Below are 113,604 nucleotides of genomic sequence, written 5' to 3'. Positions count from 1 at the left end.
CCTGGAAGGTCTCGGCGCTGATCATGAAAACCCCGGTCCTGCCGGGTCTGAACGCCGACCCGAACATCGTCCGCTTCGGCGACACCTTCTACCTCTACCCGACGACCGACGGCTTCGAGGGCTGGAGCGGCACGCAGTTCAAGGCCTACTCCTCCACGGACCTGGTCCACTGGAAGGACCACGGCGTCATCCTCGACCTGGGTCCCGACGTCAGCTGGGCGGACAGCCGGGCGTGGGCGCCGGCGATGACCGAGAAGGACGGGAAGTACTACTTCTACTTCTGCGCCGACGCGAACATCGGCGTCGCCGTGTCCGACTCGCCCACCGGACCGTTCAAGGACGCCCTGGGCAAGCCGCTGCTCAAGGCCGGCGACTTCCGCGGCCAGATGATCGACCCGGCGGTCTTCACCGACGACGACGGCAAGCAGTACCTCTACTGGGGCAACGGCCGCGCCTATGTCGTCCCGCTCGGCGACGACATGACCTCGCTCGACACCTCGAAGGTCGAGGACATCACCCCGAGCGGCTACAACGAGGGCACCTTCGTCGCCAAGCGCAACGGCACCTACTACTTCATGTGGTCGGAGAACGACACAAGGGACGAGAACTACCGCGTCGCCTACGCGACCGGCCCCTCGCCCACCGGCCCGTGGACCAAGCAGGGCGTCATCCTGGAGAAGGACCTGTCGCTGGGCATCAAGGGCCCGGGTCACCACTCCGTCGTCCACGTCCCCCACACCGACGACTGGTACATCGCCTACCACCGCTTCGCCATCCCCGGCGGAGACGGCACCCACCGCGAAACGACCATCGACAAGCTGGAGTTCGGCCCCGACGGCCTGATCGAGAAGGTCGTCCCGACCCTCGGCGGCATCGACCCGGTCACCGTCGTCCACGCCGGGCCGGACGCGACCGGCACGGAGGGCGAGGCGATCACGCTCGCCGGGACCGTCTCCGGAGCGGGCACGCCGAAGTGGACCGTCCAGGACGGCGCCCCGTGCGCGGTCGAGGACCCCGCCGCGGCCCGCACGACCCTCACCTGCGCCGACGACGGCACCTTCCGGGTCACCCTGACCGGCGGGCGCGGCAGCGACACCGCGACCGTCAAGGTCTCCAACGCCGCCCCGTCGATCACCTCCGCCAAGGGCCCCGGCTCGCCCCTCCCGGTGGGCAAGGCCGCCGTCGTCACCGCGTCCTTCGACGACCCGGGCACGGGCGACCGCCACACCTGCACGGTCGACTGGAAGGACGGCAGCCGGCCGACGACCGGCACGGTCACCGACTCCGGCTGCCGCGCCTCACACGTCTACGACGACGCGGGCATCCACCGCCCGGTCGTCACGGTCACCGACGACGACAAGGGGACGGACAGCACCACGCTCGCGGAACTGATCGTCTACGACCGGGCAGCGGGGCCCGCCGTCGGCGCCGGCATGATCACCTCACCGGCCGGCGCCTACCCCGCCCAGCCGCGGCTGACCGGTAAGGCCGTGTTCACCCTGGGCGTCCGGTACCGCAAGGGAGCCGCCGTCCCCACCGGCAAGGCCACGTTCGACCTCGGCTCCGCCCGGCTCGCCTTCCGCTCGACCGGCTCCGACTGGCTGGTGGTGAACGGCTCCCGGGCCGTCTACCAGGGCACCGGCACGGTGGGCGGCACGAGCGGCTACGCCTTCCGGGTCACCGCCACCGACGGCCCGGACACCTTCCGCATCAGGATCTGGAAGAAGTCCACCGGCGAGGTTCTCTACGACAACGGGAGCGGCGCCGGGACGAAGGGAGTCGTCACCGTGGGCAAGCACCGGCGCTAGACCGGCCGGCGGCAAGGGCGCCTGACAGGGATCCGACCTGGTCAGGCGCCTTTGCGCTGCGCGCCGACGCCGCTGCCGGCACAGCGGGTCGGCCCCCGCCGTCCGCTGAGTCCCGCCGGCCCCCGACGGCCCGGCACCGGTCCGCGCCCGGGGCGCCGGCGACAGCCGGCGCCGCCGGTTGAGCGAGGCGGGCCGCGGCGGGATGCTGAAGGCACCGCCCGTGACGGGTGGCACAGGCCGTGCCGGGCGCGGCAGGAACGACGTCGGGACACCCCATGGACAACCGACCCGACACGAACACGGGAGAAGGGGGCGCGGCGGCGCCCGAGGACGTCGCCGTCGTCATCGACGCCCGCGGTGCCGTGCTGGTGTGGAGCACGGGAGCCAGAAGGATGCTCGGATACGAGCCCGAGGAAGTGGTGGGGCGGCCCGCCACCCACCTGCTGTCCGCGAAACTGCCCCTGGCGATGCGGCGCCACCTGGCCGCCAGCGAACCGTGGACGAGCGACGTGGGACTGCGCAGGCGGGACGGTGACCGCGTCAAGGCGCAGCTGAGGGGCACGCCGCTGGTGGACGCGCGCGGCAGGACCGCCTGGGTCGTCACCCCGGCGGCCGTGACCTACCCCGCCGGGCCGACCGAGGAGGAGCCCACGGAGCTGTGGGACCTCACCCTCGCGCAACTGCCGCTGCCGGTGGCCGTCTACGACCGTGAGGCGCGGTTCGTGACCTGCAACCAGGTGATGAGCCGTGCCATGGGCCTCAGGCCGGACGAGATGAGGGGCAAGACCCTGTGGGAGATCTACCCCACCCCGCCCCTGGACGAGATCGACCGCCTGCAACGAGAGGTGGTGCGCACCGGCGAGATGATCGTCCGCGAGGAACAGCCCTTCCGGGCCTCCGGCGAGATCCGCGATCACGCGTGGTCGGTCTTCCTCTCTCCGCTGAAGAACGGGGCGGGGGAGACGCTGGGCATGTCCGCGCTGGTGATCGACATCACCGAGCAGTACTGGGCCCGGCGCCGCCTGGCGGTGCTCAACGACGCCAGTACGCGGATCGGCAGCACCCTGGACGTGACCCGGACGGCAGAGGAGCTGGCCGAGGTGGCGGTGGACGGGTTCGCCGACTTCGTCACCGTCGACCTGCTGGAGGCGGTCGCCCAGGGCCATGAACCGCAACCGACACCACCCGGCACAGAGGTCGTCTTCCGCCGCACCGCGCAACGGTCGGTGCTGCCGGGCTGCCCGGAATCCGTGGTCCCGGAGGGCGGCATCGACATCTGCCCGCCCAGCGCGGCACCCGCTCGGGCACTGATCACGGGCCGGGGCGCCGTGTACCGGATGGGTGATCCGCTGCTGGGCGACTGGGCGACGGCACACCCGGCCCGAGCCGAGAGCGTGCGCAGGTTCGGCATCCACGCGGTGATGATGGTGCCGCTGCGCGCCCGGGGCGTCACCCTGGGTGTGATGCACCTGGTGCGGCACCGCACCGCGGACGCCTTCACCGAGGACGACCTGCTCCTCGCCGAGGAGATCGCCGCCCGGGCGGCGGTGAGCATCGACAACGCCCGCCGCTACACCCGCGAGCGCCACACCGCGATCACCCTCCAGCGCAGCCTTCTGCCGCCCGGCCCGCCCCGGGCGCAGGCGCTGGACCTCGCCCACCGCTACTTTCCCGCCGGTTCGGGGGACGAGATCGGCGGGGACTGGTTCGACGTCATCGCCCTGTCGGGGGGCCGCGTCGCACTCGTGGTGGGCGACGTCGTGGGCCAGGGGGTGCACGCCTCGGCCGCGATGGGCCGCCTGCGCACCGCGGTCCGTACGCTCGCCGACGCCGACTTCGCGCCCGAAGAGCTGCTCACCCGCCTGGACGACCTGGTCATCCGCCTCGACCGGGAGGAGGGCCCGGACACCCGCGGGCAGGGGGAGGGGGCCTCGGCAGAGGTCGGGGCCACCTGTCTCTACGCCGTCTACGACCCCGTCGCCGGCCGGTGCGACATGGCCCGGGCCGGGCACCCACCGCCCGTCCTGGTGAACCCCGACGGGTCGGCGCAGGTCCTGGACCTGCCCGCCGGGCCGCCGCTCGGCCTGGGCGGCATGCCCTTCGAGACCGCGCGGATCGACGTGGGCGAAGGCACCCTGCTCGCCTTCTACACCGACGGTCTGGTCGAGACCCCCGGCCGTGACATCGACGTCGGACTGGAGCTGTTGAGCGAGGCGCTCCGGCGCCCGGTCGCGGGCCTGGAGGAGACCTGCGAGGAGGTGCTGCGCAAGGTGCGGGCCGAGCCCGCGGCCGACGACATCGTTCTGCTCCTGGCCAGGATTCGTGGTCTCGGCACGGACCGGGTACGCGTCTGGAGCCTGCCCGTGGATCCCGCGGCCGTCGCCGGAGCCCGCCGCATGGCGAGCGAACAACTGGCCGCCTGGGGACTGGACGAGCTCGAGTTCCCCACGGAACTGATCGTCAGCGAGCTGGTCACCAACGCCATCCGCTACGGCAACGCCCCCATCGAGCTGCGCCTCATCCGCTCCGACGTCCTCGTCTGCGAGGTCTCCGACGGCAGCAGCACCGCGCCGCTCCTGCGCCGCGCCCGCGTCTTCGACGAGGGCGGCCGCGGACTGCTGCTCGTCGCCCAGGTCGCCGAGCGCTGGGGCAGCCGCCACACCGCGGAGGGCAAGACGATCTGGGCCGAACAGCCGCTGCCGGACTGACCGTCCCCGGCGGAGGTCGTCGTGCGGGGCTGCGCCCCCTGTCGCTGTCGCGTCCGCGGAACTCGTCCCGAGGGAACGGATAAATGAGTACGACTCATTTTTGCCGTACTTCGCGTTAGGCGGGGGGCGGGTCGCCCGGTTGAGGCGCGGACACATGGCACCGGTGTTGCCTGAGCGAAAAATAGGCATGCTTATCGTCTTGACGTTGACCCCAACTACCGTTGATAAATGCAACTCATGACGCAACGGGGATCCCAGAAGGGACACCACACATGAGCCCCCTACGCATCCGTGCGGGGTTGAGCAAAGCACTCGCGACCGCCCTCGTCGTCTGCGCGACCGTACTGCCGGCCCAGACAGCGCACGCGGCCACGGCGAACTTCTACGTCGATCCCGTCAACGGCAGTGACAGCAACTCGGGAACCAGCACCACATCGGCGTTCAAGACCATCCAGGCGGCCCAGGCGGCGGTACGTGCCGTCAACGCGAACATGTCGGACGACATCGTCGTGAACCTGCGCGGAGGCACCTATTCCCTCACCGGTCCCCTCACCTTCGGCACGAGCGACTCAGGCACGAACGGCCACACGGTCACCTATCAGGCGTACAACGGCGAGACGCCCGTGATCAGCAGCGGCAGGAGGATCAACGGCTGGACCGCCGTCGGCAACGGCGAGTACAAGGCCTCCGTGGGCGGCCTCGACTTCCGTCAGCTGTACGTCAACGGAGTGCGCGCCACCCGCGCGCGCTACCCCGACGTCGGCTCGGACTTCCAACTGCAGGGCAGCGACAAGACCAACAAGCTGCTCAAGGTCCTCAGTTCGCAGATCTCCAACTGGAGCAGCCTCAGTCAGGTCGAGATGGTCCTGGAGCTGCAGTGGGCGGAGAACCACCTGCGGCTGAAGTCGTTCACGTCCAGCAATGGCACGGCCAACGTCTCCATCCAGGACCACGAGGCGGGCATCCTCTTCCAACGGCCCTACCCGATCCTGGCCAACGGCTCCCCGCTGCACTTCGAGAACGCCCACGAATTCCTCAACGAACCGGGCGAGTTCTACGTGGACAAGGCCGCGCAGACGGTCTACTACAAGCCGCGCTCGGGCGAGGACATGTCCACCGCCACCGTGCAGGCACCCACCCTGCCGACGCTCGTGGAGGTCAAGGGCACCAGCCTGGACGCCCCGGTCCATGACGTGCGCTTCTCGGGCATCACCTTCGCGCAGACCACCTGGATGGAAGCGACCAGCAACGGTCTGCTCAACGGCCAGGGCGGCCTCTACAACGTGTCGGCCGACACCTCCAACAACCAGTACGTCGACCGTCCGCCGGCCGGGGTCCACGTAGCCGACGCCGACCGGGTCTCCTTCACCGGGAACACCTTCACGCAGATGGGGGCCACCGCCCTCGACCTGCACCACGGTGTCCACGGCAGCGACGTGACCGGCAACGTCGTCCACGACATCGCGGGCAACGGGATCATGGTGGGCAAGTTCTCCGACCCCACCGTGGAGATGCACACCGTCTACAACCCGCCCACGTCCCCGGCCGGTGAGGACGCCCGCGAGGTCGTCAAGAACGTCACGGTCAACAACAACCTGATCACGCGGATCGGCGAGGACTACCTGGGCACCGCCGGCATCAACGCGGGTTTCGTCAACAGCACCACCATCAACCACAACGACATCAGCGACACCCCGTGGGCCGGTATCTCGCTCGGCTGGGGCTGGCAGTCCGCGGCCAACGCCGCGGGCAACAACAGCATCAGCTACAACCGGATCGGCAATGTCGTGAACCGGATGTGCGACACCGCCGGCATTTACCACCTCTCCAACGACCCGGGCACGGTGATCAACAACAACTACATACACGATGTGGTCCGGTCCCCGGCCGCCTGCGGTTCCGCGGTGGTGGGCATCTACCTGGACGAGGGGTCGAACAACATGACCGTCGCGAACAACGTGTCACGCACCGACGGCTACGGCTTCGTCTTCCAGAACCGCAACGGCAGCAACGTGACGCTGTCCGGCAACTCGATCGCCGACACCTCGGTGACCCAGGCCTCCGGTCTCCAACCCGCCTACCAGACCCTGTCGGCGAAGCTCAACCTCGCCTACAACAAGCCGGCCTCCGCGTCCACCGTCCTGAACTCCGGTGTGGCGGCGTCCAAGGCCAACGACAACGACAGCTCCACCGGCTGGTCACCCACCGGTACCGACACCTCTGCCTGGTGGCAGGTCGACCTGGGGCAGTCCTACCAGCTCGGCCAGTACTCCCTGACGATGCGCCAGGACATCGACCAGCCCGGTACGCGCAGCAACTTCGAGATCCGCGGCTCCAACGACCCGACGTTCGCGACGTACACCGTGCTGGGACGCCAGGACGGCGCGACGCTGCCGATGGCGTCCACGCTGACGGGGAACATCGACGTCCGCCAGAAGTTTCGCTATGTGCGGGTCGCCAAGACCGACGGCGCGTACTTCTTCTTCTTCTCGGACTTCAGCGTGCACCAGGCCGGGGGCGCCCTGGAGGACGCGACCGGTACACCGAACGTCAACCCGACGACGTACTACACGATCAAGAACGTCAACAGCGGGCAGGTCGCCGACGTCTACCAGGCCGCCACCGCCGACGGCGCGGCCGTGATCCAGTGGCCGGGCAACAGCGGCACCAACCAGCAGTGGAACATCGTGAAGGTGAGCGGTCAGCTCTACAGGATCGTCAACAGGAACAGCGGCAAGGTCCTGGGCATCGCCGACTCGAGTCACAGCAAGGGGGCGCACCTCCAGCAGTACACCTACAGCGGCGGCAACAACCAGCTGTGGTACTTCGAGCCGGCCAGCGGCGGATACGTCATCCGCAACTTCGAGTCCAAACAGGTCCTGGAGGTCGGCGGCAACTCGACGGCCAACGGGGCCGCGATCGACCAGTGGATGGCTCTCAACCAGCCGAACCAGGCGTGGTCGATTCAGTGACGAGATGCTCCCGTACATAGGGGACGGCACACGGTGAGGCCGGGAAGCGTCGCTCGCTTCCCGGCCTGACACTGTTTCCCGGGCCGTCAGCGCCGCAGTGTCAGCAGACCCGGACGGTAGGGCCAGAAACCGTACTCACCGCCGGAGTTGGGGCTGCGCCCCTGGTAGAGCAACTGCAGATTGCAGGGATCGACGGTCATGGTCTGATCGGCGCTGGTGCGGATCAGTTCGCCGTGGCTGATGTCGTTGGTCCAGGTGGCGCCACTGTTGGCCTTGCCGGCGAAGGGATTGCTCTCGGTCGCGGCCTGGGGTGTCCATGAGCCGTTCAGGCTGGTGGCCGTGAACGAGCGGAAGTAGCGGCCCTGCGAGCCGATCGCCTCGACGATCATGAGGTAGCGGTTCTGGCCCTGGAGCTTGTAGACCTGCGGGGCTTCGAACAGGTTGTTCTTCGTGTCGCTCATGATCACTGTCGAGTTCGAGCCGAAGCTGCCCGGGAAGTTCCCGATCGGCATGCTGGCCCGGTAGATCTTGCCGTTGTCACCGGCGAAGAACAGGTACATGTTCGTCCCGTCGGCGATGAGCGTCTGGTCGATGGGTCCGGTTCCGGAGTCGGAGATGCTTCCGGAGAACAGCGGCTGCTCGGACGACCAGCCATTCGGGTTGGTGGGGTCGCTCGACGTCCGGTAGACGAAGGCGGTCCTGCCCCACTGGTACGCGAGCACCCAGATGTTCTTCGGCGCGAAGTAGAAGAGCGTGGGCGCGACCGTGGAGCTCGACATCGCGTTCTGGCCGGCCGAGGCCATCTCCGACCAGTTGGTGAACGGGGTGAAGTTCATCGAGCCCCAGGCCCTCCCCGTTCCCGCGGCGCCGTGTGTCGTCGCGTAGACGAGATGTTTGCCGTTGTAGGGGACGACGGTGAAGTCCTTGAGCGAGGCCCACCCCGACTTGGGCTGCGCCAGTGCGCCCGTCGATGTCCAGCGGTATGCCGAGGGAAGAGCGCACTGGCCCGGGGTGTCGGCGCCGACCTTGACGAGCTGCCACTGCTGGTTGGTGCCGCCCCAGTCGTCGTACTGGACGATGTTCGCGTTGTCGGCGGTGGAGGCGCCCTGCACTTCGAGGGCCTTGTTGCTGTGGCGCGAGATGAGCCGCACGTAGCCGTCGGAGCTGTCGGCCAGGCGCCACTGCTGGTTGGTGGCGTTCTGGTCGGCCCACTGGACGATCGAGCCGCCGTTCGCGGTGGACCGGTTGTGGACGTCCAGGACCTTGTCCGAGTGACGGGACTTGATGCGGTAGTAGCCGCCCCCGGAATCGACGAACTGCCACTGCTGCTGGTTCTGGTCGTTCCTCGTCCACTGGGTGATGCGGGCGCCGTCACCGGTCGCCATGTTGTAGACGTCCAGGGCCTTGCCGCTGTTGCGGTTGACCAGCACATACGAGGCGTTGGGGTCCACGGTGGCCGCGTGGGCGGGCTGTGCGCCGAGGAAGGCGGCCACCAGCAGCAAGGGCGCGAGGGCGGCGAGTAAGCGTCTTGGACGGACCGGGGACGTCTGGCGAAACCACATCAGAGGGCACTCCTTCGGGGGTGGGGGTGGACCCGATGAACCGCAGAGCGGACTGCCACGAGGCAGGGAAGCGCGAAACATTTCGCGGAATTCCCGCAAGCTTCGACGCCACAAGCTAGAAATATGAGGCCCTCCGGTCAAGGGCTGTTGCCGATCTGGCCACATATCGCACCCGCCGGAATGGGTGATGCGGTGGCCGCCGAGGTCTCCGGGATGCCGAAATCTTCGGACCGGTAACCGAAACTTCCTCTGTCGTGAGTATTGACGATGCATCGTCAATCCCTCAATCATCCGTGTCTAGGTACCGGCCATGGTTCGAAATGCCGAACCGCCTTGACCTGAGCAATCTGCGTTGCACGGCAGATCCACGCACGGCTGCACGACCGATCAGCGCACCCGAAGCACTCGTCGCGCAGGTGGAGAGATACGCGACGCCGCGTGGCGGTCCCCCCTCATCTCTACTTTGGAGGCAGAGCCATGGGCTCGTACGCCCTTCCCGGACCGGCCGTTCGCCGGAAGATCCGCAGCCTGCTGTTGGCGTTGATCGTCGGTGTCGTCGGTGTGGTCACCGCACTGGCCGCGCCACCGGCCGCACACGCGGCGGAAAGCACCCTCGGCGCCGCGGCGGCGCAGAGCGGCCGCTACTTCGGCACCGCCATCGCCTCAGGCAGGCTGGGCGACTCGGCGTACACGTCGATCGCGAGCCGTGAGTTCAACTCGGTGACGGCCGAGAACGAGATGAAGATAGACGCCACCGAACCGCAGCAGGGCCGGTTCGACTTCGCCGCCGGTGACCGCGTCTACAACTGGGCGGTGCAGAACGGCAAGCAGGTGCGCGGTCACACCCTGGCCTGGCACTCCCAGCAGCCCGGCTGGATGCGGAGCCTCAGCGGCGGCGCCCTGCGCCAGGCGATGATCAACCACATCAACGGCGTGATGGCCCACTACAAGGGCAAGATCGTCCAGTGGGACGTCGTGAACGAGGCCTTCGAGGACGGCAACTCGGGAGCCCGGCGCGACTCCAACCTGCAGCGCACCGGCAACGACTGGATCGAGGTAGCCTTCCGCACCGCGCGCGCCGCCGACCCGGGCGCCAAGCTCTGCTACAACGACTACAACGTCGAGAACTGGACCTGGGCCAAGACCCAGGCCATGTACCGCATGGTCCGGGACTTCAAGCAGCGCGGCGTGCCGATCGACTGCGTCGGCTTCCAGTCGCACTTCAACAACGACAGCCCCTACAACAGCAACTTCCGCACCACCCTGCAGAGCTTCGCGGCCCTCGGCGTCGACGTGGCCATCACCGAGCTCGACATCCAGGGCGCCTCGGCCACGACCTACGCCAACGTGACCAACGACTGTCTCGCCGTCCCGCGCTGCCTCGGCATCACCGTCTGGGGTGTGCGCGACTCGGATTCCTGGCGGCGGGAGCACACTCCGCTGCTGTTCAACGACAACGGCAGCAAGAAGCCCGCCTACACCGCCGTCCTCAACGCACTGAACGGCGGTTCCTCCACGCCCTCTCCGGGTTCGGGACAGATCAAGGGCGTCGGTTCGGGCCGCTGCCTGGACGTGCCCAACGCCAGTACCACCGACGGCACCCAGCTCCAGCTGTGGGACTGCCACAGCGGCACCAATCAGCAGTGGACGCACACCGCCGCCGGCGAGCTCAGGGTCTACGGCAACAAGTGCCTGGACGCCGCCGGCACCGGCAACGGCACCAAGGTCCAGATCTACAGCTGCTGGGGCGGGGACAACCAGAAGTGGCGCCTCAACTCCGACGGAACCATCGTCGGCGTCCAGTCCGGTCTCTGCCTCGACGCCGTATCGAGCGGCACCGCCAACGGCACCCTGATCCAGCTCTACTCCTGCTCGAACGGCGGCAACCAGCGCTGGACCCGCACCTGACAAGTCCGGCCCACCAACGAAAAGGAGGCATCGATGACCTGGTGGTCACGGGTCGCCGCCGTGGTGGCGGCGACCCTCGCGATCGGCATGCTCACCGCGGTGGATGCACCGTCCGCCCAGGCGGCGACGGTGGACACCAATGCCTGGTACGTCCTGGTCAACCGCAACAGCGGTAAGGCGCTGGACGTCTCCGGCACGTCAACCGCCGACGGCGCGCGGGTCAGCCAGTGGACGCGCACCGACGGTGCCAACCAGCAGTGGCAGTTCGTGGACTCCGGAGGTGGCTTCTACCGCCTCAAGGCCCGGCATTCCGGCAAGGTTCTCGACGTGGCAGGCGCCTCGACCGCAGACGGTGCCGCGATCCAGCAGTGGGCCGACCACAACGGGGCCAACCAGCAGTTCCGCCTGGCCGACTCCGACGGGGGCCACGTCCGGCTGGTCAACCGCACCAGCAGCAAGGCGGTGGAGGTGCAGGGCGCCTCCACGGCCGACGGCGGCAACGTCGTCCAGTACACCGACTGGGGCGGCGCCAACCAGCAATGGTCGCTGGTCAAGCTGTCGTCCGGTGGCGGCGGCGGATGCGGCAGCGCCCCGGCGCTGGCGAGCGGTACGCACACCATCCAGAGCGGCGGCAAGAGCCGCAGCTTCATCCTCAGGGTCCCCGCCAACTACGACAACAGCCACCGCTACCGGCTGATCTTCGCCTTCCACTGGCGGGGCGGAACCGCCGGGGACGTCGCCTCCGGCGGCACGAGCGGGAACGCCTGGTCCTACTACGGCCAGCAGGAACAGTCGAACAACACCGCGATCCTCGTCGCCCCCCAGGGTCTCGGCAACGGCTGGGCCAATGCGGGCGGTGAGGACGTCACCTTCGTCGACGACATGATCCGGCGCATCGAGGGCGGTCTCTGTGTCAACCCGGCACAGCGGTTCGCCACGGGATTCAGCTGGGGCGGCGGTATGAGCTACGCACTGGCCTGCAGCCGGGCGAACGTGTTCAGGGCCGTCGCGGTCATCTCCGGCGCCCAGATCAGCGGGTGCTCCGGCGGCACCCAGCCCATCGCCTACTTCGGAATCCACGGCATCGGCGACAATGTCCTCGGCATCGGGCAAGGACGGTCCCTGCGCGACAAGTTCGTCGCCAACAACGGCTGCACCGCCCAGAGCCCGCGCGAGCCCGCCCCGGGCAGCCGGACGCACATCACCACGACCTACTCGGGCTGCCGAGCCGGATACCCGGTTCAGTGGGCCGCGTTCGACGGAGGCCACATACCCGGCCCGGTCGACGGCTCGCCCAACGAAAGCGGCGTCACCACCTGGACCAAGGGAGAGATCTGGAGGTTCTTCGCACAGTTCCAGTGACGGGCTTCTGACGGACCGGCACCCGGGGTGGAGCCAGGATCATCCTGGCTCCACCCCGTCGGCGCAGGGCAGCTCACCAATGATGGCTGGCCCAGTTGTGCCCGCAGAATTCTCTCGGGCAAGGCGCGGCGGGGTGGTGGGGTGTCGTCACGTAGGCCGGACACCCGCAGCTCAAACACGAGGTTCCGTCGTCGGGAACGTCATTGAGGCCCACGGCCTTCAACCTCGCACGGGCCTGCTGCTGGACACCCCGGAGCTGCTCCTCGGCCTTGTCGAGTGCGGCGGCGTTCTCCTCGAACGCTTCGCGCTGAGCTTCCGTAAGGTGCGGCGGGTCCTCGTCGCTGGGCGTGTGCACGACGGCCAGCGCCGTGTGTGCTGGAGTGAACTGGACGTTGTGCTCGGCCGCGGCCTGCTTGGCGGCTTGTCTACTCGGGAACAGCATGACGACGTTGAGATCTTCATCCGGGCAGAACACATCCCACATCGTCCGCGAGCGGGCCACCGTCGGAGCTTGCTGCTCGCTGGATTTCGTCATCACGTATGCACCTCCATACGGCGCGGGCCGGGTGCCCCTGAGCCGAACGGAAGAATCGGCAGACCGTGCTCGCGCCACAGGGCCGGATCGCGGGATCGGGCAAGGGGCAGCCAGGCAAAGCCGTGGGCTCTCATGCGCTCTGATCCGCAGTTCCATTTTCCGCCTGGGGACGCGGGCCCGCCACTGGGCAAGTGCTGACAGGGCCGGCGCCGCAGCGGTCGGTGGGCTGGTGTGAACGAGCGAACCGCAACTGCACCTGAAGGCACAGCCCGTCGACCGTCGTCGCTACCAGGCCGTGGAAGGTCTCACCTTCACCCGGGACGGCACTCCGCCTGTCGCCTGCACGAGGCGGGCGGCCCGGCCCGGGACACCGAGCCGACGATGGTGTCGGTTAGCCGGACGGCGCTCGTCGAGACGCTGGAGCGCGGCCGCGAGAGCGCCGAACACGAGTGGTTCGCCCGGCTCAGGCGGCTACTTCGTCTTGCCGTTCGGGGAGAGGGCAGGCTCTTTCGCCAGCCCTTCGATCGTTTCTTCCAACGCCCGGACCCTGCGGCGCAGTTGTGCCAGTTCCTCACGCTCGGCCGTGGACAGTGCGCCCGCCCGCGCCTGGCCTCGCTCCGCCGCCAGCTCCTCCGCGATGGCCGCCGCGAAGGCGTCCACGTCGCCCTCCGTTGTGTCGAAGGAGGTCATCCAGCGGACCTCGCCGGCCTGCTCGTCCCAGGTGTAGAAGCGGAACCGCTTCTGGAGACGCTCGGTGACGGCCGGCGGCAGGACGGCGAAGATCTGGTTGGCCTGCACCGGGCGGGCGATCTCCAGGCCCGGCAGGTCGCGCACCGCCTCGTACAGCCGCTGGGCCATCGCGTTGGAGCGTGCCGCCGAGCGCAGCCAGAGGTCGCCGCCCAGCAGCGCCTCGAACTGCACCGACACGAAACGCATCTTGGAGCCCAGCTGCATGCTCGCCTTGCGCAGGTGAGCCATGCCGCGCACCGCGTCCTCGTTGAGCACGATCACCGCCTCGCCGAAGAGCAGCCCGTTCTTGGTGCCGCCGAGCGAGAGGACGTCCACGCCGGCGTCGGTGGTCATCTCCCGCAGGGACACGCCGAGGGTGGCGGCGGCGTTGGCGAGCCGGGCGCCGTCCAGGTAGACGAGCATGCCGAGGCTGTGCGCGTGCTCGCATATCGCACGGATCTCGTCCGGTGTGTAGCAGGTGCCGAGCTCGGTGGACTGGGCGATCGAGACGACCCTGGGCCGGGCCCGGTGCTCGTCCTCGAAGCCCCATGCCTGACGGTCAATCAGCTCAGGGGTGAGCTTGCCGTCCCACGCGGGGACCGTCAGGAGTTTGATTCCGGCGACCTTCTCGGGCGCCCCGCCCTCGTCGACGTTGATGTGGGCCGACTCGGCGCAGACCACGGCGTCCCAGCGGTCGAGCATGGTCTGCAGCGCGACCACGTTCGCGCCGGTGCCGTTGAAGACCGGGTACGTGTGCGCGGTGGGGCCGAAGTGGCCGCGCACCACGTCCTGGAGTCGCTCGGTGTAGACGTCGGCGCCGTAGCTGACCTGGTGGCCGCCGTTGGCCAGGGCGATCGCCGCCAGGATCTCGGGATGCGCACCCGCGTAGTTGTCGCTGGCGAAGCCGCGCTCGTCCGGGTCGTGTCGTCGCTGTACGGTCATGGTGCTCGCCTACTTGTTCGGGTCGGACAGGTGTGACAGATGTGGTCCGGACGGGCGCCGGCCGGTCCGCTCAGGCCGGTGCGGGCTCCGTCCGCGCGCGGGCCTTCTCCAGGCCGCGCACCAGCGGCGGCGCGGCGAGCCCGAGCAGGGCGAAGAGCGCCGCGAGGACCAGCCAGCCGGTCGCGCACTCGCACGGCCTCGAACGACTCGGCCCGGTGCAGTGCGAGCCGGCCGTTTCGAGGGCGGCCCGGTCGTTGGTCTCCACCGTCAGCACCGAGTCGGCCGCCGCGCGCACAGCGTCTGAGGGCCGGCGGTCGGCGGTGGCGATGGCGGCCCGCAGTCCCCTCTCGGCCGCGACGCCGATCAGAGTGGCGCCTCCGGAGTGCATCTGTGTGCGGCAAAGGGAAATCCCCCGGGGCAGAGCTGTACGGACCGGACTCGCGATCCCGATCCTGGTCGTGATCTTTCTATCCGGGCGCCTCGGCCCCGGTCAATGGACCACCGTAAACTTTTCTGCACGAGCGAACTTGAACCGCATATTTTCCGGAGTAATGGCGCTGCAGGTGCCTGTTCGGCAGGCCTCAACCGACTTCCCGCCGCCGGGACCCCATGCTCAGCGACCGGTCGGCCTGTCCGGTGAGGGGATGCCTCCCGTCTCGGCGCGGCGGAACTCACGGTTTGTGGGTTACCCAGAGCAGTTCCGCCGGCCAGCGGTGAGCCCAGTCGGGTGGGTCGGTTTCGTTGTAGCCGTTGGGTGTTCCGAGTCCGGGCCGCGGCTCGATGAGGTCGTCGATGACGAGACCCGCGCCGCGCAGGACCCTGACCCAGCCACCGTAGGTGAGCTGATGGCTGATCGCGCGTCGTGGTCACGCGGCCGGCGGCTTCGTCGTAGCACGCTTCGAACCATGGGCTGGCAACGTTGAACACCAGGCGCCCGCCTCGGCGCAAGACGCGTGCGGCCTGGGGGACGGCCAGGTGCCGGGGGCGCCCAGCTGAGCCCTCCGAAGTCGCAGAACACCAGGTCGAAGCTGTCGGCGGCGAAGGGGAGTTGTTCGGCGGCGCCTTGCACCAGCGGGTAGCGGGCCGCTCCCATCGCGCCGGCGGCTGCGGCGAGTTGGACTTCGGACAGGTCGAGCCCGACCACGATGGCGCCTTCGGCGGCGAGCGCCCCGGACCACTGGCCGGCGCCGCAGCCGAGTTCGAGGACGCGCTTGCCGGTGACATCGCCCAGGGCGTGCAGGTGCGCGTCGGGGATGGAGTACATGCCCCACAGCCGGGGTGCGGCACCGATCTGCGGGTCGTGCTCGCGCTGGTAGGCGCTGCTGATCCGGTTCCAGAGCCGCCGGTTGGCGGGGATGCTGTCCACGTGCCGACTCCAGCACTGCCTGCCGTGGGCGGTCAACACGATGGGGGCACTGGTCGGTTGAAGCACTGGCCGGACCTTGCCTCGGCCCGGCCCCGGCTCGGCCCGTGACCCTCCGGAGGAGCCCTGGTGTTACGGCGAGGCGGGCGGGTGCGGGGAGCGGAGCACGAGCAGGGTGATCTCGCTGGGAGCGAAGACGCGGAACGGCGGGCCCCAGAAGCCGGTGCCGCGGCTGGTGTAAAGCAGGGTGCGGGTGCCGTGCCGGCTCAGGCCCGCCACGACGGGCTGGTCGATGCGGACCAGGTGGTGGAAGGGCCAGATCTGGCCGCCATGGGTGTGCCCGGAAAGCTGGAGGTCGATACCGGCTGCAGCCGCCCGGTCGACGAACTTGGGCTGGTGCGCCAGCAGCAGGACGGGCAGCTCGGCGTCGACGCCGTGCAAGGCTCCGGCGAGGTGCGCCCGGTGGCCTGCCAGTCCGGAGGACTCGGCGGTGACGTCGTCCACGCCGGCGACCACGAGGGTGTCGCCCCCGCGTTCGAGCAGCACATGGCGGTTGCGCAGGGGCTCCCACCCCAGCTCGTCCATCAGGTCGACCCAGCCCTGGGCCTCGCTGTAGTACTCGTGGTTGCCGGTGACGTACACCCGGGCCCGGGTGGCCCGCACGGTACCGAGGGGGACGGCCTGGGCGCGGCGGCGTTCGGCCGTACCGTCCGCGATGTCGCCGGTATGGCAGACCAGGTCGGCTTCCAAGGTGTTCACCGTCTCGCACACCCGCGCCGACCAGCGGGCGCGGTCGAGCGGGCCGTAGTGGGTGTCGGTGATGAGCACGACGCGGAGACCGTCCAGCCCGGGACCCAGTCGCGGGAGCCGCACGTCGAGTCGGCGCACGCGCGGCACACGGCGCGCCTCGGCGTACCCCCAGCCGAGCAGTACGGCGGTTGTGCCGAGGACGGCCCAGGTGACGATGCGGGCCCGGTCCTGGCTCTCGCCGACGCCGGCCAGGGTCAGGGCGAGCCGAAGGAGGACGCCGAACAGGACGGACCAGGTGAACAGAACCCAGCTGGTGCCCAGCAGGGTGTCACCGGTGATCGCCGCCCGGTCCTGCTGGCGCCGTCCGTGGCCGCGCACCATCGCGAGCGGCATACCGATGAGACCGAGGGCGAACAGAGAGGTGCCGGCCAGCGTGACAGGCAGCGGCCAATGCTGGCCGGTGTGCAGGAGCACCCAGCAGGGCACGGCCCACAGCAGGACGGGGGCGATCAGAGGGAGGTAGCGCATCAGGCGGTGCAGTCGGCTCTGCCGCGGCGCTTGCGCTTCGCCCTCGGCGGGCCGGGTGTCGCTGGTGTCCGTCACGCTCGCCCTCCCTGAGCAGGCTGCCCTCTCTCGCGCACTGTATCCGGTCGGCTCGGGCCGACCGGACCGGCGTTCATGGGCGCGGCCCCTCAGGACGGAGGGCCCTCTGCGAGATGCCAGGACTCCGCCGCAGACACCTCCCTCACACGATCCGCGATCGAGGTACTGCCCCGGCTTGCCACTGCCTCCGTGCCGAGCGGCGCCCATGGGGTGGCGGCGCTGAGACCCGCCGCCGCTCCTCAAGCCCTGAGCAGCACCTGTCTGCTGTCAGTTCTGGCGGTGAAGGATCTCCGAGGGATCGATGGCCGGACAGGGTGCTAGGTTGTGCTTTTGCCGTGTCGCTGTGTCGGTGCTCCGTTGGTGTCTCTGGTCGGCGGCCGCGTCTGCCGCGCCTTCCTCGGTACGGTCCCTTCGGAGGAAGGCTCTCTGTGAGCGAATCAACACGTGCCGATGCCCGGCAGCAGGGCGATGCGTCCGAGGCGCCGAGCGCCACTTCGGCAGTGCCCACGGCGACGTCCTTCGCCCAGCTCGGGTTGCCGGCCGAGGCTCTGCGGGTGCTCGATGCGCAGGGTGTGACTGTGCCCTCGCCCATCCAGGCGGCGGCGCTGCCGAATGCGCTCGCGGGACGGGACGTCCTGGGCCGGGGCCGCACAGGATCCGGCAAGACGCTCGCCTTCGGCCTGGGGATGATCGCCCGGACGGCCGGGCGGCGCGCGCAGCCGAAAGAGCCGCTGGCGCTCGTTCTGGTGCCCACCAGGGAGCTGGCGCAGCAGGTCGGTGAGGCGCTCACGCCGTACGCGGAGGGGCTGCGGCTGCGGCTCGCGACCGTGGTGGGCGGCGTGTCCATCGGACGGCAGGCCGCCATGCTGAGGGACGGCGCCGAGATCGTCGTCGCCACGCCCGGCCGGCTGCACGACCTCATCGAGCGCAAGGGCTGCCGACTGGGACGGGTGCGCATCATGGTTCTGGACGAGGCCGACCAGATGTGTGACATGGGGTTCCTGCCGCAGGTCACCGAGATACTGGACCACGTGCCGTCCGACGGGCAGCGGATGCTGTTCTCCGCCACCCTCGACGGCGACGTCGACCAGCTGGTGCAGCGCTACCTGCGCGACCCCGCCGTCCACTCGGTGGACCCCTCGTCCAGCGCCGTCTCCGCGATCGAGCACCACGTCTTCGTCGTGCACGGCCCGGACCGGTACGCCGTGACCACGGAGATCGCCGCTCGGGACGGCCGCGTCCTGCTGTTCCTGGACACCAAGCACGGCGTCGACCAGCTCACGCGGCATCTGCGGGCCAGTGGCGTGGCGGCCGCCGCCCTGCACAGCGGGAAGTCCCAGCCGCAGCGCACCCGGACGCTGGCCCAGTTCAAGAACGGGCAGATCACCGCGCTGGTAGCGACGAACGTCGCCGCACGCGGCCTGCACGTCGACGACCTCGACCTCGTGGTCAACGTCGACCCGGCCAACGACCCGAAGGACTATCTGCACCGCGCGGGCCGCACGGCCCGGGCCGGCCGCTCCGGCACCGCCGTGACACTCGTCCTGTCGGGACAGCGCCGCGAGACGAGCCAGGTCATGGCGGATGCCGACGTCACCCCCAGGGTCACCAAGGTGCGGTCCGGCGAAGCGGAGCTGAGCCGTATCACCGGCGCCAAGGCCCCCTCCGGAAAGCCCCTCGACGGCGGGCCGGCCGTACCGCGCCCCAAGAACCACAACGTCCCGTTCGGCGGCCTGGGCAGCACCAAGGACGCGAAGAGCGGTTCCGGTGGCAGGTCGTCGTCCCGCAAGAGCAGCGAGGCCCGCAAGCTCGCAGAGGCCCGCAAGGCGGCCCGAGTGCGGCGCGGCGGCTGAGACCGGCTTCCGGGACGGCCGGGCGGCGTCCTCGTCCACGCCGCTGGACGGATACGCGGGGCCGGAGGTCGGCCGAGGTGCGCCGGACGGCGTCACGACGGGTGACCGAGCCCAGAGGGAGGCGTGCAGGCGATGGAGAACGGCGCTGACCTGCCACGGCGGATCGGTGTCAGCACCGGCCGAGGCGTTCCGAGCCGTCCGCGCCTGCGGGCTCGTGGCCGGCCGGGGCCCGGGGGAGCGGTTCCCGGGCGCGATACAGGAACGCCTGCCCGGCCCGCCGTGGGATGGTGGTCCCGGTGCGACATACTCTCCCGATGAGTCGACGCCCTTCTCCGATCAGCCAGCCGGTCACGATACGGAGGGCCGTCGCGCGGGATGCCAAACGGCTCACGCGGCTCGTGCGTGGCTCAGGCGCCTACGAGGGCAAGTACGCAGCCGCGGTCGCGGGCTACCGGGTCGGTCCCGATTACATCGAGGCGCACCGCGTCTTTGTGGCCGTCGGCGCCGACGAGCCCGGAGGCCGGGTCCTCGGGTTCTACGCGCTCCTCGTCGCTCCACCGGAGCTCGACCTGCTGTTCGTCGCCGACGAAGCGCAAGGGCAGGGCATCGGACGGCTGCTCGTGGATCACATGCAGTCCGAGGCCCGCGCCGCCGGGCTGGACCGCGTCAAGGTCGTGTCGCATCTCCCCGCCGAGGACTTCTACCACCGCGTTGGTGCGGTGCGGACCGGGACCGCGTTCGCGAACCCGCCCGCCGTACCGTGGGACCGTCCCGAATTCGAGTTCCGCATTCCTACTGAATGAGGCGGTGTGCGGCGGGACGCAAGCTCCTGCCGCGGAATCCCGCCCATCCGGCATCAGAAGAACCCCAGTTTCTTCGGGCTGTAAGAACAAAGAATGTTCTTCGTCTGCTGGTAGTGGTCCAGCATCATCTTGTGCGTCTCGCGGCCGATGCCCGACTTCTTGTAACCGCCGAACGCCGCGTGCGCCGGGTACGCGTGGTAGCAGTTGGTCCACACCCGGCCCGCCTTGATCTCGCGGCCCAGCCGGTAGGCCGTGTTGCCGTCGCGGGTCCAGACACCCGCGCCGAGGCCGTACAGCGTGTCGTTGGCGATCTTCAGTGCCTCGTCGACCGAGTCGTACGTCGTGACCGAGACGACCGGGCCGAAGATCTCCTCCTGGAAGATCCGCATGTCGTTGGTGCCGCGGAAGATGGTCGGCTCGACGTAGTAGCCGCCCTCGAGGCCGGGCACCGCGCGGGACCTGCCGCCCGTGACGACCTCGGCGCCCTCCTTCCTGCCGATGTCGAGGTAGGAAAGGATCTTCTCGTACTGGTCGTTGCTCGCCTGCGCTCCGATCATCGTGGCCGGGTCCAGCGGGTCGCCGCCGACGATCGCCTCGGTGCGTTCGACACAGCGGGCCATGAAGTCGTCGTAGATGGAGGAGGGGATCAGGGCGCGGGAGGGGCAGGTGCAGACCTCGCCCTGGTTGAGGGCGAACATCACGAAGCCCTCGACGGCCTTGTCCAGGAAGTCGTCGTCGGCGGCCATGACGTCGGGCAGGAAGATGTTCGGGCTCTTCCCGCCCAGTTCCAGCGTGACGGGGATGATGTTCTCGCTCGCGTACTGCATGATCAGACGGCCGGTCGTCGTCTCGCCGGTGAACGCCACCTTCGCCACCCGCGGGCTGGACGCCAGCGGCTTGCCCGCCTCCACGCCGAAGCCGTTGACGACGTTGACCACGCCCGGCGGCAGCAGGTCGGCGATCAGCTCCATGACGTAGAGCAGGCTGACCGGGGTCTGCTCCGCCGGCTTGATGACCACGCAGTTGCCGGCGGCCAGCGCGGGCGCGAGCTTCCACGTGGCCATGAGGATCGGGAAGTTCCACGGAATGATCTGCCCGACCACGCCCAACGGCTCGTGGAAGTGGTACGCGACGGTGTCGGCGTCGATCTCCGCGATGCTGCCCTCCTGCGCGCGGACGACTCCGGCGAAGTACCGGAAGTGGTCCACGGCCAGCGGGATGTCGGCCGCCAGGGTCTCGCGGACCGGCTTGCCGTTCTCCCACGTCTCGGCGACCGCGATCCTCTCCAGGTTCTCCTCGATTCGGTCCGCGATCCTGTTGAGGACGTTCGCGCGTTCCGCCGTGGACGTACGGCCCCACCCGTCGGCCGCCCGGTGTGCGGCGTCCAGGGCCAGGTCGACGTCGGCCGCGGTGGAACGGGCGACCTCGCAGAAGGTCTCGCCGGTCACCGGCGTCGGGTTCTCGAAGTAGCGGCCCTCGACCGGCGCGGTCCAGTCGCCGTCGATGAAGTTGTCGTAGCGGCGGGCGAACGACACGATGCTGCCTTCGGTTCCTGGCTGCGCGTACACCATGGCGGCTCTCCTCGGTGAAGGGCGGTGCGGGGCGGTTGCGACGTCCCTCACTGTGGTGCCGGGAGGTTGGTGCGGGGTTGGCGCCCGCAGCGCATGGACGTCAGTCGCGCTGGGCCGTCGTCAGCCGGCCCCGCGCGATCGCGCGGCGGGGGTCCTCGGGGCCGAGCAGCCGCAGCGCGTGCTCATGGATCTGCGCGTCGTAAGGGGCCCGTTCGCCGTAGCGCAGGGCGTGTTCCGGCCGGGTGCTCGCCAGGACGGCCTCGCGGACCGCCACTTCGAGCCGGGTGCGCCACTCCTCGATGCCAGGGGCCTCGGAGCGGGGCAGGAGCGGGCCGCCGTAGTGACCCAGGGCGGTGTCCGTGTCGCCTTGTTCCAGCGCGCGCAGGACGGCGGCGGCGTCGCAGGACACGGGGGCGGTGAGGGCGTAGTGGCGGGGGGATATCGCGCCGCCCAGCACCCGGCGCAGGTGGGACATCTCCGCCTTGAAGGTGGACGACGTGACCGGCCGGTCACCGTACAGGGCCGCGCGCAGCCGTTGCGGGGAGAAGCCGTCGGGTTCGAGCGCGAGGAGGGTGAGGATCTCCCACTGCCGAGGGCGCAGGGGGAGCGGCCGTCCCTCGTGCACGGCTCGCTCGGTGCCCAGACACGTGAGCCGCAGCCGGGCCGGGCGGGAGACCTCCGTGGTCAGGCGGGCCTCGATCGTCGACACCAGGGTGCGGACGGTCGACATGGCCAGGGGATGCGAGCGGTCCCAGGTCGTGGACAGGTCCAGTACGCCGAGGACGCTGCCGTCCCTGCCGTGCACGGGCGCGCAGTAGCAGACCCAGCCGTGCAGGGCCGACACCAGATGCTCGGCCGAGAACACGGAGCTGGGACGGCCGGTGCGCAGTGCGAGGGACAGCGCGTTGGTGCCCATGGCCTGTTCGTCCCAGCGGCCGCCCGGCGCGAAGTTGACCCGCTCCGCCCGGCGGCGCATGGTCGGGCCGCCGCAGGTCCACAGGATGGTGCCGGACTCGTCGGTGACCGCCGTGACGAACCCGGCGTCCTCGGCGATGCTGTGCAGCTCCCCGGCGAGAGCGGAGACCGGCCCGTACAGCGGTGACGACGTCCAGCGCTGGTGCACCCGGCCGTCGTCCGTGACGGGGGCGCTGTCGCGGCCCGGGTCGACGCTGCCCAGCGAACGCGCCCAGGACTCGCTCACCTCGTGGCGCAGTGCCGCGGAGCCGCCGGGCCGCGTGCCCGGCACGCCCAGCCGCGGCACCCAGCGGGACCACTCGTGCTCCAGCACGGCCCTGCGCCGCGTGAGGTCAGGGCGCTGTGACATGGCCTCTCCCTGCCGTCGTACCGGTTCCTGGGGGTGAGGTCAGTGTTACCGGACGCGCGGGCCCCGGTCGAGAACTCCGTCGGGCCCGGGGTGAGACGTTCTGAACGGGCGACCGCCTGACTGGATGTTTGTCCGGTGCCCCCGTACCGCCGTCCGGGTGACGGGTTCACTCGACCCGACGGACGCGGTCCGGCCCGCGTACCACCGGTGCGCGGCGGCGCGTTCCCCCGGCATGGACAGCACGGAGACGGCGCGGCGCCGTCCGGGGAACCACGCCATGCCCCGCTCGTACGCCGAACTCACCAGCGGATACGCGGGACATCCGCCGATCTACGCGGCTCTGGTCGCGGAGTGGGAGGCCCGGGGCCACACGGTCCCGGAGCACCGCGACGGCCAGTGGGTCTCCTTCGCCGCGCCGGCCGACAGCGAGACCTGGACGGCCGTCCCCTCGTGGACCGCCGGCCGGCACATGGGCCCGGTCGTCCCTACCCCCCGTCCGGCTGCCACGCCGCACCCGGCGGCCGTCCGGCACCCGGGCCCGGGCGCGCCCGCGGGCACCCGCCCGGCCTCCGGCCGGCACCCGGGGGCAGCCGGGCCGTCGTCCGGTGCCCGCCTCACCAGCCGTCCGACGCCACCGGCTCCGCGCTGACCGGTGCCAGCACCGCGAGGGTTCCGCTTGCCTCCCGCAGGGCCGATTCGAGGGGGCCGGGGGTGTGCAGGGTGCCGGTTCCGTCCGGCGGCACGAGCCACTCCAGCCGGCCCGCGGGCCGGTACGGCGGCGGCACGGCGACCCACGAGCCCCGGCCGACGTGCCGTACGCCGAAGCCGATCCACTCGCTGACCGGATCGGGCGGCAGGAAGAACCCCACTCTGTGTGCGGCGCAGTCCACCAGGGTGGGGCCGGGCACCTTCAGCGGATCGCGCCACAGGATGTCCAGCGCGAGCAGGCCGAGCCGGTCGGGGACACTCAGCACGTCCCAGTACCGCCCGGCCTCCACGAGCATGGTCCCTGCGCCGTAGTCCCACTCCCGCTTGCACTCCTTGGGGTCCGTGGCGGCCGCGGCGAGCCACTCGACGGCTTGCTTCCACATGACGCTCTGCATGGCCACCCCGGGCACAGTCGGTGGCGCCGCGGTCGGGCGCGCGCTGGACAGGGGCCGAGGGCCCGCGGTGTTCCGCGTGCCGCCCGGCCGTAGCCATGCTGGTAGATATTTCTACGCGTCGGAAGGGGTGGCGCGGTGTGGCGTTTGGGGCGTGCCGGTCCCGGTCGAACGAGAGCAGCAGAAGGCACGTTCCGTACAACCGCGTTCAACTCCGTGCGCGTCACGCACAGCCGTCACCAGCGGGGGAGCTTCAGCTCGTACTCCGGCCGGAACCGCCGCACGTAACCGGTGTCGTCCCGGCTGCGCATTCCCGAGTCCACGTACCGCCGGTGCAGGCGTTCGAGCCGGTCGTGGTCGAGTTCGACTCCCAGTCCCGGCCCGGTGGGCACCTCGACCTCACCGTCGCGCAGCTCCAGCACGCCGGGCACGATCACGTCGTCCGAGGAGTTCCACGGGTAGTGCGTGTCGCAGGAGTGGTCGAGGTTGGGGATGGCGGCGGCGACATGGGTCATCGCGGCGAGGCTGATGCCCAGGTGCGAGTTGGAGTGCATCGACAGGGAGAGCCCGAACGCCTCGCACAACGCGGCCAGTTCACGGGTGCGGCGCAGCCCGCCCCAGTAGTGGTGGTCGGTGAGCAGCACCTGGATCGCGTTCTGCTCGACGGCAGGCTTCAGATGCTCCCAGGCGATCACGCACATGTTGGTCGCGAGCGGCATGGGGGAGTCCTTCGCCACCTCCGCCATCCCGGGGATGCCCCGGGTCGGATCCTCCAAGTATTCGAGTACGCCGTCGAGTTCACGGGCGACGTACTTCGACGTCTCCACCGTCCAGGCCACGTTCGGGTCCAGCCGCAGCGGCTGCCCGGGGAAGGCCTCCGCGAGAGCGCGCATCGCGGCGATCTCCTCGTCGGGCGGGAAGACCCCGCCCTTGAGCTTGAACGACCGGAACCCGTAACGCTCCTGCATCAGCCGGGCCTGCGCGACGACGCCGGCCGGGTCGAGGGCCTCGCCCCAGTCGTCGCCGATCGCCGCACGGCCGTCGAGCGCGGGGTGCTCGGCCCACTTGTAGAAGAGGTAGGCGGCGAACGGCACCGTGTCGCGCACCTTCCCGCCGAGCAGGTCGCTGACCGGACGCCCGAGCAGCCTGCCCTGCGCGTCCAGGCAGGCCACCTCCACCGCCGAGGTGGTCCAGCCACGCTCGTGGGAGCTCGGCACGCTGGGCAGCAGGGCAGCGTCGATCGCGGCGGACACGGCGGTGGCGTCGAAGACGTCCATGCCGACGACCACCTTCGCGGCGGCGTGCAGCCGCTCCAGGCGGGCCGCACCGCCCGGGGACTCGCCGAGCCCCACCGTGCCGTCCTCCAGGACCAGTTGGAGGATGATCCGCAGGGCGAGCGGCTCGTGCACGCCGTTGGAGTTGAGCAGCGGCGGGTCGCCGAAGGCGATCGGGGTGACGATCAGTTCGCGGATACGCGTGGCACTCATGCGGCGGCCACCTCCAGGCCGTGGTCGAGGAGTTTCGCGAGCCGGGTGATGTGCTCCGGCGTCGCGTCGAGCAGGGGCGCCCGTACGCCGCCGACATCCAGGCCGCGCAGGGTCACACCGGCCTTGACCAGCGAGACGGCGTAGCCGGGGACCTCGTCGCGCAGGGCGACCAGCGGGCCGTAGAACTCGTCGAGGAGCCGGGAGACCAGGGCGTCGTGGTCCTCGGCGAGTGCCCGGTGGAAGGCCAGGGCGATCTCCGGGGCGAAGGCGAACACCGCCGAGGAGTACAGCTCCACGCCGACGCCCCGATAGGCGGGCGCGGTCATCTCGGCGGTGGGCAGGCCGTTGAAGAACTGGAAGTCCTCCGTGCCCGGCACGGCACGCACCGCGCGCACGATCCGGTGCATCCGCTCGATGTCCCCGATGCCGTCCTTCAGGCCGACGACCCCGGGCAGGGCGGCGATCTCGGCGGCCGTCCGAGCGGTGAGCCGGGCGGTGCCCCGCTGGTAGAAGACGACGGGCAGGTCCGTGGCCGCGATGACCTCCTCGACGTAGCGCACCAGGCCCTGCTGCGGAGCGCTGACGAGGTAGGGCGGCAGCAGCAGCACACCGTCGGCGCCGGCACGTTCGACGCGGGCGGCCTGGTCGCGGGCGACCGGTGCGGGGCCGCCGGCCGCGGCGAGGACCGGCACGCGTCCGGCCGTGGTCCGCACGGCGACCCGGGTGGCCCGCTCGATCTCCTCGGTCGACAGCGCGTGGAACTCGCCGGTGCCGCAGGCGACGAACACACCTCCCGCGCCCGCGGCGACACCCGACTCGATGTGCTGGGCCAGCCGTTCCTCGTCCAGTGAACCGTCCGCCGCGAACGGCGTGACCGGGAAGAACAGCACTCCGTGGAACTTCATGTCTCCCTCAAACGTGGGGGTGGGTGGTCAGCCCTTGGTGGCCCCGGCGGCGATGCCGGTGACCAGCGAGCGCTGGAGGAGCAGATAGACGATCAGGCTGGGGACGAGGGCGACGACCGCACCGGCCAGCACCACCCCGGAGCCGACCTGTGGGTCGGTGCGCAGGATGGACAGGGCGACGGTGACCGTGTAGTCGGTGGGGTCCTTGGCGGCGATCAGGGGCAGCAGGTACTGGTCCCAGATCATGATGAAGCCGAGCACCCCGGCCACGCCGAGGGCGGGCTTGCACAGCGGCAGGACGACCTGCCACAGCATCCGCAGCTCGCCCACGCCGTCGATGCGGGCGGCCTCCTCGATCTCGGTGGGGATGTCCTTCATGAACTCGGTCAGCAGCATCACCGAGAAGCCCCACGCGCCGAGCGGCAGGATCACGCCCCATACCGTGCCCTTGAGGTCGATGCCGAGCACGGGCACATGCCCGAGGACCAGGGACAGCGGGATGGCGATGACCTCTTCGGGAAGCATCATCGTCAGCATGAACAGGGTCAGGACCAGCGCCTGACCGCGGAATTTGTGCCGGGCCAGCGCATATGCGGCCAGGGTGCACACGGCGAGCTGGAGCAGCAGTCCGCCGCCCGCGATGACCAGGGAGTTGCCGAAGTAGTCCCAGATGCCGCGCTCGCCGGCCACCCGGAAGTTCAGCAAGGTCGGATGGTGGGGGAGGAACGACAGCGTCGAACCGCTGGCCTTCTCGCTGAAGGAACCGGAGAAGATCGTCAGGAACGGTGCGGCGAAGACCCCCAGGGCGAGCAGACAGAGCAGGACGCGCAGCGCCCAGGCGGGTCCCGGCCGGTCGTTCCAGCCGAGGGCGGTGTCGAAACGGGCGGGCGTGGTGCGCCGGTCCCCGCCGGACCTGCGCGCGGGGGAGGCGGTCACCGGGGTGCGGACGGGTTCGATGGCAGGGGCGCTCACTTCGCGTCTCCCCTCGTGCGGAGGTAGTTGACCGTGACGGTGAGCAGCAGCGTCACGCAGAGCAGGACCACGGAGGCGGCCGAGGCGCCGCCGATGTCGTTGCGGGTGAAGCCGAGGGTGTAGGCGCGGGTCATCCACACCTCGGTGGAGCCGGCCGGGCCGCCGCCGGTGAGGACGTACACCTCGGTGAACACGCGCAGTCCGCGGATGGCGGCGAGGGTGAGGACGACACCGAGGGCGGGACGGATGGCGGGCAGGGTGATGTGGCGCAGGCGCTGCCACAGCGAGACGCCGTCCATCGCGGCGGCCTCGTACAGCGAGCGGTCCACGCCCGCGAGGCCCGCGAGGATGATCACCATGTTGTACGGGGCGAGCATCCAGATGCCCATGGCCATCGTGGCCCACAGCGCCGTGCCGGGGTTGTCCAGATAGGGCACCGGCCCCAGCCCGAACAGCCCGAGACCGCTGTTGATGAGACCGTCGGAGGTCGGGTAGTACATCAGCCGCCACATCTCGCCCACCACCGCGGTGGCGGTGACGACGGGCAGGAACACGGCGGTACGGATGATCTTCAGCGAGCGGGCCTGACCCTCCAGCAGCAGCGCCAGCGCGGAGCCGACGACGATCCCGCCGAGGGACATGCCGATGCCGAGGACCAGGGTGTGGCCGATGGCGTCCTGGAAGCGGTGGTCGGTTAGGACCCGCGTGTAGTTGTCGAGGCCGATCCACCGGTCGCCGAGGAACGGCCTTACGTCGAAGAAGCTGAGCCAGATGCCCTTGCCCATCGGCAGGAACTTGAAGACGAGGGCCAGCAGCAGAGCCGGGGCGAGGAACAGCCAGGGCAGCACGGCCCTCTTGCCGGTGCCCCGGGCTCTGCGCGGCCCGGGCGTCGTCGTGGTCGCGGTCATTTCAGCAGCTCCTGGTCCTTGAGGTCACCGGCGAGGGTGTCGTCGAGCTCCTTGAGGCCGGCGCGGACGTCGCTGCCGCAGTAGGTGAAGATCGCGTTGAGCGCGTCGGCGGTGTCCTGCTTGATCGGGGCGAAGTCGGGCGCGTTGGGGAACTGCGCGGAGTGGTCCTCGTAGGCGTTCTGCACCACGCTCCAGCGCGGGTCGTCGCGCACCTTCGCCGCGTCGAGCGTGGAGTTGACGGGGATGCGCACCACGGGCTGGTTGGCGCCCGTCATGGCGAGTTTCTGCCCCTCGGGGGAGACCAGGAAGGCGGCGAGGGTCCGCTCCTGCTCCGCCTTGCCGGTCCTGGCGCCGAAGTAGATGTTCTCGCCCTCGGCCAGCACGGTGGATCCGGCCGGGCCCGCGGGCGCCGGCAGCACTTCGTATGTGCTCTTGCCGAGCGCCTCGTCGAACGTCGCCATGTTGTACGGGCCGGTGAGGTACATCCCGGCGTTGCCGTCCTGGAAGTGGGTGGTGTTCGAGGTGACCGACGTCAGGGCGCTGGGCTGGACGACGCCCTGGTCGCCGCAGAAGAGGTTCTTCTTCATCCAGGTGACCGTGCGCACGGCGGCCGCCGAGTCCATGGCGGGCCGGAAGCCCGAGCCCTCCTTCCGGAGGATCTGCACCCCGCCCTGCCAGAGATAGCTGGCGCCCCACCAGGCGACGTAGCCGTTCTGCGCGCTGCCCGGGACGACCATGCCGTAGGTGTCCTTCTTGCCGTCCCCGTCCGGATCACGCGTGGTGAACGCCTTGGCGAGCGCGAGCGTGTCCTGCCAGGTCTTCGGCTGCGGCAGGCCGAGCTTCTCGCGCCAGTCCTTGCGGACGAACAGCGTCATGGCCTGGCGGGAGTACGGGATGCCGTAGTGCCTGCCGTCGCGGCCCACGGTGGACGCCCAGGACTTGGCGGTGATCTCTGCGTGGCCCGCTATGGAGGCCGGAGTGATGGGCTCGAGCAGCCCCTGGGACTGGTAACTGCCCATCAGGGCCGTGTCGTTGATCATGACGTCCGGCAGATCCTTGACGGACGCGCGGCTCTGCAGCTGCTGGTCGAAGTTCACGACCGGCTGGTAGTCGACCTTGATGCCGGTCTTCCTGGTGAAGGCGGCGAACACACGGTCGTAGGTCTTGGCGGAGTCCGGGTCGCTCCGGGTCCACACCTCCAGGGTGTTCGGGTCGCCGGCCCCGGCGCTGCCGGAACCGGAGCCGCAGCCGGCCGTTCCGAACAGGAGTCCCGAGACGGCGAGCGTGGCAGCCAGGCGGAGACTTCGTCGGCGATCCCGCATGGGTGGCTCTCCGTTCATATCCGTGAACCCGCTTCACGAATCTAAATGATCGGCCAAGCTACGGATCGCTTCCTCGCCATGTCAAGACATGGCCGAAACATTTCACCGATGCCACACGACGCCCGGGAACACCCGGAAAACAGCGGCGGCCCCCGCCGGATCATCCGGTGGGGGCCGTCCGAAAACGAGGGGTGCTGAGGTCAGGCCTTGCGCTCGGCGTTCTTCTTCTTGATCCGTTCGGTTTCCTTCCGGACCTCCGCCTGGGTGGTGCGCTCCCGCTCCAGCCACTCGGGGCCTTCCTGCTTCAGCGCCTCGATCTGCTCGGTGGTGAGGGGCTCGGTGACGCCCGCGCGGGCGAGACCGGCGATGGAGACGCCGAGCTTGGCGGCGACGACCGGGCGGGGGTGCGGGCCGTTGCGCCGCAGGTCCTGCAGCCACTGCGGCGGGTTCGCCTGAAGCTCGTTCAGCTCGGCGCGCGAGACCACACCCTCCCGGAAATCGGCGGGTGTGGCCTCGAGGTACACACCCAGCTTCTTCGCCGCGGTCGCGGGCTTCATCGTCTGGGTGCTCTGGTGCGACGTCATGGCTCCCAGGGTATCGAGCGTGTGCACGACCCCTGACCACGCCCGGTAACCTGGCGAGGTGACAGGCTCGGATGAAACCCCCTCGTTCCGGCTCGCCTACGTCCCCGGGGTGATGCCCGACAAGTGGGTGCGCATCTGGAACGAGCGGCAGCCCGATGTCCCGCTGATCCTCACGCAGGTGCCCGCCGGAGAGGCGGCCGAGCGGCTGCTGGGCGGGGACGCCGACGCGGGCCTCGTCCGCGCCCCGGTGGACCGGACGGTCTTCAGCGCGATCGCCCTCTACACCGAGCAGACGGTCGTCGTGGTGCCCAAGGACCATCTGGTCACGGCCGTTGACGAGGTGGCGCCGGAAGACCTGGCGGACGACATCGTCCTGCACCCGCTCGACGACGTCCTCGACTGGGAGACCCTCCCCGGGCGTCCCGCTCTCGAACGGCCCGCCACCACCGCCGACGCCGTCGAACTGGTCGCGGCGGGCATCGGCGTCCTCGTGGTCCCGCTGTCGCTCGCCCGGCTGCACCACCGCAAGGACCTCACCCACCGGCCCCTCAAGGACGCCCCCGAGTCGAGCGTGGCCCTCTCCTGGCCCGAGGACGCGAAGACGGACCAGGTCGAGGACTTCATCGGCATCGTCCGCGGCCGCACGGTCAACAGCACCCGGGGCCGTCAGCAGCCCCCGGCGCGGGACCGGTCCACGGACGGGGCCCGGGAAGGCGCCCGGAGGAAGCCGGTGCCCGGCAAGTCGACGGCCGGCAGGTCGGCCGGGGCGAAGCGCACGGGGAAGAGCGGGGGCGGCGCTCCCAAGGGCAACAGGCGCGGCAAGCCCCGCCGCCGTTCGTAGGGCCGGGCCCTGCGGTCGGTCGTCATGCCGGGCCTGCTGTCGGTCGTGATACCGGGCCGGCAGTAGGTAGTGATGCCGGGCCGGCCGTGGTCAGCGGTGCGGGGCCGGCGGACGGACCGCAGCCCCGGACCCGCACCCGTTCCTGATCAGCCGGCCGACGGAGAAGGTGCCGGCGCCCCGTAGGACGGATTGGGGGCGACCGTCTGGAAGTCCTTCAGGTCTTCGGGGATCGGCAGCACGCGGACCGGCGCACCCTGCGGCGGCGGCGGCGGTGTCGTCTGGTCCTGCGGCAGCTTGGGCGGGGCGGTGATCTGGAAGCTGACCTGCTCCTGGTTGATCAGGCCGGTCTTCTCCAGCACCGTGATGTGGTCGAGGACGGTGTCGTTGGTCGTGTCGGCGAGCTCTCGCACGAGGCTGTTCCGGGTGGTCGCCCGGATCTTGGCGATCGCCGGGAAGATGCCCCCGTGCGCGACGCGCATGATGGTCACGGCCGTGGACTCGAATTCCCTGCCGGTGCTGCCTTCGGCGGTCGCTACGAACTGCTGCTGCTGAGGCGACGGCTCGTTCGGCAGGGTGATGCCCAGGTCCGTGGAGATCTTGCGGCAGCCCGCGTCGAGCCGGCCGTGCCCCACGAGCAGATGCTTGGAGACTTCCTGCATCTCCGGCGACGTGCTCCGCTGCTTGATCAGCTGCCCCAGCGGGTACTCCCACAGTCCGGCCGCGCGTACGCGCACCACGAAGTCGCGGTCCGCCTCGGTCAGCGGACCCCACTGGGTGTTGGCGATGATGCGGTCCTGGCTGGAAGCCGCGTTCTGCACGCCCAGCATGCTCGGGTAGGCGAGCGCGGTGAGCGTAAGGATCAACGCACCGCCCACGAACGCGGTTCCTGCCGTGCTGCGCGAGATGCGCATCGTGCCTCCTGGGATATGAACGGCCCAACACCAAGAGGTACGGACGCCGGGGGCGAAACAATCACCCCTGCCGCAAAAAAGTTCGCTGAGTCCGCCCGCCATGGTCCGTGTACGGGACGGGACGGACCAGATCAGGACAGGTCGGCCGAGCAGGCGAGCCAGTCGTACGCCGTCCGTGCCGTGAACTGCTCCTGGCCGCCCGGCAGGAGCAGGTCCGCGGTCGCGAACTCCGGTGCGTCCGCCTGGGCCGGGACGTACGGGATCGCGATGCAGCGCATGCCGGCCGCGTGCGCGGCGGCGGCGCCCGGAGCGGCGTCCTCCAGCACGACACAGTCGGCCGGAGTGGCGCCGAGCCGGCGAGCCGCCTCCAGGAAGACGTCCGGAGCCGGCTTGCCGTGCGCGACCTCGTCGGCCGAGACCACCGTGTGCAGCCGCGCGTCCAGCCCGGTACCGGTCAGCACCGCCGCGATGGCCTCCGGCGACGAGCCCGAGGCCACGGCCATCGGCACGCCCTCGGTGGCCAGCAGCTCGACGAACGCACGCATCTCCGGGTAGGCGCGCGTGGCGCCGCGGGCCAGCTCCAGGTAGTGGCGGTTCTTCACGGCGAGCAGTTCCTCGACCTGGGCGGGCAGGCCGTAGCGGTCCTTCCAGTCCGCGACCGTCTCCTGCGTGCTGATGCCGACGTACCGTTCATGGTCCGCCCAGGTGAAGTCCACGACGCCGTACTCGGCGAGCGTCCGGCGGCCTGCTTCGTAGTAGTTCGGCTCGCTGTCCACGAGTGTTCCGTCGAGATCGAAGATGACTGATGTTCCGCGGAGCCTGGTCATGCCGCCATGCTCTCAAAGATCACCTGCGGGCCGACCGCCCGATCGACTCCACCAGCGGCAGCATCCGGTGGGGGACACGCTCGCGCAGGGCGACCTCGGTACGGGTGCGCACCACCCCGGGCATGCTGATCAGCTTCTGGACGACGTCCTCCAGATGCGCGTTGTCCCGGGCCACCACCCGGGCGAGCAGATCTCCGCCACCGGTGATCGAGAAGGCCTCCACGATCTCCGGCACCGCCGCCAGAGCGTCCCCCACCTCGTCGAGATGGCCCTGGGTGACCTCGATGTGGACGAACGCGAGCACGGGATGCCCGAGCGCGGCGGGGGAGAGGGCCGGTGCCGTGCCGGTGATCACTCCGTCGCGCTCCAGCCGGTCGAGCCGGGCCTGCAGGGTGCCCCGGGCGACACCGAGGATCCGGGCGTACTCGCGCACGCTCGTACGCGGCTGCTCCAGCAGCAGCCGCAGGATGCGGGTGTCGAGCTCGTCCACGGGCATGGCGCCTCCTCCTCGTCCGTTGGCTCTGCCGCGGCCGTTCGCCGACCGGTCTCATTGCGCCAATGGCCCAGTCTAAAAGGTGCCGGTTGAGCCACTGGCCACCGGGATGCTGATATGGATGCGTCGATGGCGCTGCGGACCCCGCGGCGCCTTTTTCATGCGTGCTCATGGCCGGTGTGGCGAGAGGGGCGGTAAGCGGTGCTGAAGAGGGTGTTCATGGCTCCGGATCCGGGACGGACGCGGCTGCGGTTCGCTGCGCGTGCCGTGCTCGGCATCACGCTCGCGGTCGCCCTGTGCGGCCTCGCCGGGCATTCCCTCGCGGGCGCCGTCACCGGCGGTCTCGCCGCCCTCCTCGCCCTGTTCACCGTCACCGACGCCACGGTCCGCGGCCAGGCCGTCACGACCGCTCTGCTGCCCGCCGTCGGCCTGCCCGTCCTCACCGCCGCCGCCGAGCTGCACGACCACCCGGTGGCCAGGGATCTGGCCTTCCTCGCCGTCGTCGGAGCGGGCGTGTACGCGCGCCGCTGGGGCCCGCGCGGGCACAGCCTCGGCGTGTTCGCGTTCATGACCTTCTTCGTGACGCAGTTCCTCCATGCCACCACCGGCCAGCTGCCCCAGCTGTACGCCGCCGTCCTGCTGTCCGTCCTCGCCGCCGCCGCGGTGCGCTTCGGCCTCTGGTGCTACGAGCGCCGTCTGCCCCCGCCGGCCGTGCCCGTTCCGCCGGGCGGCACCGGACTGGCCCGGGTGACCACCCGCCAGGCCATCCAGGCGACCGCCGGGGCCGGCTTCGCCCTCGTCGTGGGCCAGTTGCTGTCCGGGCAGCGCTGGTACTGGGCCGTCGGCGCCACCTGGTGGATCTTCGTCAACACCACCTCCCGCGGCGAGACCCTGGTCCGCGGCTTCCGGCGGCTGCTCGGCACGGTCTTCGGTATCGCCCTCGGCCTGCTCGTGGCCGTGCCCGTGCACGGCGATCCGGCTCTCACGGCCGCGCTGGCCGCCGTCTGCGTGTTCGGCATCTTCTACACGGCAGCCGTGTCCTACACCTGGATGATGCTCTGGGTCACCCTCCTCGCCGGACTGCTCTACGGCCTCCTCGGTGTGCTCGGCCCCGGCCTGCTCGCCCTGCGGCTCGCCGAGACCGGCGTCGGGGCGCTCGGCGCGGCCCTGGCCGTGATCCTCGTCCTGCCCGTGACCACCCACAGCATCACGGACGCCTGGATCCGGCGGGCCCTGCGCTGTGTGCACGCCTGCGCCGTGGAGACCGCCCGGCGCCTGGCGGGCGCGACGGACGCCGACCCGGCCCCGCGGGTGGCGGAGCTGGAGCAGCTCCTCGCCCGGGTACGGCTCTCGGTCGCCCCGCTCGTGCACCCGCTGAACCCGATGCTGGGCCGCAAGCGGCGGGCCCGGCACGTGCTGGCCCTCCTCGACGACTGCGCCCGCGAGATCCGTGGCCTGGTCGCCGTCGCGGCGGACCCGGAGGCCTCCCACGACGCCCGTCTCGCCACCGCCTGCCGGCGGGTGGAGGCCGCTGTGGAGGCCCTCACCGAGGGCAGGGACATCGCCATCCACGCGGACGGCCTGCCCCACGCGGAACCCGCCCTGGCCCATCTGCACGGCCTGGAGCGCGCCCTGGCCGATCTGGCCCGCCCCCTGCGCACCCCGCCGGGCTCACCGCTGGTGGGTGCCTGACGGAGAAGCGCGAGAGCTGAGCGCTCTCCGGGGTCCGCGCCGGAACGTGCGGGAAGGGGCGGCCCCCGCCCCGGCCCCGGCCCGGCGCGGTGGCGATGTGCGCTCCGCCGGACCCGCGTCCGGCCGGGCGACACGCCCTTGACCGTATGGTCTAGACCGCGCATGATCGACTGCGCGGCCCACCCGGCCGCGCGGACGAGAGGGGACAGCGGTGGCGGACGGCAGGCGGCGGGTGTTCATCGGGTCGTTCACGGCGGCCGGCGGCCCCGGCATCGTGACTGCGGAAGCCGACGCCGACACCGGCGCGCTGACCGTGCTGAGCGCCGTGAACGTTGTCCCCGACCCCTCCTGCCTGACGCTCTCGCCGGACGGCACGATGCTGTACGCGGTCAGTGAGACCGCCGAGGGCGCGGTGGCCGCGTACCGGGTGGACGGGGACAAGCCCGAGCCGGCCGGGCGGCCGGTGCCGGTCGACGGCAGCGGCCCGACCCACCTCAGTCTGTACGCCGGGCACGTGCTGACCGCCAACTACGGCTCCGGCAGCGTCACCGCCGTCCCTCTCCGCCCCGACGGCACCCTCGCGCGGTCCGCGTCCCGCGTGCTCCGGCACAGCGGCGCCGGTCCGCACACGCCCCGCCAGCAGGGGCCGCACGCCCACCAGGTGCAGCCCGACCCGAGCGGCCGGTGGGCCGTCAGCGTGGACCTGGGCACGGACTCGGTGCGGGTGTGCACGCTGACCGACGGCGCCCTGGTGCTGCACCGGGAGACCGCCCTGCGCCCCGGCTCGGGGCCGCGCCACCTGGCCTTCCACCCGGACGGCCGCCACGCGTACGTCGTCAACGAACTGAGCCCTTCCGTCACCGTCTGCCGCTGGGACGCGGCGGAGGGCGCCCTGACACCGCTGTCGGAAACCCCGGTCCTGCCCGGCGCACCGGCGCGAGACGCCTACCCGTCTGGTATCGCCGCCTCACGTGACGGCCGCTTCGTGTGGACCGCCACGCGCGGCGAGGACGTCCTGTCCGTGCTCGCCGTCGAGGGCGAGGAGCTGCGCCTCGTCACCACGGCGCCCTGCGGTGGCCACTGGCCACGCGCCCTCACCGCCGACGGCGGCGTCCTGTACGTCGCCAACGAGCGTTCCGGCGACGTGACCTGGTTCGCGGTCGACCCGGACACGGGCGTCCCACGACGAGGCGGCTCGATCAGGGTGCCGGCGGCGTCCTACGTGGCCCTCGGCTGAGCGGGAGTCACCAGCCGCCCCACCCTGCCGGGCGTCCGGCAGGGGCGCGGGGAACTGCGCGACAAGCCCCCACGCACCCGCGGACGCAGCACGTCCCGCTGCCGCCCCACGGCACCGGGGCCCGGCCTGTGACAGCCGATCCCCGCGCGGCATCCCGTAGAACGAGGAAGGCCCGCTCCCAACCGGAGCGGGCCTTCACGGTGTTGTGCGCGGCGCCGGCGTCAGCGCACGGGTGCGCTCTGCGCCTGCTGCGGCGCGATACCGAGCGCCGTCGTGTACTTGGCCAGGGCCAGCTTGCCGATCGCCGGGTACGGGCCGAGCGGCTCGGCGGCGGAGCATCCGGCCTCCCTCGCGGCCTCCTCGAGCAGGACCTGCTCGATCTCCGGGCCGATCAGGTACGGCGCGAGCGCCAGCTGCTGCGATCCCGAGGAGCGCAGCTGCTCGGCGACGGACGCGATGGAGCCCTCCCGGTCCAGCGCCGCGGCCATCACCGGAACGGCGAGACGCGCGGCGAGCAGCATGCCGGTGATGCCTGCGGCCTGCACGGCCTCGTCACCGCCCACCGAAGCGAGGATGATGCCGTCCGCGGCGGTCGCCACGGTGAACAGCCGGGCGCGGTCCGCACGGGCCAGACCGGCCTCGGAAAGCCGCACGTGCAGCGCCTCGGCGAGCAGCGGGTGCGGGCCGAGGACATCGGTCAGCTCGGCGGCGACCCGGCTCTCCATGAGGGCCTGGCGGACCTGGCGCAGCAGCGAACCGTCCGGGCCGGCGAGCAGCGGCACGACCACGGCGACGGGGCCGTCGGGCATCTTGACGTCCATGCCGGCGGCACGGGCCTGTTCGAAACGGGCGGTGCGCTCCTCGGCCGTGTGCACGAGGACGGCCTGCAGCGAGGGGAACTCGGCGTTGTCGCCGTCGAGGTAACCGATGCGGGCGTCGAGGCCGGGCAGCTCGGAGCGGGCGATGCTCACGACCTCTTCGGCGAGGCTGCGCGTGGTGTTACTGGGCGTCCCCGGCACGGCGAGGACGAGCGCGGGCGCGCCCTCGGGAGCAACCAGCGGCTCGGGACGGCGGTGCCGTCCGGGCTGGCGGGGGCGCGGCATTCGTACGGGCAGGCCATCCGCGGGCCCAGTGGGGGAACTCATGGCGCCGCATGTTACTGGCTTCCTGGGTTCCTCTGTTCGGGGAGGGTGCAGGTGAGCGGTATCCGTCCCGTTTTGTCTATTGACTTACGTACGGATCGGACGCGATCGGATCAATCACCCGAACGGATGGTCACGGACAGCATCCTCTCGTCTTCGGGCAGCGTGAGGGAACCGGTGCTCAGTTCGGCCGCGATGCGCACTGAGCCGTGCAGCGGATCTCCCTCGGCCGGTACCCGCCGCGCCCGTGGCAGCCGCCGGGACAGTTCTCGGTCCAGGGGTCCCAGCAGCGGGTCGCCCAGCTCGAACAGACCGCCGGTGACGGCGACGCACGCCTCGCCGCCGGAGGGGCACACGGCTGCCGCGGAGTCCGCGATGTGCCGGGCGGCGGTACGCAGGATGTCCGCGGCGACGGGATCCTCGTCCGCGCAGGCGGCCACGCGGGGTGCGAAGGAGGCGAGCACGGCGGGCCGGTCGGGGCGGGGGTACAGTGCGCCCGGCAGTCCCGCGATCGGCCCGAACTGCTCCTCGGCGCAGGCCAGCAGACGGGTCGAGCCGTCGTGGCGCCCGTCGTGGGCGCGCAGCGCGGCCTCGAGGCCGGCCCGGCCGATCCAGGCACCGCCCCCGCAGTCGCCGAGCAGATGCCCCCAGCCGTCCGCTCGCCGCCAGCCGGTCAGGTCGGTGCCTACCGCGACCAGCCCCGTACCGCCGGCGACCACGGCACCGGGGCGCGGCCCGAGCGCACCCACGTACGCGGTCACGGCATCGGCGGCCAGTGCGACCCGGCGCACCCCCCACTCCCGGGCCAGGGCACCGGGCAGTTCGGCGCGCAGCCCGTCCCCCAGGGAGGCCATCCCGGCCGCACCCACGGCGACGGTGGTCAGCGCCATCGCTCCCGCCTCCGCGGTCAGGGCGTGCACCAACGGCACGAGCTGCGCCATGAAGTGCTCGGGATCGATGCCCCGCTCGCCCGTGCGCACCGGTTCACCGGACACCCGGCGGGCCAGCGGTCCGCGCTCGGCGGTCCCGATCACGGCCCGGAGCCCGGAGCCGCCGGAGTCCACAGCGAGGAACCCGGAGCCTTCCGCCGCCCCGGTCACGGCAGGCGCCAGTCCACCGGTTGCCCGCCCTGACGGATCAGCAGGTCGTTGGCCCGGCTGAACGGGCGGGAGCCGAAGAAGCCCCGGTCGGCCGACATGGGGGAGGGATGGGCGGATTCGACCGAGGGCAGGTCTCCGAGGAGCGGGCGCAGATTGCGGGCGTCACGGCCCCACAGGATGGACACCAGCGGCTTGCCGCGCCCGGCCAGGGCTCGGATGGCCTGCTCCGTGACCTCCTCCCAGCCCTTGCCCCGGTGGGCGGCGGGCTTGCGCGGCGCGGTGGTCAGCGCCCTGTTGAGCAGCAGCACACCCTGCCGTGTCCACGGCGTGAGGTCGCCGTTGGAGGGCTGGGGGAGCCCCAGGTCGGCGTTCAGCTCGCGGTAGATGTTGATGAGGCTGCCGGGCAGCGGCCGCACGTCCGGCGCCACCGAGAACGACAGCCCCACCGCGTGCCCCGGGGTGGGGTACGGGTCCTGACCGACGATCAGGACGCGTACGTCGTCGAAGGGCTGTTGAAAGGCCCGCAGGACGTTCTGCCCGGCCGGGAGGTAGGTGCGTCCCGCGGCGATCTCCGCGCGGAGGAAGTCCCCCATCGCGGCGACGCGTTCGGCCACCGGTTCCAGGGCCTTCGCCCAGCCCGCCTCGACGATTTCATGCAAGGGTCGTGGTGCCACGGGCGCCACCCTACTGCCGTGCGGACAGCGGCGATCAACCGGTGGCCAACGCCTGTGTGCACCCTCGCCCCCGTCTGTTCCTCTGCTGCGTCCCCGTCCTGGCCGCCGGCTCAGCCGACGAGCGCGGCCCGCACGCACAGCACGTCCGGCAGGTGCGAGGCGAGCTGCTGCCAGCTGTCGCCGTCGTCGGCCGACGCGAACACCTCGCCGTTGCGGTTGCCGAAGTAGATGCCCGCGGGGTCGGCGTCGTCCGTGCACATCGCGTCGCGCAGCACCGTGCCGTAATGGTCCTCCTGGGGCAGTCCCGCCGAGAGGGGCTCCCAGCTCTTGCCCGCGTCCGTCGTCCGGTAGACCCGGCACCGGTGGTCGGCCGGGACCCGGTCGGCGTCGGCGTTGATCGGGAACACGTAGGCCGTGTCGCCCCGGTGCGGATGCGCCACGGCCGCGAAGCCGAACGTGGACGGCAGACCCTCGCCGATGTCCGTCCAGTGCGCGCCGGCGTCGTCGCTGCGGTACACGCCCCAGTGGTTCTGCAGGTACAGCCGGTCCGGGATGGCCGCGTCCCGCGCGACCTTGTGCACGCACTGGCCGAACTCCGGATTCGGGTCGGGCAGGAACACCGCGGACACCCCCGAGTTGGACGGTGCCCAGCTCGCGCCGCCGTCCAGGGTGCGGAACACGCCGGCGGTCGAGACGGCGACCGTCACCGCCTTCGGGTCGCGCCGGTCGGTGAGCACGGTGTGCAGTCCCTCACCGCCTCCGCCCGGGACCCACTTCGAGCGTGTGGGGTGCTCCCACAGGGGCCGGACCAGCTCGAACGTCTCCCCGCGGTCCTCCGAGCGGTACAGCGCGGCCGGCTCGGTGCCCGCGTAGACCACGTCGGGCTCGGCGGCTGCCGGGTGCAGCTGCCACACCCGCTCCAGGGACGCCCCAGTGTCCTTGGGGAACCTGACCGCCGGGCGGGCCGGTTCGGTCCAGGTCCGGCCGAGGTCGTCGGAGTGGAACACGGACGGGCCCCAGTGCGCGCTGTCGCCGCCGACCAGCAGCCGCGGGGTCCCGGCCCGGGTGTCGAGGGCCACCGAGTACACGGCCTGCGCGTTGAAGTACGGGCTCTCGTCGAACTCCCAGGCCCCGCCACCTCGCCGGCGCCCGATGAACAGGCCTTTGCGCGTGCCCACGGCGAGCAGTACCTCGGTCATGCCGATCACCTCCGCGGCGTCGTCGTTGACGCCCTCGTCCCGAACACCGGCCAGTCTGCACCCGGCCACTGACAGTCACCTCCGGAACGGGCTGCGGCCCAGGTCAGCGGGGTGTCGGCGAGGCGGACGCGGGGTTTGCGGGCCGCCCCGGCCGAGCGCTCGCCGGAGCGGGGGGCCGCGGAGATCGTCACGCCGGGTAGGTGCAGTGAGCATCCAGGGGCCGCCGTCCGTATGGGGAGAGCGGCGGGATGCTCGTGGGCTCGTGAGGAGGAGGCCTTCGATGGCGTTACGTGGTCCGAAGGTGTGGCTGTGGCGCTGGCGGCGCAATCCGCTCAAGCGCCGTGGCGACCGGGTGGAGGCCTGGGTCGTCCTGGGCGTGTGGATGCTCACCGTGTTCGTCGGGACGCTCGCCGGGACGACGGTGAGCCGTTCCGTCGAGGGCGGACTGGCCCGGGAACGCGCCGAGTGGCGCCCCCTGGTCGCACGGCTCGCCGAGCCCGCCCCCGGGGTGGCCTCCGACAACGGCCATGTGTCCCGCGCCGAGACGGTGTGGGCGACGGCACGGTGGACCGCCGCGGACGGGTCCGAGCACTCCGGCCAGCTGCGGGTCCCGGCGGGCAGTGCCGTCGGGGCCCCGGTCACCGTGTGGACCGACCCCGAGGGCCGCCAGGTCACCCGGCCCGTCACCGAGTCCCAGGCCCGTGTACGGGCCTGGCTGATCGGAGGCGCGGCAGGCCTCTGTGCCGCGGCCGTCCCCCTGGTCGCCGGCCGTGCCCTTCGCGGCCGCCTGGAGCGCCGCCGCATCGACCAGTGGGGCGCGGACTGGGCCCGCTTCGGGCCGATGTGGGGGCGCACGACGGGGTGAGCGACCGTGTCGACGCCCCGGTCCGGCCACCCCCGCCGCCGGCGATCCGCGTCGGCGGGCGTCGGCCCTTCCCACGGTCCGGCCGCCGCCAGACGTGGGGCCTTCCTGTGGTCCCGTCCGGCCGTCGGCAGGGGTGGGGCCTTCCTGTGGTCCGCTCCGGTCATCGCCAGGCGTGGAACCTCCCTGCGGTCCGCTCCGGTCACCGGCAGGCGTGGCCCTTTCTGCGGTCCGCTCCGGTCACCGGCAGGCGTGGCCCTTTCTGCGGTCCCCTCCGGTCACCGGCAGGCGTGGCCCTTTCTGCGGTCCCCTCCGGTCACCGGCAGGCGTGGCCCTTTCTGCGGTCCCCTGCGGCCGCCGCCAGACGTGGGACCTCCCTGCGGTCCCCCTCCGGCCGCCCGCAGGCGTGGCCCTACCTGCGGTCCCCTCCGGTCACCGGCAGGCACGGGCCCTACCGCTGCCCCGCCCCGGCCAGCGCCTGACCGCACACCCGGAGCAGCGCCAGGTCCTCTCGTATGCCGCTGCCTCCGACGTCGGTGCGATGCCGGAGGGGAGAGGCGAGTTCCGCTCGGAGCAGGTCGTGCAGCGGCGCTCCCGCCGGTCCCAGGGCCGAGACGCAGGCGGCGACCGTCGCGCGCGTGCGCGGATGCTCCCTCCACACCGAGCGGAGGACGGGGAGGAACCGTTCCGGCTCCCCTGTCGTCCGCCACACCGCGCAGGCGGCGGTGGCCCGGGCCCGTGCGTCACCGCGGTCGGCCAGTTCGCGCAGGCCGGGCAGGGCCGGGCGAGCGAGCGGGCCGAGCCGCCCCAGTACGGCCGCCGCGCGGCGTCGGCGGCCGCTCCCCGTCGTCGACGTGTCCGTCAACGCGCGGAGCAGCACGGGCAGTACGGCACGCGCGTCGCCCGTGATCGACCACAGCGCGTCCGCCGCAGCGACCGCGCAGTCGCTCTCCAGCAGCCCGCGCAGCTCCGGTACCGCCTCGCGCGCGGAGCCGCCGAACGCACCGAGGGCACGGACCGCCGCCTCCGCGACGGTGCCATGCCTCCGCAGGCCGTCCGGCATGCCGCGCAGCAGACGCAACACGGCGGGTAGGGAAGCGTCGTCGCCCAGTGCGGCGAGTGCCGACAGCAGGGGAACGGCTCGCTCGCAGGTGTCGGACGCGTCGAGCGGCACGCGCGCGAGCCGTCGCCGCAGCGCGGGGACGAGCGGTACGGCCGCGCGGCCCAGGTGGGGTACGGCCAGCGCCAGATCGTGCGGTACGACCGGACCCGCCAGCACTTCGGCCAGCACGGGCGTGGCCCGCTCGTCCCCCGTCCCGGCCAGTGCCTTGAGCGGGCCGCCCAGCGTCGGCGCGCCCCGCTCACCATAGCGTACACGCAGCTCGGGACGGCACGCCACCAACGCGTGGAGATGGTCGGCGGCGGGCGCGGCCAGCTCGGAAAGCTCCAGGAGGACCGTGACCGCCGCGTCGTGCAACCGGCCCTCCTCGGCCCCCAGTTGGTTGCCGATGAGGGCGACCGGCTCATCGTGCCCGGTGCGCCACTCACGGAAGAGCCCGGCCGACATCCACACGCCGTTGCACCGGTCGAGGGGATCCGGACTGGTCAACTGCCCGCACAGCAGGGAGACACGGTCGGCCACCCGGCTGCCGAGCGCGGAGTGCAGGGTTCGCAGCAGCCGGGAGCCCTCCTCGTCCGAGGGGCGCAGCCGCCGCAGCCGGACGGCGAGCGTGTCCGGACCGGGACCGTCGTCCGGGCGTGCCTCCCGGAGCCGCCTTGCCGATCTGTCCCTGAGCAGCCGGACGACGGTCGGTACGAGATCGGCGGGAAGCAGATCCGGGGCGCATTCCGCGAGCTGGCCCAGTGCGGCGAGCCGGAGGCCGGGGTCGTGAGGCGGCCCGCTCACATCGGTCAGCAGGCGCACCGCCTCGGCTGTGTGACCCTCGGCCGGGCGGTGGCGCCGCGCGAACACCCCGAGGCTCTCGGCGAGGGCGAGCAGGACACGGTCGTCGCGCTCCACGGTGATCCGCTCCCGCAACAGCGCGAGCACGCGCCCCGGTTGGTCCACGTACCGCACCAGCGCGCCCGGGACCACCCGGCGCACTGCGGCGTCCGGGTCCCCCGCGAGACGGACGAAGACGTCGGCACGCGCCCGCAGGGTGCTCCGCACCTCTGCCGCGCGGTCATCGCGGGCACCGGCGACGTCACCGGCGCTGACGAGGAACTCCACGACCTCCGCCCGGTCCCGGACTTCCTCGCGGCCGGCGAGCACGAGGAGAAGCGGGACACAGGCGAGCACCGAGTCCCGGATGCCGTCGTCCGGGTGGTGCAGGGCGTGGTACATCCCGTCGAGCGCGGTCAGTCGCTCGGCCGGGTCGGCGGAGGCCAGCCCCTGGACTAATCCGGGCACGTCCCCCGCGCTGCCGTACGCGTGGCGCAGCGAGGCCCGGTCGACCTCGTCCATCCCCCTGAACACGCTGTCCTCCCCCAGACGAACTGCCAACGACGGGGAGTCTGCACCACGGCACTGACAACGAAGTGGAATCGGGAGGTGACTGTGCGCGAACTGTGCGCTTGTTGGCTTGAGTTCGAGTCGGCCTCGCCCGGGCAGGCCCGCACCGAGGTGTCCGGCGCGCCCGGCCCCGGCGCCTCGGTCCCCGTCCCGACCGCCCCCCGGGCGAACTGGCCCAGATTCTGTGGCCGTTGGACTCCTGGTCCACCACGGCCCGGGCTCTGCTCGCGCACATCGCCGGCTCGCCCCGCCCAGCCGACCGTCTGACGGCCTTCGCCGCCGTCGTGCGGCACCTGCTCGCCGACCCCGTCCTGCTGCCCGTCCTCCTGCCCGCCGACTGGCCCGGCACCGAGCTGCGCGACGCCTGCACCGGCTACCAGCGGGAGCTGACGGGGGAGGTGCACGCCCGCATGCGGAGCACGTGAGGCGGGCGGCCGTGCGCAGCGCCCGCCGGGACACTGCGCACGGCCGCCTTCACCGTGGGGGGACCGTCCGCCTCGGACTACCTGTACGTGATGTCCGAGGAGGAGTACAGGCAGTTCCTGCTGTCGGGGCCGGACCCGACAGCGGTGTTGTTGTTGTACTTCTGGCAGGGGACGACCTTGCGGCCGGAGTCGTTGCGGATCGTGATGTTCCGCAGCGTCGCCACGTCGTTGCGGTTGACGTTGATGCCGACGAGCCGGGCGGTGGAGCCGGTGCCGGTCACGTCGACGGTGTTGAGGTTGACCTTGCGGGTGTACTGAGTGGAGCAGTCACCGCAGGAGCGGTACAGGGTCTTGAACTCCTGCACCGCGAAGTTGGAGATGGTCAGGGTGCCGCCGCCGTTGTGCTGGAAGACCTTGTCCGCCGCCTTCTTGGCCCCGCCGCCGATCACCTGGTAGGTGGCGCCGTTGCCGCCGCGGAAGGTGGCGGCGTCCTCGCCGACGTCCTCCCACCAGACGTTCTGCAGCGTGCAGCTGCCCTCGCAGTGGATGCCGTCGGCCGCGGGGGCGCCGAGGATGACGTTCTTCAGCACCGCGCCGTTGGCGAGCTTGAAGATCGGGTCCTGCCCCTCCTCCTGTCCGTCACCGGCCAGGGCACCGGTGCCGTAGTACCGCTTCATCCCGTAGTCCTTGGTGCCGGACACGGAGATGGTGGACGAAGTCCCCTGACTGCCGTTGGGGGCCGGCCAGGTGGCGGCGCTCGCAGCGGGCGCGTTGACAGTCATGATCATGCCAACCGAGAGGCCGAGTGCGGCCAGGGTGCCGGTCAGGGCGCGCTTGCGGGCGCGCGGACGTGTCGCAGAAGCCATGTCCCGAGTCCTTCTGTTGTGGGGGCAGAACACATACATGACTAGTGTTCATCCTGCGGTTCGCTGTACGGGCGGAGGCTGCTCCGTCTGCACGGGTGGGTCACATTGCTGAACGGAACGTAGAGTGCAAGCGCTTTCTAGTCAACGCCTCGCGCAGAGCGGATTCCGTCGGCGCTGGTCACGGCAAGGGCGCTGTGGGAGCGCTTCCATAGCAGCCATGTCCATGCCACCATGCCGGAACGGAAGCCTCCCACGACGGAAGGAACCCGGACGTGCCCGCCACCCCCCACCGCATGACGAGGAGACCCCTGCGGTCACTCCTCCTCGCGCTCGTCGCCGTGTTGCTGCCGTTGGTCGCGACCACCGCTCCGATCGCACCCGCGGCCGCCGCCGACGGGTCCACTCGTGCCTCCGCACGCGGGAGCGCCGTGCCCACCGCGGCCCTCACCGAGGTCACGAACTTCGGCTCCAACCCCAGCAACCTGCGCATGTACGTGTACGTGCCGGAGAGCGTGACCCCGAAGCCGGCGGTCGTGGTCGCCGTGCACTGGTGCACCGGTTCGGGCCCGGACATGTACAACGGGACCGAGTACGACACGCTCGCCGACCGGTACGGATTCATCGTGCTGTATCCGTCCGTCACCCGCAGCAGCAAGTGCTTCGACGTCTCCTCGCCCCAGGCCCTGCGCCGCGGAGGAGGCAGCGACCCCGTCGGCGTCAAGTCGATGATCGACTGGGTCACGCGCACGTACGACGCCGACACGAGCCGGGTGTTCGCCACCGGCATCTCCTCCGGCGCGATGATGACGAACGTCCTGCTCGGGGACTACCCGGACGTGTTCGCGGCGGGCGCCGCCTTCTCGGGCGTCCCGTTCGGCTGCTTCGCCACCGGCGACGGCTCCGAGTGGAACAGCGCCTGCTCGGGCGGCACCATCACCCGCACCGCGAAGGAGTGGGGCGACCTCGCCCGGGGTGCGTACCCCGGCTACACCGGCCCCCGGCCCCGCATGCAGATCTGGCACGGCACCGAGGACGACGTCCTGCGCTACCCCAACTTCGGCGAGCAGATCAAGCAGTGGACGAACGTGCAGGGCGTGAGCCAGACGCCCACCGGCACCGACACGCCCCAGCCCGGCTGGACCCGTACCCGCTACGGCGGCACGGGGGACCGGGCTCCCGTGGAGGCCATCAGCCTCCAGGGCGTCGGCCACAACCTGTACGCCCAGGGCATGGCGTCCCGCGTGCTCACCTTCTTCGGCCTGGACGGCTCCGGCCCCGCACCCCAACCCCAGCCGGGCGCCTGCCGGGTGACGACCTCGGTGAACGCCTGGAACACCGGCCTGACCGCCTCCGTGACCCTCACCAACACCGGCACGACGACCGTCAACGGCTGGAAACTCGGCTTCACGCTGCCCGCCGGGCAGACGGTCACGGGCGGCTGGGGTGCCACGTACGCGCCCTCGTCCGGGCCGGTCACCGCCACCAACGTCTCGTACAACGGCACCATCGCGCCGGGCGCGAGCGTGAGCTTCGGCTACCAGGCCTCTCACGCCGGCAACAGCGCCGCTCCGGCTGGCTTCACGCTCAACGGGACGGCGTGCGCGAGCGGTTGACGTACGTCGACGGGTGCCGGACGGAGGGCCGGATCCAGCCGGAGCGGCCGAGTGGGAGCGGCCGGGTCGAATCGGCGGCGCCAGGCCGGCCGGTCAGACCGACCGGTGGTACTGGTCCGGCACCCGCACCTCGCCGCCGAGCTCCCGCGCGGCGTGCCGCGCCCACGACGGGTTGCGCAGGAGCTCGCGGCCCAGCAGGACCGCGTCCGCCTCGCCGTTGGCCAGGATCTTCTCGGCCTGCTCCACATCGGTGATGAGCCCGACCGCGGCGACCGGCAGGGCCGTCTCCTTCTTCACCCGGGCGGCGAAGGGCACCTGGTAGCCGGGACCGGTGGGGATGCGGACACCGGAGGCGTTGCCGCCGGTGGAGACGTCCAGCAGGTCGATGCCGTGGGCCCGCAGGTCGTCGGCGAAGCGCACCGTGTCGTCCGCGGTCCAGCCGCCGTCCTCGAGCCATTCGGTCGCCGAGATGCGGAAGAACAGCGGCTTGTCGTCCGGCCAGACCTCCCGTACGGCGTCGACGGCTTCGAGGGCGAAGCGGGTGCGGTTCTCGTACGAGCCGCCGTAGGCGTCGGTGCGGTGGTTGGAGTGCGGGGAGAGGAACTCGTTGATCAGGTAGCCGTGGGCGCCGTGGATCTCGGCGACCTCGAAGCCGGCGGCGAGCGCACGGCGGGCCGCGGCGGAGAACTGCCCGACGATCTCCTTGATCTGATCGACGGTCAGCTCGGCCGGGACCGGATGCCCGTGGGCGAAGGCGAGCGGGCTCGGGGCGACCGGGTCCCAGCCATGGGCGTCGGGGCCGACCGGCGCGCCGCCCTTCCATGGGCGGTCCGTCGAGGCCTTGCGCCCGGCGTGGGCGAGCTGGATCGCGGGGACCGTGCCCTGCGCGCCGAGGAAGCGGGTGATGCGGCGGAACGCCTCGACCTGTGTGTCGTTCCAGATGCCCAGGTCGTAGGGGGAGATACGGCCCTGCGGGGACACTGCGGTCGCCTCGACGATGATCAGTCCCGTGCCGCCGGTGGCGCGGGCGGCGTAGTGCGCGAAGTGCCAGTCGGTGGGGGCCCCGGCCTCCGGGCCCTGCGGCGCCGCCGAGTACTGGCACATCGGGGGCATCCACACGCGGTTGGGGATCGTCAGCTCGCGCAGGGTGCAGGGCTCGAAGAGCGCGGTCACGGCGGACTCCATTCGTCGGGGGGGCCGATGTCGACTCGTACGATAGGCATCGTAGTACGGTGGATGTCAAACTACGAGGGTCCTCGTACTATGGAGTCCCCGAGGAAGTGGAGCCGCCGTGTCGTCGCCCGCCGTCAGCAACCGTGACCTGCCGCATCCCGCCTCTGACGAGATCCGGCTGGAGGGGGTGCTGCACGCGCTCTCGGATCCGATGCGGCTGCGGATCGTGCGTGAACTCGCCGGTGTGACGGGGGAGTTGTCCTGTTCGGACTTCGAGCTGCCCGTCACCAAGTCGACCACCACGCACCACTTCCGGGTGCTGCGGGAGAGCGGGGTGATCCGGCAGGTGTACCGGGGGACGGCCAAGATGAACGGGCTGCGGCGTGACGAGCTGGACGCGTTGTTCCCGGGGCTCATGGCCGCGCTGCTCGATGCGGCCGCCCGGCAGCACGCCCGCCCGGGCGGCTGACGCGCGCCTTCAGCGAATCCCGGCCCGAGCGGCTTCCAGGAGCGACTGCCGGTCGGGGAGTTTCACCACGCCTCTGCCCAGCGACGCGCCCAGGGCCGCCTCCGCCCGTTCGATGGACAGCCAGCCCGCCCACTCCACCGGATCGACACCCTCCGTGCGCAGCACCGGCAGGGGGTCGGCGGGGACCGTCTTCGCGGCGAGGGCGGGGGCGTCCTCGAGGAGGGACGTCGCCGTCTCCTTCGCGCAGGGGCGGTTCGTGCCGATGACGCCGGTGGGGCCGCGCTTGATCCAGCCCGCCACGTACTCGCCCGGGGCGACGGCCCCCTCGCGCAGGACGCGGCCGGACAGGTTCGGCACGGTTCCGGTGACCGGGTCGAAGGGAAGGTCCTCCAAGGGGACTCCGCGGTAGCCCACCGAGCGCAGGACCAGCTGTCCCTCGATGACCTCATGCCGGCCCGTGCCCGTCACGCCGCCATGACCGTCCGGGGCCGTGCGCTCGAACCGCGCGGCGCCCACGTGGCCCCGCTCGGCGATGAGTTCGGCCGGGCGGAGGAAGAACCGGAGGTGGATGCGGCGTGGCGCGCCCTTCGGAGGTGTCCGCGCCCAGCCGCGCAGCACCTCCACGTTGCGGCGCTGGGGGGCGGGCAGTGCGGACGGGTCCGTGTACCCGGGGTCCAGGGCCAGCTCCGCCGGGTCCACCACGACGTCGGTCTCCGGCAGGGTGCCCAGTTCGCGCAGTTCCTTGGTGGTGAACCGGGCCTGGGACGGTCCGCGCCGGCCCACCATGTGGATCTCGGTCACCCGGCTGTCCACGAGGGTGGTCAGGGCCGCCTGGGGCATGTCGGTCGGGGTGAGCTCGGCCGGGCCCCGGGCCAGCATCCGCGTGACGTCCACGGCGACGTTGCCCACGCCGACGACCACGGCAGACCGGGTGTCCCGCAGGAAACCGGCGTCCACGGCGTCCGGGTGGGCGCTGTACCAGGCGACGAACTGCGTGGCCGACCAGCTCCCCGGCAGGTCCTCCCCGGGGATGCCCAGACGGCGGTCGGTGGCGGCGCCCAGGCAGTACACCACCGCGTGGTAGAGCTGCCGCAGCCGCGGGACGGTCACTCCGCCGGGCCCGGCCTGCACGCCGCCGAGGAAGCGGACCCGGTCGTGCTCGAGGACGGCGCGCAGGTTGTTCTGCAGCGACTTGATCTTCTCGTGGTCGGGTGCCACGCCGTAGCGGACGAGGCCGTAGGGGCACGGCAGCCGGTCCAGGACGTCGACGCGCACGTCGGAGTCCAGCTGGACGAGGCTCTGGGCGGTGTAGCACCCGCTCGGCCCGGAGCCTACGACGGCGACTCGCAGCACGGCGGAACTCCTCACCCGGAAAACCGACGGATCTCAGGAGAACGCTGACCTCTCCAGCATCGCACCGGTGGGGCTCCGCTGACAGGGTGCTGTGCTCCACCCGCGGCGCGTGTCCGATCTGTAGGGAATGTGATCATGCGGTTACGTTCGGCCTGTGCTGAATGCATCCTTTCTGAATCTTTCTGATCGCTCTCCGGCGGACGGTGCGGTGTCCGTGCGCCCCGCGTGGGAAGTGCGGGAGAACGAGGGCACCACGCGGTGGTTCGAGTTCCGCCTGGTGTTCGGGGACGGCGCCCGGATCGATGCGCTGGCCGTCGTGGGCGGCGGATGCGTCTGTGTCGAGGAAGTGCGCGCCCAGCCCGCCCTGTCCCTCGACGACCTGGCCGTGCTCGCCGACTGGGTCGAGGACTCGGTGGCCGAGGCGTGCGAGCCCGGAGCCGGGCCCGACGCCCGCGGGGGCCAGGGGAGGCGTGCCAGGCCGGCGTGGCCGCGTGGGCAGGAAGGGAGTCAGCTGGTGGCGCGGGAGTACCGCGCGGCCCAGCGCGAGGGTGCCGACCCGGTCCTCGCCGTGATGGGCGCGACCGGCCACAGCCGTCGCGCCTCCCTCCGCCTGATCGGCCAGGCCCGCGACGCGGGCCTGCTGTCACCGCGCCGCGCCCGGCGCTGAACGGACGCGGGAGCCTGCGCCTCGGGTACGGGCGGGGTGACGCTGAGATTCGAGGGCGAGGGCCCGCAGGGCACTCGGCCCGGCCACGACTCGGTCTCGGCCTGGTGAACCCTGATCCACCGGGAGGCGTCACGTACGAGTATGTGACCGTGCGCTTCGAGCGGAGTACGCGTCTACCGCGCTTGCCGGGAGGGTCCCGCCCCGGGCAGCCTTCGGACGTGCGAGGTGATGGGTTCGCAGGTGGTTGCATCAGCCTGATCGTGCTGCTCATCGAGATCCCGGTCGCTCTTCTGCTGGGGGTGGCGTCGGTCCTCCGTGAAGGGGGCCGTGCGGACGAGCAAACCGTGGCACGCCCGATGGACTGGGTTCCGGTCCTCTGGTTCGGCGGGTTCACCTTGGGTGTGCTCGTGATCGCTGTGATCTTCCTGTGCTCGGCCCATCCGTTCGCGGGTGCGGTCCAACTCCTCTTGGCCGCCGTCGCCCTGTTCTTCACGATCCATGCCTGGCACGACCAGTACGAGGGTGCTCACCCGGCTCCCCCGCCGGCGAGGGCCTGGATGCCGCACGCACCTTCGGACCACATGGCCTGCTGGCAGGACCACAACGGCGGATCCCGCGAACCGTCGCAGTCAGTCGCCGGCGACCATGGCCGACAACTCAGAGCATGTTCCGCATCCGAGTGATCTCACTCGTCTGCTGTGCGATCACCTCGTCGGCCATCTCCTCCACGCGGATGTTGTTGCCCTGCCCCTTCACGTCCGTGGCCATGGTGATCGCGCCCTGGTGATGGGTCGTCATCAGGGTCAGGAAGAGGTGGTCGAACGCCTGCCCGTCGGCGGTGCGGAGCTTCTTCAGCTGAGCCGGGGTCGCCATGCCGGGCATCGCGGCGTGCTCGTGCCGCTCGGCCTTCAGTGGCTTGCCGTACGACTTCAGCCAGCCCTTCATCGCCTCGATCTCGGGCTTCTGGCCGGCCGCGATGCGTTCGGCGATCCGCTGCACGGCCTTCGACTCGGCGCGCTCGGGGACGAGTTCGGTCATCACCAGGGCCTGGGCGTGATGCTCGATCATCATGCGGACGTAGGAGACGTCGGCCGAGTTGGGGGAGTCGTTCTCCGAGCGCCGTTCGGTGGCCTCCTCGGCGGACAGGGTGCGGTTCGCCTCGCCGGGCTCACCCGGCGCGATCACGGCGGGCCCGTCCGCGGCGGCCGGCTTCCGGTCCGGACCGGAGTCACAGCCTCCGGTCGCGAGCACGGCCAGGACGGCCAGCCCCGTCGCGACGGCGGACACCCGGGACGCACGGCGGAACAGCACAACGACCTCCTGTGGCAGACGTGTTGGAGAGCACCTCGGGTTGCGGACGACGTACTGGCACGCTTCCGCGGGTCATTGATCGGAGAACTTCATTGCGATTCTGTTGCCCCCTGTTGGTATGAGCATGACGAAGACGATACTGCGTGGTGCGTGAACCGTTCCGCAGCGAACGGAACCAGGGAGGAAAACAGTGATCCTGTTGAACGACCGCAGAACACGCCGTAGACGTCTGGGAGTTGTGGCAGCCGCCGGTGGACTGCTCGCCGCGCTCCTCACCGTCTCGCCGGCAGGGGCCACCCCCGACCCGGGGGACGCGCCGCCCGCACCGAAGAAGGTGTCCAAGAGCGCCCAGGCCGAGGTCCGAGAGGCCATCGAGAGCGGCGAGATACCCGGCCAGGACGAGATCGTCCACTCCGACAACATCAAGCACGTGGCCCACGTCCCCAAGGACGTGCTGAAGGGCACGAACTCGGACCTCGCCTTCCAGGGCAGGTACGCGTTCGCGGGCAACTACGACGGCTTCCGCATCTTCGACATCAGCAACCCCAAGGCGCCGAAGACCATCGCCCAGGTGCTCTGCCCCGGCTCGCAGAACGACATCTCCGTCTCCGGCGACCTGCTGTTCCTGTCCACCGACTCCTCGCGCAGTGACAGCAGTTGCTCCAGCACCACCCAGCCGGCGACCGAGAAGTCCTCGTGGGAGGGCATGAAGGTCTTCGACATCAGCGACAAGCGCAATCCGAGGTACGTCGCGGCCGTCGAGACCGCCTGCGGCTCGCACACCCACACGCTGGTGCCCGAGCGCCGCAACGTCTACGTGTACGTCTCCTCGTACTCCCCGAACGCCGCCTACCCCGACTGCCGGCCGCCGCACGACGGCATCTCCGTCATCAAGGTGCCGCGCACGGCGCCCGAGAAGGCGAAGGTCGTGGGCTTCCCCGTGCTGTTCCCGGGTGAGGGTCCGGACGGCGGCGGCAACCCGGGCGGGCCCACCAACCCGGGCGTGTCCAAGACCACCGGCTGTCACGACATCACCGTGCTGCCTTCGAAGGACCTGGCCGCGGGCGCCTGCATGGGCGACGGCATCCTGTTCTCCATCGAGGACCCGGAACGCCCGAAGGTCATCGACCGCGTGCAGGACAACGTGAACTTCGCGTTCTGGCACTCGGCGACCTTCAACCAGAAGGCGAACAAGGTCGTCTACACCGACGAGCTGGGCGGCGGCGGCGCGGCCACCTGCAACGCGGAGGTCGGCCCGGACCGCGGTGCCGACGGCATCTACGACATCGTCGGCAAGGGCGACCAGCGCAAACTCGTCTTCCGCAGCTACTTCAAGATCCCCCGCCACCAGGCCGCCACCGAGAACTGCGTCGCCCACAACGGCTCGCTCATCCCGGTCAAGGGCAAGGACATCATGGTCCAGGCCTGGTACCAGGGCGGCGTCTCCGTCTGGGACTTCACCGACTCGGCGAAACCCAAGGAGATCGCCTACTTCGACCGCGGCCCGCTGACCACCGACGCGATCAAGTCGGGCGGCTCGTGGTCGGCGTACTACTACAACGGCCACATCTACTCCAACGAGTACGCCCGGGGCTTCGACGTCCTGAAGATCGACGACCGGCGCACCGACCCGGCCCGCCGGGTCCATGTGCGTGAGCTCAACGTCCAGACGCAGCCGGACTACTTCGACTGATCCCGAGGGCCGCACTCCGGTGCGGCTCCGGTCGCGAAGAAACGCGACAGATCCTCGCCGCCCCTCCCGCCGCAGGCTCCGTTCTCCGGCGGGAGGCCCAGCTCCCGGTCGAGCCGGTAGCGCTTGAACAGCTCGGCCCGCAGCACCGGCACAGGCATCGGAGCCCCCGGCACCAGAGCCGCGTACACGGCGCCCATCAGCAGGGCGCGCAACATCGGGTAGTCGCTTGCGACGTCCGACGACCCGTGCCGGGCCATGGTGTCCCGGAGCAGCTCGGCGAGCCGCCGCTGCTCCGGGCACTGCATGAACCCCTCGGCCTGCAGGATCCCCGCCATGTGCTGGCGCATCAGCACGGGCCGGTCCCTGGCCAGGCCCAGGATCGCGTCGATGGCCCGGGCCATCCGCTCCCGGCCGTCCTCGGAGCGCGGCTCGCGCTCCAGCGCCTCCTCCAGCGTGCGGTGCATCAGCCGGTGCACCGCGGACTGCACCAGCTGCCGCTTGCCGGGGAAGTAGTACGACACCAGGCCGCGGGCCGAACCCGCCCGGTCGGCGATGTCGCCGAGTGTGGTCGCGTCGTAGCCTCGCTCGCTCACCAGCTCGACCGCTGCCTGCAGGAGCCGCTCACGGGAACGCCGCCGCAACTCTTCGTTCACCGAGGCGCTACGCGGAGACATGCTGCAACTCCTGTGTTGACTGGCTGCCAGCCAACTATACTCAGAGGGGTCCGGCCACGACCTGCCAGGTCCTGGCCGGTGATGCCGTCTGCCTCGGGCGACGCGGGGGATCGTCCGAGGCGGACGAGCACTCGCCCCAGTAGTGGCCTCGGGCTACCTTCCGGTGCCGGGGGCGCACCCGCGCCCTTCCCCGGACGACGAGCCGGCCCGGCTCGCCGGATCCTCGGCAACTGCCCAGCGCCTCGGCGGTGACCGGGGGACGGGGACGGTGCGGCCCAGCGCCGTGCGGCGGTCCTACGACGTCGCGTCGTGCGGCGGGGGGAGATCCCGGGCCGAGGGCTGCCAGCGTCGGTGTACCCACACCGCGAGGGCCACCACCGTTATGCCCAGCAGCCAGCCGCCCATCACGTCCGACGGCCAGTGGACGCCGAGCCAGATCCGCGTGAGTCCGACCCCGATCACGGAGACGACGGCCACCGCCACGGCGGTACCCCACACAACCCGGCCGACGCCGTGCCGGTGCAGCAGCCACAGCAACAGGCCGCAGACCACGGTGGCGGTCATGGCGTGGCCCGAGGGGAACGCCGAGTAGTGGGCGGAGTCGACGGGGTCGGGCCAGACCGGGCGGGGACGGTCCACCGCCGCCTTGATGCCCTGCTGCAGGACGGTGCCCAGTGCTACGGCCACCGCCAGCCACACCGCCGTCCAGCGGGCCGCCCACCGCACCACCAGCCACACCACGACGGCGGCGCACAGCAGACGCATCGTCCACGGGTCCCACACCCAGTCCGTGAGGATGCGGCACGTCTGGGTGAGGACCGGTTCGTCGACCGCCCAGCGGTGGGTGGTGCCGGAGATGTCCCCGTCCACGCCGATCAACGGGCTCCATCTGGCCGCGACGAGGACCAGCAGCAGCGCCGAGCACAGGGCCAGGGCGCCGGCGAGACCGGCGGTGGTGCGGTGTTCCGGGCGGGGCGGGGAATCGACGGACGAGGTGTGCATACGCCGATCCTCGCCGAACCGGGGGGTCCGGATCCAGTACGGGGATGATCTTCCGTCACCGGGGCGACGTGCTTCGGTCATGCCGTGTCCTCCGCGGGGTGTCCGGGGCCCTCCGCTACCCCAGTGCCCGCAATCCCGGCATGAACGCCAGCAGCACCGGCACCACCGGGACCAGCGCGGCCGTCGCCGTCAGCCGCAGGCGCCGGGCCGCCGTCAGCCGGTCCGGGGGAGTGAGCAACCGGTTCACCCGGGCCGGAACATGGGCCTGCGGGGTCGGGCACGGCCCGAACACGCCGCGGTGCTCGTTCAGTTCGACCAGTGCCAGGGCCGTGGTCAGCCGGCCGAAGCGGCGCGATGCCGTGTCGTCGGCGGCGAGTTCCACCAGACGGTGCATCTCGTCGCGGAACGCGGCGAACACCGGCACCTGCGGAAATCCGCCGGCCAGCGCCGAGGAGCAGTTGAGCAGCCAGTCGTGCCGGGCCCGTGCGTGACCCTGCTCGTGAGCCAGCACGGCGTCCAGTTGCCGGCCTTTCAGCCGGCGCAACGCGGCCGTGGTCACGACCAGTTGAGGGGGAGTGCCCGGCTGCCACCAGGCATCCGGCCGCTCGCTCTCCAGGACGACCAGCCGGCCCGAGACGGCCACCTCGCCCGGCAGCAGCGGAGCCCGGACCAGCAGATCGGCGCGCCGACGGCGACGCCGCGCACGGGCGCGGCCGATCTCACGCAGCAGCATCGCCGCGCTCCACAGCCCGCCACCGGCCAGGGCGACCGCCGTGGTCGCCGCCCAGGGGCCCGCGGTGCCCAGGGCGTAGGCCTCGACGACCGCGCGCGGGGCCGTGGCGAAGAGGTGCCCGCCGACCGCGTGCCAGGCCGCGGCCGCGCTGAGCGTCATCGACAGCGCGCAGCACACGAGGACGGCCGCCACCACGCACTGCCACACCCACAGCGCCACCACCGGCTCACGGTCCGGCCAGTCCGCCCGGGCGAGCAGCCGGGGGGCGGCCACGGCGGTGAGGGCGCCGAGCAGCAGCAGCGCGGCGGTGAGCATCATGGGGGCAGCCTATGAGCGCCGCCCCGCTCAGGGGTACGACTTGCGACGCCAAAGTGACGCAGACAACGGATCCGTTGGGGCGCCGGAGTGCGGGGGCTGAATGCCGGGTCCACGGTTGCACCGGGAAGCCGGGACGGCCGCGCTCACAGCGTCAGCAGCATCGCCACCATCGCGATCGCCATGGAAAGGCGGCAGGCCCGCGCCAGTTCCGGCCGGTCGCCCCACCCGGCGGGACCCGCACCGCCGGCCACGGCGGCGACCGGCACCAGGCGGACGCCGGTCAGCAGCACGTACCCGGCGAAATAGAGCAGCAGCGCCCCGGTCAGCAGCGGAACCCCCGATCCGCCCTGACCGTGCGCGTGCCCGGGGGAGCCCGCCATGACGACGGACATGTAGACCATCGCGGCAGCCCCCACCAGGTGATGGAGATGGTGCACGCCGGCCCGTACCGCCCACAGCGCGTGCACGCCCGCCGCCCCGAACACCGCCGCGTAGACGGGCCACGCCCACGCGGGTGGCGTGAACACCGCCGCCGGTACGGCCATCGCCGCCATCCCGAAACCCATCAGCGCCTCGCCGCCCGCAGCGCTGCGCCGCCCCTCGGCGCCACCGCGCATCCGCGCCAGGCAGTAGACGCCGGTCACCGCGCAGAGCGCCACCAGCAGCCAGCCGGACGAAGCCGGTCCGTGCACGCGTACCTCCCCCTTCGACGGTCGGACAATCGATGCCCGCGCCGTGCGGCGCGCACGCAAGCGCAAGGGTGTACAGCGGGAGCACTCGGCGGAGCACACCAGGCGGGAGGATATGTTTCACAGGTAAAACACATGTTAAGGTTGCGGCCATGAGCAGCGCGCCCGCCACCCCCGTCACCCGGCCCGTAAGGCGTCTCCCCCTTGCGGGGGTACTGCGCCCGGGCAGGCCCTCGGAGATCTGGTTCAAGCCCGCGCTGAGCGTGGTCGCGGCGATCGCCCCGCCCGCCTTCACCCTGCTCGCGCTCGGCCGGCTCGACCTGGTGATGTACGCGATGGCCGGCTCCCTGTGCGCGCTGTACGCCCACAACCGCCCGTACGCCGCCCGGGCCGGTGTCCTGGCGGGGGTGGTGCTGGGCATGCTCGGCGGGCTCGCCGTGGCCCTGGTCGCGGCCTCGCTCACCGGCAGTGCCGTCGTCCTGGTCACCGTGGGCGCGCTGCTGGCCGCCGCCCAGAAGGTGCTGTGCGACGCCACCCGGATCGGTCCGCCGGGCAACGTCGTCCTCACCTTCGTCAGCTCGGCCTCCCTGTTCGCACCGCAGACCCTCGGTCAGGTGCCCGGACATCTGGCCCTGGCCGCCGGAACGGGCGCCTGGGCCTGGCTGGTCTGCATGGCGCCCGCGCTCCTCAGGCCTCACTGGCCGGAGCGCCGCGCCACCGCCGCCGCCCTGAAGGCCGCCGCCGGATACGCCGGCACCGGCGGCACGGGTGAGGACCACGCCCGGATGCGCGCCGTCGGCTGTGCCGCCGCACAGGCCGCCCGGCAGTCGCTGCTTGCCACCCACGCTCCCTCCCGGACCCGGTGGGCGCTCGAACGGCTCGTGGTCCGCGCCGAGGTCGCCCTCGCGGCGCCGGCTGAGGCGGACGCGGGCCGGCTGCGCGCGTGGGCGGGCTCGCTGCGTGGCAATGGACCCGTCCCCGAGGCCGGCCTGCCGGACACCGGCACCGGCGAACTGCTCGGCGTGGCCGCGGTCCGCCCCCCACGGGCGCGGCTCGGTCCGCTGACCCCGCTCGCGGTGCGGACCGCGCTCGGCTGCGCACTCGCCGGCTACGCCTCCCTCGCCCTCGGCGTCGGCCGCCCCTCCTGGGCACTGGTCACCGCCGCCTCGCTGTACCAGGCCAACACCGCGCTGACCTGGAGCCGGGCCGTCCAGCGGGTCGTGGGCAACGTCGTCGGCGTGCTCGTCTTCCTGGCCGTCGTGCCGCTCGCACACCTGGGGCCGGTGGCGCTCGTGCTGTGCTGCCTGGCATGCAGCTTCGGCGCGGAGGCGCTCATCAGCCGGAACTACTGGCTCGGCAGCGTCTGCGTGACGCCCATGGCCCTGCTCATCACGGAATTCGCCGGATACCAGGAGCCCTGGACATTGATGACGGAGCGGGTCGTGGACACCGTCGTCGGCGCGCTGGTGGGATTCGTCGCCGCCGTGGCCGTCACCGACCGGCGTGCGGGCGACCGTGTCGAACACGCGCTGACCGCCGTCGGCCGGGCCCGTGAGCACGCCGCCCGCCTCCTGGCCGAGCCGGACCCCGGCGCCGGGGCCCTGGAATCCGCGCGTCGCGGCCTCGCCGTCGCCCTGGCCGAACTGCGTGCCACCGCCGACGCCGCCGCCGGTGAATGGTGGCAACGGGCCCTGCCCCGGGAGCGGGTCGTGCTCGCCGAACAGTCCGGACACCGTACGCTCGCCGCGACGGCCCGACGACAGGGCCTGCTCCCGGACCGGGACCCGGCCACAGAAACGGAGGACGCACGGTCATGACGCCGACCGAAGGACCATCGCCGGAGCGGAGCGACACCGGGCACGGCCCGCAGTCGGCGACGGAAGGGCGGTCGGCCGACGAGGCCGGGGCCAGGGGAGCGGCGACCGAGGGGAGCGGCGCCGATGGCGGCACCTCCGGGGCCGACCCGGGCGGCCGCCGTCGGGGCGACACCGTGGCTGCCGTGGTGCGGCAGTGGCAGACCGTGCGCCCCGGGCTCGACACGGGACCGATGGAGATCATCGGGCGGATCAACCGCTGTGCCGCCCTGCTGCAGCAGGCCGAGGACGCTCCCCTGCGCCGGGCGGGGCTCAGCCGGCCCGAGTTCGATCTGCTGGGCGCGCTGCGTCGTACCGGGCACGAGCTGACGCCGGGGGAACTGGCGCGGGAGACCTTCTCCTCGGGGGCCGCCGTCACCAAACGCCTGAAGCAGCTGAGCGAGCGCGGCCTGGTCGAACGGCGCGGGGACACCCGTGACCGGCGGGTCGTCCACCTCCGCCTCACCGACGCCGGACGCGACCTCGTCGACGGCATCCTGCCCGTCCAGCTCGCCTACGAGACCGCCGTGCTGTCCGGCCTCGACGCCCCCGAGCAGGGTGAACTCGCTTGTCTGCTCGGGGAGTTGCTCAGTCAACTGGAAGGGCGGCTCGGCGTGCTGAGGGCCTGATGCGGCCATCGGCAGGGCACGTCGGCGCACCGGTCACAGCACCTCGTGCACCGTACGGCGATGCGTGGAGCGGCGGTCGTCGACGGCTTCCCAGCGGTCGCCGTACACGGCCCGGGTGATGGCCGGCTCACGGACGAAGTCGTGCGGGAAACCGAGCGGCACCGCGCTCACCTCGTCGAGCCGGGCGAGGGCGTCCGCGTCGAGGCGGACGTCGACACTGCCCAGATTGTCGGCGAGCTGGCTCTCTTTGGTCGCCGCGATGATCGGCACCACGTTGCCCGGCCGGGCCAGCAGCCAGGCCAGGGCCACCTGTGCCGGACTCCAGCCACCCTGCTCGGCGACCTCGAGCACGGCACTGATCACCGCCTCCTCGCGCGGGTCGGTGTCCCCGCCGGTGGTGTCGAGACGCCCCGCCTCGCCCCTGCGGTACTTGCCGGTGAGCTTCCCGGCCGCGAGCGGCGCCCACGCCAGCACGGCCAGGTCGAACGCCCGGGCCTGCGGCAGCAGTTCGCGCTCCGGGGTCCGTTCCAGCAGGCTGTAGCGCAGCTGCGAACCGGCGAACGCGGTCCAGCCCCGCAACTCCGCCAGGGTGCCCGCCTGGGCGATCTCCCAGGCGGGCCAGTCCGAGACACCGATGTACAGCACCTTGCCCGTGCGGATGAGATCGTCCAGGGCCCGCATGACCTCCTCGACCGGTGTGAAGTTGTCCCGGGCGTGCACCCACAGCACGTCCAGCCGGTCGGTCCGCAGCCGCCGCAGGCTCGCCTCCACCGACAGAACCAGGTTCTTGCGGTGATTGCCCGCGGCGTTGACGTCACCGTCACGGATTGCGCAGGTGTACTTGCTGGCCAGTACGAACCGGTCGCGCCGGCCTTCGAGCAGTTCGCCGAGAATCCGTTCCGAGCTGCCGTCGGTGTAGTTGTTGGCGGTGTCGATGAAGTTGCCGCCCGCCTCCGCGTATGCGTCGACGATCCGGGCGCTGGCCTCCTCGCCGGCGCCCCAGCCCCAGTCGTCGCCGATGGTCATCGCGCCGAGACTCAGCTCGCTCACACGCAGACCGGTCTTGCCGAACAGTGTGTAACGCACGGTTGTCCTTTCCGGGCAGGTCGTGCGCAGGACGCTAGGAGCTGGAGCGCACTTCAGCGCAAGTCCCGCCCGGCCCTCCCCTCGTCGTCGCACACCGCCGTCTCAGCGCTCGTAGTCCGCCCGGTACACGCCGAACATCGCGCCCTGCGGGTCCCGCAGCACCGCGATGCGCGGGCCGTCGGGCACGGACGTGGGCACCATCAGGACCGTGCCGTGCCGCTGCACGACGGCGGTCGCGTCGTCCACGTCGGCCACGGCGAAGTACGGCAGCCAGTGCGCCGGTACCTCGGGCGGGAACTTGTCGTCCATGGTCACCATGCCGCCGAAGTCGGCCCCGCCGACGCCCCACTGGGTGTAACGGTCCGACGGGGCGACCGTCCAGCCGAACACCCGCGTGTAGAAGGACACGGCTCCCTCCGGATCCCGTGTCATCAGCTCCACCCAGCCCAGTGAGCCGGGCGCGTTGAACAGTCCGGCGCCCGGGAAGGTCCCCGCCTGCCACAGCTGGAACACGGCACCGCCGGGATCGGCGGCCACCGCGAAACGGCCCACGTCGAACACGTCCGTGGGCCCGAACAGCACCGATCCGCCCGCCTCGCTCACCGCGCGGAGGGTGGCATCCGCGTCGGTCACCGCGAACGACACGTTCCAGGCGACCGGTTGCGACGGCTGGTACAGCGGGGCGAGCGCCGCCACCGCCGCGTCCCCGAGGTGCGCCACGGTGTAGCCCCCGGCCTCCTGACGCGCGTCCGTCTCGGGCCGCCAGCCGAACAGCCGCGTGTAGAAGCGCCGGGCCGCGTCCAGGTCGCTGGTCCCCAGCTCGGCCCAGCAGGGACCGCCGGTCACCGGTGCGTCGAGCTTCATGGCGTTCCTTCCGCGAGCGATGGGGGCAGGCCCCCGGGGTCCCTCTCCAGCACGCTAAGCCGCCTTCCCGACTCCCTGCCATCCGGGGCAACCCGGTGGTGTGCCGCAGTGTCCCCGGCGTACCCTCGCCCCGTACCGCACCGCGTGGCGGCCACCGGCTCCCTCACCCTGCCCGGAGGTACCCCGTGCCCGGCCCCCAGGTGCGCCCCTTCCGCCGGACCGACCGCGAGCAGCTGACCGACCTGGTCAACCTGCACGTGGCGGCCGTCGTCCCCGGCGTCTCCGTCTCCGTGAACACCGTCCTCGGTGACCTGGAGCGGCAGCCCGGCGAGTTCATCACCGACCCGTGGGTGGCCGAGCGGACGACGCTCGTCGCCGAGCAGCGCGAGCACGTCGTCGCCGCGGCCCACCTGCTGCGCTACCGGGCGGACGCCGAGGTGGGCGCGCACTACCGGGACGCCGCCGAGATCAACTGGTTCGTGCATCGCCCGGCGGCGTCCCTCTGGCCCGAAGCCGACCTCGCCGCCGACCTGCTGATGCGGGCGTGCCTCGCACAGTTCGTCCGATGGAACCCCCGCGTCCGGTACGCCGACGGGTCCCTCCCCGCCCCGCTCGTGTACGGCCTGCCCCGCAACTGGCCCCACATCCGGGCTCTCTACGAACGCGCGGGGTTCCGGCACACCGGGGACACCGAGGTCATCCTGATCGCCCGGGTGGCCGACCTGCCGGCCGCCGAGCCCCGGCCGGGCGTCGCGGCCGAGCGCACCCCCGGGGAGTGCGGCACCCGCTTCACGGCCCGGGCCATGGGGAAGAGCCTCGGTTTCATCGAGATCGACACGGCCCTGGCCCGCCCGGAACGCCATGCCCGCGCCGCGGGCGTCGCCGACATCGGCAACCTGCACATCGACCCCGAGCAGGACGGCACCGGGCTGGAGCACTGGCTGCTCGCCCGGGCCGCCGACTGGCTGCGGCTGTGCGGCGTCGACCGTCTCGTCGCCTGCGAATCGGCCGCCGACAGTGCCCCGCTCGCGCTGCTGACCGGTGCGGGCTTCAGCGAACTCACCCGCACCGACCGGGGCTGGGAGCATCGCCTCGACGCAACTCAGATGCCGGGCCGGTAGCGCATCGGATGGTCCGCCGGAACCTCCACCAGCACGATCGGCGTCCCGTCCGGATCCGCGATCCACATCTCGATCAGCCCCCAGGGCTCCCGCACCGGCGGCCGCACGATGTCCACGCCCTTGCCCCGTAGTTCCTCCTGTGCCGCGGCCACGTCGTCGACCTGCAGCCACAGCCGTACGGCGGGCGCGGGGGGCGTCTCGGACCGGCCCGAGACCTCGAGGAAGCCGCCGCCCAGGAAGAAGACGGTGCCGCGCTCGGTGCCCGTGCCGAACTCGCGGTAGACGGCGAGGCCCAGCTGCTCGCCGTAGAAGGCACGGGACCGCTCGGGGTCGGTGGGGCGGAGCAGGATCCGGCTGCTGAGTACATGCACCATGCAGCGGAGCTTAGGGCCTGGTGGCGTTACGCTCATCCCTGCCCGAGCCGCGCCAGGAAGACGGAGACGTACGCCCATGGAGACCGCAGCCACCGCTCTGACGTACCGCGACGCCACCGACGCCGACGTGGACGAGCTCGTGGCGCTGATCGAGTCGGCGTACCGGGGCGACGACAGCAGGGCCGGATGGACCACCGAGGCGGACATCCTCGAAGGGCAGCGGACCGATCCGGAGGGCGTGCTGGCGGTCATCGAGTCGCCCGGCAGCCGGCTCCTGACGGTGGAGCAGGACGGCAGGATCGTCGCCTGCTGCCAGGTGGAGCACCGGGGTGAGAACGCCTACTTCGGGATGTTCGCCGTCAGCCCGCTGCTCCAGGGCGCGGGCCTCGGCAAGCTGATCATCGCGGAGGCGGAGCGCCTGGCCCGGGAGACCTGGGACGCGAAGGAGATGCAGATGACGGTGATCTCCGTGCGGGACGACCTCATCGCCTGGTACGAGCGGCGCGGCTACCGCCGTACGGGACGGATGTCCCCGTTCCCGTACGGCGACGAGCGCTTCGGGATCCCGCAGCGCGACGACCTGCAGTTCGAGCTGCTGGTCAAGGAACTCGGCTAGGCCGTGAAACGGCCGGTGCGTTTGATGTCCGGGTGGTCGGTGGTCGCGCCGTCCAGACCGAACGCCCTGACCAGTCGCAGCTGGTCCTGCGTGTTCACCACCCAGCCGATGATCCTCAAATCCGCCTTGCGGGCCCGCTCCACGATCTCCAGGGTGAGCCGGCGGATGTTCAGGCACACGGTCTCGGCGCCGGCCTCGACCGCGCGGTCCACGATGTCCGTGCCGTAGCGACTGGCGATCAGTGCCGTGCGCACGCCCGGCACCAGGGGCTTGATCTCGGCGATCGCCTCGTCGTGGAACGACGACACCTCCACCCGGCCGGCCAGATCGCGGCGGTTCATCACCTCGGCCAGTGCCCGCGCCGCCTGTTTGTCCTTGATCTCCGCCTGGAGCGGTGTGGGGACGGCCTCCAGGACCTCCTCGAACTCGGGGACGCGCTCGCCCCGGCCCGCGTCCAGGGCCCGCAGCTCGGCGAGGGTCTTCTCGGCGATCGGGCCGGAGCCGTCGGTCGTGCGGTCCACATCCGTGTCGTGCATGACGACGAGCGCGCCGTCCTTGCTCAGGTGCAGATCGAGTTCGATGACGTCGAGACCGGCCTCCTGGGCCGCGACGAAGGACCGGAGGGTGTTCTCGGGCTCCACACCCATGACTCCGCGGTGACCGATGGTGAGGAAGTTCAAGACGCGACTCTCTTCCGTCGACAGGCGGCACTGGGGGCCTGACGGCCCCCCTGACCGTATCGTCTGGGCCCGCCCTGTGCAGAGAGTGAGGGCATGGTTGCGGCGCATTCGGGCAGAAGCGTGACCGACAGGAAAAAGTGCGGTGAAGCACAGGGTCGGGCAGGATAATTTCCCGGGTTCACCCTTGCTGGGAGGAACCTCGTGTGTATACGGTCTGCATACGTGAGATTCTCCCGTGGAAGGTGGGACATGACGGAAATTCTTGTGCAGGTGGGTTCGGAGGAAGGTCTTCCTCCCGTGGCCAGGGTGGTCGACCACCCGGCATGGCCCGTGCTCAAGGATGCCGTGGAGCGGATCCGGCCATGGCAGTCCAAGGACGGGTCGATCGACTTCGACGCCGAGGGTGCGCCCGGCCCGGCCGACGCCGAGCTCGCGGTCCGCCAGGTCGCCGATGCCGTCCTGGAGCTCTCCCCGCTGCTCCCGCACGACGGCGCCTACCACCAGGCCCTGGCCAAGGACCTGGCCCGGTGGGCCGACGGCGGCTTCGGGGTGCCCGACTTCCTCGACTCGCTGCTGGCCTTCCAGCCCGCCGCGAACCGCGCGGACGGCCTGCAGCACCTCGTCGTCTTCCCGATGTACACGCAGAACGGCAACCCCGACCGCAACCTCGAGGCGGTCGTGCTGCGTATGGTCTGGCCGGACTGGCTGGCCGAGCTGGAGCGCACCCGCTACGACAATCCGCTGTTCTGCGGCATCAAGTTCGAGGACTTCACGGCCGGCTACGACACCAACTCCGCCGTCCTGTTCCCCGAGACCATCGCCGTGCGCGAGGCCCCGGAGCGGTTCACCTGGGGCGGCATCTTCTGCGACCGCGAGGCCGCCCGCTTCCGCCGCGTGACCGACGCCGCCGTGGACATCCTGGGCCTGGAGCTGCCCGAGGACGTCGCTGCGATGGTCCACGACCAGAAGCGCTGCGAGGAGGCGTTCGTCCTCTGGGACATGGTCCACGACCGCACCCACAGCCACGGTGACCTGCCCTTCGACCCCTTCATGATCAAGCAGCGCCAGCCGTTCTGGATGTACGGCCTGGAGGAACTGCGCTGTGACCTCACCGCCTTCAAGGAGGCCGTGAAGCTCTCGGCCGAGGGTGTCCCGCAGGCCCGTGACGTGCAGGTCGCGGTCCTCTTCGACCGCATGTTCCGCTTCCCGGTCACCGGCGAGCGCGTGCGCAACTACGACGGCCTGGGCGGCCAGCTCCTCTTCGCCTACCTGCACAAGCACGACGTCGTCCGCTGGACCGACAACAAGCTCACCATCGACTGGGAGCGCGCCCCGCAGGTCACCAACCAGCTGTGCGCCGAGATCGAGGATCTCTACCGCGACGGCATCGACCGCCCCAAGCTCGTCCACTGGTTCGCCGGTTACGAGCTGGTCTCGACCTACCTCTCCCCGCACCCGGGCTCCAAGTGGGCCAAGGGTCCCGACGCCCTCGACACGACGCAGCCGCCGCGCAGACTCGTCGATGACGTGCTTCCGGACGAGTTTCCGCTGAGCATGTTCTATGAGGCACTGTCCAAGAAGCTGAAGAACGTGATCGCCTCCACCAAGGGCATCACGGCGGACGGCGCCGAGCGGATCGCCGCGTGAGCGATCGGCGTACCGGGAACACTGCTCAGGAGGCGAAGATCATGGGGAACGGGGCGCTCAGCGGTGCGGTGATCGCGGTGGCCGGAGCGGGCGGACCCGCCGGCCGGGCCGCGCTGCTCAGGCTGGCCGAGGCGGGAGCCACCGTCATCGGCTCGGACAACGATCCGGAGCGGCTGGCGGAGGCGGTGGACGCGGCGAGCTTCGCGTCCGGCGGCGCCACCGTCACCGGCGACACGGTCGATCTGCTGGATCTGGGAGCCACCCGCGACTGGGCCACCCGCATCGAGAAGGACTTCGGCCGCGTCGACGGCCTGGTCCACCTCGTCGGCGGCTGGCGCGGCAGCGAGACCTTCACCCGGACCAGCCTCGACGACTGGGACTTCCTCGAGATGCTGCTGGTGCGCACCGTGCAGCACACCTCCCTCGCCTTCCACGAGGCGCTGCAGCGCAGCGACCGCGGCCGGTACGTGCTGATCAGCGCCGCCGGGGCCAGCAAGCCCACCGCGGGCAACGCCGCCTACGCGGCCGGCAAGGCGGCGGCGGAGGCGTGGACGCTGGCCATGGCCGACTACTTCCGCAAGGCCGGGGGTCCCGAGGGGCCGACCTCGGCTGCCGCGATCCTGGTGGTCAAGGCGCTGGTCCACGATGCGATGCGCGCCGACCGGCCCAACGCGAAGTTCGCGGGCTTCACCGACGTCAAGGATCTGGCCGAGGCCATCACCGAGGTCTGGGAGAAGCCCGCCGCCGAAGTGAACGGAAACCGTCTGTGGCTCACCGAGAAGCCGTGAACCCGCCGAAGACCGACGCCCGCCGTCATCACGATCCCGAGGTCCGCGGTTTCGCCAGCGACAACTACGCCGGGGCCCACCCGGAGGTGCTCGCCGCCCTGGCCCTGGCCAACGGCGGGCACCAGGTCGCCTACGGCGAGGACACCTACACCGGGAACCTCCAGCAGGTGATCCGCAGCCACTTCGGGCCGACGGCCGAGGCGTTCCCGGTCTTCAACGGCACCGGCGCGAACGTCGTCGCGCTCCAGGCGGTCACCGACCGCTGGGGCGCGGTGATCTGCGCGGAGAGCGCGCACATCAACGTCGACGAGTGCGGGGCCCCGGAGCGGGTCGGCGGCCTGAAGCTGCTGACCGTTCCGACGCCGGACGGCAAGCTCACGCCCGAGCTGATCGACCGGCAGGCCTACGGCTGGGACGACGAGCACCGCGCCATGCCGCAGGTCGTCTCCCTCGCGCAGGCCACCGAACTGGGCACGGTCTACACACCAGACGAGATACGGGCCATCTGCGAGCACGCCCACGCGCACGGCATGAAGGTGCACCTGGACGGCTCCAGGCTGGCCAACGCCGCCGCAAGCCTGAACGTCCCGATGCGGACGCTCAGCAACGCCGCCGGCGTCGACATCCTCTCCCTGGGCGGCACCAAGAACGGCGCCCTGTTCGGCGAGGCCGTCGTGGTCATCGACCAGGACGCCGTCAGCCACATGAAGCACCTGCGCAAGCTGTCCATGCAGCTCGCCTCCAAGATGCGCTTCGTCTCGGTGCAGTTGGAGGCCCTGCTCGCCCGGGACCTGTGGCTGCGCAACGCCGGACACGCCAACGAGATGGCCCAGCGCCTCGCGGAGGGCGTACGGGCCGTGCACGGTGTGGAGATCCTCTACCCGGTGCAGGCCAACGCGGTCTTCGCCCGCCTGCCGCACGACGTGAGCGAGCGCCTCCAGAAGCGGTTCCGCTTCTACTTCTGGGACGAGGCCGCGGGCGACGTCCGGTGGATGTGCGCGTTCGACACGACCGAGGACGACGTGGACGCGTTCGTGGCGGCCCTCAAGGAGGAGATGGCTCGCTGAGCGCATGCATAAATATGTGGCAGAGCGTAAATCGATTGACGGGTGGGTGCCCCCTGTCTACGCTCTGCCCGTATGCAGCTCATCCAGCAAACGCCCGACCTGTCCGCCTACTTGGCCGCCGACGAGGTCATCGACCACCATCACCCACTGGTCCGCGAGACTGCGGCGAGGCTGGCGGGCGGGGTCGATGACTCGTATGGGTATGCGCAAGCGGCCTTCGAGTTCGTGCGTGACACCATTCCGCACTCGCAGGACTCCGGTGATCCCCGCGTCACCTGGCGCGCCTCCGACGTCCTGGAGCAGCGCACCGGCATCTGCTACGCCAAGGCCCATGCGCTGACCGCGCTGCTGCGGGCCGAGGACATTCCCACCGCGCTCTGCTATCAAAAGTTCGACGAGGTGCACGGGCTGGTCGCCGTGCGGTTCGACGGGGCGTGGCACCGGCAGGACCCCAGGGGCAACAAACCCGGCGTCGATGCGCAGTTCTCCCTCGACGGTGAGCGGCTCGCCTTCACGCCCGACCGTGAGTCCAATGAGTTGGACTATCCGGTGCTGTATGCTGCACCGCATCCGATCGTGCTGAACGCTCTCACAGCGGCTCGCGACCGGCCGCACCTGTGGCAGACGCTCCCCACCGCACTCTGAGGCGAGGCGACCATGACGCTCACGCTGACCGTGTCCGACGACGTACGCACCCTCGCGCCCGGCTTCACGCACGTGGCGATCGAAGCACACGGCCTGGTCAACGGGCCGAGCAGCCGGGCCAGTGCGGGGCTCCTCGACGATGCGGCGCGTCGGCTCGCCCTGCGACTGGACGGCCGCGCCCCGCACGAGGACCCGCACATGGCCGCCTGGCGTGCCACCTACACGGCGTTCGGCTCGAAGCCGTCCCGCACCCGCAACTCCGCGGAGGCGCTCGCCAAGCGTGCCCTCTCGGACGCCGGACTGCCCCGCGTCAACCTGCTCGTCGACCTCTACAACGCCGTCTCCGTCGCCCACCTGATCCCCGTCGGCGGCGAGGACCTCGACCGCATCGAGGGCGGCATGCGGCTGATCCGCGCCACGGGGGAGGAGCGGTTCGTGACCGTCGCCGGCGGCGAGCGGAGCGTCGAGCACCCCGACGTGGGCGAAGTGGTGTGGTGTGACGACGCGGGCGTGACCTGCCGCCGCTGGAACTGGCGTCAGGGCCCGCGCACCCGGCTCACCGAGGAGACGACGTCGGGCATCTTCCTGCTGGAGAGCCTGGCGCCGATGCCGGTCTCCGAGGTGACGGCCGCGGCGGAAGAACTCGCCGAGCTGCTGGCGCAATTCAGCCCCGGTGCGGACATCGCCGTACGCGCTCCGGAGTCCTCCGCCTGAGAGCGGGGCGGGCGGGGCTCAGTGCGCCTCGGCCGCCCGCACCTGCTCCGGCGTCGGGGCCGTGCCGCCGAGGTGGGCCGGCATCCACCAGGTGTCGTCCGGACCCTTGGGGCGGACGGGGTAGGCGCGCTGGGCGGCCTCGAGGAGCTCCTGGACGCGCTCGCGCAGCTGGCGCGTGATGGCGCCCGCGTACTTGTCGCGGGACGCCTCGATCGCCTCGCCCACCCGGATCGTGATGGGGATGTGGCTGCGCTTGAAGTTGCGCGGGTGACCCTTGGTCCACAGCCGCTGTGTGCCCCACACCGCCATCGGGATCAGCGGGACGCCGGCCTCCTGCGCCAGGCGCGCGGCGCCCGACTTGAAGCTCTTCAGCGTGAACGACTGTGAGATGGTCGCCTCCGGGAAGACCCCGACGATCTCGCCCGACCGCAACGAGTCCAGGGCGTGCGCGTAGGCCGCCTCGCCCTGCTTGCGGTCCACCGGGATGTGCTTCATCCCGCGCATCAGCGGGCCGGAGATCTTGTGCCGGAAGACCGACTCCTTCGCCATGAAACGCACGAGACGCTTCTGCGGCAGGGCCGCCAGGCCGTCGAAGACGAAGTCCAGGTAGCTGATGTGATTGCTCACCAGCACGGCGCCGCCCGAGCGCGGGATGTTCTCCGAACCCTGGAGGTCGATCTTGAGGTCCCACACCTTGAACAGCGTGCGGGCGAGACCGACGACGGGACGGTAGACGAGCTCTGCCATGGGCGGTTCGGACCCTTCCTGCTCTGCCTGGGAAGGGATTCCCAGTGGAGAAGTTACGCAGCCGTAGGTTTACGGCTTGTCGCAGATCGTGCCCGAAGAACGGCCGGGTAGCCAGTCCTCGTGCCCGACGGCGGCGAGATTCTCGTCACGTCGTCCGCAGGTGCCCACCTCGTGCTTTTGCGTCCCCATTACTCCGCGCGGACCGCCACCCGCCGCACGAGCAGGTACAACTCGCAACCCAGGCAGTACCCGAACGCCGCGTTCAGGAAGGCGGCGGCGAGCGCGGCGCCGGTCGCCGCGAGGCCCAGCCAGCCGGGCCCCAGGGTGTAGCCGACGAGCCCGAGTCCGGCGAAAAGCAGTCCCACCGCCTGGGCGAAGCGCGGCGGCTCGGGCGCCTCGAACTCCGTCGGCCGCCCGAGTCGCGGCCGGACCGCCTTGGCGAACAGCAGGCCGTACGGCGAGCGGCCGACCCCGCCCGCCGCGCCCAGCAGGAACGCCAGCGTCTGCCAGGCCAGCAGCCAAGCGCTTCCCGTGACCAGCACGACCGCCAGCACGGCGGTCGTGACGGCCGCGCCGAAACGCGGCCCTCTCGCATCGATGTCCATGGGAACCAAGCATTCCGCAACGCGGCCGCATTGCGGGGACGGGAATCTTTGCGGTCTCGTGAACGCTTGCAGGAGGTGATGACCGGACTGGTGGTGTGCGCGGTGGTGCTCGCGGTGGCGAGCGCCTACGGAGTGCTGCAGCGGCGGCGGAGCGGGAGGGTACGGGTGCGCGGGCGCGACGACGGCAAGCGACTCGATGCGGCGGACCTCGGCACGGAACTCGGCGAGCGGGCCACGCTCGTGCAGTTCTCCAGCGCGTTCTGCGCGCCCTGCCGGGCGACCCGCAGGGTCCTCGGCGAGGTCGCCGGCGTCGTGCCGGGCGTGACCCATGTCGAGATCGACGCCGAGGCCCACCTCGACCTCGTGCGGCGGCTGGACGTCCTCAAGACCCCGACCGTGTTCGTGCTGGACGCCGACGGCCGGGTGGTGCGGAGGGCCACGGGGCAGCCGCGCAAGGCCGACGTGATCGCGGCACTGGGAGAGGCGGTGTGACGGGCGTGACGGCGTCAGTGAGTCATCTCCCACATCACGGAACGAACTTGACTGTGCGTACCATTTATCGTCAGCCTGACCCCATGCCTGCGGACCTTCTCGCCACGCCCGACCTCCTGCGCTCGGTCTTCCGGCGGCACGCGGCGGGAGTCGCCGTCATCACCGCTCGTGGCGAAGCCGGCCCGGTGGGCTTCACCGCCACCTCCCTGACGTCCGTGTCCGCCGAGCCGCCGCTGCTGTCCTTCGGGGTCGGCACCGGTGCCTCCAGCTGGCCCGCCATCGCGACGGCGGACCACGTCGGTGTCCACATCCTCGGCGAGCACCAGCAGGAGCTCGCCGCCACCTTCTCCCGCAGCGGCGCCGACCGCTTCGGCCCGCCCACCGCCTGGCGGGAGGGCCCCGAAGGCGTCCCCGTCCTCGACGGCGTGCTCGCCTGGCTGGTGGGCCGGGTCGTCGCGCGCGTACCCGCCGGGGACCACCGGCTCGTGATCGCCGAGGTCGTGGACGGCGACCCCTCGGGCACGGGCCGTCCGCTCCTGTACCACCAGGGACGTTTCCAGCGTCTGGGCGACTGAGTACCAGGGCTCCCCGGGCTGCGTGACCGTCGAGTTCCGGTTACGCTGCGTTGCGAAGGTCACAGTTCAAAGCGCTTGCTTAGCGGGAACGAACTGGGTGTACTGACGAGTAATATTTCGCTCGGGGCGTGGGTTCGCCCCGACCGGGATCGGACGCTAGAGGCGCCTATGCTGCCTGCAAGTAGGCAGCATGGAAATGACGATGCAGTAGGAGAGCCGGCGTGAGCTTGAGGATCGTTGTCACTGTGAAGTACGTGCCCGACGCCACTGGCGACCGGCACTTCGCCGATGACCTGACCGTCGACCGGGACGACGTGGACGGTCTGCTCTCCGAGCTCGACGAGTACGCGGTCGAGCAGGCGCTGCAGATCTCCGAGAACTCCGACGACGACGTCGAGATCACCGTCCTGACGGTGGGCCCCGAGGACGCCAAGGACGCCCTGCGCAAGGCGCTGTCCATGGGCGCGGACAAGGCGATCCACGTCGAGGACGACGACATCCACGGCACCGACGCCATCGGCACCTCCCTGATCCTGGCCAAGGCGATCGAGAAGGCCGGCTACGACCTGGTCGTCTCCGGCATGGCCTCCACCGACGGCACCATGGGCGTCGTGCCCGCGCTGCTCGCCGAGCGTCTGGGTGTCCCGCAGGTCACCCTGCTCTCCGAGGTCTCCGTCGAGGACGGCACGGTCAAGGGCCGCCGCGACGGCGACGCCGCCTCCGAGAACCTGCAGGCCTCCCTCCCGGCGGTCGTCTCGGTGACCGACCAGTCGGGCGAGGCCCGTTACCCGTCCTTCAAGGGCATCATGGCGGCCAAGAAGAAGCCGGTGGAGTCCTGGGACCTGTCCGACCTGGACCTCGAGGCCGAGGAGGTCGGCCTGGAGGGCGCCTACACCACGGTCGACGGCGCGGCCGAGCGCCCGGCCCGCACCGCGGGCACGATCGTCAAGGACGAGGGCGAGGGCGGCAAGCAGCTCGCTGAGTTCCTCGCGGGCCAGAAGTTCATCTGAGCCCCTTCGCTGACCGCCCCTCATCTTTCGCAAGCAGGAGAGAAGAAGTCCCATGGCTGAAGTTCTCGTCTACGTCGACCACGTGGACGGTGCCGTCCGCAAGCCCACCCTGGAGCTGCTGACCCTGGCCCGCCGCATCGGCGAGCCGGTCGCCGTCGCGCTGGGCAACGGCGCCGCCGACACCGCCGCCGTGCTCGCCGAGCACGGCGCGGTCAAGGTCCTCACCCACGAGGCCGCCGAGTACGCCGACTACCTGGTCGTACCGAAGGTCGACGCTCTCCAGGCCGCCCACGAGGCCGTGTCCCCGGCCGCCGTGCTGGTCCCCTCCTCCGCCGAGGGCAAGGAGATCGCCGCGCGTCTGGCGCTGCGTCTGGGCTCCGGCATCATCACCGACGCCGTCGACCTGGAGGCCGGCGACGAGGGCCCTGTGGCCACGCAGTCGGTGTTCGCCGCGTCCTTCACCACCAAGTCCCGTGTCTCCAAGGGCACCCCGGTCATCACGGTCAAGCCCAACAGCGCCGCCGTCGAGGCCGCCCCGGCCGCCGGTGCGGTCGAGGCCCTGTCGGTGACCTTCTCCGCGCAGGCCACCGGCACCAAGGTCACCGGCCGTACGCCGCGTGAGTCGACGGGCCGTCCGGAGCTGACGGAGGCCGCGATCGTGGTCTCCGGTGGCCGTGGCGTCAACGGCGCGGAGAACTTCGCGATCATCGAGGCCCTCGCCGACTCGCTCGGCGCGGCCGTCGGCGCCTCGCGCGCCGCGGTGGACGCCGGCTGGTACCCGCACACCAACCAGGTCGGCCAGACCGGCAAGTCGGTCTCGCCGCAGCTGTACATCGCCAACGGCATCTCGGGCGCGATCCAGCACCGTGCCGGTATGCAGACCTCGAAGACGATCGTCGCCATCAACAAGGACGCCGAGGCGCCGATCTTCGACCTCGTCGACTACGGCGTCGTCGGTGACCTCTTCGACGTCGTCCCGGCGCTGACCGAGGAGATCAAGACCCGCAAGGGCTGATGGACCCGGCTCTGAAAGGCCCCCGTGACCGCGAACGGTCACGGGGGCCTCTTCTCATCCCAGGGTCATCGAGGCCTGCACCGGCAGATGGTCGCTCGGATACGTCCCGTCCATGCGGAAGGGGTTCATCCAGGCCCGGTGCGTGCTCACCCCGGGTGTGGTGAGGATCCAGTCGATGCGCCGCCCGCCGGGTTCGAGCTCCCGGTAGCCGTGGTGCGTCCCGTACACCGGACCCCGCGAGGCCGCCGTGTCCCAGGCGTCCACCAGTCCGATGTCCAGCATGAGGTCGTAGACCCGGTTGTCGTGAGCGGCTGCGTTGAAGTCGCCGGTGACGATGACCGGTGACGACCGGTCCCACCCGGCGATCGTCTCGCCGATGAGCTCCGTCGAGCGTTCCCGGGCGTACTGGCTGACGCTGTCCAGGTGGGTGTTGAGGACGTAGAACTCCCGCCCCCCGTCGGCGAGGTCGGCGAAACGGGCCCAGGTCACCATGCGCAGCCAGTCCGCTCCCCAGGTGTTCGAGGCGATCGTGTAAGGCGTGTCGGACAGCCAGAAGTGATCGAACTCGATCGGATCGAGTCTGCGCGTGTCATAGAAGATCGCCATGAACTCGTCCTTGCTGCCGCCTGCGCGTCCGGTGCCGATCCAGTCGTAGTGCTCGCCGAGATCCTTCTCGATCGCGCGCACCTGCCCGTACAGCCCTTCCTGGGTGCCGATGACGTGCGGTCGCTCGTGGCGCAGCAATTCCCGCATCACCGGTCGGCGCACCGCCCAGCGCGGTGTCCGGTCGACGACGGTCCCGAAGCGCACGTTGAACGTCATGACGTTCAGGGCGCCCGTGTGCTCGTCGGCGGAAGCGCGGCGTGTGGGGCCCGCGGTGGTGAGCAGCGGCCCGGCGACGGCGGCTGCAGCCGCCGCCTTGAGCCCGTGGCGGCGCGTCACGCCGGCCTCGTTCGGCACGTGGTCTCCCTCCCCTTGCACGTCAGGATGAAGCTTGCCCTGTGCGTACGGAAGACGAGGGCCGATCGACAGTGATCAAGGGGGAGAGACGGGGAATTCCACGTCAGGATGGTGTTGACCAGGCCGAAGGTCGGCCGATAGCTTCGTTCTACGGATTGTTGATTCCGCTGTGCGGAAAATGGAGGGTCTCGCAATGGGTCAGGGCCGGCAGGAGAAGGTGGCGACGAGCCTCGCGGGAGCCGTCAGCGAGGAGATCAGCGCCTCCCTCGCCCCGGTCGACGCCGAGCTGGAGCGCCGCTATCCCGGAGACCCCGGTACCCGTCAGCCCGTCCACACCGTCTACGTACCCGGCGACGCCTTCGCCGCCGACACCGTCCGCTCCTGGGGTGACCGGGCCCTCGCCGCACTCGACGAACACGCGCCGGACGCCGCGTCCCTCGCCGCCGTCCTCGGCCTCTGCGAGGAACTCGCCGAGCCCGTCCACGCGCGCGTGCGCGCCAAGCTGGAGCGCGAGCCGATCGAGGACCTGCGCGTCGACTTCGAGGACGGTTACGGCAACCGCCCCGGCCCCGAGGAGGACGAGACCGCCGCCCGCGCCGCCCGGCTGATCGCCGAGGCCTACCGGGACGGCACCGCCGCCCCGTACATGGGCATCCGCATGAAGTGCATGGAAGCGCCCGTACGTGCCCGGGGCATCCGCACCCTCGACATCTTCCTCACCGGCCTGATGGAGTCCGGCGGCCTGCCCGACGGCCTGGTCCTCACCCTGCCGAAGGTGACGTACGCCGAGCAGGTCACCGCCATGGCGCGGCTGCTGGACGCCTTCGAGAAGACACACGGCCTGGAGCCGGGCCGGATCGGCTTCGAGATCCAGATCGAGACGAGCCAGTCCATCCTCGCCGCCGACGGCACCGCCACCGTCGCCCGCATGATCCAGGCCGCCGAGGGCCGTGCCACCGGCCTGCACTACGGCACGTTCGACTACAGCGCCTGCCTCGGCGTCTCCGCCGCCCACCAGGCCAGCGACCACCCCGCAGCGGACCACGCCAAAGCCGTCATGCAGGTCGCGGCGGCCGGGACGGGCGTACGGGTCTCGGACGGCTCGACGAACGTCCTGCCGGTGGGCCCGACGGCGAAGGTCCACGACGCCTGGCGCCTGCACTACGGCCTCACCCGCCGCGCCCTGGCCCGCGCCTACTACCAGGGCTGGGACATGCACCCCGGCCACCTCCCCACCCGCTACGCGGCCGTCTTCGCCTTCTACCGCGAGGGCTTCGAGCAGGCCGCCGACCGGCTGTCCCGCTACGCCAACCGCACCGGCGGCGACGTCATGGACGAGCCCGCCACCGCCAAGGCCCTCAGCGGCTACCTGCTGCGCGGCCTGGACTGCGGCGCCCTGGACAACGGCGAGGTCGCCCGCCTGGCGGGCCTGACCCGGGCGGACCTGGAGAGCTTCGCCGCGCCCCGTCGCGGGGATCTGACGGCCTTTGCCTGACCGTGCCGTTCGGCGGACCGGCCGGCACGTACCGGCCCTGTCACAGCCGTCACCGTTGTCTGCCGCCGTCACCGCCGCCCCGTAGTCTGTACGCCACGCACTGACGGTGTCGGTCGTCGGTGCATCCGGTGGGGTCACAGGAACGGGGCAGCGGTGTCGACGGGGGAGCAGGGGCGGACGGACGGGACCGGACGGCTGCTGGCAGGCCGCTATCGCGTCACGGCGGCGCTGGGGCGCGGCGGCATGGGCGTCGTGTGGAAGGCCGTCGACGAGGTCCTCGGCCGTGAGGTCGCGGTCAAGGAACTGCGCACGTACAACGACGCGGCCGGCCCCGAACTGGCCGCTCTGCGGCTGCGGATGCAACGCGAGGCGCGTGCCGCGGCCCGGGTGCGCCACCCCGGTGTCGTCGCCGTGCACGACATCGCCCAGGTCGACGGCCGCCCGGTCATCGTCATGGAACTGGTCGACGGACCGTCCCTGGACGACGTCCTGCGCGAGCGCGGCACGCTGGGCCCGGGCGAGGCGGCCGGGATCGGCGCGAAGGTCATGGACGCGCTGGCCGCTGCCCACCGCGCGGGCGTCCTGCACCGGGACGTCAAGCCGGGCAACATCCTGCTCGACCGCACGGGCCGCGTCGTCCTCACCGACTTCGGCATCGCCACGATGGACGATCCGGGGGACGGTTCGGCCACGCACCTCACACGCAGCGGCGAACTCGTCGGCTCCCTGGACTACCTGGCACCCGAGCGTGCCCAGGGCGCCGATCCGGGCCCTGCCTCCGACATCTGGGCCCTGGGGGCCACCCTGTACGCGGCCGTCGAGGGCTCCTCGCCCTTCCGCCGTACGTCGACGTTCTCCACACTCACCGCGATCGTCTCCGAGCCGCTGCCGGAGCCCCGCCGCGCAGGCCCCCTCGGCCCCGTCCTGCAGCGGCTGCTGGACAAGCGCCCCGAGTCCCGCCCGGAGGCCGGCCAGGCCCGCGCACTGCTCCAGGCCGTCGCGGACGCCGACGGCTCGGACACGCCGACGTCCACGCTGCGGGGCCCGGCGGTCGCGCCTCCGCGTGCGGAGACGGAGCGCAGTGTCCCGTCGGTGCCGCCGGGGTTCGGACCACCGCAGCAGGGCGCGGCCGGAGCCCACGAGGACGGCGACACCCCCGGGCCGTCGGTGTCCGGGCACCCCGCGCAGCCAGGCACCGACACACAGGCCTCGGATCCCGGCGCCGGTCCCCGGGACGTCGGCCCGCTCGCGGCCGGCAGCACCGCACCCACCGGCTCGATGAACCCCGGCCCCGCCGCGCCCCGCCGCAAGGCGCGCGTCCTGCTGGCCGCCGCGGCCGTCACCGTCGTTCTGGCCGCCGCCGGTACCACGATCGCCCTGCGGAGCGACGACACCGCCGGCAAGGAGGCCGGCGGGCGGACCGACGCGTCCGGTGCGCAGGGCAGGTCCTCCGGCCCCGGTGGGCCGGACGACGGCTCGAACGCCCCGAGGTCCACGGAGCAGGGCGAGGCCGGGGACAGGGCACCCTCGGAGAAGACCGCTGACCGTAAGGACCCCGAGCCCACCGGCCGGGAGACCACCCCGGCCCCGGGGAAACCGACCGGTGGCGCCACCGCCGGAGGCGGCACCACCCCCGGCGGCGGTTCGGGAGGGGGCGCCCCGACCGGCGGCGGCTCGACCACCCCGTCCCCGGCCTGTCGCGCCATCGGCGGCGGCAAGTACAACTGCCAGGTCTGGAAGACCGCCGACTCCTACACCGCCTCCGGCGACAAGGTCGGCATCCTCAAGGCGGGCACCAACTACTTCTACTGCCAGCAGAACCTGGGCCGTCGCGAGACGTCCGGGGAGTGGACCAACGTCTGGTGGGCCAAGACCGACGACGACAGCGGCAACACGGACGTCTGGGTCAGCGACGTCTACATCAAGGGCGGCGACAACGACGGGCCGGTCCCCGGGCTCCCGGTCTGCTGACCCCGGGCCGAGGCGGCCACGTACCGTTCGAGGCCGGAGGCCGTCACCAGCTTCTCCTCGACGAACAGCCGCGTGCCCCGCTCGCACAGCCGCCGGTCGCCCCGGGCCCGCGCGCAGAACTCCTCGGGCACGACACCGAACAGCTCCCGCAGCCGTGGCAGCCCGACGAGGAGCTCGGTGAGCAGCTCCCGCTCACCGGGGTGGGTACGGGGTGTTCCCGTGCCGTCGTGGAGGACACCGTGCCGGTTGACATAGGCGTACGCCCCGGGCAGCCGGGTGCCGTCCGCGAGGTCGATCCGGACGTCGGGCGCCGGCAGCCAGGCCCGGTCGAAGTTGCCGCCCGGCACCGGCACGCCCTCGCTCGCGTCGATCACCGCGAGCTGCTCGGCGTCCAGCCACAGGACGAACAACTCCCGCACGGTGCCCGGGGCGCCGACCGGCGAGGCGGAGACGTACCCCATGCGGCTCACGTGCGCGGAGACACCGGCGTCGATGCCCGTCACCCGCGCCTTCACCATGGGCAGCGGCGCCCCGATCCCGAACTCCGCCATCTTGTGCCGCAACTGCCCCGGGCAGCCGTTCGAGCCGATGGCGATGACCGGAGTGCGGTCCTCGTGCGCCAGCCGCTCCAACGGCAGGAAACGGTCCCCGTCGAGCAGCCCGGAGCCGGCGGGCCACGCTCCCGGATACAGCAGGGGATGCTCGCGCGGAGCCTCGGCCAGGCCGAGTGCCCGCAGCGTGCGATCGGTGGCGTCGTCCATCGGCCGCTCAGTCCGCCGGAGGGATCTCGCCCGAGCCGCGGGCGATCAGCCGGGTCGGCAGCTCGATGCGCTCGGGGGTGACCGGGGTGCCGTCCAGCTGCCGGAAGAGACGTTCCGCCGCGGTGCGGCCGATGTCCGCCGCGTCCTGGGCCACGACCGTGACGCCCGGCTGGAGCAGGTCGGCGAGCTCGATGTCGTCGAAACCGACCAGGGCGACACGGCGGGTCTGCTCGGCGAGCACCCGGATCACGGTGACCGTCACCCGGTTGTTTCCCGCGAAGATCGCCGTGACCGGGTCCGGGCCGGTCAGCATCTCCTCGGCCGCCCTGCGCACCCGCTCGGGACCGGTGACGCCGAGGGACATCCAGGAGTCCGCCACCGGTATGCCCGCGTCCTCCATGGCGGCCCGGTAGCCGCGCAACCGCTCGGCGGCGGTGTGGATCCGGGGCATGTCGCCGATGAAGCCGATCCGGCGGTGGCCGTGCGCGATGAGGTGCGCGACGCCGCCGCGGGCGCCGCCGTAGTTGTCCGACAGGACGACGTCGGCGTCGATGTGCCCGGCCGGGCGGTCCACGAACACCGTGGCGACCCCCGCCTTGAGCTCCGGCTCCAGATACCGGTGGTCGTCCCCGGCCGGAATCACCACCAGCCCGTCCACGCGCCGCGCGCACAGGGCCAGCACCAGCTCCTGCTCCCGCTCGGGGTCCTCCGCACTGGAGCCGTTGATCAGCAGGGCGCCGTGCGCGCGGGCCACCTCCTCGACCGACCGGCTCAGCGGACCGTAGAACGGGTCCGCGAGGTCCTCCAGGACCAGGCCGATGCTCGCCGTGCGGCCCTTGCGCAGCACCCGCGCGCTGTCGTTGCGGCGGAAGCCGAGGGCGTCGATCGCCTCCTGGACCCGCTGCTCCGTCTCCGGAGTGACCCCCGGCTCCCCGTTCACGACACGGGAGACCGTCTTGAGGCCGACTCCGGCCCGTGCCGCTACGTCCTTCATGGTCGGCCGGGTGCCGTAGCGCGCTGCGGATCGGAGGGGGCTCTGGGGCACGGTGTCCTGTCCTGTCGTCCACGGGGGGGGTGCGTCGATCCTCGGTTTGTATGAGGATGTGGCGTCGAGCATAGAGCCTGGACAACGTTGTCAGGCTCGGGGGACACTGGCCGCCGCACTCTCCGGCCCGCGCACCGCCGCGGGCCGGGCCTGCTGCTTGCCCTGCTTGATGGCCGTTACCGGCGTTTTTTCTCATGCCCGACGGGGAGATCCGACACTGATGCACACCGACCTCGTGGCCGCGCTCGACATCGGCGGCACCAAGATCGCCGGCGCTCTGGTGGACGGCGGCGGCCGGATCCTGGTCCGGGCCCAGCGGCCGACGCCCGCCCGGGAGAGCGGCGATGTCGTGATGCGGGCCGTGGCGGAGGTGCTCGGCGAGCTCGCCGCGTCGCCGCTGTGGCCGCGTGCCTCGGCCGTGGGCATCGGCAGCGCCGGACCCGTGGACGCCTCCGCGGGCACGGTGAGCCCGGTGAACGTGCCCGGCTGGCGCGACTACCCGCTCGTCGCCCGCGTCCGGGCAGCCTCCGGTGGCCTGCCCGTCGAGCTCATCGGCGACGGTGTGGCGATCACCGCGGCAGAACACTGGCTGGGCGCCGCACGGGGCCACGACAACGCGCTGTGCATGGTCGTCTCCACCGGCGTCGGCGGCGGCCTCGTGCTCGGCGGCCGGCTGCACCCCGGGCCCACCGGAAACGCCGGCCACATCGGCCACATCAGCGTCGACCTCGACGGCGATCTGTGCCCGTGCGGCTCGCACGGCTGTGTGGAACGCATCGCGAGCGGCCCCAACATCTCCCGGCGTGCCTTGGAGAACGGCTGGCGGCCCGGCCCGGACGGGGACACCTCCGCCGCCGCGGTGGCCGCCGCCGCCCGCTCCGGCGACCCGGTCGCCGTCGCCTCCTTCGAGCGCGCCGCCCGGGCCCTGGCCGCCGGGATCGCCGCCACGGCGACGCTTGTGGAGATCGACATCGCCGTGATCGGCGGGGGAGTGGGCAAGGCGGGCGACGTCCTGTTCGATCCCCTGCGCAAGGCCCTGAGCACCTACGCGACCCTGTCCTTCGTCCGGCACCTGACCGTCGCGCCGGCTCAGATGGGCACCGACGCCGGGCTGGTGGGCGCGGCGGCCGCAGCGCTGGCGAAGCGGACGGACACGGCGGCTGCCGGGGTGTGAGACCGGGACCTGCCCCGGCAGGACCGTCAAGCTGCGATGTCGTGATGCGGCCCGTGCGGGGCAGGCGTGACGGTGACCCCGGCCCGGGGTGATACGGACCGGTCCGCTCCGTATAGCCGGAAATCAACCGCACATGCGTGCGGTGTGGCACGATCGCGCTTGTGAGCAGCAGACCCGCCTCGGCGCAGCATCTGCGCGACCTCGCCCGACTGCGGCGCGTCAAGGACCGCATCGACCGGGAGTACGCCAAGCCCCTGGACGTCGAGGCGCTCGCACGGGGCGTGCACATGTCGGCCGGGCACCTCAGCCGCGCGTTCCGTCAGGCGTACGGCGAGTCGCCGTACAGCTATCTCATGACGCGGCGCATCGAGCGTGCCATGGCGCTGCTGCGCCGGGGTGACCTCAGTGTCACCGAGGTGTGCTTCGAGGTCGGCTGCGCCTCGCTGGGCACCTTCAGCACCCGGTTCACCGAGCTGGTGGGCATGCCGCCCAGCGCCTACCGGCGTGAGGCGGCGCGCGCGACGGCGGGGATCCCGTCGTGCGTGGCGAAGCAGGTGACCAGACCGGTCAGGAATCGAGAAGCGGCCGCCCCGGGCCGAAACTAGCGTGAGGGCCATGGACCTTCGCATTCACGCCAGTTTCCTTCCGCACGACGACCCGGACGCCGCCCTGGCGTTCTACCGCGACACCCTCGGATTCGAGGTCAGAAACGACGTCGGGTACCAGGGCATGCGCTGGATCACGGTCGGCCCCGTCGGCCAGCCCGGCACGAACATCGTGCTGCACCCGCCGGCCGCCGACCCCGGCGTCACCGAGGACGAGCGCCGCACCATCGCCGAGATGATGGCCAAGGGCACCTACGCCAGCATCGTCCTGGCCACCACCGACGTCGACGCCACCTTCGAGCGGGTGCAGGCGGGCGACGCCGAGGTGGTCCAGGAGCCGGTGGACCAGCCCTACGGCGTTCGCGACTGCGCCTTCCGCGACCCCGCGGGCAACATGGTCCGCATCCAGCAGCTGAAGGCGTAGCAGCCACCGCACCACACTCCCCGCGCCGCCCCCCGCGAGCGGCGCGGGGGCACGAGATCGCCCGAGCGCGGCAGCGCCGCCCGACAGATGGAGACACCATGAGCAAGGCCACGACGACGGACACACGGTCGCCCGGGCCGCACGTTGCCGACAGCCATGACGTGATCCGCGTGCACGGCGCGCGCGAGAACAACCTCAGGGACGTCAGCATCGAGATCCCGAAGCGCCGGCTCACGGTGTTCACCGGTGTCTCCGGCTCGGGCAAGAGCTCGCTGGTGTTCGACACGATCGCCGCGGAGTCCCAGCGGCTGATCAACGAGACCTACAGCGCCTTCCTGCAGGGCTTCATGCCGAACCTGGTCCGGCCCGAGGTCGACGTCCTGGACGGGCTGACGACCGCGATCGCCGTCGACCAGCAGCGCATGGGGTCCGACCCCCGTTCCACCGTCGGCACCGCCACCGACGCCAACGCGATGCTGCGCATCCTCTTCAGCCGGCTCGGCACGCCGCACATCGGCCCGCCCGGCGCGTTCTCGTTCAACACCGCCTCGGTCTCGGCGAGCGGCGGCTTCACGGTGGACCGGGGGGCCGACAAGACCAAGACCGAGAAGGTGTCCTTCAGCCGCACCGGCGGTATGTGCACGCACTGCGAGGGCCGGGGCACCGTCTCCGACATCGACCTCACCCAGCTCTACGACGACTCCAAGTCGCTCTCGGAGGACCCGTTCACCATCCCCACCTACACCGGGGGCGGCTGGGTGGTGCGGGTCATCGCCGAGTCGGGCTTCTTCGACAAGGACAAGCCGATCCGCGACTACACCAAGAAGGAGCGGCACGACTTCCTGTACCGCGAGCCGACCAAGGTGAAGATCAACGGGGTCAACCTCACCTATGAGGGCCTGATCCCGAAGCTGCAGAAGACCTTCCTGTCCAAGGACCGCGAGTCGATGCAGCCGCACATCCGGGCCTTCGTCGACCGGGCGGTCACCTTCACCCGCTGCCCCGAGTGCGACGGCACCCGGCTGAGCGAGCTCGCGCGCTCCTCGAAGATCGGCGAGGTCGGCATCGCCGACGCCTGTGCGATGGAGATCCGCGACCTGGCGGAGTGGGTGCGCGGGCTGGAGGAGCCGTCCGTGGCCCCGCTGCTCACCAAGCTCCAGCACACCCTCGACTCGTTCGTGGAGATCGGCCTCGGCTACCTCTCGCTCGACCGGCCCTCGGGCACGCTCTCCGGCGGCGAGGCGCAGCGCACCAAGATGATCCGCCACCTCGGTTCCTCGCTCACGGACGTCACCTACGTCTTCGACGAGCCGTCCATCGGGCTGCACCCGCATGACATCGAGCGGATGAACAACCTGCTGCTGCGCCTGCGGGACAAGGGCAACACCGTGCTGGTCGTGGAGCACAAGCCGGAGACGATCGCCATCGCCGACCATGTCGTGGACCTCGGCCCCGGCGCCGGCACGGCGGGTGGCACCGTCTGTTTCGAAGGCAGCCTGGAGGGTCTGCGGGCCAGCGGCACCGTCACCGGCCGTCACCTCGACGACCGGGCCAAGGTCAAGGCGACCGTCCGCAAGCCCACCGGCGCACTGGAGGTCCGGGGCGCCTCGGCGAACAACCTGCGCGATGTCGACGTCGACATCCCGCTCGGTGTCCTCACCGTCGTGACCGGGGTCGCGGGCTCCGGCAAGAGCTCGCTCCTGCACGGCGCGCTGCCCCGGCAAGCGGGAGGAGAGGGCGTGGTGGCGATCGACCAGACCCCGATCCGCGGCTCGCGGCGCAGCAACCCGGCGACGTACACCGGACTGGCCGACCCGATCCGCAAGGCCTTCGCCAAGGCCAACGGGGTGAAGCCGGCCCTGTTCAGCGCCAATTCCGAGGGCGCCTGCCCCACCTGCAACGGCGCCGGTGTCATCTACACCGACCTGGCGATCATGCAGAGCGTGGCCACGCCCTGCGAGGAATGCGAGGGCAGGCGCTTCGAGGCGTCGGTGCTGGAGTACCGCCTCGGCGGCCGGGACATCAGCGAGGTGCTGGCCATGCCCGTGGCCGAGGCCGAGGAGTTCTTCGGCAGCGGTGAGGCCCGTACGCCCGCCGCGCACCGGATCCTGCAGCGGCTCGCGGACGTCGGGCTCGGCTACCTCACCCTCGGACAGCCGCTCACCACGCTGTCCGGCGGCGAGCGGCAGCGGCTCAAGCTGGCCACGCACATGGGGGAGAAGGGCGGCGTGTACGTCCTCGACGAGCCGACCACCGGGCTCCACCTCGCGGACGTGGAGCAGCTGCTCGGCCTCCTCGACCGGCTCGTCGACTCCGGCAAGTCGGTCATCGTGATCGAGCACCACCAGGCGGTCATGGCGTACGCCGACTGGATCATCGACCTCGGCCCCGGCGCGGGCCACGACGGCGGCCGGATCGTCTTCGAGGGCCCCCCGGCCGACCTCGTCGAGGCCCGCTCCACGCTGACCGGCGAGCACCTGGCGGCCTACGTGGGCGCCTGACGGTGGTCTCCGGGGGGCCGTGAGGTGAGGCCGTGAGGTGAGTCCCCGCAGCGCTCACCTCACGGCCTCCATGTCGGGCATAAAGTACAAATGCGGCGAATATCGGCGCCGGTCCAGGGCACTCCGTCCCTCGAATCCCCCACGGAACGGAGCCGCAGATGATCATCAAGAAGATGCACGAGATGGGCGTCCGCAGCGAGCACGCCTACATGGCCGGCTTGGCCTCCATCGGGCTCAGCGTCGTCGCCTGGATGGGCTCGCTGAAGAGGGAAGCGGGCACGGGTCTCGCCCGCGCCGACCGCTGGGGCATCTTCGTCGGCGAATGGGCGCCCACCTTCTTCGGTCTCGGCCTCGCCCTGTCCCACTACGAGCAGCAGGACGGCACCCTCACCGCCGACGTCCACGAGTTCCGGCCGAAGCGGAAGGCGGGCTGAACGGCCCATCCCGGCGCGCGGCCGCCGCCGTCCCCGCGCACCCTGGTGCCATGGCGTCCCAGAAGCCCGTCGTGGTCTACCCGCCCGCCGCGGACGGCGGCCGCCGGGTTCGTGTGGACGACCAGTTCCTCGGCATCGCCTACGGGCCGCTCGACGTCGCCGAGTTCCTGCGGCGGGCGGGGATCGACGACGCGGACGAGGCGTACGTGGCGGCGTCCGGGCTGATCGAGTGGCGCGGCGGCGGCTCCGGCACCTGGGGCACGGGGCCCGTCTGAAGCCGCCGCATCGCCCGAACGGCCCAGTGGCGTGACCCCGCGGCCCGTCCGGCAGTTGGGTGGGGCATGAAGAAGCGCAGCATGCTCGCCATCGCCTCCCTGGCCACCGGCTTCGCCGTCGCGGCGATCACCCCGTCGCACGCCATCGGAGAGAAGCTCCCCGCCATCAACGTGGACGAGACCCTCAAGACGCTCGACCAGACCGTCACCGGAGAGGGCCTGGCCGTGGAGGGGAAGAACGGCGTACAGAAGAAGAAGGGTGCCCAGAAGAAGGGCGCGCACAAGAAGGGCGCCCAGAAGAAGGGCTGACGAGCCGCACCTGCCACGGCTCACGGCGCCGGCGCTCCCCGCGTGAGAGGGGGCGCCGGCGCCGTCGTCATGCGCCCTCAACTGCGGCTGGTTTCCATGGCAGGGTGGAGCGGGCAAGCCTCAGGGGGCCAACAGAAGAGGGGGACCTGTGACCGTCGTCTGGATCAACGGCGCGTTCGGTGCGGGGAAGACCACCACCGCACGGGAACTGATCGAACTGATCCCGAACAGCACGCTCTTCGACCCGGAGGTCATCGGCGGCGCGCTAGCCCATCTGCTGCCGCCCAAACACCTCGCCGAGGTCGGCGACTTCCAGGACCTGCCGATCTGGCGGCGGCTCGTGATCGACACGGCGGCCGCGATGCTCGCCGAGCTCGGCGGGACCCTCGTCGTGCCCATGACCCTGCTGCGCCAGGAGTACCGCGACGAGATCTTCGGGGGGCTCGCCGCGCGCAGGATTCCGGTCAGCCACATTCTGCTCGCCCCGGCCGAAACGATACTGCGGAAACGTATAGCGGGTCGTGAGGTGCCGCGGGACCTTCCCGACGGCGACACACGAATACGCCAGTGGTCCTTCGACCACATCGAGCCGTACCGGACCGCCCTCGCCTCCTGGCTCACCGCCGACGCCCACCCGGTCGACACCAGCGACCTCTCGCCGTACGAGACGGCCGTGCGGATCGCCGCTGCCGTCACCGACGGGTCGGTGCCCGTGTGCGACATCGTGCAGACGCCCGAGCCCACCGCCGAGACGGTCGCCGCCGGAGTGCTCCTCTTCGACGAGCAGGACCGCGTGCTGCTCGTCGACCCCACGTACAAGGCCGGCTGGGAGTTCCCCGGCGGTGTCGTCGAACCCGGTGAGGCACCCGCGCGCGCCGGAGTGCGGGAGGTCGCCGAGGAGACCGGCGTCCACCTCGACGAGGTGCCGAGTCTGCTCGTCGTCGACTGGGAGCGTCCCGCGCCCCCCGCGTTCGGCGGTCTGCGTCTCCTCTTCGACGGCGGCGTGCTGCACTCCGCGGAGGCCGGCCGGCTGCTGCTTCCCGGCCCGGAGCTGCGCGCCTGGCGTTTCGTCACCGAGGCGGAGGCCGCCGATCTGCTGCCCCCCGTGCGCTACGAGCGGCTGCGCTGGGCCCTGCGCGCCCGCGAACGGGGAGCGGCGATCTATCTGGAGGCCGGGGTGCCGGTCGGCTGACGCCGGATCCGTCGCCCGCCCCCTTTACCCGGCACGGGGGATTCCGAGGGAAAAGCAAAAGGAAACAGCGGCGGGCCACGGCCAATCGCTGCCCAAGGAATCTCCCGCGAACCTTCACGCCGCGGGTAATCACATTCCCCGCACTCGTCAACACTTTTCCATCTCAGCAAACAATCCCTTTTCTCGCCCCTGGGCGGCTTGACCGGACTCGCACACGGTTGCGAAAGTCCGCAGAGTCTCACGGCGGAAGCAACGACCGCCACCCAATTTCCTTGCCCCAGGGGCAGATCCGGGATGTCCGTACGATGACCACGCAACACCAGCCGGTCGACACCGGCGGCGGCACCGCGCTGCTGACCGAACCGTCGGCCCAAGGCTCCAGACCCGACGGCACGGCAGTCGCCGGCCGCTCACCGGGCCGGATGGCCTGGCGACGGATCAGGCGGGACAAGGTCACCACGGTCGCCCTGGCGGCCACCCTCCTGTTCATCGCGATCGCGCTCCTCGCCCCGGTGCTCACCGCACTGACCGGCTGGGGGCCGATCACCCCCGACAACAAGGCGATCAATCCGGACACGGGCAATTTCCCCTACGGATCGCTGGGCGGCATCAGCGCCAAGCACCTGCTCGGCGTCGAACCGGGCACGGGATACGACCTGTTCGCCCGCATCGTCTACGGCCTGCGCACCTCGCTCTGGGTGGGATTCGCCTCGGCCCTGCTGTCCACCGCGGTCGGCGTGGTGGCCGGGCTCGCCGCCGGATACTTCGGCGGCTGGGTCGACTCCCTGCTGTCGCGGATCATGGACGTGATGCTGGCGTTCCCCCAGCTGCTGTTCATCATCGCGCTCACCCCGGTGATCCAGAACGCCCTGCAGACCAACAGCCACGGCGGCACCGACGAGAACCTCCGGCTGCTCGTCCTGGTCCTCAACATCGCGGTCTTCGCCTGGGCGTACACCGCCCGTCTGGTGCGCGGGCAGGTACTGTCCCTGCGCGAGCGGGAGTTCGTCGACGCCGCCCGGCTGATGAGTGCCGGCCGCCGGCACATCCTCTTCCGGCAGCTGCTGCCCAACCTGTGGGCCCCGATCCTGATCTCCTTCGCGCTCGCCGTCCCGCAGAACATCACCACCGAGGCGGCCCTTTCGTACCTGGGCGTGGGCGTCATCCCGCCCAACCCCGACTGGGGAGCGCTGCTCTCGGACGCCTCCCAGTTCTTCCTGCAGGACCCGATGTACCTCTTCGTGCCCGGTGTCCTGCTCTTCCTCCTGGTCCTGGCGCTCAACCTGCTCGGTGACGGCGTCCGGGACGCCCTGGATCCCCGCGCCCGACGCGGCTGACAAGCCACCCCCTGACGAGTGTCGGCCCGGTGGTCCCACGAACGGCCGCCGAGCCCGTAGCAAGAACGGAGTACTCCTCAATGACGCGCAGAACGCGCAGATCGCGCACGGTCGCTCTCACGGCAACCGCCGTGGTCGTCGCCCTGGGGGCCACCGCATGCGGGGGTTCCTCCAGCACCGGCGGAAGCGGCACCCCCGGAAAGGGCGGCACGCTGACCGTCCTCAACAAGGCGGACTTCGACCACCTCGACCCGCAACGCGTCTACACGACCGAGGGTTCGAGCATGGACGAGGAGATCGTCCGCACCCTTACCGGCTGGGACGAGACGGGCTCGGCCCCGAAGCTGGTCGGCGACCTCGCCACCGACACCGGAACGCCGTCCAAGGGCGCCACGGTCTGGACCTTCCACCTGCGGCACGGAGTCAAGTACCAGGACGGCACGGAGGTCACCGCGCCCGACGTGAAGTACGGCGTGGAACGGTTCTTCTCCTCCGACATCAACGGTGGCCCGCCCTATGCGTCCCAGTGGCTCGTCGGCGGCTCCGACTACAAGGGCCCCTACCAGGGCAAGGAGCTCGCCTCCATCCGGACGCCGGACAAGTACACGATCGTCTTCCACCTGAACCAGCCGGTGGCCGACTTCAACGAGACCACCGCGATGCCCGGCTGGTCCGCCGTGCCCAAGGCCCATGACACGGGCTCGACGTACGACACCAAGGTCTGGTCCGACGGCCCGTACATGATCAAGTCGTACGCGAAGAACAAGGAGCTCGTCCTCACCCGGAACAAGTACTGGTCCCAGTCGACCGACCCCATCCGGCAGCAGAACGTCGACGAGATGGACGTCAAGTTCGGTCAGGACGAGGCCGCCATCGACCAGCAGATCAAGGCCGACGCCGGCACCGCGCAGACGTCGATCCAGCAGTGGCCGATCGCTGGCTCCGACCTGGCGCAGCTGGCCAACGACCCCTCACTGAAGAGCCGTTACTACAAGATCCCCGCGCCGGGCATCAACTACCTGGCCATCAACACCACGCGTGTGAAGGACCTGAAAGTCCGCCAGGCGATCGAGTACGCCCTCGACAAGACGACCGTCCGCGGTGCCTTCGGCGGCTCCGCCTACGGCGACTACGCCACCACCATGCTGAGCCCCGGCATCGGCGGCTACAAGAAGTTCAACCTGTACGGCGCCAACCCGGCGGGGAACCTCGCCAAGGCGAAGCAGCTGATGAAGGAGGCAGGCAACCCGAAGCCGACCATGTCGATCGCCGTGGAGAACACGCCCACCCAGGAGCACTTCGCCGACGCCGTGAAGACCTCGCTGGAGCACATCGGCATCCACGTCAACATCACCCCGATCGACGCGGCGAACTACTTCAGCACCGTCAACAACACGAAGAACCAGTACGACCTGACCTGGGGCGACTGGATCGCCGACTGGCCCAACGCCTCCACGGTCCTGCCCACCCTCTTCGACGGCCGGCTCATCAAGAAGAACCCGCAGGCCAACCAGGACCTGTCCTACCTGAACGACCCGAAGGTCAACGCGCTCATCGACAAGGCCGCCGCCATGACGGACGTCAAGCAGCGGAACGCCGCCTACGGGCAGATGGACCAGCAGATCCTCAAGGACGCCGCCGTGGTTCCACTGATGTACATGAACTTCAGCGACATGTCCGGCTCCAAGGTCGGCGGAGTCATCTCCGACACGATCCTCGCCGAGCCGAGCCTGGTCCACGTCTACATCAAGCACTGACGGAACCGTCTCCACCGCATCCCGCCGGCGGCCTCGGCCGCCGGCGGGCACCCCACTCACGTCAGGTCCCGGCACCCCATGTTTCGTTACCTCATCAGACGCCTGCTGGCAGCGGCCGTGATCATGCTGGTGATCACCACCATCACCTTCTTCATCTTCTTCGCGCTGCCGTCCAACCCCGCGCTCCTGGCCTGCGGAAAGACCTGCTCGCCCTCCCGCCTCGCGGAGATCAAGCACTCGCTGGGCCTGGACCAGAGCTACCTGACGCAGTACTGGGAGTTCGTCAAGGGACTGGTCGTGGGCCGCGACTACGGCGACCAGAGCGTCCGCATCCACTGCTCCGCGCCCTGCCTCGGCATCTCCTTCCAGACCGACACCCCCGTCCTGACCACGCTGCTCCAGGACTTCCCGGCGGACCTCTCCCTCGGGCTCGGCGCCGCCGTGGCGTTCCTGATCCTGGGCGTCGGCCTCGGCACCGTGGCGGCGGTGCGCAGGGGCCGGGCCGCCGACAAGGCGGCGGTGGGACTCGCCCTGTTCGGTGTGTCGGTGCAGATCTACTTCATCGGTCTGCTGCTGCTGTACCTCTTCGTGGACAAGTTCCAGATCCTGCCGACCTCCGGCTACACGCCGTTCACCGAGGACCCGGCCGGCTGGTTCCAGGGGCTGATCCTGCCCTGGGCCACCCTCGTCATCGTCTACCTCGCGATGTACACCCGGCTCACCCGCTCCTCCATGCTGGAGGTCTTCGCCGAGGACTACATGCGCACCGCCCGCGCCAAGGGCCTGCCGGCCGCCACCGTCGTCCTCAAGCACGGACTTCGGGCCGCGATCACACCGATCATCACCATCTTCGGCATGGACGTCGGCTCCCTGATCGGCGGCTCCGCGGTCATCACCGAGTCGGTGTTCGGCATCAACGGCATCGGCAAACTCGCCGTCGACTCCGTTCAGAACTCGGACCTGCCGGTCATCCTCGGCACCACGCTCTTCGCCGCGACGTTCGTCGTCCTCGCCAACGTCGTCGTCGACCTGGTGTACGGCCTCGTCGACCCGCGCGTGCGCCTCGCCTGAGCCCTTCTTCGTCCTTAGGAACACCCGTGTCCGTATCGACCTCACCGCAGCCCGCGGACGTCGCCCCCGCGCCCGCACCCTTCCTCGACGTACGCGACCTGAGGGTGCACTTCCCGACCGAGGACGGCCTCGTCAAGTCCGTCGACGGCGTCTCCTTCACCCTGGAGAAGGGCAGGACCCTCGGCATCGTCGGCGAGTCCGGCTCCGGCAAGTCGGTGACCTCGCTGGCCCTGCTCGGACTCCACAAGGGCACCCGCGCCCAGGTGTCCGGCGAGATCTGGCTGGAGGGCAGGGAACTCGTCGCCCTGCCCGAGGCCGGGATGCGCGCCCTGCGCGGCCGTACCGTCTCCATGATCTTCCAGGACCCGCTGTCCGCGCTGCACCCCTTCTTCACCGTCGGCTCCCAGATCGCCGAGGCCTACCGGGTGCACCACAAGGTCTCCAAGAAGGAGGCGAAGGACCGCGCGGTCGAGATGCTGAAGCGGGTCGGCATCCCGCAGCCCGAGCGCCGGGTGAGGGACTACCCGCACCAGTTCTCCGGCGGTATGCGCCAGCGCGCCATGATCGCCATGTCGCTGGTGTGCGACCCGGCCCTCCTCATCGCCGACGAGCCCACCACCGCCCTGGACGTCACCGTCCAGGCGCAGATCCTGGACCTGATCCGCGACCTGCAGGAGGAGTTCGGCTCCGCCGTCGTCATCATCACGCACGACCTCGGCGTGGTCTCCGACATCGCCGACGACATCCTGGTGATGTACGGCGGGCGCCGCATCGAGTACGGCACCACCCGTGAGGTGCTCAAACAGCCCCAGCACCCCTACACATGGGGCCTGTTGCAGTCGATGCCACACCTCGGCGGCGACGTGGGCGAGCGGCTCAACCCGATTCCCGGCACCCCGCCGAGCCTGATCAACCTGCCGGACGGCTGTTCCTTCCACCCCCGCTGCGCCTACAAGGGCTGGGCTACGGAGGGCCGTTGCACGGCGGAACGGCCCGAACTGCGCCTCGTCCCCGGCAGCGAACGGCACCTCGCCGCCTGCCATCTCAGCGATGACGCCAAGCAGGAGATCCGCGGCGGGGCCGGTCCGGACGACCGCGGCGGGGCAGGTTCGGACGACCGCGGCGCCGCAGCCGCACGGGCCGCGCAATGACGCCGGCGGACGAAAGGGACCATGCTGTGAGCACCACCGAGCCCCGCACCGGGCAGAGCACCGACCGCCCCGCCGGCGAGAACCCCGGCGAGCCTCTGCTGGAGGTGCGCGGTCTGCAGAAGCACTTCCCGATCCGGCAGGGCATCATCTTCCAGCGGCAGATCGGAGCCGTCCGCGCCGTCGACGGCGTCGACTTCTCGGTCGGCCCCGGCGAGTCGCTGGGCCTGGTCGGCGAGTCGGGCTGCGGCAAGTCGACGACCGGCCGCCTGATCACCCGGCTGCTCGAACCCACCGGCGGCTCCGTCGTGTTCGAAGGCGAGGACATCACGCACCAGCCCGCCGCGCGGATGAAGGAGGCTCGCCGCAACCTCCAGATGATCTTCCAGGACCCCTACTCGTCGCTGAACCCCCGGCACACCGTCGGCACCATCATCGAGACGCCGATGCGGCTCAACGGCATCAACCCGCCCCAGGGCCACAAGAAGCGCGCCCAGGAACTCCTGGAGACGGTCGGGCTCAACCCCGAGCACTACAACCGCTACCCGAACGAGTTCTCCGGCGGTCAGCGCCAGCGCATCGGCATCGCCCGCGCACTCGCCCTGCGGCCCAAGCTGATCGTGGCCGACGAGCCCGTCTCCGCGCTGGACGTCTCCATCCAGGCGCAGGTCGTCAACCTGCTCCAGGACCTCCAGCGGGAGTTCGGCATCGCCTTCGTCTTCATCGCCCACGACCTGGCCGTCGTACGGCACTTCTCCGAGCGGGTCGCCGTCATGTACCTCGGGAAGATCGTCGAGGTCGCCGACCGGGAGTCGCTCTACACGAGGCCACGGCACCCCTACACACACGCCCTGCTCTCCGCCGTACCCGAGGCCGACCCGGATGCCGTCGGACGGCGGGAACGCATCCGGCTGGCCGGAGACGTGCCCTCCCCGATCGACCCGCCCTCCGGCTGCCGCTTCCGCACCCGCTGCTGGAAGGCGCAGGACAAGTGCGCCCTCGAGGAGCCGACGCTGGTGCGCGTCGAGGGCAGCCCCTCGGGACATCTGACCGCCTGCCACTTCCCCGAGGAACCGTCCGTCACCGCGCGCGAGGAGGACATCGTCCTGGACCCGGCTCTCGGCTAGGGCCTGTCGTCCGCATCAGGCCGCGGGAAACCGACAGTGTCGGTCGATGCGTTCGGTGGGGCGGGCCGGGAGGAACCGCGTCCTCGGGCGGGCCGCCCGTGTGCCGCGTCGCGCAGTGCCCGGACCGCCCGGGCGGTCACCGGCTCGCCATGACCGAAGCAGGCCACGTCCGGCTCCCGTTCGGCCAGGCGCGGGCCGCCGCGAGGACCTGCGCGCGATCGAGGTGGTCGAACACGCCGGGCATCACGGCGCCGTCGACGGGCGAGGCCGCGACCGTGTCACCCGTGAACAGCACCCCGTGCCGCGGGAGATGGAGCGCGATGCTGCCGTGCGTGTGCCCCGGCACGTGCACGACCCGCACCCCGCCGCCCAGGTCCCGCGGGTCGCCGTGCGACACCTCGGTGACCTCCCGCGGCCGGATGACGTCACCCTCGGGCAGAAACCTCACCGCCTGCTCGTGCAGCGGCTGCTCCCACACCTCGAACACCGGCTGCGGGCCCGGGCATCGCCCCACACGAAGGGTGCGTCCAGCCGGTGGACGAGCACCTCGGCGCCGCTCAGCGCGGCGCACTCGGGGGCCCCGCCCGCGTGGTCCTCGTGGAAGTGGGTGAGCACGATCCGCCGCACGTCCCGGGGATGCATGCCCAGGGCCGTCACCGCCTCGGCGATCGGGGCGCCGGAGCCGGCCGGCCCGGCGTCGACCAGGGTCAGTTCGCCGCCGTCGCGCCACAGGTAGGCCCGGCCGACCGGGAAGCGCAGCAGGTGCAGACGGGGGAGCAGCTCGATGACGTCCATGGGACGACCGTAGGAAGGGCCCCCGTCCGTGGACGAGGGCCTTCTGACGAGGGCGGAGCGGTCAGCTCGCCGCGTAGTTGCGCAGGAACAGCGCCTCCGCCACCGACAGCCGCTCCAGTTCCTCGGGGGACACGCTCTCGTTCACCGCGTGGATCTGCGCCTCGGGCTCGCTCAACCCGATGAGGAGGATCTCCGCACGCGGGTACAGCGCGGCCAGCGTGTTGCACAGCGGAATGGAGCCGCCCTGCCCCGCGTACTGCATCTCCTGACCCGGGTAGGCCACCGCCATCGCGGCCGCCATGGCCTGGTACGCCGGGCTCGTGGTGTCCGCTCGGAAGGGCTGGCCCTGGCCGATCTGCTCGGTGCTCAACCGCGCCCCCCACGGCGTGTGCGCCTCCAGGTGCGCCTGGAGGAGCTTGGTCGCCTCGCCCGCGTCCACGCCCGGCGGCACGCGCAGGCTGATCAGGGCGCGGGCACCGGCCTGCACGGACGGGGTGGCGCCGACCACGGGAGGGCAGTCGATGCCGAGGACCGTGACGGCGGGGCGCGCCCAGATACGGTCCGCGACCGTCCCGGACCCGATCAGCCCGACACCGTCCAGCACCTTGGCGTCCTGCCGGAACTGCTCCTCGTCGTACTGCAGTCCTTCCCAGCCCGCGTCGGCGGAGAGCCCCTCGACGGTCGTCGAGCCGTCCTCCGCGCGCAGCGAGTCCAGCACGCGGATCAGCGCGGCCAGCGCGTCGGGTGCGGCACCGCCGAACTGGCCCGAGTGCAGATTGCCCGCGAGGGTGTCGACCTGGATGCGCACCATCGTCATGCCGCGCAGGGTGGAGGTGACGGTCGGCAGGCCGACGCGGAAGTTGCCCGCGTCGCCGATGACGATCGTGTCCGCCTCCAGCAGCCCGGGGTGCTCCTCTGCGTACCGCTCCAGACCGCCGGTGCCCATCTCCTCCGAGCCTTCGGCGATCACCTTCACATGGACGGGCACGCCACCGTTCGCCTTCAGCGCCCGCAGCGCCAGCAGGTGCATGATCACGCCGCCCTTGCAGTCGGCGGCTCCGCGCCCGTACCAGCGCCCGTCCCGCTCGGTCAGCTCGAAGGGCGGGGTCGTCCAGGCGGCCTCGTCCAGCGGCGGCTGCACGTCGTAATGGGCGTAGAGCAGGACGGTCTTCGCGCCCTCCGGGCCGGGCAGGTAGCCGTAGACCGACTGCGTGCCGTCGGGGGTGTCGAGCAGGGCCACGTCCTCGAAGCCCTCGGCGGCGAGCGCGTCGGCGACCCAGCGGGCGGCGCCCTCGCTCTCGCTCCTGGGGAACTGGTCGAAGTCCGCCACCGACCGGAAGGCCACCAGTTCGCTGAGCTCCTGCTTCGCCCTGGGCATCAGCGAGGCGACGGTCTCGGCGACCGGATTCGACGACATGGGCACGCTCCTCGTGGGTGCGACGTTGTAAGGATGCGTACCTCTCGGTACGCGTGATCGAGTGGTGCGGGCGCGTCCCCGTGTAAGGGCCACCCACGCCGCCGATCCTCCCACAGCGGCCTGCGTCGACCGCCGCCGTAGGATGCGGGAGACAGCGGCAGGCGGCTTTGATCGGGAGCAACAGACCATCGTGAGCAGCGAGAACTCTTCGGCGGACGACGTGCGGCAGGTGTGGGACGTCGTCGTGGTGGGCGCGGGACCCGCGGGCGCTTCGGCCGCGTACGCGGCGGCGGTGGCCGGCAGACGTGTGCTGTTGCTGGAGAAGGCGGAGCTGCCGCGGTACAAGACGTGCGGCGGGGGCATCATCGGTCCCTCGCGCGACGCCCTGCCGCCCGGCTTCGAGCTGCCGCTCAGGGACCGGGTGCACGCGGTGACGTTCTCCAGCAACGGCCGCTTCACGCGCACCCGCCGCTCCAAGCAGATGCTCTTCGGGCTGATCAACCGGCCCGAGTTCGACCAGCAGCTGGTCGAGCACGCACAGAAGGCGGGCGCCGAGCTGCGCACGGGCGTCACCGTCCAGCGGGTCGAGCAGCACGGCTCGACGGTGCCGGACCGGCGCACGGTCGCCGTCGTCCTGCAGGGTGGCGAGGCCGTGCTCGCACGGGCCGTCGTAGGGGCGGACGGCAGCGCCAGCCGGATAGGGGCGCACGTCGGGGTCAAGCTCGACCAGGTGGATCTCGGTCTGGAGGCGGAGATCCCGGTGCCGGACACCGTCGCGGAGGACTGGCAGGGCCGGGTTCTCATCGACTGGGGCCCCATGCCCGGCAGTTACGGCTGGGTGTTCCCCAAGGGCGACACCCTGACGGTCGGGGTCATCTCGGCTCGGGGCGAAGGCGCCGCGACCAAGCGGTACTTGGAGGAGTTCATCGGCCGGCTGGGCCTCGCGGGGTTCGAACCGAGCATCTCGTCGGGGCACTTGACCCGCTGCCGCGCCGACGACTCGCCGCTCTCGCGCGGGCGGGTGCTGGTGTGCGGTGACGCGGCGGGGCTGCTGGAGCCGTGGACCCGAGAGGGCATCTCCTTCGCGCTGCGCTCCGGCCGGCTCGCGGGGGAGTGGGCGGTGCGGATCGCCGAGGCCCACGACGCCGTGGACACGCGCCGGCAGGCCCTGAACTACGCGTTCGCGATCAAGGCCGGCCTCGGGGTGGAGATGAGCGTCGGCAGGCGGCTGCTGACGGTGTTCGAGCGCCGTCCCGGGTTGTTCCACGCGGCGCTGACGGGCTTCCGGCCGGCGTGGAGGGCGTTCAAGGAGATCACGCAGGGCAGGACGTCGCTGGGCGAGATCGTCCGCACCTACCCGGTGGCCCAGCGGGCCCTGACCGCGCTGGACCGGCGTCCCGCCGCGGGCGGCGAGGCGGACCCGGCGGAGTGATCGGCCGCTCGCTGTGATCTACCGTTCACCGTGATGGCAAGTTCACCGTGCTCGGCCTTTCGCTGTGCTCAGCCTTGCAGCGTGATCTCGAAGACCGGGTGGTCCGGCGCGATGCGGCGCAGCCGGTCGTCCGGGGAGTCGGGACCGACGCCGTTGAAGAAGACCCCGACCTCCGCCTTCCAACGCCGGAGGTAGGCGCGCAGGATCGGGGTCTTGTCGTCGTCGCCCACCTCGGCCGCGGTGAATGTGTCCACGTGCTTGCCGAGGCGCAGTTCACCGCCGCCCGCGGCGCGCATGTTGTGCGTCCACTGCACATGACCGCGCGGGGCGACCAGGTACTGCTTGCCGCCCAGGGTCAGCAGGTTGACCGGGGTGGTGCGCCACTGACCGCTTTTACGGCCGCGGACGGCGAGGACCCGGGAGCCCCAGACGCTGATGCCGCGGCGGGTCAGCCAGGCCACGGAGCGGTTGAGGACGTTGACGGTGAACCAGCCGGGCTTCTGGACGTGCGTGGACATCGGGCCCCCTCGGGTGACGGCGAAGCGGTGCTCCATTTTGTGAGCACTGCTCTCGCTCTGCTCTCAGTCTGCACCAACGTGCAGGGCAAGGCAAGAGCACTGCTCTCCATTTGATGCGCCGCTCTCATCCGTGTGCAGTGATCTGGGCGCGTGGGAGACTGCCGGTATGAGCACCGCACACGGCGCCCGTGCCCGGGCCAGGATCGAAGTGACCGCGGCCATCAAGGAGGAGGCCCGCAGGCAACTCGCGGCGGAGGGTGCCGCCCGGCTCTCCCTGCGGGCCGTCGCCCGTGAACTGGGCATGGTCTCCTCCGCGCTGTACCGCTACTTCCCCAGCCGTGACGACCTGCTCACCGCACTCATCATCGACGCCTACGACTCTCTCGGCGAGAGCGCCGAGGCTGCCGACGAGGCCGCGGCCGGCCCCTTCGAGCGCTGGATCGCCGTCTGCCGGGCGGTGCGGCGCTGGGCGCTGGACCATCCGCACGAGTACGCGCTGATCTACGGATCGCCCGTGCCCGGGTACACGGCCCCCGAGGTCACCGTCCCGGCCGCCGCCCGCGTCGGCCTCCGGCTCATCGCCATCACGCGCGAGGCCCACCACGGTCCGGGACTCGCCCGGACCTCTCTGCCGGCCGACCTCCGGCCGGAGGCCGAGCGGATGGCCGCCGACCTCGCCCCGGACCTCCCCCCGGAGGTCGTGACCGCACTCGTCGCGGCCTGGGCCCAGCTCTACGGGCTGGTCGGTTTCGAACTGTTCGGCCAGTTCAACCGGGTGGTGGAGAACCGCGAGACGTTCTTCCGGCACGCGGCGGAGCAACTGGCCAGGGGGGTGGGGCTGGTGCCCGGGCCCGCCTAGAGCCGGTCCGGCCGGTCACGACGCGATGCGGCGATGCGGTGACGCATCGCCGCGGGGAGATCAGGGCGAGAAGTACCAGCAGTACAGGTGGAGGTCATTCTCCCCACGACTGCGCGCGAGGGCCGACACCCGATCAAGGAGGTCCAGCGCGTTGTCCGGCGAGATCTCGTCGTCCGGTTCGGATGCGGCCGCGGCCCACGCAAGAGCTGCAGCTCCGAGCCGGGCTCGCCCCGCAGCTGCCAGAGCCGTGCACAGTGGCTCCGGGACGGCGAAGACGGTGAATCCGTCGTTGGCCATGGGCACCACGTCCCGGAGTCTGCTCTCGGCGCCCGTCAGCTCAGCTTCCCACCTCAGGACCGCGTCATCGGGATACGTGCCGTCGAACGGCACGGCCGGGAAGTCGTGACTGCTGCGGGGGCCCACCCGCAGAGCGGACTCATCGTCTTCCGCAAGGAAGAACTCACCCATGCGCACCATCCACTGATCTTCGCACCCCTTGGCCACTCGGCCTCACCGTCGTGCTGATGGACATCCGCATGCCCGAGCTCGACGGCCTGGCCGCGACCCGGCAGGTCACCGCCGGCCTCGGGGCCGGTGCGGCCGGGCTGATCCGCCCCGCGGAACCGGAGCGGCACGCTGACGACCCGGGCCGCGAAGAGCAGCGGCGCGAGCACCAGCCCGGCCCCGCACCAGCAGGCGCTCCGGCGTCTGTAGCGAGTCGAAGAGCAGCGCGGGCCCGGCAACGGCCCCGAAGACCACCGCCGCCGCGAAGGCCGCAGTGCACAGCGCGTACCCGATCTCGACGGTGATGGCATCCCGTTCGGCCTGACCGCACCGTCCCCCGTGACGGGTCATGACGCGAGTCGAACAGGGGTGCGCCCGGCGGGTAAGGCGGCCCGCCGGGCGCACGGTCGGAGGCGCCCCCCGGTCGCGCTAATCGCGTACGGCGACGCGCTCCGCCTCCTCGGGAATGGACCTGGCGACGACGACGGACGGCCCGGCGGACGGCCGGCCCCGGCGGGGGCGCAGACCTGTGAGGGTGATCAGCAGCCCGGCGAAGGCGACGAGCGTCACGACCAGCAGGCCGGGCCGGTAACTGTCGAGGACGGCCTGCGGGGAGGGGTGGGCGCCCCCGGGGGCGTTCGCGGTCACCACCGCCGTCACCACGGCGAGGAAGATCGCGCCACCCACCTGGACCGAGGTGTTGAGCAACCCGGAGACCATGCCCTGCTCGTGCTCGTCGACGCCGTTGGTGGCCTGGACGTTGAGGGAGGGGAAGGTCAGTGCGAAGCCGGAGCCGACCAGCACCATCGTCGGCAGGATCACCACCGCGTAGGCCGGGTCGAGGTCGATGCGCAGGAAGAGCACATACCCGGTGACCATCAGGGCGAAGCCCAGCACCATCAGCCGGGCGGTGCCGAACCGGTCGATGACGGATCCGACCTTCGTCGCCGAGAGCGCCACCAGAGCACCCGCCGGAAGGAAGGCCAGGGCCGTGTGCAGCGCGGACCAGCCGAGCAGCTGCTGCATGTACAGGGTGACCAGGAACTGGAAGCCGATGTAGCTGCCGACGAACGTCAACGCACCCAGCTGTGCCCGTACCTGCGGCCCCGAGCGCAGCACGCCGAGCCGGATCAGAGGACTGGGGCTGCGCCGCTCGACGGCGATGAAGGCCACCAGGAGTACGGCCACGGTGGCGAAGGACAGGACGGTCCGGGCCGAGGCCCAGCCCGCCTCGGGCGCCTCGACGACGGTGAAGACGAGCAGCAGCATCGAGGCGGTGCCCAGCACCGCGCCCGGGATGTCGTAGCCGCCCTGGCCGCGTTCGCGCTCACTGCGCGGCAGCAGCTTCAGGCCCACGACCAGGGCGATCAGCGCGATCGGAGCGGGCAGGAGCATGGTGAGACGCCAACTGGCCTCCGTGAGCAGGCCGGAGAAGACCAGGCCCATCGAATAGCCGGTGGCGCCGCAGGTGGTGTAGATGGCGAGGGCGCGGTTGCGCAGGGGGCCCTCCGGGAACGTCGTGGTGATGATCGACAGACCGGCGGGGGCGGTGAAGGCCGCGCTCAGGCCCTTGACGAAGCGGCTGGCGATGAGCAGCGGCCCCGAGTCGACGAGACCGCCGAGCAGCGAGGCGAGAGCGAAGACGCCCAGTGCCACGAGGAAGACCTGTCGCCGCCCCAGCAGGTCGGCGGCGCGTCCGCCGAGGAGCAGCAGGCCGCCGTAGCCCAGGATGTAACCGCTGACGATCCATTGCAGTGCCGAGGTCGACAGGCCGAGGTCGGCGCCGATGGACGGCAGGGCGACGCCGACCATGGACACGTCCAGGGCGTCCAGGAACATCGCGGCGCAGAGCACGAGCAGGGTGCCCCACAGCCGTGGCGTCCAACGCCCGCCGGACGTGGGGGAGATGAGCGGAGAGGTCATGCCGGAGACATTACATGCGCATGCATGAGATGCAAATGCATTTAATTCAGGTGCAACAATCTGGGTTCTCTGTTACGGTGCGGCGCATGACGGCTCAGCAGGCCGAGCAGGCCCTCGTGGCACGGTGGCGGGACATCCTGGCGCTGCACGCGCGGACACAGTGCGAACTCGACCGGGCGCTGCACGGCCACGGCCTGTGCGCCAGTGACTTCGAGGTGCTCGACGTCCTCGCCGGGTGCCGGACGCCGAAGGGCACGCCGTCCTATCGCGTGCAGGAGATCTCCGAGCGGGTTCATCTGAGCCAGAGCGCGCTGTCGCGGCTGATCGCCCGGCTCGAGAAAGACGGGCTCGTGGAGCGCGGCATGTGCTCCGAGGACCGGCGCGGCGTGAAGGTGTGCCTCACCGCGACAGGGCGCGCGCTGCACGAAGAGGTGCTTCCCGTGCAGCGCGCGGTGCTGGCGAGGATGCTCGCCGGCGACTGACCGCCCGGTGGCGCTCCCGCTCGGATCACCCTCGGCCGAGCGCCGGTCGGTCGTCGGCCCGGATCGCCGTCGGCCGGTCGCCCGCCGGTCGCCGGTCAGTCAGGATCGCCGTCGGCCGGTCGTCCGGCGGGGGTCGGTCAGATCGCCGACGTCTCCCGCCACAGGGTGGCGAGCGCCTGGTCACCCTGTGCGGCCGGCAGGGGAGCCCGGTTCCACAGCGCCAGGTACACCTGCTCGGCGGGACCGGACAGTTCGCACTCGGCGTCCCCGGACGCGTCCCGTGTCGTCACCGGCGGCTCCGGCGACAGCCGGAGCGTCCACACCGCGCCGGTGTCCTCAGTGCGGATCCGCAGGACACGCGGCTGCGGGGTGCGTACCCGGCTCCGGGAGCGGGCGTGGAAGCCGCACAGCAGTTCGTCGATGCCGTCGGTAGCGAACTCCGGGGCGACGGCTGCCGGGACGCCGCCGCGCGCGGACTCCGCGTCGACCCGGTGCACCGCCGTCTCGTGCGCCTGCCGCCTGGCCCAGAACGCCAGCGGGGACGGTGCGGGCAGGAAGGCGAAGCACTCCACGTCCGGCGAGGCGGCGGCCAGCGTGCCGACGAGGTCCCGGTGGCCGGCGCGGTACCAGGCCACGAGCTCCGCGCCGTCGAGGTCGGCGGGTTCGCCCAGGGGGCGCCGCTCGGTGTGCCGCTCGGCGACGAAGGCGGCGGCCCAGCGGTGTACGGCGCCCGTGTGCCGCAGCAGGTCGCGCACCTGCCACCCGGGACAGGTCGGCACCTTGGCGTCGGTCCCGGCCTCCTCGGCGGCTGCGGCCAGCAGCCGGCCTTCCGTCTCCAGTGCTTGAAGGAACTCGGCGGTCTCCATGGCGCCGAGTCTGCCGCACGAAGCGCTCTCCGGACCCGGGAATTGCGGCAGGCCGGCCGCGGTGCCTACGGCAGCGGCGTCCCGCCCGTCGCGTTGACGATCTCGGCGGTGATGTACGACGCCTCCTGCGAGGCGAGGAAGACGTACGCCGGAGCCATCTCGGCGGGCTGTGCGGGCCGGCCGATGGGAGCCTGCTTGCCGAACGTCTGCGTGTCCGGCAGGGTCGCCGGGATCAGCGGCGTCCACACCGGGCCCGGCGCCACCGCGTTGACGCGGATGCCCTTCTCGATCAGCATCTGCGCCAGCCCCTGCGTGAAGGTGACGATCGCGCCCTTCGTCGTGGCGTAGTCCAGAAGATGCGGACTGGGCTTGTACGCCTGCACGGACGTGGAGTTGATGATGCTGCCGCCCTCCGGGATGTGCGGCAGGGCCAGCTTGCACAGCCAGAACATGCCGTACAGGTTGGTGCGCAGCACCCGGTCGAACTGCTCGGTGGTGATCGCCTCGATGCCGTCCGGCTGTGACATCTGGTACGCGGCGTTGTTCACGAGCACGTCGATCCGGCCGAACTCGTCCGCGGCCCGGTCGATCAGCGCCCGGCAGTTCTCCTCCTCTCGTACGTCGCACGCGACGGGCACGGCACGCCGGCCGGCCTCCTCGACGAGCCGGGCCGTCTCGGCGGCGTCGTCCTTCTCGTCCTCCAGATGGGTGAACAGGACGTCGGCACCCTCGCGGGCGAACGCCAGGGCGACCGCACGGCCGATCCCGGAGTCCCCGCCGGTGATCACGGCCTTGCGGCCCTCCAGCCTGCCGCTGCCCCGGTAGGAATCCTCACCGTGGTCCGGGGGCGGATCCATCGGCCCTGTCCAGCCGGGGTGCGGCTGGTCCTGGGAGGGAAACTCCGGCGTCGGGTGCTGCTCCTGAGGGTCCTGCTGTGCGGTCACGGGTCTGCCTCCTCGTCCTCGGTTACGGCCCGGTGATCACAACGGGCGTGGCCACGAGTACCCAGGATCACCGGCGTACCCCTGTGCGGCCCCCCGCGCTTCAGCCCGTTTCCGTCCGCCGGGCTGCCGCCCCCGCCGGCGCGCCCACGACCGCCGCCACCGCAGCCAGGACCGCCACGCTGGTCAGTGCGGTCGGCAGGGTGAACCAGTCCGCCATGAAACCGATCGCGGGCGGGCCGAGGAGCATGCCCCCGTAGCCCAGCGTCGAGGCCGTGGCGACGCCGCCAGGGCCCGCGAGGGCGCCCGCGCGCTCCACGGCCACGGGGAAGAGGTTCGCGAGACCGACGCCCGTGATCGCGTAGCCGGCCAGGGCGGCCGAGAGGGAAGGGGCGAGGGAGCCGAGCAGCATGCCGGCCGCCGCGGTGGTGCCGCCCACGACGACGGTCCGGGTCCGCCCCAGACGTTCCGGAGGGATGGTGCCGGCCAGACGTCCCACCGTCATCGCGAGCGCGAAGCACGAGTAGCCCACGGCCGCGGCGCCCGCCGAGGCGTGCAGGTCCTGCTCGAGGTGCAGGGCGCCCCAGTCGGCCGGCGCCCCCTCGCCTACGCGGTGCAGCCCGCGATCACGCCGAGAACGACGAGCCCCCGGGTGCGGCGGTTCAGTCGTGGGGAGTCCTCGACGGGCCGCTCCCGCTCCGGGGGTGCGGTCGGCTCGTGCCGCAGCAGCGTGGGGCCCGCCGCGGCGGTCACGAGCAGGCCGACGACCGTGAGCAGCGACAGGTGCCACGTGGGGGACAGGGCCCCCGCGACCAGACCGCCCAGCCCCGCCCCGGCCATGCCGCCCAGGCTGAACGCCGCGTGGAAGCTCGGCATGACCGGCCGCCGCAGCGCTGCCACGAGCTCCACGGCCGCGCTGCTGAAGGCCACGTTGATCCCGCCGTAGGCGGCCCCGAAGAGGAGCAGGACCAGGCACAGAGCGAGCACCGAGTGGGTCAGCGGAGGCAGGGCCACGCCGAACGAGAGCAGGACCGCGCAGACGACGGTGACCCGGCGGTTGCCGAAGCGGCGGCAGAGGCGGCCCGTGAGCGTCATGGTGATGACCGCCCCGGCGGAGACGCCCAGGAGGGCGAGGCCCAGGGCGCCGGCGGAGCGCCGGTCTGCACCTTGATGGCGGGGATGCGCACGACCCACCCGGCGAAGACGAAGCCGTCGAGGGCGAAGAAGACGGGTGAGGGCGACCCGGAGCCGGGTCAGGGAGCTGCTGTTGCCGGGCACGTCCTTGCGCGTCCGGGATTTGTTTATTTGCGGCACAAAATCAGGCCAGGTGGGTGCGGGGTCGAGGACAAGGTGCGACTCTGGGACGAGACCCGTCCACCAAGGAGCGGACGTATCCGCCGAAGGAGCGCAGGAGGGCACATGGGACGTGACGTGCCGGCCCTGGTGTTCACCCGGGAGGACCGCCGTCGGTACCGCGAGAAGATGCACACCGACCTCGAGGTGCTCGCCCGGATGCTCAGCGAGTCCGGCTTCGAGAGCGAGCGTCCTCAGGTCGGGCTGGAGATCGAGCTCAACCTCGTGGACGACGCCGGGCTGCCCGCGATGCGCAACACCGACGTGCTCCAGGCGATCGCCGATCCCGCCTGGTCGAGCGAACTGGGCCGTTTCAACCTGGAGATCAACATCCCGCCCCGGCTGCTGACGACCGGCGGCCCGGGCTCCTGGGAGCAGGCGATCCGGGACGCCCTCAACCACGCCGAGGACCGCGCCGCCGCGGTGGGCGCGCACCTGATCATGGTCGGCATCCTGCCCACCCTCGGCGAGTCGGACGTCAGCGAGTCCGCGCTCTCCGGCGACCCCCGGTACCGCCTGCTCAACGAGCAGATCTTCGCGGCCCGCGGCGAGGATCTGCGGATCAAGGTCGACGGAGTGGAGCGCCTGTCGACGTACGCCGACACCATCACTCCCGAGGCGGCCTGCACCAGCACCCAGTTCCACCTCCAGGTCGACCCGAGGGAGTTCCCGCACTACTGGAACGCGGCCCAGGCCATCGCGGGCGTGCAGGTCGCCCTCGCGGCGAACTCGCCCTTCCTGTTCGGCAAGGAGCTGTGGCGCGAGACCCGCATCCCCCTGTTCGAACAGGCCACGGACACCCGGCCCGAGGAGATCAAGGCCCAGGGCGTACGGCCCCGGGTGTGGTTCGGGGAGCGCTGGATCACCAGCGTCTTCGACCTCTTCGAGGAGAACGTGCGCTACTTCCCCGCCCTGCTGCCGCTGTGCGAGGACGAGGACCCGCAGAAGGAGCTGGACAGCGGCGGCGTTCCCCAACTGGGCGAACTGACCCTGCACAACGGCACGATCTACCGCTGGAACCGCCCCATCTACGCCGTGACCGAGAGCGGCCCCCATCTGCGCATCGAGAACCGGGTCCTGCCCGCCGGCCCCACCGTGGCCGACATCATCGCCAACGGCGCCTTCTACTACGGCCTGACCCGCGCCCTCGTCGACGAGGACCGGCCGGTGTGGTCGCGGATGTCGTTCTCGGTCGCCGAGGAGAACCTGCACACCGCGGCCCGCGACGGCATCGACGCCCGTCTGTACTGGCCCGGCGTGGGCGAAGTGCCGGTCACGGAACTGGTGTTGCGGCGTCTGCTGCCGCTGGCCCACCGGGGCCTGGAGCTGACCGGCATGGATGCCGCATGGCGCGAGCCCCTGCTGGGCATCATCGAGCAGCGCTGCGTCACCGGCCGCAACGGCGCCCTGTGGCAGGCCGAGACGGTGCACCACCTGGAGAAGGCCGGCATCTCCGACCGGCGGGAGGCACTGCGGCAGATGACCCGGACGTACATGGACTACATGCACATGAACGCGCCCGCGCACACCTGGCCCGTGGACTGACGTCACTCCTGCCGGCCGAGCCACCGGGCCGCGGTCGTCAGGGGCACGGCCGCCGGCACCTCCGCCGACGTCGTCAGCTTGATCCGGCGACCCTCGGCCGCCGAGCGCAGCAGCGCCGTCATCGTCTCCAGTACGTGCAGGGCGAGTTCGCCGTTCGCGCGCGGCGGCCGCTCACCGTCGGCGGTGAGGAAGTCGAGCAGGCCGACCCCGCGGGCGCCGTCCGCGTAGCCCGCCGACGCCGGGAGGGAGCGCCAGCGGGTGTCGCCGAGCGCGTGGAGACGGACCTCCCCGTCGAAGCGGTTCGGGTCGGGGACCGAGAGCGTGCCGCCCTCGCCGTGGACCTCGATCGGCGCGGCCGTGGTGGCCACGCCGTCGAAGCTCGTCGTGAGCGTCGTCAGCGTGCCGTCCACGTGCTCCAGCACTCCGGAGACATGGCTGTCCACCTCGACCGGTATGCGCTCGCCGGCGCGCGGACCGGATCCGATGACGCGCTCGGCGCGCAGCCGCCCGGCCGCCCCGGTCACGGCACGCACCGGGCCCAGCAGATGGACGAGGGACGTGAGGTAGTAGGGCCCCATGTCCAGCAGCGGGCCACCGCCCGCCGTGTAGTAGAAGTCCGGGTTCGGGTGCCAGCGTTCATGGCCCGGGGTCACCATCACGGCCGACGCGAACTGGGGGCGTCCGATGGCCCCCGCCTCCACGGCCGCCCGCGCGGTCTGAACTCCCGTGCCCAGCACGGTGTCCGGGGCGCAGCCCACCCCGCTGCCCGCCTTGGCGGCGGCCGCCAGGACGGCCCGGGCGTCCTCCAGACCGGCTGCCAGCGGCTTCTCCCCGTAGACGTGCTTGCCGTGCCGGATCGCCCCGAGGGCTATCCCCGCGTGCGCCGCCGGTGTGGTCAGGTTCAGCACCGTGTCCACGTCCGGGCTGCTCAGCAGCTCCGCGGCCGTCAGGGCCCGGGCGCCGGGCAGTTCGGCGGCGGCCGCGGCCGACCGGGAGGCGTCGAGGTCGGCGACCGCGGTGATCCGCACCGCGGGATGGCCGGCGAGCGTGTCCAGGTACGCGCGCGAGATGACGCCGAGCCCTACGACTCCGACGCGGTGCGCGTCGCCCACAGCATGCCCCTCTCGATGATGGTGCGGACGTGGGGGTTCTCCAGCACGTCGACGCTGTGCCCCGGCGTCGTCACCACGATCCGCCCGGCACCCCACCGGCGGGTCCAGACCGCCGGGGAAGTGACCGGCCGGTGCCACGGCTGCCACGGCCGGGTGGGATGCGTGGTGGTGGCCAGGACGTCGATGAGGTCGTCGTGGAGCACCCAGTACTGCTCGGTGTCCAGCGTGAAGTCCTCGATGCCGGCGGTGATCGGGTGCGCGCGGCCGGCCTCGGTGAGGGCGATGGTGTGGGGCAGGAAGTTGTCCGCCGCCTCGCCCCGCCGCTCGCACGGCTCCTTGCCGGGATGCGTGGCGAACTGGCCGCCGACCAGGTGCAGATAGTCCGAGGAGGCACGGAACGAGTCGGCGATGCCGCCGTGCCAGCCGGTGAAGCCCGTGCCCGCCACCACCGCGGAGCTCAGGCCCGCCAGCTCCTCGCGGGTGATCTCCGACATCGTCACGCACTGCACGACGAGGTCGGTGGCGGCCATCTCGGAGCTGTCCGCGTAGATCCGGGTCGACTCCTCGACCCGGACGGCGTATCCGGTGGCGTGGAGGAAGGGCAGGAACAGTTCCGTGGCCTCGACCGGCTGATGACCTTCCCAGCCGCCTCGGACCACCAGCGCTCTCTTCTGCGTCATCGTGATCTCACTATGCGCCGGTGGCCAGCGTCCGGAAAAGGGGGCCGGACCTCACGAAAGTTTCGCGTCGGCGGCCCGCGCCGACACCATCCAGCAGGCCGCGGTGTAGCGGACGTCCGAGCCCTCCACGAAGGGGTCGAAGGCGGGGCGGACCACTTCGACGATCTCCGCCCGGGTCCGCTCGTCGGCCTCGGGCAGGACCGTGCCGAGCGGACCGAGCCGGCTGAAGTACGTGACGAGATCCTTCTCGGGCAGGGTGCAGAGCACGTCGACCGGCCGGATGTCGATCCCGGCCCAGCCGCTCTCCGCCAGAATGCGCCGGACCCGCTCCGGGTCCGCGAACGCGAACTGGCCCGGCTCGTCGGGCCGGCGGACGGGGACCTCCGGCAGGAACGGGGCCGCGGCGCGTTCCGCCGTCGTCATGAACGGATTCTCCTCGGCGTCCCGCCACACGGCGCACCGCAGCCCTGCCCCGTCCCTCATCGTGCTGCGGAGATTGGCGAAGGCCCGCACGGGGTCGCTGAAGAACATGACGCCGAAGCGGGAGACGACCGCGTCGAAGGCGGCCGGCTCGAACGCGAACTCCTGAGCGTCGGCCTGGAGGAAGGACGCCGCCACGCCCTCGCGCTCTGCCTGCGCCCGGGCCGCCTCGATCATCGGGCCGGAGACGTCCACCCCGACGCAGTGACCGACCCGGCGTGCGACGGCCCGGGTGACCGCGCCGGTTCCACAGCCCACGTCGAGCACGCTCGCCGGGTGTTCGGCGGCCACGGCGTCGACGAGGAGTTCCTCGATGGGCCTGAACATCCCGTTCAGCACCTCCTGGAGGTCCACCCAGGCGTGGCCGGCCGGCCCGTTCCAGCGGGCGGCCTGCTCGTCGTAGGACCTGCGCGCGTCGTTCATGTCCATCTCCCTCTGCTCCGCCTTCGTCCCGCTTGCCCTCGCCGGGGCGGGATGACAGCGTTCTACTTCAAGTCGACTTGAGGTCAAGACAATGACAGACCTGGACATAGCAGAAGTGGCGCACCGTGCCGGAGTGGCCGCTTCGACCCTGCGGTTCTACGAGGAGAAGAGCCTGATCGCCTCGACCGGCCGACGCGGCCTGCGGCGCCAGTACGACAGCGGGGTGCTGGAGCGGCTGGCGCTGATCGCGCTGGGGCGGACGGCCGGGTTCTCGCTCGACGAGATCGCCCAGATGTTCGCGCCGGACGGGCGGCCGCGCATCGACCGGCGGGTGCTGTCGGCCAAGGCGGAGGAACTGGACCGGAGGATCCACGAACTGACGGCCCTGCGTGACTCCCTGCGGCACGCCGCCGCCTGCCCCGCACCCAGCCACCTGGAATGCCCCACCTTCCGCGGCCTGATCGACGCGGCGGCGTCCGGCGGTGTCACGGCGCCGGAAAGGCGGCCCCCCGAACGCCGTTGACGCCACCGTCGAGGCTCTTGGCCGAAACCTGAGTCGCCCTTTGCCCGATTCCCGACGCCGCGTGCCTAGCCTCGGCTGCGAACTTCGGGAGGCAGACGTGCTGAAGACCGTGAAGGGCCAGGCAGCCGGTCTGACCAAGGACCAGCGCAACGCCTTCGTGGCCGCCTACCTCGGCTGGGCGATGGACGCGTTCGACTACTTCCTGGTCGTGCTCCTCTACAGCGAGATAGCCGACGACTTCCACGTCTCCCTCACCGACATGGCCTTCCTGACCACCGCGACCCTGGTGATGCGGCCCGTCGGCGCGCTGCTCTTCGGCATGTGGGCGGACCGCCGGGGCCGCCGCGTCCCCCTCATGGTCGATGTCGTCTTCTACTCGATCGTCGGCTTCGCCTGCGCCTTCGCGCCCGACTACACGGTCCTGCTGGTGCTGCGCCTGCTCTACGGCATCGGTATGGGCGGCGAATGGGGCCTGGGCGCGGCCCTGGCCATGGAGAAGATCCCCACCGAACGGCGCGGATTCTGGTCGGGCCTGCTGCAGAGCGGCTACTCGCTGGGGTACCTCCTGGCCGCTGTGGCCTTCTTCGTCATCGAGCCCGTCTTCGGCTGGCGCGGTCTGTTCGCGTTCAGCCTGCTGCCCGCCCTGGTCGCGCTGTGGGTGCGCAGCAGGGTGGAGGAGAGCGAGGTGTGGGAGAAGAGCGTCGCGCTCAACCGCACCCCCGCGCATCAGGTGTTCAGGGACCCCGCAGTGCTGCGGCGCTTCGTCTACCTGGTCGCGCTGATGACCGCCTTCAACTGGATGTCGCACGGCACCCAGGACATCTACCCCACCTTCGTGAAGAAGGGCCTCGACCTGTCGGCGAACACGTCGATCGCGATCGCGGTGGTCTACAACATCGGCGCGATGGTCGGCGGGGTGCTGCTGGGCGCGTACTCCGAGCGGCTGGGCCGCCGCCGGACGATCATGATCGCGGCGGCCGCGGGCCTGGCCGTGGTGCCGTTCTTCGTGCTGTCCACCACCGTCGGATGGCTGATGCTGTCGTCCTTCCTGATGCAGGTGTGCGTGCAGGGCGCGTGGGGCGTCATCCCGGCGCATCTGACCGAGATGAGCCCGGACGCCGTCCGGGGTTTCTACCCGGGCGTCACCTACCAGCTCGGCAACCTCGTCGCCGCGCTCAACCTGCCGATCCAGGAGGCCCTCGCCGCGCGGCACGGGTACCCGTCGGCGATGGCGTGGACCATCGTGCCCACGCTGGCGGTGGTGATCCTGCTGAGCGCGCTCGGCAAGGAGGCCAAGGGAATCCGCTTCGGCAGCGGCTCGGTGGCGGCGCCCAGCGGTGCGGCGTCCGGCACGGCGCAGCCGTGACGCACGAGTGGCCCGACGGCCGGCCACTCCGTCATGATCGGGCTCGTCCTGCCTGACGGCCCCAACTCCCCACGCGCGCATCGCGCGAGGCGCCACGGACGCGGCCTACGCGCACGGTTACTCCCTCGGCCACCGCACGGCCGACTTCCGAACGGCGGCGAGCCTGCTGGACATCGACCACCAGCAGGTGACGGGCGTCGTCCTCGCCGGGATGGGGGTCGTCCTCGCCCCGATGTGGGTGCGGGCACCGATGGTGAGGCCACCGGTGCCCGTGTGAGGCTGGCAGCACCGCCCGGGCCGACGTGCCGATGATCATGGCCAGGGTCCGGGACCGCGCCCGCAGGCGCACGACGCTGCCCGTCACGGCCCCCAGAAGGAGGAGCCCCTATCCATCCCCGCTCGGTGAAACGATCCGCCCGCGCGTCCACGAAGGTGGTGATCCGTGGGACACGCTGACAGCCTTCTCGCCATGGGCGGAGCCTTCCTGGCCGCCGCCCTCCTCGCCCGCCTCGGCGGCAGAATCGGGCTCCCCACGATCCCGCTGTTCATGCTCGCGGGCATCCTGCTCGGCCCTCACACCCCCGGCCTGGTCATCGTCCAGGACGCACACGACTTCGAGATGCTCTCCGCTCTCGGACTGGTGCTGCTGCTCTTCTACCTGGGGCTGGAGTTCCACCTCGACGACCTCAGGAGCGGCGGCCGGCGCCTGCTGACGGCGGGCGGGATCTACCTGCTGCTCAACGTCGGCGCGGGGCTGGCGTTCGGCTTCGCCCTGGGCTGGGGCGTGCGCGAGGCACTGGTCCTCGCCGGTGTCCTCGGGATCTCCTCCTCCGCCATCGTCACCAAGATCCTCATCGACCTGGGCCGCATCGGCCGCCCGGAGACCCGCCTCATCCTGGGCGTCATCGTGGTGGAGGACATCTTCCTCGCGCTGTACCTGGCCGCCCTCCAGCCCGTCATCAGCGGCGCCCAAGGCGTCGGCGACATGGTCCTGCAGGGCGCCAAGGCCTTCGGCTTCCTGCTGCTGCTGGCCGCGGCGGCCCGCTACGGCACGAAGCCGGTGGGGCGACTCATCGCGACCCGCGACAACGAACTGCTCGTCATCAGCTTCCTCGGCGCTGCCGTCCTGGTGGCGGGAGTCGCCGAGGTCCTCGGGGTCGCCGACGCCATCGGCGCGTTCATGGTGGGCCTGATCCTGGCCGGCACCCCCTCCGGCCCGCGCATCCGGGACCTCGTGCATCCGCTGCGCGACGCCTTCGCGGCCATCTTCTTCTTCGCCTTCGGGCTCTCCATCGACCCCGGCGACATCGTCTCCGTGGCCGGACCGGTCGCCGCGGCGGCCGCGCTGACGCTCGTCATGAACGTCGCCGCGGGTCTCCTCGTCGCCCGCGTCTACCGCTACGGCCTCGATCCCGCCGCCGAGATCGCCACCACCCTCGTGGCCCGCGGCGAGTTCGCACTGATCCTGGCCGCCATGGCCGCCGGTGCCGGCCTCGACGCCCGGCTCGCCCCGTTCATCGCGGGATACGTCCTCGTCCTCGCGGTCCTCGGCCCCATCGCCGCCGGACGCGCACATCTGCTCGCCCGCGCGCTGCGGACGGGACAGGGCTTCCTGCCCCGCCGCACGACCCCGGCGTACGAGGCCGAGCCCGCGGGCCAGGGCACATCGTCCGCGCCTCGCCCCGCCGAGGCCGAGCCCATGGGCGAGGGCGCACCGTCCGCGCCTCAGCCGGCCGAAGCCGAGCGTCAGGGCCTGTGAGCCGGCCTGATCCGAACCACAGGCCCGGGCCGGCGACCGTCCGCGGACGCGCTCACGGCTCGATCAGCCCGACGCGGACGGCGTAGCGGGTCAGTTCCAGACGGTCCTTCAGGCCCAGCTTCTGCAGCAGGTTCGCGCGGTGCCGCTCCACCGTCCTGGGGCTGATGACCAGCAGGTCCGCGATCTGCTGCGAGGTGTGCCCCTCGGCGACGAGCTTGAGGATCTCCTCCTCACGGTCGGTGAGGGCCCGGGAGGACGCCGCGCCGCCCTCCCGGGCACGGGCGAGATGGTCGCGGATCAGCGCGTCGACCGCACCGGGGTACAGGAACGCCTCGCCCCGCATCGTGGCCCGGCACGCCTCGACCAGATCGCGGTCCGCGACGGACTTGAGGACGTAGCCCGAGGCCCCGGCACCGAGCGCCTCGAAGAGGTACTGCTCGTTGTCGTACATGGTCAGGATCAGGATCCGCGTCCCCGGGCAGGTCCGGGACAGCTCCCGGGCGGCCTGGAGCCCCGTCAGGCGGGGCATGGCGATGTCGAGGACGGCCAGGTCTGGCCGGTGCTCCCGGGCCCTGGCGACGGCCTCGGCTCCGTCGTCGGCCTCCGCGATCACGCTGAGGTCGGGTTCGGCGTCCAGGATGAGCCGGACACCGCGCCGCACCAGGGCGTGGTCGTCGGCGAGCAGGATGCGGGCGGGGGAGTCGCTCATGGTCGGCCGTTCCGGTCGGGATCGGGACGAGGGCGGGACGAGGACGGTGGGGCAGCCCCCCGGCGGATCGCGGCGGTTCGCGGCGGGTCCGGCCGTCGGCAGGAAGATCCGCCGGAACAAGGGCACCGCGCGCCGCCTCCTCGAGACCTCACCACCCAGGGTGTGCGCTGCCCGGCCCCTCCCGCCATCCGTGACAGCACCCATCCTGGCACCGAACACCCCGCCGGCGGAGCCGCGTTCGTGGGGGGCGGCCACCGGGCAGGATGAGGGTGGGATCCGATGGTGGCAGCCGCTGGAGGGGGGAGAAGCCGAAGCCCGGGTGAGACAGCCGTGGCACGCCGCGACCACCGCGAAGACGGCCTGTCTCCCTCCGCGCCACCGCAGGGCCCGACACCCAGGACTTGTCATGGCCTCGGCCGTGCCCTGCCTCGAAGCGCTCGGGTTCCGGGAAGGAGAAGCCGTGCCCCAGTCCGATGACCACCGTCTGGTCGCTCTCGAAGCACGACTCGAGCGGGAGGACCCCCGGTTCACCCGGGCCATGAGATCCGGCCGCCCCACCCGGCCCCGCGAGTACCGGCGGACCGGAGCCTGGTGGGGGCTGGCGCTCGGCGTCGCCGTGCTCGGCTCCGGCATCGCCCTGGCCGAGGGCCTGCTCATCGCGGGCGGGCTGGTCCTCGTCGGTATGGCGGCCCAGCTGGCGGACCCGGACCCGTCCCGTATGACCCATCGGCGGTTCGGACGCCGCTGACGGGAGCGCACGGCGAGGGGCCCAGGGCGACGGGTGCACGGCCGGGGCATGCCTCCGTCGGAGTGTCGTCGTAACCCGTGTGATCGCCCCGGATGGTGGGACGGACCGGGATGACTGACGGTGGTTCACGTCGAGACCGGGTCTGGTGTGCTGGCGAGGCGTCAGCTGCCCGGTCCGCGACGGAAGGACTCACCGATGCGCTCTGCCCGCATGCTGCTCGCGACGGCCACGACCACGGCCGCCCTCGCGATCGCCGCACCCGCCGCCTATGCCGAGGCGACGGGTGACTGGGACCACGACTCCACCCATTCCTACAGCAAGGAGCACCACAAGGACGGTAAGCACGACGGGCCGCGCGGCGGCATGCACACGGGTGGCGGAGCGCTGGCCGCGGTGACCGCCGACGACGGGGACGGCTCCCGCCACGACAAGGACTCCCACGCCGCCAAGGGCGACGAAGGGGGCAAGCACGAGGAGCACGGCAAGGAGCACGGACACGACAAGGGCG

The 113,604-nt window shown here is 71.4% G+C and carries 102 protein-coding genes and 6 pseudogenes (1 of these 108 running past the window's edge); 55 read left to right on the top strand and 53 right to left on the bottom strand.

Going from position 1 to position 113,604, the window contains the following annotated elements:
- The 3 genes from AB0F04_RS27625 to AB0F04_RS27615 all read left to right on the top strand — a co-directional run.
- Positions 1–1,808, top strand: the 3' portion of a protein-coding gene (locus tag AB0F04_RS27625) for a family 43 glycosylhydrolase (RefSeq protein ID WP_362045848.1). 3,409 nt of this gene lie to the left of the window's left edge; 1,808 of the gene's 5,217 nt are visible here — the last part of the coding sequence; its start codon lies beyond the left edge, outside the window; the stop codon is at positions 1,806–1,808.
- Positions 1,809–2,083: 275 nt separating this feature from the next.
- A complete protein-coding gene (locus AB0F04_RS27620) occupies positions 2,084–4,516 on the top strand; it encodes a SpoIIE family protein phosphatase (RefSeq protein ID WP_362045845.1) in 2,433 nt (810 codons plus the stop codon).
- 299 nt (positions 4,517–4,815) lie between these two features.
- Positions 4,816–7,488 carry an RICIN domain-containing protein gene (locus AB0F04_RS27615; RefSeq protein WP_362045842.1) on the top strand — a complete coding sequence of 891 codons (2,673 nt, stop codon included), beginning with the start codon at positions 4,816–4,818 and terminating at the stop codon, positions 7,486–7,488.
- Between the two features lie 86 nt (positions 7,489–7,574).
- Here AB0F04_RS27615 and AB0F04_RS27610 read toward each other — a convergent pair whose 3' ends face one another.
- Positions 7,575–9,050 carry a non-reducing end alpha-L-arabinofuranosidase family hydrolase gene (locus AB0F04_RS27610; RefSeq protein ID WP_362045840.1) on the bottom strand — a complete coding sequence of 492 codons (1,476 nt, stop codon included), beginning with the start codon at positions 9,048–9,050 and terminating at the stop codon, positions 7,575–7,577.
- 477 nt (positions 9,051–9,527) lie between these two features.
- Between AB0F04_RS27610 and AB0F04_RS27605 the strand changes: the two genes are divergently transcribed.
- Positions 9,528–10,958 carry an endo-1,4-beta-xylanase gene (locus AB0F04_RS27605; RefSeq protein WP_362045837.1) on the top strand — a complete coding sequence of 477 codons (1,431 nt, stop codon included), beginning with the start codon at positions 9,528–9,530 and terminating at the stop codon, positions 10,956–10,958.
- Between the two features lie 33 nt (positions 10,959–10,991).
- The gene (locus AB0F04_RS27600; RefSeq protein ID WP_362045834.1) at positions 10,992–12,320 is read left to right on the top strand and encodes an RICIN domain-containing protein; all 1,329 of its coding nucleotides are present in this window, start codon (positions 10,992–10,994) and stop codon (positions 12,318–12,320) included.
- Between the two features lie 73 nt (positions 12,321–12,393).
- Here the strand turns inward: AB0F04_RS27600 and AB0F04_RS27595 are convergent, their stop codons facing one another.
- From AB0F04_RS27595 to AB0F04_RS27575, 5 genes and pseudogenes are all read right to left on the bottom strand, one after another.
- The gene (locus AB0F04_RS27595; RefSeq protein ID WP_362045831.1) at positions 12,394–12,855 is read right to left on the bottom strand and encodes a hypothetical protein; all 462 of its coding nucleotides are present in this window, start codon (positions 12,853–12,855) and stop codon (positions 12,394–12,396) included.
- A 471-nt stretch (positions 12,856–13,326) separates the two neighbouring features.
- Complete coding sequence (locus AB0F04_RS27590; protein WP_362045829.1) at positions 13,327–14,526, bottom strand: low specificity L-threonine aldolase; 1,200 nt, start codon at positions 14,524–14,526, stop codon at positions 13,327–13,329.
- A 70-nt stretch (positions 14,527–14,596) separates the two neighbouring features.
- A complete protein-coding gene (locus tag AB0F04_RS27585) occupies positions 14,597–14,914 on the bottom strand; it encodes a hypothetical protein (protein WP_362045827.1) in 318 nt (105 codons plus the stop codon).
- A 283-nt stretch (positions 14,915–15,197) separates the two neighbouring features.
- Positions 15,198–15,892, bottom strand: a pseudogene (locus AB0F04_RS27580) (class I SAM-dependent methyltransferase).
- A gap of 129 nt (positions 15,893–16,021) precedes the next feature.
- On the bottom strand, positions 16,022–17,242 hold the full coding sequence (locus tag AB0F04_RS27575) for a metallophosphoesterase (RefSeq protein WP_362045825.1): 1,221 nt from the start codon (positions 17,240–17,242) through the stop codon (positions 16,022–16,024).
- 500 nt (positions 17,243–17,742) lie between these two features.
- Here AB0F04_RS27575 and AB0F04_RS27570 point away from each other — a divergent pair, with 500 nt between their 5' ends.
- Both AB0F04_RS27570 and AB0F04_RS27565 read left to right on the top strand, forming a co-directional pair.
- The gene (locus AB0F04_RS27570; protein WP_362046240.1) at positions 17,743–19,095 is read left to right on the top strand and encodes a DEAD/DEAH box helicase; all 1,353 of its coding nucleotides are present in this window, start codon (positions 17,743–17,745) and stop codon (positions 19,093–19,095) included.
- A gap of 314 nt (positions 19,096–19,409) precedes the next feature.
- Entirely contained in the window at positions 19,410–19,898 is a 489-nt protein-coding gene (locus AB0F04_RS27565) for a GNAT family N-acetyltransferase (protein ID WP_362045823.1), read from the top strand.
- A 53-nt stretch (positions 19,899–19,951) separates the two neighbouring features.
- Here AB0F04_RS27565 and adh read toward each other — a convergent pair whose 3' ends face one another.
- Together adh and AB0F04_RS27555 are read right to left on the bottom strand one after the other, a co-directional pair.
- Entirely contained in the window at positions 19,952–21,469 is a 1,518-nt protein-coding gene (adh, locus tag AB0F04_RS27560; RefSeq protein WP_362045820.1) for an aldehyde dehydrogenase, read from the bottom strand.
- A 100-nt stretch (positions 21,470–21,569) separates the two neighbouring features.
- Positions 21,570–22,793, bottom strand: a complete 1,224-nt coding sequence (locus tag AB0F04_RS27555; protein ID WP_362045817.1) for a transcriptional regulator — start codon at positions 22,791–22,793, stop codon at positions 21,570–21,572.
- Positions 22,794–22,950: 157 nt separating this feature from the next.
- Here AB0F04_RS27555 and AB0F04_RS27550 point away from each other — a divergent pair, with 157 nt between their 5' ends.
- Complete coding sequence (locus tag AB0F04_RS27550) at positions 22,951–23,442, top strand: hypothetical protein (protein WP_362045814.1); 492 nt, start codon at positions 22,951–22,953, stop codon at positions 23,440–23,442.
- Here AB0F04_RS27550 and AB0F04_RS27545 read toward each other — a convergent pair.
- The 7 genes from AB0F04_RS27545 to AB0F04_RS27515 all read right to left on the bottom strand — a co-directional run bounded on the left by AB0F04_RS27545 (position 23,408) and on the right by AB0F04_RS27515 (position 30,071).
- Positions 23,408–23,896: a hypothetical protein gene (locus AB0F04_RS27545; protein ID WP_362046237.1), complete on the bottom strand. Its 489-nt coding sequence runs from the start codon at positions 23,894–23,896 to the stop codon at positions 23,408–23,410. The two genes, AB0F04_RS27550 and AB0F04_RS27545, sit on opposite strands and share 35 nt — an antisense overlap.
- Positions 23,897–24,129: 233 nt before the next feature.
- On the bottom strand, positions 24,130–25,380 hold the full coding sequence (locus AB0F04_RS27540) for a glucarate dehydratase family protein (protein ID WP_362045811.1): 1,251 nt from the start codon (positions 25,378–25,380) through the stop codon (positions 24,130–24,132).
- The gene (locus AB0F04_RS27535) at positions 25,377–26,285 is read right to left on the bottom strand and encodes a 5-dehydro-4-deoxyglucarate dehydratase (RefSeq protein WP_362045808.1); all 909 of its coding nucleotides are present in this window, start codon (positions 26,283–26,285) and stop codon (positions 25,377–25,379) included. The genes AB0F04_RS27540 and AB0F04_RS27535 overlap by 4 nt, the downstream gene beginning before the upstream one ends.
- Positions 26,286–26,312: 27 nt before the next feature.
- A complete protein-coding gene (locus AB0F04_RS27530; RefSeq protein ID WP_362045805.1) occupies positions 26,313–27,257 on the bottom strand; it encodes a carbohydrate ABC transporter permease in 945 nt (314 codons plus the stop codon).
- Complete coding sequence (locus AB0F04_RS27525) at positions 27,254–28,165, bottom strand: sugar ABC transporter permease (protein ID WP_362045802.1); 912 nt, start codon at positions 28,163–28,165, stop codon at positions 27,254–27,256. Before AB0F04_RS27525 ends, AB0F04_RS27530 begins: the two co-directional genes overlap by 4 nt.
- Entirely contained in the window at positions 28,162–29,487 is a 1,326-nt protein-coding gene (locus AB0F04_RS27520) for a sugar ABC transporter substrate-binding protein (RefSeq protein WP_362045799.1), read from the bottom strand. The genes AB0F04_RS27525 and AB0F04_RS27520 overlap by 4 nt, the downstream gene beginning before the upstream one ends.
- A 200-nt stretch (positions 29,488–29,687) precedes the next feature.
- Entirely contained in the window at positions 29,688–30,071 is a 384-nt protein-coding gene (locus AB0F04_RS27515; RefSeq protein WP_362045796.1) for a DUF5997 family protein, read from the bottom strand.
- Between the two features lie 58 nt (positions 30,072–30,129).
- On the opposite strand from AB0F04_RS27515, the gene AB0F04_RS27510 reads away from it, so the two are divergent.
- Positions 30,130–30,912, top strand: a complete 783-nt coding sequence (locus AB0F04_RS27510; protein ID WP_362045793.1) for a LysR family substrate-binding domain-containing protein — start codon at positions 30,130–30,132, stop codon at positions 30,910–30,912.
- Between the two features lie 146 nt (positions 30,913–31,058).
- Here the strand turns inward: AB0F04_RS27510 and AB0F04_RS27505 are convergent, their stop codons facing one another.
- The 3 genes from AB0F04_RS27505 to AB0F04_RS27495 all read right to left on the bottom strand — a co-directional run bounded on the left by AB0F04_RS27505 (position 31,059) and on the right by AB0F04_RS27495 (position 33,146).
- Positions 31,059–31,823 (bottom strand): DUF4142 domain-containing protein, encoded by a 765-nt coding sequence (locus AB0F04_RS27505; protein ID WP_362045790.1) that lies wholly within the window; start codon positions 31,821–31,823, stop codon positions 31,059–31,061.
- 131 nt (positions 31,824–31,954) lie between these two features.
- Complete coding sequence (locus AB0F04_RS27500) at positions 31,955–32,650, bottom strand: HAD family phosphatase (protein WP_362045787.1); 696 nt, start codon at positions 32,648–32,650, stop codon at positions 31,955–31,957.
- A gap of 19 nt (positions 32,651–32,669) precedes the next feature.
- Positions 32,670–33,146 (bottom strand): Lrp/AsnC family transcriptional regulator, encoded by a 477-nt coding sequence (locus tag AB0F04_RS27495; protein ID WP_362045784.1) that lies wholly within the window; start codon positions 33,144–33,146, stop codon positions 32,670–32,672.
- A gap of 198 nt (positions 33,147–33,344) precedes the next feature.
- On the opposite strand from AB0F04_RS27495, the gene AB0F04_RS27490 reads away from it, so the two are divergent.
- On the top strand, positions 33,345–34,835 hold the full coding sequence (locus AB0F04_RS27490; protein ID WP_362045781.1) for an FUSC family protein: 1,491 nt from the start codon (positions 33,345–33,347) through the stop codon (positions 34,833–34,835).
- 211 nt (positions 34,836–35,046) lie between these two features.
- Positions 35,047–36,072 carry a lactonase family protein gene (locus AB0F04_RS27485; protein WP_362045778.1) on the top strand — a complete coding sequence of 342 codons (1,026 nt, stop codon included), beginning with the start codon at positions 35,047–35,049 and terminating at the stop codon, positions 36,070–36,072.
- Positions 36,073–36,293: 221 nt separating this feature from the next.
- Here AB0F04_RS27485 and AB0F04_RS27480 read toward each other — a convergent pair whose 3' ends face one another.
- The 4 genes from AB0F04_RS27480 to AB0F04_RS27465 form a co-directional block, all read right to left on the bottom strand.
- Positions 36,294–37,217 carry a hypothetical protein gene (locus AB0F04_RS27480; protein WP_362045776.1) on the bottom strand — a complete coding sequence of 308 codons (924 nt, stop codon included), beginning with the start codon at positions 37,215–37,217 and terminating at the stop codon, positions 36,294–36,296.
- Between the two features lie 110 nt (positions 37,218–37,327).
- Positions 37,328–38,314, bottom strand: a complete 987-nt coding sequence (locus AB0F04_RS27475; RefSeq protein WP_362045773.1) for a BadF/BadG/BcrA/BcrD ATPase family protein — start codon at positions 38,312–38,314, stop codon at positions 37,328–37,330.
- Entirely contained in the window at positions 38,311–38,988 is a 678-nt protein-coding gene (locus AB0F04_RS27470; RefSeq protein WP_362045770.1) for a uracil-DNA glycosylase, read from the bottom strand. Before AB0F04_RS27470 ends, AB0F04_RS27475 begins: the two co-directional genes overlap by 4 nt.
- 110 nt (positions 38,989–39,098) lie before the next feature.
- Positions 39,099–40,256, bottom strand: a complete 1,158-nt coding sequence (locus AB0F04_RS27465) for an exo-alpha-sialidase (RefSeq protein WP_362045767.1) — start codon at positions 40,254–40,256, stop codon at positions 39,099–39,101.
- 211 nt (positions 40,257–40,467) lie between these two features.
- Between AB0F04_RS27465 and AB0F04_RS27460 the strand changes: the two genes are divergently transcribed.
- Complete coding sequence (locus tag AB0F04_RS27460; RefSeq protein ID WP_362045764.1) at positions 40,468–41,052, top strand: hypothetical protein; 585 nt, start codon at positions 40,468–40,470, stop codon at positions 41,050–41,052.
- Between the two features lie 448 nt (positions 41,053–41,500).
- Here AB0F04_RS27460 and AB0F04_RS27455 read toward each other — a convergent pair whose 3' ends face one another.
- The gene (locus tag AB0F04_RS27455) at positions 41,501–43,525 is read right to left on the bottom strand and encodes a HEAT repeat domain-containing protein (protein WP_362045761.1); all 2,025 of its coding nucleotides are present in this window, start codon (positions 43,523–43,525) and stop codon (positions 41,501–41,503) included.
- A 182-nt stretch (positions 43,526–43,707) separates the two neighbouring features.
- On the opposite strand from AB0F04_RS27455, the pseudogene AB0F04_RS27450 reads away from it, so the two are divergent.
- Positions 43,708–43,986, top strand: a pseudogene (locus tag AB0F04_RS27450) (PaaX family transcriptional regulator C-terminal domain-containing protein); the annotation flags it as partial.
- A 77-nt stretch (positions 43,987–44,063) separates the two neighbouring features.
- Here AB0F04_RS27450 and AB0F04_RS27445 read toward each other — a convergent pair.
- Positions 44,064–44,852 carry a pectate lyase gene (locus AB0F04_RS27445; RefSeq protein WP_362045758.1) on the bottom strand — a complete coding sequence of 263 codons (789 nt, stop codon included), beginning with the start codon at positions 44,850–44,852 and terminating at the stop codon, positions 44,064–44,066.
- 293 nt (positions 44,853–45,145) lie between these two features.
- On the opposite strand from AB0F04_RS27445, the gene AB0F04_RS27440 reads away from it, so the two are divergent.
- Entirely contained in the window at positions 45,146–46,465 is a 1,320-nt protein-coding gene (locus tag AB0F04_RS27440) for a PHB depolymerase family esterase (RefSeq protein WP_362046234.1), read from the top strand.
- Between the two features lie 93 nt (positions 46,466–46,558).
- On the opposite strand, the gene AB0F04_RS27435 is transcribed toward AB0F04_RS27440, so the two are convergent.
- The gene (locus AB0F04_RS27435; protein ID WP_362045755.1) at positions 46,559–47,638 is read right to left on the bottom strand and encodes an NADH:flavin oxidoreductase/NADH oxidase; all 1,080 of its coding nucleotides are present in this window, start codon (positions 47,636–47,638) and stop codon (positions 46,559–46,561) included.
- 118 nt (positions 47,639–47,756) lie between these two features.
- Here AB0F04_RS27435 and AB0F04_RS27430 point away from each other — a divergent pair, with 118 nt between their 5' ends.
- Positions 47,757–48,107 carry a helix-turn-helix domain-containing protein gene (locus tag AB0F04_RS27430; protein WP_362045752.1) on the top strand — a complete coding sequence of 117 codons (351 nt, stop codon included), beginning with the start codon at positions 47,757–47,759 and terminating at the stop codon, positions 48,105–48,107.
- 9 nt (positions 48,108–48,116) lie between these two features.
- Here AB0F04_RS27430 and AB0F04_RS27425 read toward each other — a convergent pair whose 3' ends face one another.
- Entirely contained in the window at positions 48,117–49,460 is a 1,344-nt protein-coding gene (locus AB0F04_RS27425) for an FAD-dependent oxidoreductase (RefSeq protein ID WP_362045749.1), read from the bottom strand.
- A 208-nt stretch (positions 49,461–49,668) separates the two neighbouring features.
- Here AB0F04_RS27425 and AB0F04_RS27420 point away from each other — a divergent pair, with 208 nt between their 5' ends.
- Positions 49,669–50,127 carry a DUF6214 family protein gene (locus tag AB0F04_RS27420; protein WP_362045746.1) on the top strand — a complete coding sequence of 153 codons (459 nt, stop codon included), beginning with the start codon at positions 49,669–49,671 and terminating at the stop codon, positions 50,125–50,127.
- Positions 50,128–50,387: 260 nt separating this feature from the next.
- On the top strand, positions 50,388–50,810 hold the full coding sequence (locus AB0F04_RS27415; protein ID WP_362045743.1) for a DUF6234 family protein: 423 nt from the start codon (positions 50,388–50,390) through the stop codon (positions 50,808–50,810).
- On the opposite strand, the gene AB0F04_RS27410 is transcribed toward AB0F04_RS27415, so the two are convergent.
- Positions 50,785–51,438, bottom strand: a complete 654-nt coding sequence (locus tag AB0F04_RS27410; protein ID WP_362045740.1) for a DUF305 domain-containing protein — start codon at positions 51,436–51,438, stop codon at positions 50,785–50,787. The two genes, AB0F04_RS27415 and AB0F04_RS27410, sit on opposite strands and share 26 nt — an antisense overlap.
- A 190-nt stretch (positions 51,439–51,628) precedes the next feature.
- Here AB0F04_RS27410 and AB0F04_RS27405 point away from each other — a divergent pair, with 190 nt between their 5' ends.
- Entirely contained in the window at positions 51,629–53,131 is a 1,503-nt protein-coding gene (locus tag AB0F04_RS27405; protein ID WP_362045737.1) for a hypothetical protein, read from the top strand.
- Here the strand turns inward: AB0F04_RS27405 and AB0F04_RS27400 are convergent.
- From AB0F04_RS27400 to AB0F04_RS27385, 4 genes are all read right to left on the bottom strand, one after another.
- Complete coding sequence (locus AB0F04_RS27400) at positions 53,119–53,805, bottom strand: helix-turn-helix domain-containing protein (RefSeq protein ID WP_362045734.1); 687 nt, start codon at positions 53,803–53,805, stop codon at positions 53,119–53,121. The genes AB0F04_RS27405 and AB0F04_RS27400 overlap by 13 nt on opposite strands.
- A gap of 294 nt (positions 53,806–54,099) precedes the next feature.
- The gene (locus tag AB0F04_RS27395; protein WP_362045731.1) at positions 54,100–54,807 is read right to left on the bottom strand and encodes a phosphatase PAP2 family protein; all 708 of its coding nucleotides are present in this window, start codon (positions 54,805–54,807) and stop codon (positions 54,100–54,102) included.
- A gap of 115 nt (positions 54,808–54,922) precedes the next feature.
- Positions 54,923–55,858, bottom strand: a complete 936-nt coding sequence (locus tag AB0F04_RS27390; protein WP_362045728.1) for a M56 family metallopeptidase — start codon at positions 55,856–55,858, stop codon at positions 54,923–54,925.
- Between the two features lie 143 nt (positions 55,859–56,001).
- Entirely contained in the window at positions 56,002–56,550 is a 549-nt protein-coding gene (locus AB0F04_RS27385) for a DUF5134 domain-containing protein (protein WP_362045725.1), read from the bottom strand.
- A gap of 149 nt (positions 56,551–56,699) precedes the next feature.
- Between AB0F04_RS27385 and AB0F04_RS27380 the strand changes: the two genes are divergently transcribed.
- Positions 56,700–58,364 (top strand): FUSC family protein, encoded by a 1,665-nt coding sequence (locus tag AB0F04_RS27380; protein WP_362045722.1) that lies wholly within the window; start codon positions 56,700–56,702, stop codon positions 58,362–58,364.
- On the top strand, positions 58,361–59,029 hold the full coding sequence (locus AB0F04_RS27375; RefSeq protein ID WP_362045719.1) for a MarR family transcriptional regulator: 669 nt from the start codon (positions 58,361–58,363) through the stop codon (positions 59,027–59,029). The genes AB0F04_RS27380 and AB0F04_RS27375 overlap by 4 nt, the downstream gene beginning before the upstream one ends.
- Before the next feature lie 33 nt (positions 59,030–59,062).
- Here the strand turns inward: AB0F04_RS27375 and AB0F04_RS27370 are convergent, their stop codons facing one another.
- Both AB0F04_RS27370 and AB0F04_RS27365 read right to left on the bottom strand, forming a co-directional pair.
- Entirely contained in the window at positions 59,063–60,115 is a 1,053-nt protein-coding gene (locus AB0F04_RS27370) for an aldo/keto reductase (RefSeq protein WP_362045716.1), read from the bottom strand.
- 102 nt (positions 60,116–60,217) lie between these two features.
- Positions 60,218–60,979: a VOC family protein gene (locus AB0F04_RS27365; protein WP_362045713.1), complete on the bottom strand. Its 762-nt coding sequence runs from the start codon at positions 60,977–60,979 to the stop codon at positions 60,218–60,220.
- A 185-nt stretch (positions 60,980–61,164) separates the two neighbouring features.
- Here AB0F04_RS27365 and AB0F04_RS27360 point away from each other — a divergent pair, with 185 nt between their 5' ends.
- Entirely contained in the window at positions 61,165–62,100 is a 936-nt protein-coding gene (locus tag AB0F04_RS27360; protein WP_362045710.1) for an N-acetyltransferase, read from the top strand.
- Here AB0F04_RS27360 and AB0F04_RS27355 read toward each other — a convergent pair.
- Positions 62,082–62,474, bottom strand: coding sequence for a VOC family protein (locus AB0F04_RS27355; RefSeq protein WP_362045707.1), 393 nt, complete (start codon positions 62,472–62,474; stop codon positions 62,082–62,084). The two genes, AB0F04_RS27360 and AB0F04_RS27355, sit on opposite strands and share 19 nt — an antisense overlap.
- Positions 62,475–62,550: 76 nt before the next feature.
- On the opposite strand from AB0F04_RS27355, the gene AB0F04_RS27350 reads away from it, so the two are divergent.
- On the top strand, positions 62,551–63,090 hold the full coding sequence (locus AB0F04_RS27350; RefSeq protein WP_362045704.1) for a GNAT family N-acetyltransferase: 540 nt from the start codon (positions 62,551–62,553) through the stop codon (positions 63,088–63,090).
- Here the strand turns inward: AB0F04_RS27350 and AB0F04_RS27345 are convergent.
- Positions 63,087–63,770, bottom strand: coding sequence for a glycerophosphodiester phosphodiesterase family protein (locus AB0F04_RS27345; protein WP_362045701.1), 684 nt, complete (start codon positions 63,768–63,770; stop codon positions 63,087–63,089). The genes AB0F04_RS27350 and AB0F04_RS27345 overlap by 4 nt on opposite strands.
- 249 nt (positions 63,771–64,019) lie before the next feature.
- Here AB0F04_RS27345 and AB0F04_RS27340 point away from each other — a divergent pair, with 249 nt between their 5' ends.
- The 5 genes from AB0F04_RS27340 to AB0F04_RS27320 all read left to right on the top strand — a co-directional run bounded on the left by AB0F04_RS27340 (position 64,020) and on the right by AB0F04_RS27320 (position 68,631).
- Positions 64,020–65,417 carry a DUF6421 family protein gene (locus tag AB0F04_RS27340; RefSeq protein ID WP_362045698.1) on the top strand — a complete coding sequence of 466 codons (1,398 nt, stop codon included), beginning with the start codon at positions 64,020–64,022 and terminating at the stop codon, positions 65,415–65,417.
- Positions 65,418–65,458: 41 nt separating this feature from the next.
- Positions 65,459–66,205 carry an SDR family NAD(P)-dependent oxidoreductase gene (locus AB0F04_RS27335; RefSeq protein WP_362046231.1) on the top strand — a complete coding sequence of 249 codons (747 nt, stop codon included), beginning with the start codon at positions 65,459–65,461 and terminating at the stop codon, positions 66,203–66,205.
- Positions 66,202–67,272: a low specificity L-threonine aldolase gene (locus AB0F04_RS27330; protein ID WP_362045695.1), complete on the top strand. Its 1,071-nt coding sequence runs from the start codon at positions 66,202–66,204 to the stop codon at positions 67,270–67,272. Before AB0F04_RS27335 ends, AB0F04_RS27330 begins: the two co-directional genes overlap by 4 nt.
- A gap of 72 nt (positions 67,273–67,344) precedes the next feature.
- Positions 67,345–67,917 carry a transglutaminase family protein gene (locus tag AB0F04_RS27325; RefSeq protein ID WP_362045692.1) on the top strand — a complete coding sequence of 191 codons (573 nt, stop codon included), beginning with the start codon at positions 67,345–67,347 and terminating at the stop codon, positions 67,915–67,917.
- A 12-nt stretch (positions 67,918–67,929) separates the two neighbouring features.
- A complete protein-coding gene (locus AB0F04_RS27320; RefSeq protein WP_362045689.1) occupies positions 67,930–68,631 on the top strand; it encodes a phenylalanine--tRNA ligase beta subunit-related protein in 702 nt (233 codons plus the stop codon).
- An 18-nt stretch (positions 68,632–68,649) separates the two neighbouring features.
- Here AB0F04_RS27320 and AB0F04_RS27315 read toward each other — a convergent pair whose 3' ends face one another.
- Together AB0F04_RS27315 and AB0F04_RS27310 are read right to left on the bottom strand one after the other, a co-directional pair.
- The gene (locus AB0F04_RS27315) at positions 68,650–69,378 is read right to left on the bottom strand and encodes a lysophospholipid acyltransferase family protein (protein WP_362045686.1); all 729 of its coding nucleotides are present in this window, start codon (positions 69,376–69,378) and stop codon (positions 68,650–68,652) included.
- A 188-nt stretch (positions 69,379–69,566) separates the two neighbouring features.
- Positions 69,567–69,983 (bottom strand): DUF4395 domain-containing protein, encoded by a 417-nt coding sequence (locus AB0F04_RS27310; protein ID WP_362045684.1) that lies wholly within the window; start codon positions 69,981–69,983, stop codon positions 69,567–69,569.
- Positions 69,984–70,061: 78 nt separating this feature from the next.
- On the opposite strand from AB0F04_RS27310, the gene AB0F04_RS27305 reads away from it, so the two are divergent.
- The 4 genes from AB0F04_RS27305 to AB0F04_RS27290 all read left to right on the top strand — a co-directional run bounded on the left by AB0F04_RS27305 (position 70,062) and on the right by AB0F04_RS27290 (position 73,075).
- Positions 70,062–70,475: a thioredoxin family protein gene (locus tag AB0F04_RS27305; RefSeq protein WP_362045681.1), complete on the top strand. Its 414-nt coding sequence runs from the start codon at positions 70,062–70,064 to the stop codon at positions 70,473–70,475.
- An 83-nt stretch (positions 70,476–70,558) separates the two neighbouring features.
- A complete protein-coding gene (locus AB0F04_RS27300) occupies positions 70,559–71,050 on the top strand; it encodes a flavin reductase family protein (RefSeq protein WP_362045678.1) in 492 nt (163 codons plus the stop codon).
- Positions 71,051–71,271: 221 nt separating this feature from the next.
- On the top strand, positions 71,272–72,060 hold the full coding sequence (locus tag AB0F04_RS27295; protein ID WP_362045675.1) for an electron transfer flavoprotein subunit beta/FixA family protein: 789 nt from the start codon (positions 71,272–71,274) through the stop codon (positions 72,058–72,060).
- A 52-nt stretch (positions 72,061–72,112) separates the two neighbouring features.
- A complete protein-coding gene (locus tag AB0F04_RS27290) occupies positions 72,113–73,075 on the top strand; it encodes an electron transfer flavoprotein subunit alpha/FixB family protein (protein WP_362045672.1) in 963 nt (320 codons plus the stop codon).
- A gap of 54 nt (positions 73,076–73,129) precedes the next feature.
- Here AB0F04_RS27290 and AB0F04_RS27285 read toward each other — a convergent pair whose 3' ends face one another.
- Entirely contained in the window at positions 73,130–74,035 is a 906-nt protein-coding gene (locus AB0F04_RS27285) for an endonuclease/exonuclease/phosphatase family protein (protein ID WP_362045669.1), read from the bottom strand.
- 193 nt (positions 74,036–74,228) lie between these two features.
- Here AB0F04_RS27285 and AB0F04_RS27280 point away from each other — a divergent pair, with 193 nt between their 5' ends.
- A complete protein-coding gene (locus tag AB0F04_RS27280) occupies positions 74,229–75,530 on the top strand; it encodes an aldolase/citrate lyase family protein (protein ID WP_362045666.1) in 1,302 nt (433 codons plus the stop codon).
- 153 nt (positions 75,531–75,683) lie between these two features.
- The gene (locus AB0F04_RS27275) at positions 75,684–77,501 is read left to right on the top strand and encodes a protein kinase (RefSeq protein WP_362045664.1); all 1,818 of its coding nucleotides are present in this window, start codon (positions 75,684–75,686) and stop codon (positions 77,499–77,501) included.
- Here the strand turns inward: AB0F04_RS27275 and AB0F04_RS27270 are convergent.
- Positions 77,447–78,262 carry a hypothetical protein gene (locus AB0F04_RS27270; protein WP_362045661.1) on the bottom strand — a complete coding sequence of 272 codons (816 nt, stop codon included), beginning with the start codon at positions 78,260–78,262 and terminating at the stop codon, positions 77,447–77,449. The genes AB0F04_RS27275 and AB0F04_RS27270 overlap by 55 nt on opposite strands.
- A gap of 7 nt (positions 78,263–78,269) precedes the next feature.
- Positions 78,270–79,256, bottom strand: a complete 987-nt coding sequence (locus tag AB0F04_RS27265) for a LacI family DNA-binding transcriptional regulator (RefSeq protein WP_362045658.1) — start codon at positions 79,254–79,256, stop codon at positions 78,270–78,272.
- A 271-nt stretch (positions 79,257–79,527) separates the two neighbouring features.
- Between AB0F04_RS27265 and AB0F04_RS27260 the strand changes: the two genes are divergently transcribed.
- The 13 genes from AB0F04_RS27260 (at position 79,528) to AB0F04_RS27200 (ending at position 92,661) form a co-directional block, all read left to right on the top strand.
- Entirely contained in the window at positions 79,528–80,481 is a 954-nt protein-coding gene (locus AB0F04_RS27260; RefSeq protein ID WP_362045655.1) for an ROK family protein, read from the top strand.
- A gap of 161 nt (positions 80,482–80,642) precedes the next feature.
- Positions 80,643–81,086 (top strand): helix-turn-helix transcriptional regulator, encoded by a 444-nt coding sequence (locus AB0F04_RS27255; protein ID WP_362045652.1) that lies wholly within the window; start codon positions 80,643–80,645, stop codon positions 81,084–81,086.
- Between the two features lie 10 nt (positions 81,087–81,096).
- Complete coding sequence (locus AB0F04_RS27250) at positions 81,097–81,510, top strand: VOC family protein (RefSeq protein WP_053668519.1); 414 nt, start codon at positions 81,097–81,099, stop codon at positions 81,508–81,510.
- A gap of 98 nt (positions 81,511–81,608) precedes the next feature.
- Positions 81,609–84,011 (top strand): excinuclease ABC subunit UvrA, encoded by a 2,403-nt coding sequence (locus AB0F04_RS27245; RefSeq protein WP_362045649.1) that lies wholly within the window; start codon positions 81,609–81,611, stop codon positions 84,009–84,011.
- A 158-nt stretch (positions 84,012–84,169) separates the two neighbouring features.
- Complete coding sequence (locus AB0F04_RS27240; RefSeq protein ID WP_362045646.1) at positions 84,170–84,445, top strand: hypothetical protein; 276 nt, start codon at positions 84,170–84,172, stop codon at positions 84,443–84,445.
- A gap of 50 nt (positions 84,446–84,495) precedes the next feature.
- A complete protein-coding gene (locus tag AB0F04_RS27235) occupies positions 84,496–84,720 on the top strand; it encodes a hypothetical protein (protein WP_362045643.1) in 225 nt (74 codons plus the stop codon).
- Between the two features lie 66 nt (positions 84,721–84,786).
- On the top strand, positions 84,787–85,029 hold the full coding sequence (locus tag AB0F04_RS27230) for a hypothetical protein (protein WP_362045640.1): 243 nt from the start codon (positions 84,787–84,789) through the stop codon (positions 85,027–85,029).
- Between the two features lie 148 nt (positions 85,030–85,177).
- Positions 85,178–86,221, top strand: a complete 1,044-nt coding sequence (locus AB0F04_RS27225; RefSeq protein WP_362045638.1) for an NUDIX domain-containing protein — start codon at positions 85,178–85,180, stop codon at positions 86,219–86,221.
- 305 nt (positions 86,222–86,526) lie between these two features.
- Positions 86,527–87,558 (top strand): ABC transporter permease, encoded by a 1,032-nt coding sequence (locus AB0F04_RS27220; protein ID WP_362045635.1) that lies wholly within the window; start codon positions 86,527–86,529, stop codon positions 87,556–87,558.
- Positions 87,559–87,638: 80 nt separating this feature from the next.
- On the top strand, positions 87,639–89,315 hold the full coding sequence (locus tag AB0F04_RS27215; RefSeq protein WP_362045633.1) for an ABC transporter substrate-binding protein: 1,677 nt from the start codon (positions 87,639–87,641) through the stop codon (positions 89,313–89,315).
- Between the two features lie 78 nt (positions 89,316–89,393).
- A complete protein-coding gene (locus AB0F04_RS27210) occupies positions 89,394–90,386 on the top strand; it encodes an ABC transporter permease (RefSeq protein ID WP_362045630.1) in 993 nt (330 codons plus the stop codon).
- 26 nt (positions 90,387–90,412) lie between these two features.
- Complete coding sequence (locus AB0F04_RS27205; protein WP_362045627.1) at positions 90,413–91,537, top strand: ABC transporter ATP-binding protein; 1,125 nt, start codon at positions 90,413–90,415, stop codon at positions 91,535–91,537.
- A complete protein-coding gene (locus tag AB0F04_RS27200; RefSeq protein WP_362045625.1) occupies positions 91,534–92,661 on the top strand; it encodes a dipeptide ABC transporter ATP-binding protein in 1,128 nt (375 codons plus the stop codon). The genes AB0F04_RS27205 and AB0F04_RS27200 overlap by 4 nt, the downstream gene beginning before the upstream one ends.
- Before the next feature lie 101 nt (positions 92,662–92,762).
- On the opposite strand, the pseudogene AB0F04_RS27195 reads toward AB0F04_RS27200, so the two are convergent.
- Both AB0F04_RS27195 and AB0F04_RS27190 read right to left on the bottom strand, forming a co-directional pair.
- A pseudogene (locus tag AB0F04_RS27195) lies at positions 92,763–93,456 on the bottom strand (MBL fold metallo-hydrolase); the annotation flags it as partial.
- Positions 93,457–93,517: 61 nt separating this feature from the next.
- Positions 93,518–94,873 carry a dipeptidase gene (locus AB0F04_RS27190; protein WP_362045622.1) on the bottom strand — a complete coding sequence of 452 codons (1,356 nt, stop codon included), beginning with the start codon at positions 94,871–94,873 and terminating at the stop codon, positions 93,518–93,520.
- A gap of 190 nt (positions 94,874–95,063) precedes the next feature.
- Between AB0F04_RS27190 and AB0F04_RS27185 the strand changes: the two genes are divergently transcribed.
- Complete coding sequence (locus AB0F04_RS27185) at positions 95,064–96,305, top strand: geranylgeranyl reductase family protein (protein WP_362045620.1); 1,242 nt, start codon at positions 95,064–95,066, stop codon at positions 96,303–96,305.
- Between the two features lie 68 nt (positions 96,306–96,373).
- Here the strand turns inward: AB0F04_RS27185 and AB0F04_RS27180 are convergent, their stop codons facing one another.
- Complete coding sequence (locus tag AB0F04_RS27180; RefSeq protein WP_362045617.1) at positions 96,374–96,823, bottom strand: nitroreductase family deazaflavin-dependent oxidoreductase; 450 nt, start codon at positions 96,821–96,823, stop codon at positions 96,374–96,376.
- Between the two features lie 166 nt (positions 96,824–96,989).
- Here AB0F04_RS27180 and AB0F04_RS27175 point away from each other — a divergent pair, with 166 nt between their 5' ends.
- Positions 96,990–97,682 (top strand): TetR/AcrR family transcriptional regulator, encoded by a 693-nt coding sequence (locus AB0F04_RS27175; RefSeq protein ID WP_362045614.1) that lies wholly within the window; start codon positions 96,990–96,992, stop codon positions 97,680–97,682.
- Positions 97,683–97,742: 60 nt separating this feature from the next.
- On the opposite strand, the gene AB0F04_RS27170 is transcribed toward AB0F04_RS27175, so the two are convergent.
- From AB0F04_RS27170 to AB0F04_RS27160, 3 genes and pseudogenes are all read right to left on the bottom strand, one after another.
- Positions 97,743–98,150, bottom strand: a complete 408-nt coding sequence (locus AB0F04_RS27170) for a hypothetical protein (protein WP_362046275.1) — start codon at positions 98,148–98,150, stop codon at positions 97,743–97,745.
- A gap of 113 nt (positions 98,151–98,263) precedes the next feature.
- Positions 98,264–98,537: pseudogene (locus AB0F04_RS27165) on the bottom strand (DUF6332 family protein); the annotation flags it as partial.
- 78 nt (positions 98,538–98,615) lie between these two features.
- Complete coding sequence (locus AB0F04_RS27160) at positions 98,616–100,109, bottom strand: MFS transporter (protein WP_362045611.1); 1,494 nt, start codon at positions 100,107–100,109, stop codon at positions 98,616–98,618.
- A gap of 86 nt (positions 100,110–100,195) precedes the next feature.
- On the opposite strand from AB0F04_RS27160, the gene AB0F04_RS27155 reads away from it, so the two are divergent.
- A complete protein-coding gene (locus AB0F04_RS27155) occupies positions 100,196–100,591 on the top strand; it encodes a MarR family transcriptional regulator (protein ID WP_362045608.1) in 396 nt (131 codons plus the stop codon).
- Between the two features lie 137 nt (positions 100,592–100,728).
- Here the strand turns inward: AB0F04_RS27155 and AB0F04_RS27150 are convergent, their stop codons facing one another.
- The 3 genes and pseudogenes from AB0F04_RS27150 to AB0F04_RS27140 form a co-directional block, all read right to left on the bottom strand.
- Positions 100,729–101,457 (bottom strand): maleylpyruvate isomerase family mycothiol-dependent enzyme, encoded by a 729-nt coding sequence (locus tag AB0F04_RS27150; RefSeq protein ID WP_362045606.1) that lies wholly within the window; start codon positions 101,455–101,457, stop codon positions 100,729–100,731.
- A gap of 65 nt (positions 101,458–101,522) precedes the next feature.
- Positions 101,523–102,401 (bottom strand): SDR family oxidoreductase, encoded by an 879-nt coding sequence (locus AB0F04_RS27145; RefSeq protein WP_362045603.1) that lies wholly within the window; start codon positions 102,399–102,401, stop codon positions 101,523–101,525.
- A gap of 100 nt (positions 102,402–102,501) precedes the next feature.
- Positions 102,502–103,676 (bottom strand): annotated as a pseudogene (locus tag AB0F04_RS27140) (MFS transporter).
- Positions 103,677–103,817: 141 nt separating this feature from the next.
- Between AB0F04_RS27140 and AB0F04_RS27135 the strand changes: the two are divergent.
- Positions 103,818–105,296 (top strand): glutamate--cysteine ligase, encoded by a 1,479-nt coding sequence (locus AB0F04_RS27135; protein WP_362045600.1) that lies wholly within the window; start codon positions 103,818–103,820, stop codon positions 105,294–105,296.
- Between the two features lie 2 nt (positions 105,297–105,298).
- Here AB0F04_RS27135 and AB0F04_RS27130 read toward each other — a convergent pair whose 3' ends face one another.
- The 3 genes from AB0F04_RS27130 to AB0F04_RS27120 are packed head-to-tail and all read right to left on the bottom strand — an operon-like array spanning position 105,299 to position 107,991.
- Entirely contained in the window at positions 105,299–106,408 is a 1,110-nt protein-coding gene (locus AB0F04_RS27130) for a Gfo/Idh/MocA family oxidoreductase (protein ID WP_362045597.1), read from the bottom strand.
- Positions 106,378–107,088: a ThuA domain-containing protein gene (locus tag AB0F04_RS27125; protein ID WP_362045594.1), complete on the bottom strand. Its 711-nt coding sequence runs from the start codon at positions 107,086–107,088 to the stop codon at positions 106,378–106,380. Before AB0F04_RS27125 ends, AB0F04_RS27130 begins: the two co-directional genes overlap by 31 nt.
- 51 nt (positions 107,089–107,139) lie before the next feature.
- On the bottom strand, positions 107,140–107,991 hold the full coding sequence (locus AB0F04_RS27120; protein WP_362045592.1) for a class I SAM-dependent methyltransferase: 852 nt from the start codon (positions 107,989–107,991) through the stop codon (positions 107,140–107,142).
- A 91-nt stretch (positions 107,992–108,082) separates the two neighbouring features.
- Between AB0F04_RS27120 and AB0F04_RS27115 the strand changes: the two genes are divergently transcribed.
- The 3 genes from AB0F04_RS27115 (at position 108,083) to AB0F04_RS27105 (ending at position 111,639) form a co-directional block, all read left to right on the top strand.
- A complete protein-coding gene (locus AB0F04_RS27115) occupies positions 108,083–108,514 on the top strand; it encodes a helix-turn-helix domain-containing protein (protein ID WP_362045589.1) in 432 nt (143 codons plus the stop codon).
- Positions 108,515–108,611: 97 nt separating this feature from the next.
- Positions 108,612–109,880, top strand: coding sequence for an MFS transporter (locus AB0F04_RS27110; protein ID WP_362045585.1), 1,269 nt, complete (start codon positions 108,612–108,614; stop codon positions 109,878–109,880).
- Positions 109,881–110,322: 442 nt separating this feature from the next.
- Positions 110,323–111,639 carry a cation:proton antiporter gene (locus tag AB0F04_RS27105; RefSeq protein ID WP_362045582.1) on the top strand — a complete coding sequence of 439 codons (1,317 nt, stop codon included), beginning with the start codon at positions 110,323–110,325 and terminating at the stop codon, positions 111,637–111,639.
- A 52-nt stretch (positions 111,640–111,691) separates the two neighbouring features.
- Here the strand turns inward: AB0F04_RS27105 and AB0F04_RS27100 are convergent, their stop codons facing one another.
- Positions 111,692–112,348, bottom strand: coding sequence for a response regulator transcription factor (locus tag AB0F04_RS27100; protein WP_362045579.1), 657 nt, complete (start codon positions 112,346–112,348; stop codon positions 111,692–111,694).
- A 460-nt stretch (positions 112,349–112,808) separates the two neighbouring features.
- Between AB0F04_RS27100 and AB0F04_RS27095 the strand changes: the two genes are divergently transcribed.
- The gene (locus AB0F04_RS27095; RefSeq protein WP_362045576.1) at positions 112,809–113,096 is read left to right on the top strand and encodes a DUF3040 domain-containing protein; all 288 of its coding nucleotides are present in this window, start codon (positions 112,809–112,811) and stop codon (positions 113,094–113,096) included.
- 195 nt (positions 113,097–113,291) lie between these two features.
- A pseudogene (locus AB0F04_RS27090) lies at positions 113,292–113,604 on the top strand (hypothetical protein); the annotation flags it as partial.

Origin of the sequence: Streptomyces sp. NPDC029041 (assembly GCF_040637515.1) — a bacterium.
Classification (GTDB): Bacteria; Actinomycetota; Actinomycetes; order Streptomycetales; family Streptomycetaceae; genus Streptomyces.
The sequence above is the reverse complement of the archived record's forward strand: the minus strand, read 5'-3'. Positions and strand labels throughout refer to the sequence as shown.

Coding starts and splice junctions, on each gene's coding strand:
- AB0F04_RS27250 (WP_053668519.1), top strand. CDS start 81,097: ATGGACCTTCGCATTCACGCCAGTTTCCTTCCGCACGACGACCCGGAC.
- AB0F04_RS27350 (WP_362045704.1), top strand. CDS start 62,551: ATGGAGACCGCAGCCACCGCTCTGACGTACCGCGACGCCACCGACGCC.
- AB0F04_RS27440 (WP_362046234.1), top strand. CDS start 45,146: ATGACGAGGAGACCCCTGCGGTCACTCCTCCTCGCGCTCGTCGCCGTG.
- AB0F04_RS27445 (WP_362045758.1), bottom strand. CDS start 44,852: ATGGCTTCTGCGACACGTCCGCGCGCCCGCAAGCGCGCCCTGACCGGC.
- AB0F04_RS27190 (WP_362045622.1), bottom strand. CDS start 94,873: ATGTCGTCGAATCCGGTCGCCGAGACCGTCGCCTCGCTGATGCCCAGG.
- AB0F04_RS27595 (WP_362045831.1), bottom strand. CDS start 12,855: ATGACGAAATCCAGCGAGCAGCAAGCTCCGACGGTGGCCCGCTCGCGG.
- AB0F04_RS27545 (WP_362046237.1), bottom strand. CDS start 23,896: ATGCAGAGCGTCATGTGGAAGCAAGCCGTCGAGTGGCTCGCCGCGGCC.
- AB0F04_RS27210 (WP_362045630.1), top strand. CDS start 89,394: ATGTTTCGTTACCTCATCAGACGCCTGCTGGCAGCGGCCGTGATCATG.
- AB0F04_RS27300 (WP_362045678.1), top strand. CDS start 70,559: ATGCCTGCGGACCTTCTCGCCACGCCCGACCTCCTGCGCTCGGTCTTC.
- AB0F04_RS27525 (WP_362045802.1), bottom strand. CDS start 28,165: ATGACCGCGACCACGACGACGCCCGGGCCGCGCAGAGCCCGGGGCACC.
- AB0F04_RS27395 (WP_362045731.1), bottom strand. CDS start 54,807: ATGCACACCTCGTCCGTCGATTCCCCGCCCCGCCCGGAACACCGCACC.
- AB0F04_RS27460 (WP_362045764.1), top strand. CDS start 40,468: ATGGCGTTACGTGGTCCGAAGGTGTGGCTGTGGCGCTGGCGGCGCAAT.
- AB0F04_RS27390 (WP_362045728.1), bottom strand. CDS start 55,858: ATGATGCTCACCGCCGCGCTGCTGCTGCTCGGCGCCCTCACCGCCGTG.
- AB0F04_RS27380 (WP_362045722.1), top strand. CDS start 56,700: ATGAGCAGCGCGCCCGCCACCCCCGTCACCCGGCCCGTAAGGCGTCTC.
- AB0F04_RS27605 (WP_362045837.1), top strand. CDS start 9,528: ATGGGCTCGTACGCCCTTCCCGGACCGGCCGTTCGCCGGAAGATCCGC.
- AB0F04_RS27280 (WP_362045666.1), top strand. CDS start 74,229: ATGGGTCAGGGCCGGCAGGAGAAGGTGGCGACGAGCCTCGCGGGAGCC.
- AB0F04_RS27115 (WP_362045589.1), top strand. CDS start 108,083: ATGACAGACCTGGACATAGCAGAAGTGGCGCACCGTGCCGGAGTGGCC.
- AB0F04_RS27315 (WP_362045686.1), bottom strand. CDS start 69,378: ATGGCAGAGCTCGTCTACCGTCCCGTCGTCGGTCTCGCCCGCACGCTG.
- AB0F04_RS27235 (WP_362045643.1), top strand. CDS start 84,496: ATGGCGTCCCAGAAGCCCGTCGTGGTCTACCCGCCCGCCGCGGACGGC.
- AB0F04_RS27610 (WP_362045840.1), bottom strand. CDS start 9,050: ATGTGGTTTCGCCAGACGTCCCCGGTCCGTCCAAGACGCTTACTCGCC.
- AB0F04_RS27305 (WP_362045681.1), top strand. CDS start 70,062: ATGACCGGACTGGTGGTGTGCGCGGTGGTGCTCGCGGTGGCGAGCGCC.
- AB0F04_RS27495 (WP_362045784.1), bottom strand. CDS start 33,146: ATGCCCGTGGACGAGCTCGACACCCGCATCCTGCGGCTGCTGCTGGAG.
- AB0F04_RS27480 (WP_362045776.1), bottom strand. CDS start 37,217: ATGAGTTCCCCCACTGGGCCCGCGGATGGCCTGCCCGTACGAATGCCG.
- AB0F04_RS27500 (WP_362045787.1), bottom strand. CDS start 32,650: ATGACCAGGCTCCGCGGAACATCAGTCATCTTCGATCTCGACGGAACA.
- AB0F04_RS27100 (WP_362045579.1), bottom strand. CDS start 112,348: ATGAGCGACTCCCCCGCCCGCATCCTGCTCGCCGACGACCACGCCCTG.
- AB0F04_RS27520 (WP_362045799.1), bottom strand. CDS start 29,487: ATGCGGGATCGCCGACGAAGTCTCCGCCTGGCTGCCACGCTCGCCGTC.
- AB0F04_RS27365 (WP_362045713.1), bottom strand. CDS start 60,979: ATGAAGCTCGACGCACCGGTGACCGGCGGTCCCTGCTGGGCCGAGCTG.
- AB0F04_RS27310 (WP_362045684.1), bottom strand. CDS start 69,983: ATGGACATCGATGCGAGAGGGCCGCGTTTCGGCGCGGCCGTCACGACC.
- AB0F04_RS27590 (WP_362045829.1), bottom strand. CDS start 14,526: ATGACCGTACAGCGACGACACGACCCGGACGAGCGCGGCTTCGCCAGC.
- AB0F04_RS27265 (WP_362045658.1), bottom strand. CDS start 79,256: ATGAAGGACGTAGCGGCACGGGCCGGAGTCGGCCTCAAGACGGTCTCC.
- AB0F04_RS27290 (WP_362045672.1), top strand. CDS start 72,113: ATGGCTGAAGTTCTCGTCTACGTCGACCACGTGGACGGTGCCGTCCGC.
- AB0F04_RS27565 (WP_362045823.1), top strand. CDS start 19,410: ATGAGTCGACGCCCTTCTCCGATCAGCCAGCCGGTCACGATACGGAGG.
- AB0F04_RS27120 (WP_362045592.1), bottom strand. CDS start 107,991: ATGAACGACGCGCGCAGGTCCTACGACGAGCAGGCCGCCCGCTGGAAC.
- AB0F04_RS27175 (WP_362045614.1), top strand. CDS start 96,990: ATGAGCACCGCACACGGCGCCCGTGCCCGGGCCAGGATCGAAGTGACC.
- AB0F04_RS27125 (WP_362045594.1), bottom strand. CDS start 107,088: ATGACGCAGAAGAGAGCGCTGGTGGTCCGAGGCGGCTGGGAAGGTCAT.
- AB0F04_RS27245 (WP_362045649.1), top strand. CDS start 81,609: ATGAGCAAGGCCACGACGACGGACACACGGTCGCCCGGGCCGCACGTT.
- AB0F04_RS27215 (WP_362045633.1), top strand. CDS start 87,639: ATGACGCGCAGAACGCGCAGATCGCGCACGGTCGCTCTCACGGCAACC.
- AB0F04_RS27505 (WP_362045790.1), bottom strand. CDS start 31,823: ATGCGCATCTCGCGCAGCACGGCAGGAACCGCGTTCGTGGGCGGTGCG.
- AB0F04_RS27170 (WP_362046275.1), bottom strand. CDS start 98,150: ATGGGTGAGTTCTTCCTTGCGGAAGACGATGAGTCCGCTCTGCGGGTG.
- AB0F04_RS27540 (WP_362045811.1), bottom strand. CDS start 25,380: ATGAGTGCCACGCGTATCCGCGAACTGATCGTCACCCCGATCGCCTTC.
- AB0F04_RS27620 (WP_362045845.1), top strand. CDS start 2,084: ATGGACAACCGACCCGACACGAACACGGGAGAAGGGGGCGCGGCGGCG.
- AB0F04_RS27240 (WP_362045646.1), top strand. CDS start 84,170: ATGATCATCAAGAAGATGCACGAGATGGGCGTCCGCAGCGAGCACGCC.
- AB0F04_RS27200 (WP_362045625.1), top strand. CDS start 91,534: ATGACGCCGGCGGACGAAAGGGACCATGCTGTGAGCACCACCGAGCCC.
- AB0F04_RS27180 (WP_362045617.1), bottom strand. CDS start 96,823: ATGTCCACGCACGTCCAGAAGCCCGGCTGGTTCACCGTCAACGTCCTC.
- AB0F04_RS27220 (WP_362045635.1), top strand. CDS start 86,527: ATGACCACGCAACACCAGCCGGTCGACACCGGCGGCGGCACCGCGCTG.
- AB0F04_RS27340 (WP_362045698.1), top strand. CDS start 64,020: ATGACGGAAATTCTTGTGCAGGTGGGTTCGGAGGAAGGTCTTCCTCCC.
- AB0F04_RS27155 (WP_362045608.1), top strand. CDS start 100,196: ATGACGGCTCAGCAGGCCGAGCAGGCCCTCGTGGCACGGTGGCGGGAC.
- AB0F04_RS27335 (WP_362046231.1), top strand. CDS start 65,459: ATGGGGAACGGGGCGCTCAGCGGTGCGGTGATCGCGGTGGCCGGAGCG.
- AB0F04_RS27555 (WP_362045817.1), bottom strand. CDS start 22,793: ATGTCACAGCGCCCTGACCTCACGCGGCGCAGGGCCGTGCTGGAGCAC.
- AB0F04_RS27270 (WP_362045661.1), bottom strand. CDS start 78,262: ATGGACGACGCCACCGATCGCACGCTGCGGGCACTCGGCCTGGCCGAG.
- AB0F04_RS27355 (WP_362045707.1), bottom strand. CDS start 62,474: ATGGTGCATGTACTCAGCAGCCGGATCCTGCTCCGCCCCACCGACCCC.
- AB0F04_RS27320 (WP_362045689.1), top strand. CDS start 67,930: ATGACGCTCACGCTGACCGTGTCCGACGACGTACGCACCCTCGCGCCC.
- adh (WP_362045820.1), bottom strand. CDS start 21,469: ATGGTGTACGCGCAGCCAGGAACCGAAGGCAGCATCGTGTCGTTCGCC.
- AB0F04_RS27600 (WP_362045834.1), top strand. CDS start 10,992: ATGACCTGGTGGTCACGGGTCGCCGCCGTGGTGGCGGCGACCCTCGCG.
- AB0F04_RS27260 (WP_362045655.1), top strand. CDS start 79,528: ATGCACACCGACCTCGTGGCCGCGCTCGACATCGGCGGCACCAAGATC.
- AB0F04_RS27375 (WP_362045719.1), top strand. CDS start 58,361: ATGACGCCGACCGAAGGACCATCGCCGGAGCGGAGCGACACCGGGCAC.
- AB0F04_RS27585 (WP_362045827.1), bottom strand. CDS start 14,914: ATGCACTCCGGAGGCGCCACTCTGATCGGCGTCGCGGCCGAGAGGGGA.
- AB0F04_RS27325 (WP_362045692.1), top strand. CDS start 67,345: ATGCAGCTCATCCAGCAAACGCCCGACCTGTCCGCCTACTTGGCCGCC.
- AB0F04_RS27400 (WP_362045734.1), bottom strand. CDS start 53,805: ATGTCTCCGCGTAGCGCCTCGGTGAACGAAGAGTTGCGGCGGCGTTCC.
- AB0F04_RS27230 (WP_362045640.1), top strand. CDS start 84,787: ATGAAGAAGCGCAGCATGCTCGCCATCGCCTCCCTGGCCACCGGCTTC.
- AB0F04_RS27515 (WP_362045796.1), bottom strand. CDS start 30,071: ATGACGTCGCACCAGAGCACCCAGACGATGAAGCCCGCGACCGCGGCG.
- AB0F04_RS27135 (WP_362045600.1), top strand. CDS start 103,818: ATGGGACGTGACGTGCCGGCCCTGGTGTTCACCCGGGAGGACCGCCGT.
- AB0F04_RS27160 (WP_362045611.1), bottom strand. CDS start 100,109: ATGACCTCTCCGCTCATCTCCCCCACGTCCGGCGGGCGTTGGACGCCA.
- AB0F04_RS27150 (WP_362045606.1), bottom strand. CDS start 101,457: ATGGAGACCGCCGAGTTCCTTCAAGCACTGGAGACGGAAGGCCGGCTG.
- AB0F04_RS27535 (WP_362045808.1), bottom strand. CDS start 26,285: ATGAAGTTCCACGGAGTGCTGTTCTTCCCGGTCACGCCGTTCGCGGCG.